Here is an 89,241-nt window from a genome sequence, read left to right as displayed (position 1 = left end):
CCGGCCCAGTGGGCCGGCAAAAGGAAGTTTACACTTGCATGTAAACCCCCTCCCCTGACGACTGCTACAGCCTGCTGGATCAAGGCTTCTTGCGTTCATCCTTGCGTAGATGATCACGCACCACGAAGCCGACCCAGCCCACCATAAACGCGATCACCAATGCGACAGTTACCAAGCCGAAAATGACTGCATCGTCCCAGTACATGATGTTCCCCTCCCGCCGTGATGTATGAGGCCATCGTAGCTGTTTTGAGAAGGGGAAAACTGACCTGGGTCAACCTTTGAAAACCACCGCACTATGGGGCGTCGCGAACTTGATGTACGTCAGTTTTAGCAAAACCCCGCGTAAACCCTCGCCCAGTCGGGCGGGGATACAAGCGGGCAGCGCGCTAGCGCTGCTGGGGGTTGATTTTCGCCCCTCACCGGCTAATATGGATATATATACAGCTTGATAAGCCGCAATGCCATGCTGAAAGCCACTAAAGTCCGTATCTACCCGACCCCTGAACAGGCTGATTTCTTAAATCAGCAGTTCGGCGCGGTGCGGTTTGCGTACAACAAGGCACTGCACATCATCAGTACGCAGTACAAGCGGCATGGCACCAAGCTCCGGGCTAAGAAAGACCTCAAGCCGCTACTGGCGGTAGCGAAAAAATCCCGCAAGTACCACTGGCTGAAAGACTACGATTCAATTGCGTTGCAGCAGGCGTGCATTAACTTGGATCGCGCCTTCCAGAACTTCTTTAACCCCCAGTTAAAAGCCCGCTACCCCAAATTCAAGCGCAAGCACGGTAAGCAATCGAGCTATCACTGTACCGGCATCAAGGTCGGTGAGAGCTGGATCAAAATACCGAAGCTCACGCCGATTAAAGCCCGACTTCACCGTGACATAACGGGCACGCTGAAAAGCATCACCTTAACCCGCACCACCACGGGCAAGTATTTTGCCGCGCTGCTGGTGGATGATGGTGTAGAGGCGCCCGCACCGCTGCAAACCGTCGACACCGTGCTGGGGGTCGATATGGGCTTGACGCATTTGGCTATCGACTCGACTGGCCGCAAAGTGGCCAATCCTCGTTTCTTGAAGCGGGCGCGTGCTAATTTGCGGCGCAAACAAAAAGCGCTTTCCCGCTGCCAGAAGGGCAGCAAGCGCCGTGCGAAAGCACGGCTAACCCTTGCCAAGGCGCACGAGCGCCTGGCCAATGCCCGTGCTGACTTCCAGCATAAACTGTCTCGACAATTCATTGACGATAACCAAGCGGTGGTGGTCGAGACCTTGAACGTCAAAAACCTGCTGAAAAACCGCAAGCTGGCAAAACATATTGCCGATGCCAGTTGGCACAGCCTGATCCAAAAACTGGACTACAAAGCCAAGCAGCAAGGCAAGCATCTGGTCAAAATCGACCAGTGGTTTGCCAGCACCAAAACCTGTGCAGGCTGCGGCCACAAGGTCGAACAAATGCCGCTAACGGTTCGCACTTGGGATTGCCCCGGCTGCGGCACGCAAGGCATCGACCGCGACATAAACGCCGCGATCAACATTCGCCAGCAAGGCATTTTAACGTTAAAGGCCGAAGGACTGTCGGTCTCTGCCCATCGAGGCCTGTGTAAGCCCGGTCACGCACCGGCAGCGGCCTAAGACGTGGGAAGCCTCGCCCGTCAGGGCGGGGAGCAGTCACAGCACTTTGCGGTCTTCGACTTTGCTGTGCTCGGTACCCGGCGGCAGCGGATGGCCTTTGGCCAATTCGGCGCGGGTCGCCTCGCGCACGTCCAGCAGCGTCACGTGGTAGCGCAGCGTGTGTCCGGCCAGCGGGTGATTGGTATCCACGGTCACGCTATCGCCCTCGACACTCAGTACGGTGACGATCTGCGGACCGGCCTCGCCTTCGGTTTGAAAACGGCTGCCCGGTGCAAGCTCCGCGCTGCCAAACGATGCTCGGCTCACCTCTTGCACCAGCGCTTCATTGCGAACGCCATAAGCGTCTGCCGGGGTCAAGGTGACCCGCAGCTCATCGCCAGCAGAGCGCCCTTCCAGGTCACGCTCCAGGCCAGGCAGAATATTATCGTGGCCATGCAGGTACTCCAGGGGCTGTTCACGCGCGCGGGAGTCGTCCAGCACACGGGTACTGCCATCGCTGAGCACGTCGCTGAGGACATAATGCAAAGTGACGACCTGATGGGCGGTAATCGACATGGAAAACTCCTCTCCGGTAAGCTGTCGGCTTGATAGGATGTCGGGCCCAGTTTACCACCGACCGGTTTTTAGCGGGCCTTGCGGCCTGGTTTTCTTTTGGAGCGAAACACCCCATGCCCACCCCTACCCCCCAGCGTAGCTGGCTGGCGGCACTTGCCATTTATCTCAAGGCGCCGGTCATCACCATGCTGTTTCTTGGTTTTTCCGCTGGCCTGCCCTTTTTGCTGGTATTTTCGACCCTCTCGGCGTGGCTACGCAGCGATGGCGTGGAAGTCGCCGCCATTGGCTTCTTCGCCTGGATCGGCATGCTCTACTCCATCAAGTTCTTCTGGGCGCCGGTGGTCGACCGGCTGGCCCTGCCGCTATTGACCCGCACCTTCGGGCAGCGTAGAGGCTGGATGCTGCTGGCACAGGGGATGATTGCCGCAGGGCTGGTGGGGCTGGCCGGGCTCGACCCAGTAAACAATCTGGGTTGGGTCGCGGCCTTTGCGCTGCTGGTAGCGTTTGGCTCGGCCACCCAGGACATCGCCATCGATGCCTACCGGATCGAATCGGCCAACGACGACCTTCAGGCGGCCATGGCGTCGACCTATATCATTGGCTATCGCGGGGGACTCATCGCGGCGGGGGCTGGCGCGCTTTACGTGGCGTCGGCCTTTTCCTGGAGCGCCGCCTACCTGAGCATGGCGGCGCTGGTGGGTATCGGGGTGCTGACGGTATTGATTCGCCCCGAGCCCCAGCGCGCGTCGCTGAGCGTGCAGTTGATCCATGAGCCCAGGGTGCGCGCCTTCCTCCGCGCCAGCCGCGGTCAACCCAAGGTATTCCGGCGCATCACCGCCTGGGCGATTGGGGCCATTGTCTGCCCATTCACCGATTTCTTTCGCCGCTACGGGGTGAAGGCACTCGGTATTCTGGTATTTATCGGCGTGTTTCGCATCAGTGATTTAGCCATGGGCTCCATGGCCAACCCGCTGTACATCGACCTTGGGTTCTCACTGGGCACCATCGCCAGCGTCACCAACATTTTCGGCATCGCCATGAGCATTACCGGTGGTTTGCTGGGAGGGTTACTGGTGGCCCGCTACGGCATTGGCCCAGTGCTGATTCTCGGCGCGGCGGCCGCCACGCTGACCAACCTGCTGTTTGCCGTGCTGGCGTTGATCGGTAACCAGGTGCCGATGCTGGTCATCACCATTATTGGTGACAACCTGGCCAATGGCCTGGCCAGCGCAGTGTTCATTGCGTTTCTTTCCAGCCTCACCTCACGGGCCTATACCGCCACCCAGTATGCGCTGTTCTCATCCTTGATGACGCTGCCAGGCAAATTCCTGAGCGGCTTTGGCGGCCTGGTGGTCACGGCGCAGGGCTACGCCACCTTCTTCGTGGTCGCCACCCTGCTGGGCCTGCCCGCCATCCTGCTGGCCATCTGGATCAGCCGCGACAAGCAGCTGGTGCCCACGCCCAATATCGCTTCCCGCTAGCGGTGGCGCTCCAGCCAGGCCAGTGCGCCTGGCGTGGTGCGCCACTGGTCACGCATCAGGGTGCGGTACTGCCAGGCTTCCGCACGGGAGCCTGGGTCTACCTGGCCATCCGGATGGGGCATGGAGGGGCGCGGGTTTTCCGCGCAGATCAATTCCAGCGCATAGCGGCTGTGGGCCATCACATCGGCCAGCGCCGCTTCTGCGGCTTCCTGTTGGCCCAGGCGATAAAGCGCCAGTGTGCGTCCCATCAACAGTCCCAGCACCAGCGAGCCGTCGTCCTTTTGCGGCTCGTTGGTCAACGCCAGGGCCTCCTCGTTGCGGTCATCGCGCAGCAACTGGTCCAGCACCAATTCACGTAGCCCCAGGCTATCTTCCTGGTCGATGGCCAGCAGCTCTTCGGCCAGCTCCCGAGAGTGCTGCCGGGCGCCCCGCTCCATGCCCACCACCAGCGCCAGGCCGGTACGCAGCAGCATGGCATTATCGGCATCGTCCCAGCACAGGCTACCTTCACCAGCGGCCCGAGCCTGCTCCAGCCAGCGCGAGAGGCGCAGCGCCAGAGGCTCCAGCAGGCTGGGCGCCATCCACGGCAGGCTGCCAAAGCGGCTGGTCAGCGCCAGCGTCAAATCCTGCACGACCTGGGGGGCATCCAACCACTCGGGGTGGGCACACAGCTCGGACATCCAGTCGATGGCGTTGACCCAAGGGTCGTCCCGAAAACCCAGCGCCACCTCTTCGTCCACCAGCACCTGGAACTGCTCGTGCCAAGCGGCAAACAGCGTCTCTTCACGGGCGGTGGTGGTATACAGCAAGCGGCCCCGCTCGTCGTCGCGGGTAATGGTCAACAGCGGCGCAGTGGGCAGCGCAGCCAGCAGCGCCTGCAGGGCCACCAGCGGCGTCGCCATATCCTCTTCGGCGCTCAGCAGCTGGTCGGCCAGCGTGGCCCCGGGGTTCTCGGCCAGGGCGGCAAGAAAATCGAGCTGCTCGTCATCGAGCCCGCCCTGGCGCGCCAGGCGGCGATACCAGAAGTTGGCTCGCTCCTTGGCCTCCTGCTCATGGCCTTCGTGAAGTAGCAGCATGGCTTCGATATAAGCCAGCGTCGGCGAGTCGGGCAGTGCCTGCTGGGCTTTGACAAAGGCCCCACGAGCGCTGTCGAGATCGTCGTTATCCAGGTGCATCAGGCACAGTCGTTCGAGGGCCACGCCGCGCAAGAACAGCGGCCCTCGCTCCATCACCTCGTCCAGCAGGTCGGCGCGTTTACGGGTGAACCCGCGCTCCTGGTAGATATCGAGCAAAATTTCGAAGGCGGGTTCGGCCTGCTCGGGCAGCCGCGACCAGTCGCTGCCATCGAACAACGACTCCAGTATCTGCATGGCGCGGCCGGTCTGGCCACTTTCTGCCGCGATCAGCCCGGCTTCCAGCAGCGCCTGGGGCGGTGCCTGCTGGCTCTCCAGAGCAGCCTTGAGGGTGGCACCTTTCCACTCGCGCAGCGAGAGCATCCACATCATCTGCTCGGGAATGTCGGTGGGGAAGTTGACGCGGTAGCAGCACTGCTTGTATTTGCGGCCCGAATCGCACCAGCAGGGCTCGTTGCGCCCGGGGGTGGCCAGCGGCTCACTGGCGAAGTTCAGTCGCTCCAGCGGTGTCTGCGACCATAAAATGGGCGCCAGCGCCTGCGCGGTGGCCACGTTATCGTTAAAGGATGCAGCACCTTCGGCACGCACCCAGGTCATGAAATCCGGGTAGTGCTCCTGCCGCCTGATTGCCGAGAGTGCCCCAGAGGCAAACCCCAGCAGTTGATCGACCCATACCGCCAGCATTGCCGTCTCCACTGTCTTCAATACGCGTTTTCAAAGCGCCGTAGTCTAGCATGGCTAACCACGCTGCCGCAGCGACAATCGCTCAGGGAGAAGGCCTCATCAGGGGGTGCGCGCCCAGGCCAACAGCGGCTGCGTGCGCTCGTGCATGTCGAGGCGCGCCCTCAGCCTTACCAGATTCCAGTAATGGCCGTTCAGGGCTCGGGAAAGCAGCAGCGTATCCGCTGGCGGCTGCAGCCGGTCCATGGCTGCCCATACCTTGGGCGTCAGCTCACGCAGTCGGCGGTGTACACGCACATCGCTGAAGTCCTGCTGGCCGGGCGCAAACAGCGGCGTGATGCACTCTGCCGACTCTTTATAGAGCGCCAGCGGAGCGCCCTGACCCTGGCGTCCGCCCATCTTCATTAGCGCATCGTCCATGGCCATGGGGTCCTGTGCCAGGGTGGCATCCAGAAGCTGCATCATGGCTTTCAGGCGCGCTTCCGGCACCGGGATCACGGCGCCCAGATCATAAATCACCAGCCTGCCCTGCTCGTCGCAGGCAAAGTTGCCTGCGTGGGGGTCGGCATGCAGCTCGCGGTAGGTGAACAGCTCTTCGGTGATCCAGTCGGCCAGCGCAACGGCCACCTGCTGGCGAGTGGCATCGTCGGCGCTCTCCAGCTCACGCAGCGGCGTTCCGCCCACATAGCGCATGGCCAGCACATGCTGCCCGGAAAGCTCGAACAGCGGCTCGGGAATCACCAGCGCCGGGTTGCTCAGGTAGCGCTCGCGATAGCGCGCCAGCGCTTGGGCCTCGGCATGGTAATCCAGTTCGTCGCGCAGCCCCGCCGCCAACTCCTCGAACAGCGCATCCAGCCGTGCCTGGGGCACCTTGAACCAGCGGCCCAGCCCCATGATCCGCTTGACCTGCTTGAGGTCGCTTTCCAGCACCTCTGCAAGCCCGGGGTACTGCACTTTGAGGACCACGGTTTCACCGTCATGGGTCACGGCCTTGTGCACCTGGCCCATGGAGGCGCTGGCGAACGGACGCTCTTCAATGCTTTGAAAGTGCTTGTCGATATCGCCGTATTGCAATACCAACGCCTCGCGGATTTTGGGCCAGGGCATCGGCTCTGCCTGACGCTGTAGGCGCGCCAGCTCGTTGGCCAGCTCTGGTGGCAGCAAATCGTCCCACTGCGACATGATCTGCGCCAGCTTCATGGCCGGGCCTTTCAACTCGGAAAGCCCCTCGAACAGCGCTTCGCCCAGTGCCTGCCAATCTGCCTGGCCGCCCAGCCGAGTCTTCAGCAGGGCACCGCCGGTGCGGGCACCCAGCCCTAGTAAACGTCGTGTTCTGCCGCGTTCGCGCATGGAGATCGCCTTTTCGGATGCTTTACCGCATGTCCACGACACCTGTATACATTTTCATGTATCAGAACTCTAACCCGTTGGCCACTTCTGCTACCATGCCCTTTCGTTCTTCACTGCCTCCAGGATCACACCCCATGCGCTTGATTATCGCCGAGAAACCCAGCCTGGCGCGGGCCATTGCCGATGCCCTGCCCGGCGGCCAACGCCAGGATGGCGCGATTGTATGCGGCGATACCATCGTGACCTGGTGCCTGGGCCACCTGCTGGAGCAAGCCCCACCGGAAGCCTACGACCCGGCCGACAAACAGTGGCGGTTGGACAGGCTGCCCATCGTGCCCCGGCAGTGGCAGCTGGCCCCGCGCCCCAAGGCACGTGGCCAGCTGGCGGTGATTCGCAAACTGATCAAGCAAGCCACCAGCGTGGTGCACGCGGGCGACCCGGACCGCGAAGGCCAACTGCTGGTACAGGAAGTGATCGAGCACCTGAAATACCGTGGCCCGGTACAGCGACTGCTGGTCAGTGACCTCAACCGACCCGCCGTCAGCCGCGCCCTGGCCAGCCTGCGGCCGAACAGCGAGTTCCAGCCGCTGTTCGAAGCGGCCCAGGCACGCGCTCGCGCCGACTGGCTGTACGGCATCAACCTGACCCGTGCCTGGACCCTTACCGGCCGCCAGGCAGGCCACGACGGCGTGCTTTCCGTGGGCCGTGTGCAAACCCCGGTACTCGGGCTCATCGTGCGGCGCGACAACGCCATTCGTGATTTTGTGCCCCACCCCTTTTACCCGCTGTGGGTGGACCTTCAGGTGGCCCAGGGCCAGCTGCGCGCCTGGTGGGCACCCAAAGAGCACCAGCCGCTGGATGAACAAGGGCGCTTGATTGACCGCAGCCCCGCCGATGCCCTGGCCGCTCAACTGCCCGGCGCCCGCGGCACGCTCACCACATTAGACCAGCAGGAGAAGCGCCAGGCCCCGCCGCTGCCCTACTCGCTCTCTGCACTGCAGGTAGATGCCGCCCGTCGTCATGGCCTCTCTGCACAGATGGTGCTGGATATTTGCCAGCGGTTGTATGAGCAGCACAAGCTGATTACCTACCCCCGCTCCGACTGCCGCTACCTGCCCGAGGAGCATTTGCCGCTGGCCCGACAAACCCTGGCCAGCGCCTGCCAGCACGACGACACCCTGCGCGGGTGGCTCCACGGGGCTGACTTTACCCTGCGTTCAAAAGCCTGGAACGACAAACAGGTAGGCGCGCACCACGCCCTGGCCCCCACCGGCAAACCCGCCGATTTCAGCCAGCTTTCCGCCACCGAAGGGCATGTGTTTCGACTGATCGTGCGCAACGTCATGGCACAGTTCTATCGCCCGCTGCGCACTTTCGAAGTCAAAGCCGAGTTCACCCTGTTGGATGAAGCCTTCCGCACGCGGGGCCAGAGCATTCTCGACCCCGGCTGGAAGCCGCTGTTCACCACCCGAGAAGAGGCCCCGCCGCTGCCGCCACTGACCCAGGGCGAAGCCTGTCAGGCCCTCGGTGCAGGCGTGGAAGAGAAAGAGACCCGACCGCCAGAACCCTTCACCGACGCCAGCCTGATCAAGGCGATGATGAACATTGGCCGCTACGTGGACGACCCGGAAGTGCGCCGCACCCTGCGCGACACCGACGGCCTGGGCACCGAGGCCACCCGAGCAGGCATCATCGAAACCCTGGTGCAGCGCGGCTACCTGGTACGCCAGCAAAAAGCCCTGCGCGCCACTCAGCTTGGCGTCGCCCTCATCGCCGCACTGCCCAGCGCCGTCAGCACTCCCGAACGCACCGCTCTCTGGGAGCAGCGCCTGCGCGCGATCTCCGAACGCCAGGACGACCCCAACGCCTTCCAACACGCCCTGCTGGAAGACTTGCACACCCTGCTGCGCCAAAGCGATGCCAGCAAACTGCGCCACAGCCTGCAAACCGCTCAGGGCGAAGCCGCAGGCCCCGCCAAACGCAGCGGAACCAGCAAAAAGAGCTACGCACGGCGCAAGAGTACCGGCAGCAAGACGGGCAGCAAGAAAAGTACGGGAAGCCGCAGTAGCACGGCGGGGAAGCGAGTGCGCTCAAGGCGAACTGACTAAATCGGCCACATTCGATTGATGAGCCCGCAAAAAGCCATGATCACCACGTCTCATCCGTACCTGGTGGCCCCACATCCATCGGCGTATCCGGGGCGATGTCTAGCACTCCTTGCACGCGTTTGAGCCGCTGGACGGTAGCGTCATCGGCGGCGCCGGTAATGCAGCCGATCTCCTCCAGCACCTCGCGGACGGTGAACCCTTCGGCGCTGAGACGCGTGGCGATGTCATGGATGGGCTGATCGCTGGAGATCGTGATCAGCCAGAGCGTTACCGTTGCCATTGAAGGTATCTCCCGAAAATCAATGCCACACGTGTTGATGGGCATGCGCTGGACGGCCGGAGAAGACCGCCAGCGCACCACGCAGCCTAAGGGGCTTGTACCAGCCCCGCGCCTACCTGCTCTTGCGATAGCGGCAAAGGGCGAGCAGAGGCTATTAACTGATCCCACAGTTTTCGGCCTCGCAATGAAGCATCCGACTGGGCCCAAAGGGCCGCACAGCCCGCCACGTGCGGAGTCGCCATGCTGGTACCGCTGATGGCCTTGTGACAGGTCGGCCGAGGCCAGGCAGACAACACGTCGCGCCCTGGAGCGGCCAGCTCGATCTTGCCATGATTGGAGAAGCTGGACACCGACAGGTTGGGGTCCAGGGAAGCCACCGACATCACCGTGGGCGAGTTCGCCGGGGCGCCGGTTGGCAGGGTTGAATTGCCCGCCGCTGCTATCACCAGGCAGTCGTTGCGTAGCGCTGCCGCACCGGCATGGGTGTAGGCGGCCTGTACCGGGCTCTGGCTGCCCAGTGACATGGAGATCACTTCACAGCGATTGGCAATCGCCCAGTTCAACCCCGCCAACACGCCTGCGCCCGAGTTGGTCAACACTTTGCCCACCAGCACCTGGGCATCGAAGGCAACCCCGTAACGGGGGGTATCACCGCGGGGAGACTTCGGGCCGCAGGCGGTTCCAATACAGTGTGTACCATGCCCATTGAGGTCCTGCACCGGCTCGCCGACGAAGCTGCGCGAGACAAATTCACGGCCCGCAAACTCCGGGTGGCCCAGGTCCATCCCGGTATCCAGCACGGCGACCTTGATACCTGCCCCACCCCCAGGTGGTGGTGCGGCCCTCTTGTTCTGGCTTTTCGACGGCGTTTTCCATCTCCAGCTCCACCCCCATGTCACGGGCAATGGTGGTCGCGGCACGCAGAAAACCGCGCAAGTACTCCGAGTTTTCCGAAAAGGCAAAATATTCGGGCTCGATGATCTCGATGGGGCTATTCACCGCGAGCTTATCCAGTACGTCCATACCATGGTGCTGCAAGGCATCGCCCCCCACCAAGGCTACGCCCAGCTCTGGAAATACCAGCGCCTCGGCGTCACCGGTTTCGTCCAGGCTGACCGCTTGCTCGCTGAAATCGCGCGCGTCGGCAATACGGAAGTTAAGGGCTGCAGTGCCTTGATGCCCTCTTCCACCTGGCCGTCTCGATAGCTGATCAAGTAACGCCCTGTTTCCAGGCAGCTGCCACCCCGCTCCAACGCTGCCAGCAGCAGCTGCTCGGTCTTGCACGAAACGGTCGCTATCGAAGCGTCACCCTGTCCATTTGGTCGTTTGGTCATCCTGCACCTCTTTACGCTTGGCACTCTGCATGATCGCCCTTTCTCCAGCAGACACCTGCCCTGGCAGGCCCTTTGGCGAAACGGCGTACGTACCCCTCAGCCTAACGCACCTCGCGTTCCCTGCCAGCACGACTCTGCAACGCATTACGGACTACGGCAGGCCCCTGCAAACCTCACCCCCGCTGGCGGGCAACGGGCCGCACCACCCACCAGCTGGCCAGCACCAAGCTACCGAACAGGGTATATACCGCCACGAACACCCACTCCGGTGCCGTGTAGTAGAGCAGCCGCTGGAGCCAGTGTTGAATGAAGGAACCAGCGTAAGTGGCTGAACCGGCTTCGGCACGCAGCGCCATTTCCAGGGTGGTGAGCGGGCAGACGGCTCCTAGCCACGCTTGCACGACCACATAACCAATGGCGCCTAGATGAACAAGCCGAAACCGGCGGTGGCGCACCCAGTACCAGCCCAGAATACCGCCCAGGTAGATAGCCATTAGCCCCAGCACCACGAAGGCTACGAACAGCACATGCAACAGCAACACGGCATCGGCCAGTAACAGTAGGAGCGATGAAGGCATGGGCGTTCACCCCATGGAGTGAGTATCGCTGTCGGGCTCTTCCAACAGCGGCGGCACTGGGCAGCCGAGCATATCGGCCACCGCGCGGAACAGCTCTGCCTCGGCGGCGCGAATCACGCCACTGTGTTCTACACAGCGGGTCATGGCGTTCAGCAAGCGGGCTTTATGCAGCGGTTTCAAGCGGCGCAAGCGCTCTACGGCCAGGCTGAGCGCCTGCATGTCATCGGCGTCTTGCAGGGAAGACAACGTGAAAGGCAGCGAGGCCTGGGCAGCCCGCAGCGCGGCAGCCACGGCCTCGTCACCCGCCTGCCCTGGTGCCACTCCCGCCTCAGCCAACACGCCCAACAACCGCTGACATTCGGCCTGGGTCTGTTCCAACGTCAGGGTTTCAGCACCGCCGTGACGCTCGCTCAGATGGCTCAGCAGCAGCTGGTAGAGCGTCCACTCGAACAGGCTGACCTTGCCGTCGCTATGGATCAAACGCTCCATACAGAGCCTGAAGTGCTGGGCCTGCTGTGTGGAAAGCGAGGTGAGCGCAGGCAGGGCAAGTTCGATCAGCGGCAGGCGCAGCTGTACGTCGAGCCGGGCCACCTGCTCCTTGAGGGTATGCAATGCTGCGAACACATCCGGCAGCGCCACGGCCTCCAGCGCCGCCAACTGCTGTGTGCGTTCGGCATCATCGTCGCTCAGCAGCATGGCGTAGATCAGCGCCCTGGCACTGTAGGGTTCATGGGCGGCCTCTACCAGGGTGGCGGGCAAGGCATCGATCACGTCGCGGGCCTTTTGCAAATGGCGTGGATCGGGCTGCCCCATGGCCCCCAGCGCCACCTGCATGGCCGCCATACTGAACAGCGCCTCGGGAGACGTGGACACACCTCCCATCCGGCGGCCATGGGAGCGTTGGTCTGCCTCGGCACCAGGGGTGTCGGGCTCTTGCTGCGAAGGCGCTGGCTGCAAGGCTTCGAAACGACCGTGCCAGTCGGGCAGAACGCGCTGAATGCGCGACTTGAGCGGCGGATGCGTCGCCATGAGCTGGCTTAGCCCCGACGACACTCCTTGACTGAAAAACAGGTGGCTGAATTCGGCCGCCTGAGGTGCCGAGAGGTGCGAGCCCTTGGCATGGGCACCCACTTTCACCAGCGCACCGCCTATCCCCTGTGGGTTGCGGGTGTACTGCACGGCTGCCGCGTCGGCCAGATACTCCCGTTGACGGCTCACCGCCGATTTGATCAGCCCGCCAAAGAAAGTGCCCGCGTAGCCGATCAAGGTGAGCGCCAGCCCAAGGCCCAGCACTACCGCCGCCGAGTTGTCGCGCTTGTTGTTGCTGACTCTTCGAAAGCGCAAGCTGCGCAACATCATGCCGCCTGCCAGACCAATCAGCAGCACGCCATGCAGCAGGCTCACCAGCCGGATGTTCAGGCGCATGTCGCCGTGCAGAATATGACTGAACTCATGGGCGACCACCCCCTGCAGCTCATCGCGGGTGAGCTGCCGAATGGCGCCTCGGGTAATGCCCACCACTGCATCGGCAGGCTGATAACCGGCCGCAAAGGCATTGATCCCCTCCTCTTCCAGCACGTATACCGCAGGCACCGGCGTTCCGGAGGCAATGGCCATCTCCTCGACTACATTCAGGATCCGCCGCTCGTCGTGATCGCGCGTGTCGAGGTTGATCAGACGGCCACCCAGCGCTTCCGCCACCACACGGCCACCTCGACGCAGCTGGCGCTGCTTGTACAGCCCCCCGAACCCCACCAGCGCCAGCACGCCGACGGCCACCGCCGCCAGCAGCTGCCAGGAGAGCATGGTCAACACCCCCTGCTCGACCGGCTGAGCCTGACTGCCGCTGGCGCCCATCATGTACAGCGCAATGGCCACCACCAGCGTGGTCACGCCGATCAACGAGACGATGGCGAGGAGCAACAGCACCACCCAGCGGCCCGTGCTGCGCCTGGCGTTGTCTTGTGCGGTAAAGAAATCCATGGCATTGGCCTCCCTGTGGTCACCCGGGCCTGGGCATCACGTCTAGAACGAGACGCTCGGCGCCGTTTGCAGTTGGGCGCTGTCTTCGAAGGTCAGCAGCGTGGCATCCTGCCCATGTCCCAGCATGCCCGCCACGGCAATCGGTGGGAAACTCTGGCGATAGGTGTTGTAGTGCATCACCGCGTCGTTGAACGCCTGACGGGCAAACGCCACCTTGTTTTCGGTGCTGGTCAGCTCTTCCGATAGCTGCTGCATGTTCTGCGAGGCTTTCAGGTCCGGGTAGGCTTCCATGACCACGTTCAGCCGCCCCATGGCCTGAGTCAACGCGCCCTCTGCGCCTCCTAGCTGCGCAATGGCCTCGGCACTGCCAGGATTGGCCGCGGCGGCTTTCAGGCCAGCGGCGGCGGTGTTACGCGCTTCGATCACCGCCTGCAGCGTTTCCCGCTCATGACTGAGGTAGCCCTTGGCGGTTTCCACCAGGTTGGGAATCAAGTCGTGACGCCGCTTCAGCTGCACCTCGATTTGCGCAAAGCTGTTTTGAAAGCGGTTGCGCAGCGACACCAGTCGGTTGTACACCGACACCATATAGACGGCGATCAGAGCTATCACCACCAGCACGATAACCACAGTGAGCATCATGATATTTCCTTCCGTAGACCCAGATTCATGGAGAGCGGGTGTGCCCCATTACATGATCGGCTGACCATTGATCATCAGGCTTCCTTCTTGCCAAAGCACTTCCTGCTCTTCCGCCTCGCTGTCCAGCATGGCGGCAAATGGCATCGGAATAAAGCCCAATACCAGATCGGGAGGTGTGGTTACGGTCAACGCCAGGCTCAGGCGACGGCTGAGATACTCCTGAGCCTCGAAGGGGCTCATCATCTGCTCTTCGCTCATCAGGCCCTGGGGTAACGGCTGCCCAACCGGCCAGAAGGCACCGTAGAGCGCGCCTTTGGCGAGGTCCTGACCGTCGAAGGCCATGTGCGTAGTGAGCCGAGGCTTGAAGTCGATGCCCAGGTCGGGCAGTACGATATGGGCCTGCAGGGGGTCGATGGCCATGGTGGGGCTGGCAACCAGCATGGCGTAGCTGCTTTCCAGAGCCTCGGCCATCAGCACACGCTCTTGCTCGGCATCCACCGGCACGCCGCGCTCTTCGGCATCCAGGTGCATGGCCATGAGGGGGGCATAGGCTTCCTGAAAGGCTTGCAGCGCCTCCAGGTCCCAGTTGTCGGCACTCACCTCGAAGGCCAGGCTACCAAAGGACGTATCATCCACGCCCATCTCGGCAATCCGGAAATGGCCGCTCTGGTGGACAATGGTCTCCCCTCGTGACTCGCTCTCCGACTCCATGCCCTCCAGGTAGACCCGCACGCCTTCCACGAATATTTCCGTGCGCGGTATGTCGAGACTCTGCAGCAGCACGGGTTCGCCTTCGTGATGACGAGTGTTCAGGATCAGCCGTGGCGTCACCATGCGCACGGTTTCATTGTCGCCATGGTAGGTGATTTCCTGAGCCCGGGTATCCAGGTGCCAATGCCCGTCGGCACCGCGATCGAGCCCCACCACCAGCTGGTCGACCAGCACATCCAGCGCCACGCCATCCAGCTCGGTGGCGCTCAGCTGCCCTTCGATGGCGGAACGTGTTGCCTTGAGGTCGATATCGATGACGCCCTGCACCAGAGCCTGATTGGGCACGATTTCGCCGGTAATATCAGCGCTCAGCGCCCCGTGCTTGACGAACAGGTTGACGTCCGCCGTGGCGTCTTCGAACCCGCGCATGGCGATCGTGGCCGTGGCTCGGGTATCGAAGAGGCCCTTGTCGATCTGCACATCATGCACCTCGTAGGAGACCGACCGATCCAGCTCGGCGAGGCTATCGGCCAGCGCCTGCTCCACCTGATTGCCCACCATCGCCTGAGCTGCGACATACCCACCAGCGCCAACCACCAGCACACCTGCTGCCGCCACGCCCCATCCCTTTGCACTCAACGCCATGCCTAGCCCTCTCGATAGAATATGTTGCCAACATCAACATAAGAATAATTATCAATGATGCCAGATTCGTTTCAAAAAGAAACGTCGATTCAGCGCCTGTCACTGGTTATTGGCCATTTGCACACACGAGGGCAGCGAGCTATCATCGCATCGAGTATTTGTTATGTTATAACATTCCATCAATTGACCGCCGAGCTGCTCATGAATCACACGCTGCAAGACATCGCCCGCACCTCCAGCCGCCTGCATGGCACGCTAAGCTGGGTGGGCATGGAAGGCATCGCACTGCCGCTGAAGGTAGCGGGCCACACTCTGGCAGGCCGCGCGTCGGCAGGCGTCAGCCTGGACGACCGCCAGGCCCGCGGTATCCACATGTCGCGGCTCTACCTGGCCCTGGCGGCCCTTGAACATCAGCAACTCACCCTGGGCACTGTTCGCCAGATCCTGAACACGTTTCTGGCCAGCCATGAGGACCTTTCCCAGCAGGCATTTCTGGAGCTGGCAGGCGATGCCCTGCTCAATCGCCCTGCGCTGATCAGCCCGCTCGCCGGATGGAAAACCTACCCTTTCACCCTCCGCTGCCGCCTGGGGCCTGACGGGTTCGACGCAGAGCTGAGCCTCAGCGTTGGCTACTCCTCCACCTGCCCTTGCTCTGCAGCGCTGGCCCGTCAGCTGATTCAGCAGGCGTTTGCCGAAGACTTCACCGATATGCCCGTCAGCCGCGAGGCCGTCCACGCCTGGCTGGGCAGCGAACAGGGCATTCTGGCCACGCCCCACAGTCAGCGCAGCCAGGCCCATGTCAAGGTTCGGCTGGCAGACGGCGAGAACGACCTGCCACTGCTGGCCCTGGTCGACAAAGTGGAACACGCCCTGGGCACGGCTCTGCAAACTGCCGTCAAGCGTATCGATGAGCAGGCTTTTGCGCTGGCCAATGGCCAAAACCTGATGTTCTGCGAGGATGCCGCCCGTCGCCTGCACCACACCCTGTCGCAACACTCTTTCCTCTCAGGCTTTGCGCTCAAGGTGGTGCACGCTGAAAGCCTGCACGCCCATGATGCCGTAGCACGCAGCGAGTGGAACTGGAGGAGCCTGCCATGAGCCGCTGGCATAGTTCAATAAACATGGCTCAGGTGGGTCAGATTAATTGGCCATTAACATTAACCTGAATCCGTGAAGCCGGCGCCGACACTTTCCCTATCACCGCCAGCGAGCACTTTTTGATCATTCGCCCCGTGCAAGTTGGCTTTCGCAAGCCCGTTATTGCCAAAACCCACCGTGCTGATCAGTGCTGACGGCCCGTTTTGTCATGCCTTTCCACCCGCCAGGCACGACATATCTGGCGATCGCGTGTCGCCTGGAACTGCTTGTGGATAGAGTGTCGCCGATTGACGGTCAGCATGGCGTTCCTCGTGGATAACGCAGTCGGCTCCGCAGCGTCTTGAGCACCGTCATGCGCCCGATATCCTGCCCGAAGTCGAGGATGATCTGCCGTGCCTTGTGAATCACGAGAGCCGCACGGTGCACCAACTCTTGTAGCACGGTGCGCAGCCGGCGCCGCTTGGCCGGGTGGCGAACCGGGCTCAGCTCGCCGGTCATGCCTAGCTGTCCCATCAGGCGCAGGATGTTGTAGGCCAACTGGGCGAGATGCAGGATCAGATCGTTGGTGGCGAACTTGCCGGACGGCAAGCGCTCCAGGTCGAGATCGGTCTTGATCTCGCTGTGAAACTGCTCATGGGTGGCATGCGCCTGGTAGCGCTTGATCACCGCCTCCGGCGCCTCGTCCAGGCTGGTCCACCAGCCTTCCAACTCATAGTCCGGTTCGAGCAGCAACTGGCCATCGCGATCGGCGGTGCGCTCTACCAGGCGCATCACGCGTTGGACGACGTATTCGGTCTTGTTGTCGTCGTGGATCGAGACGGTCTGCGGCCACAGCGCCTGGCGCTTGCCAGGACGCAGCTCTTCCCAGTAGTCCGCCGCCACCGCCAGCCAGGTATCTCGATCAGCCGTGGCCGAGCCGCGCGGGTTCCATTTGACGACATAGTCGAGCCGGCGCCCCTCGTCGGCAAAGACCTGGCGTTGCTGTTCGAGAAGCGCCAGGTGCGCCTGGCTGTCGAAGCCGCTGTCCTCGCGTAACAGGATCGGTTGCCTGGTCAGGCATTGGGCGCGAGGCAGTACCCGCTCCAGGAAGGCGTTGCTCTCCTTCATGGTGTGCTGCTTGCCAGGCCGCAGTTCCAGACCCAGGCACCACCCTTCGTTGCCCAGATAGGCGGCGATCGGGGTGTAGCCATCGACCTTCTGGTAGGTCCGCGAGACGCCTTCCTTCTTCGAGTTGCTGTTGTCCATGACGAAGGTGTCGATGTCCAGGCAGACGTGCGTCGTCTCGGCGGTGATCGGTGCTTCGATCAGTGACAGCAGGGTCGTGGACCAGGTGGCGGTGCGCGCCTGCAGGTCGTTGGCGGCAAGTTTCTCCAGCCGCTGTCGCAACGTCGCCGCGCTCGGCACCTTCTGCAGGGTCAGCAGTTGTTGGAAGGGCTTGTCGCGGCGGAAGTTCTCGACAGCGTCATAGTCGCTCATGCCCAGACACAGCAGGCCCAGGTAGCTCTTGATCACGTCACTGGTGCGCATGCCCAGCGTGGTGGGGAAGCGGCTGTCGATGCTGTCGACGCCAGCGATCTCGAAGCATTGCCCGATGATGGACAGCCCGGCGTGGCTGGTGAGGGTGCGGCGACTGGCGCGGAACTTTATGTTGGGCATGGCACTGTCTGGGTGAATGGCGATAATGGCTATATTGCCATGCAGGTCAGTGGGTTAGAAGTGCTTCCGAGGGCCGGTCTCACGGATTCAGGATTAACAAAAGTGACGTGTGTCGTTCTGCAGGGCATGCTGTTCCCCAACCCTGGAAAACCTATCCTCTTTAACACGTCAAAGTCGATTGATAGGCTTGCTGCAACAGCTATCTGCCCGGTTGAAGTCGAAGATCGATGTATCTGTCGGGTTTGGAAATAAATGCGGGCGCCCACCGCACTCACGGCTCAGTTACCATTCTTTGTGCATCGCGGCCGCGCGGCTAGTTGGTAGCTGTTCTAAGCCTAGTCAGTGCCGCCCTTCGCCCCAAGCCCCATAGTCAGATTTGAGAAATGACAGTAGGCGATGCCGCAACGCGCTTCATCGACCTATGTAAAACGACTCCTTTATCGAAATAGTGCACTCATCGCTCTCCACGGCGATCCCTTCATCGCGAATTGCACCGCCCAAGACGATCTGCACTGAAATCAATACTTTCTGATGCCTCTTGATTAGAGATGCCAGCCATAATCATCTCATCGCCAACGCATACGGCGTTCGGCAGCCAACACACTCTCACTCACTACTGGAAGCTCAGACATGAAAACCATAGGCATTGAAAACTCGAAGTCCAGCGTACAGGCCCACTTAACGCTTGGAACCAAAACTATGGGGCTAGGTATCTATGGCGCGTACTTGGCTCTCGCTATTATTTACTTCTGGTTCGGCGGCATGAAATTTACCCACTACGAGGCCGAGGGCCTGGTTCCACTGGTGAGCAACAGCCCGCTTTTGGGATGGGTGTATAGCATTTTTTCGGTCGACATGTTCTCCAGCCTGCTCGGCATACTAGAGATTTCGATCGGCACTCTGATCGCAGGCCGCATGCTGTCGCCCAAACTATCCGTGGTAGGAGGCGCTCTGTCTGCAGGCCTGTTCTTCACAACCCTTAGCTTTATGTTTTCCACTCCGGGCGTCATTGAGCCTAGTTTAGGGTTTCCGGCGATTTCCGTTGCGCCAGGTCAGTTTCTGCTTAAAGACTTAGGGTTGCTTGCTGTTTCGATATTTGTGGCAGGCCATTCGCTGGTTGAACTGGAAAAACGTAAAATTAATGCATAATTTTTTCAATGGCTTAAGGCAGTAATGCCTTAGGCCTTTTTGCCATCATTTTCCCCCGCCAGATCTTTCAACCAGTCACGAGGGCTCAACCCCGTCTTGCGTCTAAATGCGCGAGACAGCGCCGAAGGACTTTCGTAGCCGACTTGAGCTGCAATCAGCGTAATCGAGCGCCCTTCTCGCATCAGCTTCTGAGCCAGGCTAACTCGCCAACTCAACAAATAATCAGCAGGCGTCTGTCCGATGACACTCTTGAAATGCACGGCATACGCAGCGCGTGACATATTTGACTCACTGGCCAGCTCTGCTATTGACCAGGCATGTTCCGGGGAGTTGTGCATCTGTAAAAGCGATCGGGCAAGCCGCATGTCGGCCAGTCCAGCCATCATTCCGGTGCGCAACTGGTGATGATCGAGCAGGTAACGGAGCAACAGAATGATTAGGAGCTCAAATAAGCGCTCAAGCGCGGCTTCCCTTCCACAATGCACATTTGCCGCCTCGGCAAACATCCACTCCAACGTGTCTGCCAGCATGGGCAGATCATCGAGTGCGAGCACCAAACAGTCCGGTAATGAAGCCGACAAAGGATTATCAATTCCGCCCTCAAACTCCATGGAAGCACACAACAACTTTGCGCCATCGGACTCACCCGCAAACAATTGATGCTTGGCGGGGCGTGGCATAAAAATCAAGCTAGGGCGAGTGAGCTGCAAATCCTTGCGATCGGGACCAAGCAACGTCACGCTGCCGGCCTGAAGCAGATGGATATAACCTCGCCGCTCGGCGCCATCGTAAGATGCAGAGCCGCATAGGTCGCCGTCATAGAACAGATTGGCCCGCACGCCGAACCGCGAGAGCAAATTAGACAAACGATCCATTGGCCGATCCTTGACGAGTCAGAACGCACAGACCATACCATCTGCGTTGTCGTTCAGTGCCTGTAGCGAACATGCCGGCGTAAATCAGCCAACGGATAAAGTGATCACTGAGCAGCTCAGCCTCCCTTTCCAGTTCGGCTGTTAAAAAAACAACACCGTAGTTTGAAAGCACCAGCAAATCAAGTGCTCACTCTTCTATTTTACAGTACCTGGCAACAGCACTTTGCGGTGCAGTCGATCAGATATCCGGAAGGTTGATCGTAAGCTTCAGCCTAGCGCTCTTCGAATTTAATGTCGTCGAGCTTCGGCCCAACCATTCCCCCGACCTACTCTTCCCTCCCCTAGAGACCCTAGCAGTCACTTGAATCGCGGCTGTCTGCGATAAGGTGTTGCTGGTAACTATTGCATCAGCGCCTGAAAACTCCACCTCGGCCGGCAGACTTGAGACCTTAAGTCGTATGGTAGCGAGAGGTACCTTGGAGCCCGATAGCGTCTGTACGAAAACGAACACACTGTCATCCAAAGCGACCTTTTCGAAAATTTCCGGGGAAATGTCCACCCGTACCTTGAGCGGTGTTGGTGGCAAGCCAGCAACATGGTTAATCGTCAAATTGTTGTTTTTTTCATCCGCTGAAAGACCGTTTCTTGCCTTTCCAATGGCCTGTACTAAAGCAGCGTGTGACGGATGGTCGGAACCCATCTCTGCTAATGCGTGATGCCAATATTTTAAAGCATCTTGGTAACGATGCTCTTCAAACGCAGCCAGACCTATGAGACTCAAGCTCTGGAGCTCACCCGGATTTCCATTTAAAGCTTCATCTGTCAGCGCCTTGATTGGCGGAGACCACATTTTGTTGTTAGAGAAATACAATGCTTTAGCCCACTCGCCTAATAACTCCGGTCGGCGACCGGCCAGTGACACCGTTCGTTCGAACATTCTAGCGGCATCGTCGGGCCTCCCTTGAGCCATGTAGTTTTGGGCCAGGTTATAAGCGTTCTCAGCTGACTCCGGTTGGGCGTTAACCGCGCGTTCCAGACGGTCGTTCATTTGCGCGAGTGAACCGGGAGGCTGGGCGAACTCACGAACCAGCTCGACTTTGTCGCTGGCGCCAAAATGCAGGTACAGCGCGAGCCCCAGCGCCGGTATCAAGAAAGCCACGAATACTGGTAGCGGCTTGCCTGTAGTCGAAAAACGTTCGAGGCCAGCTCCTTCGGTGTCCGCCAGCAATTCGCGGTCCGCCTCAGAGCGGGCACTGTTTTTTTGCGCAGGAGACATCACTCCGTCCCCTTGCTGAAGCTGTAGCTCCGCCAGGCGTTCCTGATACAGCGCCACGTAAAAAGCGGTGCGATCTTCTTCGCTTTGGGCACGACGTACAAACAACACAGGGATTAGCACGAAACTGAGGGCAACCAGCAACAGCAGGCCGACCCATAGCCAGAAATCAATCATTAGATTCTTTACCCAATAGGAGGAGGAGCCGTTGACGCTCTTGGTCAGAAAACACCTCAACATCATCGCCATGCCGACCACGATGACGTGCAACGATCAAGTAAATCACCCACACACCGCCCAACAACAAACCGCCAGGCCCAAACCAGAGCAACCAGGTGTGGCTGTTCAGCTCAGGTTTGTAGCGCACGAATTCGCCATAGCGATCGACCATGAAGTCGATGATCTGCTGATTACTCTGACCTTCATCGAGCATGCGAAAGATCTCTTTTCGCAGATCGGCGGCGATGGGGGCATTGGAGTCTGCGATATCCTGGTTCTGACATTTCGGACAACGCAGTTCCCGGGTCAACTCGGTGTACCGGGCGCGTTCGACCTCATCCTTGAACGCGTAAGCATCGATGGCAGCTTGGGCGGCACTAGCGGAACACAACACTAAGAGAGTTCCACATAGAAACCGGCTCATTGCGTGCCCTCCTGCACCAGACCTTGATAAAGATCTGCAAGCTGTTCACGCCACACCGTCTCATCTATAACGCCGACGTGCTTGTAGCGAATGATGCCCTTACTGTCGACCAGGAATGTTGCCGCTGACCGAAAACTGACCCAGTAGAGGCTGTTCTGCCGACTGAAAACTGACCCAGGTGTTCAACTGCTTCTGCTCAATTTTTGAGCAGGAGAACACAGGGTGATCAGTATGGAAATGATGGGCAAAATTCGCCGGATGTATTTCCGCGACAAGCTGTCGCTGCATGAGATAGCCAAGCGCACCGGGTTGGCGCGCAACACGATTCGCAAGTGGGTCAGAGCACCTGAGGCCAAGCCGCCGGTCTACCAACGCCGCGCGATCTTCAACAAACTCAGCCCTTTTCACGCCACGCTGGAGCAGGCGCTAAAAGCCGATTCGCTGCGGCCCAAGCAACAGCGGCGCAGTGCCAAGGCGCTGTTGGCGCAAATCAAAGCCGAAGGTTATGACGGTGGCTACAGCCAGCTCATCGCGTTTATCCGTGCCTGGCGAGGGGGACAGGGCAAGGCGTCGCAGGCCTTTGTGCCGCTGACCTTTGCTCTTGGCGAGGCGTTTCAGTTTGACTGGAGCGAGGAAGGCTTGCTGGTCGGCGGCATTTACCGGCGTATGCAGGTGGCACATCTGAAGCTGTGTGCCAGCCGTGCGTTCTGGCTTGTGGCGTATCCGAGCCAGGGCCATGAGATGTTATTTGACGCCCATACACGCTCGTTCGGCTCCTTGGGCGGCGTGCCGCGCCGGGGCATCTACGACAACATGAAGACCGCCGTCGACAAGGTCAATAAGGGCAAAGGCCGGGCGGTGAATGCGCGCTTTGCGGTGATGTGCGCGCATTACCTGTTCGATCCGGACTTCTGCAACGTCGCCGCTGGTTGGGAAAAGGGCATCGTTGAAAAGAACGTGCAAGACAGCCGCAGGCGTATCTGGCTAGACGCCCAGGACTGCCAGTTTCACTCCTTCGAGGAACTCAATGCCTGGCTGGGCCAGCGCTGCCGCGCGCTTTGGAACGAGCTGACGCACCCTCAATACAGCGGGCTGAGTGTGGCCGAAGTGCTGGAGTTGGAGCGCGCTGAACTGATGCCTGTGCCAGCGCCATTCGACGGTTACGTCGAGCGGCCTGCGCGGGTCTCCAGCACCTGCCTGGTCAGCGTCGGGCGCAACCGCTACTCGGTGCCGTGTGAGTATGCGGGTAAGTGGGTCAGCAGCCGTTTGTATCCGACGCGAATCGAGGTGGTGGCTGACGACGCGCTGATCGCCAGCCATGTCCGCTTGCTGGATCGCGACCAGGTCAGCTATGACTGGCAGCACTACCTCCCGCTGATCGAACGCAAGCCCGGTGCGCTGCGCAACGGCGCGCCCTTTGCTGATCTGCCGGCGCCGCTGCGTCAGCTTAAGCACGGTCTGGGGCGTCATGCCGGCGGTGACCGGATCATGGCGCAAGTTCTGGCTGCCGTACCGGTCGCCGGGCTCGATGCGGTGCTGGTGGCTGTTGAGCTGGTACTGGAAAGCGGCAGCCTGAGCGCCGAACACATCCTCAATGTCGTGGCGCGCCTGGCCGCGACCGAACCACCACCCAGCGTCGAAACCCACTTGTCGCTCAAGGAAGCCCCCGTCGCTAACACGGCGCGCTACGACCGCCTGCGTGGCCAGACCGAGGAGATCGGTCATGCGTGATTTGATGGCGGAACTCAAGGAGCTGCGCCTGCACGGCATGGCCACGGCCTGGGCGGAGTTGACTGCGCAGGGTGAGTCGAACACAGCCTCGTCCAAGTGGCTGCTCGAACACCTGCTGGAACAAGAGCACACAGATCGCGCCATGCGCTCGGTGAGCCACCAGATGAACATGGCCAAGCTGCCGATGCACCGCGACCTGGCCGGCTTCGACTTCAGCGCCTCCAGCGCAGACGCTCGTTTGATCAGCGAACTGGCCAGTCTGGCCTTTACCGACACCGCGCAGAACGTGGTGCTGATCGGTGGGCCTGGCACCGGTAAAACCCACCTGGCCACTGCGCTGGCCGTGTCCGGCATCACCCGGCACGGCAAGCGCGTGCGCTTCTACTCCACGGTCGATCTGGTCAATCTGCTGGAGCGCGAAAAGCACGACGGCAAAGCCGGGCGGATCGCCCAAGCTCTGCTGCGCATGGATCTGGTCATCCTCGACGAACTGGGTTATCTGCCCTTCAGCCAGGCCGGCGGTGCGTTGCTGTTTCACCTGCTATCCAAGCTGTACGAACACACCAGCGTGGTGATCACCACCAACCTGAGCTTCGCCGAATGGTCGAGCGTGTTCGGCGACGCCAAGATGACCACCGCCCTGCTGGATCGGCTGACCCACCACTGCCACATCGTCGAAACCGGTAACGAGTCCTATCGCCTGCAACACAGTAGCTTGGCGGCCCAGGCCAAGATCAAATCACGGGAGCGAAAGCGTAAGGGCGGCCAGGAACCGGAGGACGATGAGCCGTTCTGATTTCATGGCGACGACGGCCTGCTACATGGCTGCGTGTGGCAGGTCTTAAACAACTGAACTGGGCTAGCGAAGGAGTGGGGGCAACAGCAGCTGCGCTGGTAGACTTATCCACAGTTGCTGGTAACAAAATCAGCAATCCGCCCTGGGTCAAATTTCAATCGGCAGGGTGGGTCAATTTTCCATCAGCGCCAACAACACTGTATTATATAATCGTGCTTTTGTGTTATTTTTTTAATATTTACTGATTACGTACTTGCTTAACCACTCAGTTGCGCTAGAATTAATAGACGCGAAATTTAAATCTCTAATTTTCCAACACTTAGTAAAACCTCGTTTGCCATCCCACTACCATTGTAGGAGCAAATCAGGAGACATAAAAAATTAGCGGTAGCGTGCCTGGCCCTCTAGATAAGTATTGGAGACTGTAATGAAGTTTGAAAAGTCACAGACAGCAATCGACCACCTGACTCCCGAGCAACACCGAATTACCCAGGAGGCGGGCACCGAAAGGCCCTTCACGGGCGAGTACAACGACAACAAGGAGCCTGGCATCTACGTCGACATAGTGTCGGGAGAGCCACTGTTCGCTTCGACGGACAAGTTCGATTCGGGTACTGGCTGGCCCAGCTTCACCAAGCCGATCGTTTCGGCAAACGTGAACGAGGTGCGGGACAGCGCACACGGCATGGTCCGGACGGAGGTCAGGTCAGTACACGCAGACAGTCATCTCGGCCATGTGTTCCCCGATGGTCCTTCCGACCGCGGCGGTCTGCGGTACTGCATCAACTCAGCGTCCCTTCGCTTCATCCCGCGCGACGAGATGGAGTCCGAGGGATACGGTGAATATCTCGATCAAGTAGAGGAGGCTTAACATGCATCAGCGCGCTGTTCTCGCAGGAGGATGTTTCTGGGGCATGCAGGACCTAATCCGCAAGCGGCCCGGCATCATCTCGACCCGTGTGGGTTACACGGGCGGCGATATTCCGAACGCCACGTATCGTAATCACGGCACGCATGCCGAGGGGATCGAGATTGTCTTCGACCCGACAGTGACGAGCTACCGGAACATCCTGGAATTCTTCTTCCAGATCCACGATCCGACGACGCTGAACCGCCAGGGCAATGATCGTGGGCTCTCCTACCGGTCGGGCATCTATTATGTCGACGAGGAGCAGAAGCGCGTCGCCGAGGATACGATCGCCGATGTGGATGCCTCGGGGCTGTGGGATGGCAAAGTGGTGACCGAGGTCCAGCCGGTCGGCGAGTTCTGGGAGGCCGAGCCCGATCACCAGGATTATCTGGAGAAGCGCCCGGGCGGCTACACCTGCCACTTCGTCCGTCCCGGCTGGGTGCTTCCGAAGCGCCAAAAGGTTGACGACGTACAGCCAGCGGCCGGGACCGCGGCGGAATAGGCTTCACTGCCGTTGCCACTGCGCCGATCCGGTCCGCAATCTTCGTGACCGCGTCGTTCAGCGACGCGGTCATCGAACCCTACTTCAGAGTGACGGCTCGTTCCAGTCAGTCGCCATCGCAACACCAGGATCGCAGATTTATGCCAGACCTCTCGTCCTTTCCGATCACGCAGCGCTGGCCGGCATCTCATCCCGATCGCCTGCAACTCTACGCAGCCCCTACGCCCAATGGCGTCAAGGTCTCGATCATGCTTGAGGAGACTGGCCTGGCGTACGAGCCCCACCTGATCGACATCTCGAACAACGAGTCGAAGGATCCGGCGTTCGTGTCGCTGAACCCGAACGGACGCATACCGGCGATCATCGATCCGGCTGGCCCTGACGGTAGACCCATCGCCTTATGGGAATCCGGTGCGATCCTCCTCTATCTGGCCGACAAGACGGGTCAGTTCATCTCCACCGAACCAGGCCAGCGTTACGAGACCCTAGCGTGGGTGTTCTTTCAGATGTCGGCCATCGGGCCGATGTTCGGTCAGCTCGGCTTCTTCCTGCGATTTGGCGGCAAGGACTATGAGGACAAGCGGCCGCAACAGCGCTTTATCGACGAATCCACGCGTCTGCTGGGGATTCTGGATCGCCGGCTGGAAGGCCGCGACTGGATCGTCGACGACTATTCGATCGCGGACATCGCGACGCTCGGCTGGGTGAATGCGCTGGTGGAATTCTACGCTGCGGGTGACATCCTTGGCCTCAGCAGCTTTTCGAACGTCCGCGCATGGCTTGGACGCGGGCTGGCTCGACCGGCCGTCCAGCGTGGCCTCCACATTCCCGCGAGGCCAGCATGAGCATCATCGCCGCCTATTATTACAACGAAGGCAAGCGAGTTCGCGAAATCGCGCTCGATGAGCACGTCAAGTTGGGCGAGAGTCGCTCGGGCTTCTGCTGGATCGCGCTTAGCGAACCCACCCCCGAGGAACTACTCGCGATCCAAAGGACATATATGATCTTACCCAGCACTGGTGGACACCGGTCTAAGCGATCATTCGGGCCTCGAAGGCCTCCGGGCTGATCAGCCCAATCGCACTGTGCCGGCGTTGCCGGTTGTAGTCCAGTTCAATGTACTCGAACACCTGCCGCCGCATGGCCTCCCGGGTCTCGAAGCGTTCGCCATGGATCGCCTCGACCTTGAGGCTGTGGAAGAAGCTCTCGGCACAGGCATTGTCGTAGCAGTTGCCTTTGGCACTCATGCTGCACCGGAGATGGTGCCGGGTCAGCAGCGACTGGTACAACGTCGAGCAATATTGGCTGCCACGGTCACTATGCACGACCACTCCCTTGGGCATCTTACGGCGCCACAAGGCCATTTTCAGGGCATCACCGACCAAGTCGGCGGTCATCCGCTCACTCATCGCCCAGCCCACCACCTTGCGTGAGTACAGGTCGATCAATACGGCCAGATAGAGCCACCCTTCGCCGGTTGCCAGGTACGTAATGTCGCCGACCCACTTCTGGTTCGGCGCCGTCGCGGTGAAGTCCTGCTCCAGCAGGTTCGGTGCCACTGGCAGCGTGTGCCGAGAGTTCGTCGTGGCCTTGAACTTGCGGGCTGCCTTGGCACGTAGGCCTTGCCGCTGGAGGCTGGCGGCGACGGTCTTGCGGTCTACTGGCAGGCCATCGTCACGTAGGTCCAGCGCCAATCTGGGGGCGCCTGAGCGCCCCTTCCGATGGTGATAAGCCTCGGCCACACGCTGATCGAGAACCGCCTGCTGACGGCGTCTGGATGACGGCGCGGCATCGCGCTGTCGCCAGGCGTAGTAGCCGCTGCGGGCGACGCCGAGGACCGCGCACATGCGCTGGATGCTGAATGCCTGACGATGCTGATGGATGAAGGCGTACCTCACTTCAGGCTCTTGGCGAAGTACACCGCGGCTTTTTTTGCGATTTCAAGCTCTTCCGACTTCTCGGCCAGCTGTCGCTTGAGCCTCGCGTTCTCTTCAGCCAGGGCCTGCTCGCGAGCCGAGACGTTCTGCTGCTGCTGGGCCTTGGCTCGCCATTGATAGAGCTGGCTGGGCTGAAGCCCTAGCTCACGAGCGGCGACACTGGACCCGACACGGTCAGCGAGTGCCAAGGCCTCATCCTTGTAGGCCTGGGAGTAACGGGTACGGGTCTTCTTCATCGACGTTGCTTGCCTTGCCATGGGTCACCTCGTTCAGTGTACTGCCTTAACGGGGTGTCCACTGCTGCTGGGCAAGATCAATAATCTTCATCCGTTGGCGATCGACAACGCGATGCACCCGCTGTGCCCGCCCAAGCTCGAGGTCTACAACGATGAGTTGTACGTCGTCGCGCAGACCGCCGAGCTGGTCGGCGACCGGATCAGCTACGGCAAGATGGCGATCTTCACCGGTCACAATCACCTTATCACCGTGCGGCACGGCAATGCCGGAGCGCTGGGCAAACTTCGGGAGCAACTCGAGGCATCGCCGACGCAGTTCGGCAAGGGTGTCGACTATGTGCTGCACGCGATCTTGCATCGCGTGGTCGACCAGTATCTGCCCATCTTCGAAATGATCGAGGACGACGTCCTGGCGATGGAGCGACGGTCGCTGCACGATTTCCTCGGGCCAGAAGAGGTGGCGCGAATCTTCGAACTAAGGTCCGAACTCACGCGGTTCCAGCGCACGCTCGGGGCTATGGCCGAGCTGGTGCGAAAGCTCGTTCGCGGCCACTTTCCCTGCATCAGCGCCGAAATGACACCATATTTCCACGACGTCGCGGACCATGTCCACCGCGTGCAGTCCATGGTCGACGGCCTCCTGCTTGTCCTGTCCACGGTCTTTGAGGCCAGCAGCCTTCTTGAAGCGCAAAGGACGGGGGTGATCACCCGCCAGCTGGCGGCTTGGGCGGCAATACTGGCAGTCCCGACGGCGATCGCTGGAATATACGGCATGAACTTTAAGCACATGCCGGAGCTGGACACGGCCTACGGATACTTTGTCGTGCTCGGAGTGATAGCGATATCGTGCGTTTTCCTATTTGTGCGCTTCAAGAAGGCTAAGTGGCTGTGAATACTGCCCATCGTTTTCTTCGCCGTCATCTGACGGTTACAGCGGGCCTTATACGGAAGCTTGTCCAATCCAACTCAAGATGAAGGTGCGTCCATGACATAGCAGCTGACCGACGCTCTACAAGCAGTTCAGTCCTTCATCGCCAAGGGCTAAGACCGCGAATAGCGCGTCAAGGACAGCAATCTCGTCGATCTCGAGCCAGGATCAACCATCGGTCCGTGCGGCATCTGCGTCGACGCGGCGTTTCGCCTCGGAAGCGGTGATGATGGCGATAACGCCTCCACCCTCTACGCGATCACCGATCCGGCGACCGAGCATAAGGGCCTGTTGATCGACGTGTTCGATGAAATCTGCTACCGCGACCCAGTTCAAGAGTCGGGACCTCAATGTAGAAGAAGTTGACTAACGAGCATTCGCGTCATCCGATCAAGCAAGCTGGAGACATTTATGAAAGCCATTGGTTACAAGGTTCCGGGACCCATCGCCGCGGATGCCGCGCTGGTCGACATCAATCTGCCTCGGCCTGTCGCTGCAGGATACGATATCCTGGTTGAGGTGAAGGCCGTCTCGGTCAACCCGGTCGACTACAAGGTCCGCAACAGCACGCCGCCGGCAGATGGCGATTGGAAGGTGCTGGGATGGGATGCCGCCGGGATTGTGCGCGAGGTCGGCCCCGACGTCACGCAGTTCGAGTTAGGCGACGAGGTCTATTATGCCGGATCGATCACACGGCCCGGTACCAATGCGGAGTTCCATCTCGTCGACGCCCGGATTGTCGGTCACAAACCTGCGTCGCTCTCCTGGGCGGAAGCGGCGGCGCTGCCGCTGACGACGTTGACGGCCTGGGAGGCGATGTTCGACCGCCTGGACGTGGCGAAGCCCGTACCCGGTGCGGCGGAGGCGATCCTCATCATCGGTGGCGCGGGCGGGGTTGGGTCGATCGCCGTCCAGATCGCGCGACAGCGCACGGACCTCACCGTCATCGCCACAGCCTCTCGACCGGAAACCCAAGAGTGGGTAAGAGGGCTTGGAGCTCACCACGTCATCGACCATTCTCGTCCGCTCGCGCCACAGATCGCCGAACTCGGCATCGGTGCTCCCGCTTTCGTCTTTTCGACCACACATACCGAGCAACATGTCGCCGACATCGCCGAACTGATCGCCCCACAAGGACGGTTCGGACTGATCGACGATCCCAAGGCATTCGATATCATGGTTTTCAAGCGCAAGGCGGTGTCGATCCACCACGAGCTGATGTTCACGCGGTCGATCTACGGCACGCCCGACATGAATGAGCAGGGCGAGATTCTGGATGCGATGGCAGCGCTGGTTGACGACGGCAAAATCCGCACGACGCTGACCCGGCGACTGTCGCCGATCAATGCCGCCAATCTGAAGACGGTGCATGCACTGATCGAAAGTGGCGCGGCTAAAGGCAAGATCGTCCTCGAAGGCTTCTAACGACCGCGATCGCCAAACATCTTGTCCAACCTCAAAAAGCCGAACGGGTTATGCCCCAGCGATGAGAATCCCATGACCAAATCTATTGCCACCGCCTCGATCAACCGCGAAACCGCAGTCGCCCTCATCGACGCGGCGCTCGCTGCGGCCCGTGCCATCGGCATCCCGGCTGCCGTCGCCGTCGTCGACGCCACCGGTAACCTGCGCGCGTTCGAGCGCACCGACGATGCGCCGTTCCTTACCGTCGATGTTGCCATCGACAAGGCCTGGAGTTCCGCCTCGTTTGGGTTCCCGACCCATGTCTGGAACGACTATGTGACCAACGATCCAAAAGTGGCGCCGCTAGCCTATCGCCCTCGGATGGTCGCTGTCGGCGGCGGTTATCCGATTCTGGAGGATGGGAAGTTGATCGGCGGCATAGGCATCTCCGGAGGCAACTATCAGCAGGATCAGGATGCGTGCGTCGAGGCACTCATGAAAATCGGGTTCCAGTTGCCAGCCTGACGACTGTGAGGCCATCACCGGTGGTAATGGCCAACAGATCCAACCTTTGAGAGGCCTAATGATGGAAGCGTTCGTCGTCTTTACGCGGGAAGAAACCAGCGACCCACATGCACTCGCAACCTATTCTGCAGGCGTCGGACCATCGTTCGATGGTCACGACGTTACCTTTCTCGCCGCTTATGGCGCGATCCAGCATTTGGAGGGGCCGCCCATCGAAGGGGCCGTAATCTTGCGTTTCCCGACGATGCAGGCCGCTCGCGACTGGTATGACAGTCCCGCCTACCAAACCATCGCTGCTCATCGCTTTGCCGGTTCCCGTTACCGCGCCTTTATCATTGAAGGGCGGCGGTGACATACCGACAGAAGCACTTCGGCGCTGACCACGAGGTATCGGCGTGTGAACTCGCATCTTGGGAATCTGTGGGGGGGACCAAGACAGCGGCGCTAGGGGCTCATATCGTCGATCGGATCAGAGAGTTGCTCGGCGAGAATGGGTTATCTATTGCCGAGCTGACGGAGCGGAGCCGCCCTCTCCCAACGGATTGATTCAATCGTTGACGCTCCTCCTATCCGGATCCGGGTTTTCGCACGCTGATCAACAGAGTTACAGCGCGCAACGCCTGTAGTGGGCATCAGGGGATGGGTGGCAATCAGGATGATTGCCCACCTTCCAACGATTAACCTTGCTCAAGTTGCTTCACTAGTCGCTCCGCGTCGAGATGGAAGTCCGAGAAAACAATGCTACCGCCAGCGTCGATAACCGTAAACCACGGAGTTCCTCGTGTGCGGTAGTCTTCCATGAAGGTTGGAAACGGCGAGCCGGTCGGTTGCTCGTCGTGACCGAAAACGATAGGAAGCTCATACTTGAGCTGGTTCACGCGCAACTTCTCGAAGGTATTCTCATGCGTTCCTTCGAAGACGGTCTGGATCACTGCGAACCCCACGTCTTTTGAGCTCAACGCTGCATGCAACTTTTGTAGCGTCGGAAACCCATGCAAATGGCAACCTTGGCACCAATGCTGGAAGGCAAACAAGATTTTCGGGCCGGGCCCGATATCTGACAGTTTGAACGGCGCGATACTTTCCCCATCTTTGCCAATCCATTTTTGCACCCGCAGCTCAGGCGCTTGTCGTTCGATCTCGTTCATCTGATCCTCCAACCCCGATACAGAAGCTTAGTGGATGATCGCGCGTCGCGACGGTGCGCGAACGTCCGACCTTATTTTCCCTATTTCCTGAAGCCAGAATAGATCAGATCGACATTTCGTCCTTAATATACTCAAGCTGCCGGCGAGCGCGAACTGGGCAACCATGCGCTGGTGAGCCTTGAGCTTTGCACGCTGCCCATCCGTTTGAGAGCGAACCTGCAACTTCCGCTCCGCATACCGCAGATCAGCGTACGCAGCCTTGGGGTTATCTACCCTATAGCCATTGGGTATTGGGAATCATGCTGGCCTGACGCTATGTTCGATACGCGATTTTTTACGATGATAGAGCATCTGTATCTGATTTTTAGTCGATTGGCTTATTCGGCGGATGTGCGGGCAAATGCTTTACGCAGAGTACTGAAATGAAGGCCGGCTTCGGTCTGCCGTATCGAGCAAGAGGGGTCACTATGGTCACCAGAGGTTTCACCGGTCGCGGTTCAGGCGACCAGTCCGATCGGATTCCGCCAGGTCAGCATCTGGTGGAGGATTTCCCTGTTCTGTCGGCCGGCCCTACGCCGAGGGTAGAGCCCTCCGACTGGAAATTCACAGTCAAAATTGGTCCGAAGCCCGTCAAAACGTGGAATTGGGGCGAATTCAACACTCTACCAAAGACCCAGGTGACAAAGGATATTCACTGCGTCACCTCTTGGTCCAAACTGGATACCGTTTGGGAGGGTGTACTCATTGAAGACATCCTTGCAGATGCAGAGCTTGATCGGCCTACCGATTTCGTCTTGGCGCACTGCTACGATAATTATTCGACAAACGTCCCTCTGACGGATCTGCTTTCCGGGAAAGCGATGGTCGCCCTCAGTTATGCGGGCAAGCCACTTTCCCGCGATCATGGGGGGCCGGCGCGTCTTCTAGTGCCGCACCTTTACTTCTGGAAATCCGCCAAATGGGTGAATGCGCTGCAATTCACGACGCGTGACGAGGCCGGCTTTTGGGAGCTGCACGGCTATCACATCTACGGCGATCCGTGGCGCGAACAACGATACACCCATGACTGAAAACGAAGCGCAAGTCCGTTCGTGGCAATCATGCGTGATCGACGACATCATCCAGCAAACACCGAGTATCAAGAGCTTCTTCCTTCGGTTGAGCAAGCCGTTCGCGCACACCGCAGGTCAGCACGTCGATATCCGGCTGACCGCGCCCGACGGCTACAGTGCAATGCGCAGCTACTCGATCGCGTCATCGGCAGTTTCGACCCCGATCGTCGAGATAGCTATCGAGCGCATGCCGGATGCCGAAGTTTCGCCGTTTTTTCACGACATCGCGGCGATTGGTGACGAAATCGAAGTTCGCGGTCCGCTCGGTGGCCATTTCCTTTGGCCTGAGCCTGCCATAGATCCGGTTCTGTTGATCGGGGGAGGCTCCGGCCTCGTGCCGTTGATGGCAATGATCCGGCAGCGCCGCGCATTGGCCCAAGCCGTTCCGACAGCGTTGCTCCTGTCCGCACGAACCGCCGAGGACGTTCTCTTCTCAGAAGAACTTCATTGCATCGAAATCAGCGATCCGGCGTTCGTCCTGGCGCTCGCGATTACGCGCGAGAAACCGGTTCGCGCATCGGACTTTGCGCGACGGATCGACGGCATGATGGTCCAAGAAATTCTAACCAGGCTTCAGGGAAAGCCGACGCAAGTGTTCGTCTGCGGGTCTAACGGATTCGTCAACATCGCAACCGATAGCGCGCTGCTGGCGGGCTTGGACGCCTCCATCATCAAGACGGAGCGCTACGGGGGCTAGCGGCGCGAGCTATCTCACGTCGCGCCGATCGTAGACGTGCGCCCTGGGAAGCTTTGGCGATCAACGTGAACCGTTTTGCCGAACACAGTCTTCGTACCCCCCGGCCTCTAGAACGCCTTCGCTCGCGATACCTGGCTCGACATCAAGCTCAATTTGAAAGTTCCTGCACTATCCGTCGTCCTGATATGCTCGACCAGCATGATGGGCGATTCGAGCGGGACCGCTTCCGTCCCAATCGAGGCTCGGTTACCTTAGAGCATCGGCTCGGCGCTACAGGAGGCGCGTGCGGCCTCTGCCTGGCGGTGAAAGCACTTTGGGCCATGTCGCCTGGATAGCGGCCAATCGTCAGCATCTGCTCCGATGTCGGCCAAGGTGCAGTCGCCATCTTTGAACGCCGCGAATTGGAGATCAACGCCATGACAGCGATCCGCGTGCAACTGCCGGAGATGCAATATGACAACTGATGTATTGCTGTACACCACGAATTGGTGCCCGTTCTGCCGCCGAGCGAAGGCGCTCCTCAAGGAAAAGGGCGTGCGATGGAAGGAGCTCGATATTGAGGCGGATCCGGCTCACCGGCAGGCCATGGCGGAAGCGTCGGGGCGAAGCTCCGTGCCGCAGATCTTCATCAATGGCACCCTTATCGGTGGCTCCGATGAGCTATTCGCGCTCGATGTCAGAGGCGAGCTCGACAAACTTCTCGGGCGCAACCCGCCTGCCACCTGAGGAGGTGCGGCTTGGGGCAGCCAGCCCGCGAGCCTTCGCCGGTTGATGAATACAAAAGGAGAGTCCGTTGGTCTCAGCCATCTGGAAAGACACTACTATCGCCACAAGCGACGAAACAGTCATCGTCGAGGGAAATCACTACTTCCCACCGTCAGGAGTCGACCTGAGCCTGCTTGAGATGAGCCCGCACACATCTGTCTGTCCGATCAAAGGCGCCGCGCGCTTCTTTCATGTTCGCGCGGGTGACGCGCTCAACGTGAACGCCGCTTGGACCTATCCCGCCCCCACTCCGGATGCCGAGGGTATCCGGGATTACATCGCTTTCTGGAAAGGCGTGGACGTTGCCTAGCAGACTGGACGGACGACTTCGCTGATAGCCATGCGGGCGCCGACATCTCAATTATCCTGCCCACCCCGGGCCTCGTCGGCTGCAGGAATCTGCCCGGCACCTTAGCGCGACCCGGCACTGGCGGTCTCGCACCCGCCGCGCCTCTGTTCTATCAATAAGGATGGATGACATGGAGCATTCCGAGTTCGATGCCGCTTTCGCGAAGCTTGCGGAGGGATACAGAGAAGGGACTTATGAAGGCCGGCGTTTCAGCTTGATCGTCCGGCGATCTGGGGACGGACGTCGCAACAGTCTGTTCGCCAGGGAGTTGGACGGGACTGACATTGTCAGCTTCAACCTCTTCCGCGTTACATCAGATAGGACATTGTTGAAGCCGTGCGAAATGTCCGCCGAAAAGGTCGTAGCGTTCGTGCTGGAGTTCCGACCGGACACCTGACGGGCAGAAGAAGATCCCGGCCAACCGGCGCGCCTGCGACGGCCGGCTATCTAAGGCTGCGCAAGCCTATAGCCGCAGCTCATTGCACTTCGTCTGGCGAGGAATTCAACATCGATACGTCGCCATCCGCGGGGATATCGGTACAGGCGCCCGTGTAAGCCAGATTGAGAAATCCTAAGCGATGACTAACACCAATGACGCCACCCTTCCGACACATTCTATTCTTGAGGAATGCACAGCGATGGCTGTCGTCAACGCTCTGAAGATTATTCTGAAGAACAGCTACGCGATCTACCTTAAGACAAAAAATGCCACTCGGGCGCATCCCGCCCCTACTTCAGGGACTTTCACTTGCTTCTCGCTCTGTCACTCACAGCATCGGCACGCCCATGACGCATGGTATCCAGGCCTCATAATTTTCCCATATAACCTTCTTGTCTTTTGCGCACCCAGAAAGACTCGAGGCTTTAACTGGACAGATGAGCCCTCGAGGGTAGTGTTCACCTGATTGGCTTTCTCATATCTGATGTTGATTCGCACAGTGTGCCAACCAGGTGATAGTTTCAAAAAACCTGCGCTTCAGAGCGAATTAGACGATCTTCGATAAGAGCGATCCGCCTCAAAATCCAAAACATCTAACATTGTCCTAGAGCCATATTTGTACCTAGTACTATGGCGCTCCCATTAACACATTTGATGATGCACAGAAAACTTAGCTCATGATAGCTTTCAGCTAACAGCTATTCGGAAGCCCGAAAGGATTCAACCGTTTAAGCGTGAACCGTCGATTATAAATACTTTCGTAAGTTAGCTTTAAAGGACGCTTTTAGTCCTTGTAAATACGCATTACGACTCCACAGCTACCAAATCCATACGGCGCCAGCAACCATTAAAACACCCGACACTACTAAAACAATAGTAGAGGCGCGATTGCTGCCTTTCAAAGTATGACCAACACCCACATCCATAACTAGGTGTCGAATTCCGGCTACGAGATGATAAATAAATGAAGAGTATACCAACCAGAAACTAACTTTGCCGAAAGGTGAAGAAAAAATCTCCTTGACTTCATTAAAACCCTTTTCTGACTCCAACGATTTGCTCAGCATATACAGTATCAGTCCCAGAAAAATAAAGAGCATAATTCCTGAAATCCGGTGCAGAATCGATGTAAGCGCCGTGAGAGGAAGCTGAATGGTTCGAATATCAAGATTAACCGGCCGCTTTTTATTCATTTTGACTCCAGTCAACAATTCTAGTGGGGGATTTCAGTTTTCGATCTCATTCATCATAGCAGCTGTAACTAAGGCTGGCGGCGACAATAATGGAGATATTCGGGGCTTACGTTGCATTTTGAGGTCGCAAGTGCATGTGCGTAAATTGAAGCAAATTGCAAGGTTATGCCCAATAGGTAGCTAGCTTATTAATTTAACTGTCAATGGCCATTAATTTTGACCCATAGCTCGTTGACATAGCTCGTTGACATAGCCCTTTAACACAGGACATCCATGGAACTCTTCAACACGCTGACGCGCCAACGCGAACGCTTGCGTACCCAACGGCCCGATCAGGTGACGCTCTACGTATGCGGCCCAACTGTCTACAACTACGCGCATATCGGTAATGCGCGTCCTGCCGTCGTGTTCGATCTGCTCTCTCGCGTGCTGCGTCACGACTACCCAAAGGTGATTTATGCGCGCAACTTCACCGATGTGGATGACAAGATCAACGCGGCCGCCTCGGCTGCTAATGTGCCCATTCACACCATCACGGAGCGTTTCATTGCCGCTTACCATGAAGACATGCAAGCGCTGGGCGTGCTGGCTCCCGATCTGGAGCCCCGAGTAACGGACCACATTCCCGCCATCGTGACACTGATCGAAACGCTGATCGAACGCGGACATGCCTACGTAGCTCAGGGGCATGTGCTTTTTCACGTTGCGTCTTATCAGGCGTATGGCGCACTCTCACGGCGTCGCCCTGACGACATGTTGGCGGGCGCCAGGGTAGAGGTCGCTCCCTACAAACGCGACCCTCTGGACTTCGTCTTGTGGAAACCCTCTGCGCCGGATCAACCCGGCTGGGACAGCCCTTGGGGGCGTGGTCGTCCCGGCTGGCACGTGGAGTGCAGCGCCATGATCGGACAGCACCTGGGAACGACCATCGATATTCACGGTGGAGGTCAGGATCTGATCTTCCCCCACCACGAAAACGAAATTGCCCAAGGGACGTGCGCTCACGACACGCTGTATTGCCATACCTGGGTACACAACAGTTTTGTCACGGTGGATGGACAAAAAATGTCGAAGTCTCTGGGCAATGTTCTGCTCGTGCGCGACCTGCTCTCCCAGGCCCCTGGCGAAGCGATCCGTCTGGCTCTGCTTTCGACCCACTACCGCCGCCCACTGGACTGGAATGACGAGCGCCTGTCACGAGCACGCCACACCTTGACCCGGCTCTATCGCCCCCTGGCAGAGGTAGAAACGCTGGCCGTCGAACATTCCGCTCAGCCGGACACCAGACTGCTGGAGGCGCTACGAAGCGACCTCAACGTCTCTGAGGCGCTTACTCGCCTTCAAGAACTGCGCAGCGCGCTGGAAGATGCCGACAACGATACCCAGCGGGCACGCGCCAAGGGCAAGCTACTAGCGTCGGCGCGGTTGCTTGGGCTCCTGCAACAAACGCCTACACGCGCGCTGGCTCCCTCTCAACCAGCGCTACCCGCCCGGCAGATAGAAACACTCATGGCGGAGCGTGCAGAAGCCCGGCGACAGGGCGACTTCGCTCGGGCGGATGCGCTGCGTGATGCCATCTGGCAACTGGGTGCCGAGGTACGCGACACCCCCGAAGGCCCCCGGTGGCAGCCACACTGAACGTTACTCCGCCCGTTACCACTGACCATGAGAAGCTCCACATGCCCCATACGCCCCAGGCGCCAGACACACTCGTCACGATCACCCTGCCGGACCAGCAACAGCTCCAGTTGGCATCTCCTACCAGCGTGGCCAACGTAGCCGCTGCCATTGGCCCGGGCCTGGCACGCCGCACGTTGGCCGGCCGCGTCAACGGCGAGTGGGTCGATGCCTGCGATCCCATCACCCAGGATGCCGAGGTTGTCGTCATTACCGATCAGGATCCTGACGGTCTCGATATCATCCGCCACTCCTGCGCTCATCTGCTTGGGCACGCCGTCAAACAGCTCTACCCAGAAGCTGAAATGGTGATCGGCCCCGTCATCGAAGATGGCTTCTATTACGATATTGCCTACGCGCGCCCCTTCACGCCGGAGGATATGGCCGCCATCGAAACGCGCATGAAAGCGCTGATCGACCAGGAGTACGAGGTCGGCAAGCAGCGTGTTGCCAGAGATGACGCGCTAACGCTCTTTCGTCAGCGTGGCGAAAGCTATAAGCAGCGCTTGATCGAAGAGCTGCCGGATGAACACTATCTGGGGCTCTACTTCCATCAGGAATACGTCGACATGTGCCGCGGCCCCCACGTGCCCAACACCCGGTTTCTCAAGCACTTTACGCTGACCAAACTGTCGGGGGCCTATTGGCGAGGTGACGCACGCAACGCACAGTTGCAGCGTATCTACGGCACTGCCTGGGCAGACCGCAAGGCGCTCAAGGCGCATCTGCAACGCCTGGAAGAAGCAGAAAAACGCGACCACCGGCGCCTGGGGCGCCAGCTTGGGCTCTTCCACTTTCAAGAAGAAGCCCCGGGCTCGGTCTTCTGGCACCCCGATGGCTGGACGGTACTGCAGACATTGATCAGCTACATGCGACGCCGCCAGCAGAGCAGTGGCTACGTCGAGGTCAATACGCCCGACATGATGGACCGCAGCCTATGGGAAACCTCTGGGCACTGGCACAACTATCAGGAGCACATGTTCACCACGAACACGGAAGACGGCCGTGCCCTGGCACTCAAACCCATGAACTGCCCCGGCAGTGTGCTGCTGTTTCGTCACGGTCTGAAGAGCTATCGAGACCTGCCCATTCGCATGGGAGAGTTTGGCAAGGTACATCGTTACGAGCCTTCGGGGGCGCTCCACGGGCTGCTGCGTGTTCGGCACTTCACCCAGGACGATGCCCATATCTACTGCACCCCCGCGCAAATGAACGAAGAGTGCCGCCGCGTCGTGGCGCTGGTGCTCGATATCTATCGCGAGTTCGGTTTCGAAGACGTGAATCTGAAACTGTCTACCCGTCCCACCAACCGCATGGGCAGTGATGCCCTATGGGATCAGCTCGAGGACGCGCTGACCACGTCCCTCGACAGCATGGACCTGCCGTACCAGATCAACCCCGGCGAGGGGGCCTTCTACGGCCCCAAGCTGGAGTTCGTGCTGCGTGATGCCATTGGCCGCGACTGGCAATGCGGCACTTTGCAAGTGGACATGAACCTTCCCGAGCGCTTCGGCCTCGACTACATCGACGAACAGGGCCAACGGCAGCGTCCGGTACTTTTACACCGCGCGCTGTTCGGCTCTCTGGAGCGTTTCATGGGCATTCTGATCGAGCATCATGCTGGCAAGCTGCCGCCCTGGCTGGCCCCTCGACAAGCGGTCGTTCTGTCGATCACCGAGGCGCAGGCGGACTATGCCACTACGCTGGCAGAAGCTCTTTGCGGCGCAGGCATTCGCGCTCACGCTGACGTTCGCAATGAGAAGATCGGCTATAAAATCCGTGAACAGACGCTGCAATGCCTACCGTTTCTGCTGATCGTCGGCAAACGCGAAGCTGCGGAAGGTAGCGTCACTCTGCGTCAACGGGACGGCACGGAACTGGGAACGTTGCAGGTAGATGCGGCCATCCGCCTGTTGGCAGATCATACCCAGCCCCCCGACCTTGCAGCGCGGCAACGGGCGCAAGCCGAACGCCTACAACGCCTTCGCGCTCCCATCCACACAGAAGAAACGGTATGAAAGCAGAGACTGATTGATCTATCTCATTCACGACTGAAGCGCCAGCGGGAGCGGGTGGACCCCCAACCACGAGAAGCCCGTGAGCCGCTGGCCAGTGGCTATCGTGGTACCATGCCATACCGTTTACCGTCACCTGGAGGCAACATGCCACTACTTGATAGTTTTACCGTCGACCACACCATCATGAATGCCCCCGCCGTGCGGGTTGCCAAAACCATGACTTCGCCTTCCGGCGACACCATCACCGTTTTCGACCTGCGCTTCAACAAGCCCAATGACACTATGATGGGCGAAAAGGGCATTCACACGCTGGAACATCTATTCGCAGGCTTCATGCGCCAGCATCTCAATGACGAGCACGTCGAGATCATCGACATTTCGCCCATGGGCTGCCGCACTGGCTTCTACATGAGCCTATTGGGAAGCCCCAGCGAATCCCGCGTCAGCGAAGCCTGGCTGGCCGCCATGCACGACGTGCTGGCCGTCAAACGCATGGAAGACATTCCCGAACTCAATGAATATCAGTGCGGCACCTTCGTAATGCACTCATTGGAAGAGGCACAGCAGATCGCCCAAGAGATCATCGACCAGGGCATTGGTGTGAACAAAAACGAAGACCTCACTCTGAGTCGTGAGCGGCTGGTCAGCCTGGGCAACGCGCCGAGCTAGCGCTCATTTCTCTTTGCTACACATCACCACCCGGTCAGGTTCGCCATGACGCCAACAAGTCCCTGATAAAGACGTATAACCATGACCACCCACTGGATTCTTGGCCCCGGGGCCATTGGCCGCTTGTTGGCACACTCACTGGCACCGCTTACTGAGGTGGCCGTCATTGGCCGCCGCCCACTGCCTGGCCAGCAAATACTGACCACGCCGGAAGGCGAAACACGTGCGCAACACTTACCTTCGTTCACCGCTGAACGATTGGCGGCTGGTGCGGCGGCACCGCCAGCTTTCGTGCACATCACTACCAAAGCGATTGTTGCCGAGGCGTCGCTGGCGAGTGTAGCCAGCGTACTGCCCTCCTCGACTCCCCTGGTGCTATGGCAAAACGGTTTTTATGCCCAGCCGCGCATCAGCCAAACGTGGCACGGCCCGGTACTGTGCGCGACGACCACGCAAGGCGCTTATGTAACCGGCGATGACAGTGTCGTCCACGCTGGTCGCGGGCCTACGTTTGTGGGGGATTTGGACAATCAGCACACAGCATTAGCGACCACCCTGGCAGCACTGCTGAGTAACGCCGGATTTACCGCCACGGCGGTAGGTGATATTCGCAGCCGCCTATGGCAGAAATTAGCGGTGAACGCGGCAATCAACCCGTTGGTAGCCCTGCATGGTGTGCGTAATGGAGCGTTGCGCAGCGATGCCTACTCAGGCCGTGTGATAGCTGTGGTAGAGGAAGTGGCGACGATTCTAGAAAAAGAAGGTATTGCACCGCCAAACGGTGGTGAAGGGAAAGCCGCTTGGCTGGCGCTGGTGTGGCAGGTGGTAGAAAACACCGCAAATAACAAGGCTTCGATGTTGCAGGATGTGGAGGCGAAGCGGCTTACCGAGCGCAGCGCTATTTTGGGGCCGTTGATTCAGAGCGCGGAACGGCATGGGCTGGGGTGTGAGGTGTTGAAGGGGTTGGATCAGGAGCTGGTGTTGCTGGAGGCGGGGTTTTAATTGGGTTTGGGTGGTTTGATCGTCGCGCGCTAAAGCGTCCTCCCACAAACGCACCCAATGTGAGTGCTGTACCAACGGCCAATAGATTGATTGAGCATTGCGACAGCGGCCCCGGCAGTTGCGCCCCCCTTCCTTCACGTCACAGGAATCATCACGACCTTACGGTACGCGGGGCGTTCGGCGAGCTGCTCTGTCCAGCGCTGTAGATGGGGGTAGGATGACCAGGAGAGGCCGCTGTTGAAGAGGTTGTAGGTGAACGGGGCGATGGCGATATCAGCCAGGCCGAAGTCTTCGCCGGAGAACCAGGGCTGCTGGCTCAACGTGGTGTCCAGTTGAGCGAAAAGTTTTTCACAAGTGGCGATGGCAGGATCGAGCACCTGACTGTCGCGCTGCTCGGGTGGGGTGCGTACATAGCCCATCAGAATGGTGCGATGGGCAGGCGTGAGCAGACTGGTTGACCAGTCCATCCACTTTTCCATGCTTGCCCGCTGGGCGGGTGCCTCGATCCATAACGGATTGGGGCCGTACTGCGCCGCCAGGTAGCGAAGAATGGTGTTGGACTCCCACAGCAGGCTTTGAGTGGCGTCATCCTTGAGCAGGGGTACCAGGCCACTGGGGTTCATGGCGAGGTATTCCGGCGTGTCGTTTACCCCGTGTTGCAGGCCTGCCATGATCTGCTCGTATGGCAGTTGCAGCTCTTCCAGTGTCCAGAGCACTTTCTTGACGTTGGTGGAGTTGTTGCGGCCCCAAAGTGTAATCATGGCAGTCCTTGTGTTTGGCGCAGTCGGTGGTTGAGCGTGCCTTGGGTGGGTGTGAGTGATGAATGGCACGTTTACAGGTCAAGGGGTTTAGTCAAGGGCTTAGCCAACAGGTCGCGAGCTAAAGCTGCCTCCCACACCACCCATATGCCTACACTCACGACTCACTTTTTACGACTCACTCCTCACTCTTTACCACTCACTACTCGCTTTTATCCTGATACAGCTTGAGCAGGCTGGAGAAATCGAGTTTGCCGTTGCCGCCCGCCTTGTGCAAGGTGAACAGCGCTCGGGCGGCGGAGCCCATGGGAATGGCTGCGGCGCTTTGCTGGCTGACATCCATGGCCAGGCCAAGGTCCTTGATCATCAGATCCACCTGGAAGCCGCCCTGATAACCTTTGGAGGCGGGAGCGTTTTCCATGACTCCCGGGTAGGGGTTGTAGACGTTGAGCGCCCAGTTGCCGCCGGAACTCTGCTTCATGATTTCCGACAGCACGGCGGGGTCCAGGCCGTTCTTGACCCCCATGTTGATGGCTTCACAGGTGCCCGCCATGAGGATCGAGAGCAGCATGTTGTTGCACACCTTGGCCACCTGCCCTGCCCCGTGGTCTCCGGCGTGGAAGATGTTCTTGCCCATGGCCTGCAGCACGGGCTGCGCCTGAGTGAACTGGGCTTCCGAACCGCCCACGATGAAGGTCAGTGTGCCCGCCTGGGCACCGCCCACGCCACCGGAGACTGGCGCATCCACGAAGCCGATGCCCTTTTCAGCGCCAGTGGCAGCGACGTGACGCGCGGTGTCGGCGTCGATGGTCGAGCAGTCGATGACCAGGGCGCCCGCCTTGATGACGTCGAACAGCGGTGCGTCGCCCTCCATGTACAGCCCCCGCACATGCTTGCCCGCCGGCAGCATGGAGATCACGAAATCGGCATCGGCCGCTGCGGCCTGGGCGGTGGCGGCGGTGTCGCAGCCCTGGGCACGGGCGGTTTCCAAGGCCTCGGCAGCCAAGTCGAAGGCCCGCACTTGAAAACCGGCTTTCACGAGATTGGCTGCCATGGGGCCGCCCATATTACCCAAGCCGATGAAGGCTACGCTGGTCATATTGTTATCCTTGTTGAGATTGGTCAGCAGTCGATTGAATAGCGCTCTCGAAAGAGACAGCGCGTGTTATTGAAGATCCGCCAGAGGGCTGGTCTCCCAGGGGGATGACAGCAACTCCTCCATGAAGCTGGGCGGCACCGAGGCCACGTCCGGGAAACGCCAGCGCGGCTGGCCATCCTTGTCGACCAGTAGTGCACGCACGCCTTCGGGGAACTCCTCATGGCGGCAGCACTGCACGGAAAGCGCCAGCTCGAACTGGAACACTTCGGCCAGCGACATGTGCCGGGCGCGCTTGAGCTGCTCATCGATCAGCCGCAAAGAGACCGGGCTGCCATGGGCCAGGGTGCGCTGGGCTTTACTGAACCACTGGTCGTCGCTGTCGACTCCCAGCACCGCCGCCACCTGCTGCTCGACGGTGTCGTGGTCCATCAGCTCGCGTATCAGTGAAGACGCCTTGTAGACAGGCGCTTCCAGCTCGGCAAACGCTGCCTGAGAAGCCTGCTCCAACTCGCGCAACACGCGGTTGACCACGCCATGGGCGTCGGTTTGCTCCCCTTCTCCCCAGCGGGCTTCCAGCAGCGCCTGGGCCAACGCCTCGCGGTGGTGGCTGGCAATTGCTCGATCTGCCAGACCCAAATGCAGCGCATCGGGGGCATTGATCTGGCCACCGGTCATGGCCAGAAAACGCCCGGTACCATTGGGCAGGCGATTGAGAAACCAGCTGGCCCCCACATCGGGGTACAGGCCAATGGTCACTTCCGGCATGGCCAGTCGCGACGTTTCGGTAACGATACGGTGGCTGCTGGCACTGAGCAGCCCCATGCCACCGCCCATCACGATGCCATGCCCCCAGCAGATAATCGGCTTGGCGAAGGTGTGCATCAGGTAGTCGAGCCGATATTCGCGCTCGAAGAAACGCTCGGGGAAGTCCGGCTCACCATCGCCAGTGATGGCCTTGTAGAGATTGACCACGTCGCCCCCTGCACAGAAGGCTTTTTCGCCTGCGCTGTCCAGCAGAATGGCCACCACACGCTCATCCTCCTGCCACTGGGTCAAGCGGGGCAGCAGCGCGTCGATCATCTCCAGGGTCAGCGCATTCAGCGAACGCTCGGCGTTGAGCGTGATCTCGCCGATCACATGGCCGTCCTGGGTCGTGTGCTCTTCAAACAGTACGCAACTCATTGCCTCTTCCTTATCTGCTCGGGTGCCAAGGCTACAGTTCGGCGGCGCCATCGGCCAGCACGCGTCGGGATATGATCAGCCGCATGATCTCGTTGGTGCCTTCCAGAATGCGGTGCACGCGGGTGTCACGCACGTAGCGCTCCATGGGGTACTCCTTGATGTAGCCATTGCCACCGTAAAGCTGCAAGGCTTCATCGCACACCTTGAACCCTACATCCGTGGCAAACCGCTTGGCCATGGCGCAGTAGGCCGTGGCATCCGGGTGGCCAGCGTCCAGCTTGGCCGCGGCCATGCGCACCAGTTGGCGGGCAGCCACCAGCTCGGTCACCATGTCGGCCAAACGGAACTGCAGGGCCTGGAAATCGGCCAGTCGCTTGCCGAACTGCTTGCGCTCCAGCAGGTATTCACGGGCTTTGTTGAGCGCTTGCTGGGCGGTGCCGATCGAGCAGGTGGCAATATTGATGCGTCCACCGTCCAACCCCTTCATGGCGATCTTGAAGCCGTCGCCTTCGTTACCCAGCAGGTGGCTGGCAGGCACACGCACGTCTTCGAAGGTAATCATCCGGGTGGGCTGGCTATTCCAGCCCATCTTGTCTTCCTTGCGGCCGTAGCTGATCCCGTCACTCTGGGCATCCACGGCAAAGGCAGACACACCGCCCGCCCCTTCGCCGCCGGTACGGGCCATTACCACCAGAAAATCGGTGCTGCCTGCCCCGGAAATGAACATCTTGCTGCCATTCAGCACGTAGTGCTCACCGTCGCGCCGGGCGGTGGTCTTGAGCGATGCGGCGTCGGAGCCTGCGTTGGGCTCGGTCAGGCAGTAGGAGCCCAGCAGCTCACCGGTCGCCAAACGCTCGCCCCACTGCTCCACAGCTTCAGGCGTGCCGAAATCCGCCAGCATCCAGGTCACCATATTGTGGATGGTGAGGTATGCCGTAGTGGAGGTACAGCCCATGGAGAGCTGCTCGAAAATAATGCTGGCATCCAGCCGCGAAAGCCCCAGCCCGCCCACACGCTCCGGGGCATACAGGGAGCAGAACCCCAGTTCGCCTGCCTTGCGAATCACGTCCACCGGGAAAAAAGCCTCGGCATCCCATTTAGCGGCGTGGGGCTCCAGCTCGTTCTGGGCAAACCCCCGCGCCATATCGGCAAAGGCAATCTGGTCTTCACTCAGCTCAAAATTCATGGCGGTCTCCGCTGCGGTGAGCCCCTGAACCCAGTCAGAAGCCTCACCCACTATTATCGTTATCGGTCACGTTGACGTTTACGTTAACTTATATTTTTGGGCAGATTTGCGCAACCAAATCCCCCACGACCTTTGGCGTAGAAAGACAACGCTCCCCCTCGCCAAAGGCCCACGCAACTCAGGCCAGCGCCCGCACCCACAAAAAAGGGTGCCGCGAAGGCACCCAAATCCACAGACAGACGCAGTTTCCCGACCCTTTCCGGGCGCTACTTGAAGTTCTTGCGGTATATCTTGGCCAGCTCGCCCACGATACCACTGCGAAAGCTCAGCACACACACCACGAAAATGATGCCCAGGATGACGCTTACCCAGTTGCCCAGCGGCGATTGGGCCAGAACATGCTGCAGGCTGACCACCAGACCCGCCCCCATCACCGGCCCGAGCAGCGTGCCCACACCGCCCAGCAGGGTCATCAGGATCACCTCGCCAGACATGTGCCAGTGAGCATCGGTAAGCGACGCCAGCTGGAACACCACGGTCTTGGTCGCTCCGGCCAGCCCGGCCAGCGCCGCCGACAGGACGAACGCCAGCAGTTTATAGGCATCGACGTTGTAACCCAGCGAAATCGCCCTAGCAGCCTGTCGGTCTTTCCGTTGCACCGTGAGATACTGACCACCGTCATCGCCGAGCTGAGAAGATCGCCATGAGCCGCTTCATCCCTGTGGATCGCCAGACCGATTACCTGCTGCCGCCTTCGGTAGACGAGTGGTTGCCCGATGGTCACCTGGCGCGGTTCGTTGTCGATGTTGTCGAACAACTGGACCTCTCGACGTTGACCCGGCGTTACATGGGGCGGGGTTCCAAGGCACATCACCCGGCGGTGCTACTGAGCCTGCTGATCTACGGCTACGCCACCGGGGTGGTCTCCAGCCGCAAGATCGAGCGTGCCACCTATGACTCGGTGGCGTTCCGCTACCTGGCCGCCAATACCCATCCCGACCATGACACGCTGGCCACCTTTCGCCGCCGCTTTCTGCCGGAACTGGAACAGTTGTTCGTACAGGTGCTGCTGCTGGCCCGCGAGATGAAGCTGCTCAAGCTTGGCACCATCGCCCTGGACGGCACCAAGCTCAAGGCCAACGCCAGCAAGCACAAGGCGTTGTCGTATGGCCATGCCAAGAAGCTGGAGGCACAGTTCAGGGCAGAGGTGAAAGCGCTGACCGAGCGGGCCGAGTCGGCGGACAAGGAGGACGCGGCCGACGGCATGGATATCCCCGCCGAGATTGCCCGCCGTGAAGCCCGCCTGGCGGCCATCGCTGAGGCGAAGGCCAAGATCGAGGCGCGCGCCGAGGAGCGGGACGCCACCGAGCAAGCCGCCTATCAGGAAAAGGTGGCGCGGCGGGAGGCGCAGCGCAAGGCCGGCAAGAAGCCCCGTGGGCGTGACCCCGAACCGCCCACTGGTGGCCCGCGTGACAAGGATCAGATCAATTTCACCGACCCGCAGTCGCGCATCATGCCGGTCACCGGCAAGGGGTTTGATCAGTGCTACAACGCCCAAGCCGCGGTTGATACCGAGAGTCTGCTGGTGACCCATGTCCACGTCACGCAGGCGACCAATGACAAGCAGCAAGTCATGCCGCTACTGACGGCCTGGCAAGGTTACCCGGAAACGCTGGGAAAACCTGACCACCTGCTGGGTGATACCGGCTACTTCAGTGCCAGCAATATCCAGGCCTGCCATGACCATGGTATCGAACCGCTGTTGGCGATGAAGCGAGACGTCCATCACCTTCCGGTCTTTGAACGTTTCGCCGCGGATCCGCCTGCCCCGGAGAGCGAGGACCCCGTCGAACAGATGGCACACCGCTTGAAGACGCAGGCGGGCCGAGCGCTCTACGCATTGCGCAAACATACCGTGGAGCCGGTCTTCGGGATCATCAAACACGTGATGGGGTTCCGGCAGTTCTCGCTACGCGGACTGGATAAGGTCAGCGGCGAGTGGCGATTGGCCACCATGGCGTGGAATATCAAGCGGATGCACCGGTTGACGGCGGGCTGAGGGCTCGCCGCGCCCAACCGGCCAGCAGGCAAGGCGTCAGAACCGCCTTGCAGAAGCTGAGGGGCAGGTTAAGAGCCACACAACAGCACCAACACCAACACCAACACAGGGGGGGGTGAAGAACCCACGCCTCAGCTCATCCATTAACCTCAAGTCCGACAGACTGCTAGGCTCGTTCTCGCGGATGGCCTTGAGTACCTGCCCATAAGGGGAGTGCACGGTGCGCTGCACCAGGGCAAAGCCCAACAGGAACACGGCAAACACGAAGTAGTACATGCTCAGGTTGTTACGCAGGCTGATGAAGCCGAACAGATGCCCCCGTGGCACGCCATGCAGGCCATCTTCTCCCCCGGTAAAGGGCGCCTGCACGAACACGAAGTACACCAGCTGGGCCAGCGCCAACGTGACCATGGCGAAGTAGATCCCCTGGCGGCGAATGGCCAGCAGCCCGAAGCCCGCGCCGACTAGGGTGGCGGTCAGGGTCCCTGCCAATATGCCCAGCTCCGGGGTCAGGCCCGGATAGCTGGCCAGCAGATACCCGGTCACGTAGCCCCCCGTCGCCAGAAAGGCCGCGTGGCCAAACGAGAGCAGCCCGGCATACCCCAGCAGTAGATTGAAGGCGCAAGCAAACAGGGCAAAGCAAAGGATTTTCATCAAGAACACAGGGTAAGCGACAAAGGGTGCCACCAACCCCACGACGATGAGTACCAGATAGAACATGTTGCGGCGCAGCCTGGCCCGACGCTGGCGCTCCTGCACGGCGGAGGGCAGCGCGACGGCTGATGAAGTATGCGGCGTTGCCATGGTTAAGCCTCCTTACCGAACAGCCCAGCGGGGCGTAACATGAGCACCAGGATCATGACCAGAAAAATGACCGTATTGGAGGCTTCCGGGTAATACACCTTGGTCAGCCCTTCGATGATTCCCATGCCCAATCCCGTCACGATAGCCCCCAGAATCGACCCCATGCCGCCAATGACCACCACCGCAAACACCACGATCAAAAGATTGGAGCCCATGGTAGGTGAGACAGGGTAAAGCGGTGCAGCCAACACCCCGGCAAAGGCCGCCAGGCCCACGCCAAACCCGTAGGTCAAGGTGATCAACAGCGGTACGTTGACGCCAAACGCCTGCATCAATTGCGAGTTTTCGGTACCTGCCCGCAGGTAGGCACCCAGCCGCGTACGCTCGATCATGAACCAGGTGAACAGACACATGGCCAGCGCCGCCACCAGCACCCAAGCCCGATAGGTGGGCAGGAACATGAAGCCAAGATTGAGACCACCCTGCAGCGCCTCAGGGGTGGCATAACGCGCCCCGGAAACCCCGAAAAAGTTCACCAGAGTGCCTTCAAAAATCAGCGCCAACCCGAACGTCAGCAGCAACCCGTACAGGTGGTCCAGGTGGGCAATGCGACGCAGCAGAAAACGCTCCATCAGCATGCCGAAACCGCCTACCACTACGGGCACCAGCACCAGCGCCAACCAGTAATTGATGCCCAGATAGCGAAAGCCCAGCAGCGCCGCAAAGGCGCCCAGCATGTACTGCGCCCCATGGGCAAAGTTGACGATCTTCAGTAGCCCGAAGATAACCGCCAGGCCCAAGCTAAGCAGCGCATAAAAGGCTCCATTCACAAGCCCAAGCGTTAGCTGGCCCATGAAGACGGCCAATGGCACGCCGAATATCATCGTCATGGTGTGATTCTCCTTGTCACCAGGCGGGGGCTGCCCGCCTGGTGCTGTTCAGCGTGACGTGCCGATCAGTTGTTCACCAGCGAACACTGGCTTTCAGAGAGCGGGCGGTAGGCTTCTTCGGCGGGAATGGTGCTGAGGATCTCGTACAAGTCCCATTCACCGGTCGATTCTTCCGGCGTTTTCACCTGGGCCAGATACATGTCGTGAATCATGCGGCCATCTTCACGAATACGGCCATTGCGGGCAAAGAAGTCCTCTACCGGCATCTCGGCCATTTGCGCACGCACGGTCTCCGGGTCATCGGTGCCTGCCGCTTCTACGGCCTTGAGGTAATGCATGGTGCTGGAGTAGATACCGGCCTGAACCATGGTCGGCATGCGACCCACCTGCTCGTAATAGCGCTCGGACCACTCACGCGACTCGTCGTCCATGTCCCAGTACCAGCCAGTAGTCAGCAGCAGCCCTTGGGTGGCTTCCAGGCCCAGCGCGTGCACGTCGTTGAGGAAGATCAGCAGGCCCGCCAGTTGCTGGCCGCTTTGGGTCAGGCCGAACTGGCTCGCCGTGGTGATGGCATTCACGGTGTCTGCCCCGGCATTCGCCAGACCCACGATCTTGGCACCGGACCCCTGGGCCTGAAGAATGTAGGAGGAGAAGTCGCTGGTGGGGAACGGGTGACGGACACCGCCCACCACTTCACCGCCATTGACGGCCACCACACGAGTCACGTCGCCTTCCAGAGCGTGACCAAAGGCGTAATCAGCGGTCAGCATGAACCAGGTATCGCCCCCCTGCTCCACTACGGCACGCGCCGTACCATTGGCCAGCGGGTAAGTGTCGTAGACCCAGTGAATGTGATTGGGGGTGCAGTGTTCGTTGGTGATACTGGAAGCCGCAGACCCGGACACGATTCCCAGGCCGTTGCTCTCTTCCAGCACGCGGGTCACGGCGATGGTTACCGACGAGGCCACCAGACCGCCCACCATGTCCACGTTGCGCTGATCGATCCACTCGCGCACGGTATTGGCGCCAACGTCCGCGCTATTGCGGTCGTCGGCGCTGAAAATCACGATGGGGGCACCGTTGACGCTGCCACCAAAGTCGGCCACGGCCATCTCCATGGCCGTTTGACCACCCGGACCCGCCAGATCTCGGTAGGTGCCCGACATATCGGCCAGATAGCCAATGCGCACTTCGCCGTCGCTGATCTCGGCCTGGGCGGCAGAGGCCATCATGCTGGCAGTGGCAGCCACGGCAATGCTGGCGGCCAACGTTTTTCTGGTAAAGATCATGTTCGTCTCCTGGCCCTGGGGGCCTTTGTTGTTGTGATGCGGACGCTGTTGTAATGCGGACATTCAATAGTGGTGTTCGAGTGGAGCCTGAGTAGTGCGGTTAAAGGATATGTTGTGTGCGGTGTCTATACCCCCAGCATGCTGTTCAAATGCTCGCGGCGCGAAGGCAGCTGCGCCGCCGTGATCTCTTCGACGATCTGGCCGTGATCCATGACGAAATGGCGGTCGGCCAGCGGCGCGGCAAAACGGAAGTTCTGCTCGACCAGTACGATGGTCATGCCCCGCTCTTTCAGCTGCACCAGCACTTCGCCCAGCTTCTGCACGATGACCGGGGCCAGGCCTTCGGTAATCTCATCGAGCAGCAGCAGCCGCGCACCAGTGCGCAGAATGCGCGCCATGGCCAGCATCTGCTGTTCACCGCCAGAGAGTCGGGTTCCCTGACTCTTGCGCCGCTCGTACAGGTTGGGGAACATGGCATAGATCTCATCCAGGCTCATTCCACCGGAGCGCACCGTGGGCGGCAGCAGCAGGTTTTCGTGCACGTCCAGGCTGGCGAAGATGCCGCGCTCTTCAGGGCAGTAGCCAATACCCAGACGAGGAATATGGTGAGGCTTCATGCGCAGGGTTTCGCTGCCATTGATGACGATGGAGCCGGTGCGGCGCCCCACCATGTTCATGATGGACTTTAGCGTGGTGCTACGCCCTGCACCGTTGCGACCCAGCAGTGTCACCAGCTCGCCCCGCTTGACGTTGAAATTGACCCCATGAAGGATATGCGACTCGCCATAGAAGGCATGCAGGTCCTGCACGCGGAGCATTTCCAGGCTTTGGGTCTCTGCGGCCGGATGTTCGAGGGCTTCTGCGGTCTTCATACGGCGGCCTCCTCACTGGCAGCTTCGCTGCCCATATAGGCTTCACGTACCAGCGGGTTGCGGGAAACGCTGTCGTAGTCGCCTTCCGCCAATACCGCGCCTCGGGCCAATACCGTAATGCGGTCACACAAGCGGCTGACCACGCTCAGGTTGTGCTCCACCATCAGCACGGTACGCCCCTGGGAAACGCGCTTGATCAACGCCACAATGCGGTCCACGTCTTCGGCACCCATGCCCTGGGTGGGCTCGTCCAGCAGCATCATGCTGGGGTCCAGCGCCAGAGTGGTCGCTACCTCCAGGGCGCGCTTGCGGCCATAGGGCATTTCAACCGTCAATGTATCGGCATACTCGCGCAGCCCCACTTCATCCAACAAGGCCAGCGCACGATCATTGAGGTGATCCAGCGTTTTTTCGGACTTCCAGAAATGAAACGACGTACCCAACTGACGCTGTAGCGCAACGCGTACGTTTTCCAGCGCCGTCATGTGCGCAAACACCGCCGAAATCTGAAACGAGCGCACCAGGCCCAGCTGGGCAATGTCATTGGATTTCTTGCTGGTAATCGGCTGGCCACGGTAGAGAATCTCACCGCGCGTTGGAGGGAGGAACTTGGTGAGCAGGTTGAACACCGTGGTTTTGCCGGCACCGTTGGGGCCGATCAGGGCGTGGATATGCCCTTCCTGCACCTGTAGGTTGACGTTATCCACGGCCGTAAAGCCGCGAAACTCTTTGGTCAGCCCTCGCGTTTCGAGCACTGGCCCCTGGGTCACTTCATCTGCACGCATGAGGTAGGACGCCTCTTGTTGTTCTTGTAGGGTGGGAAGCGCAGCGGAGTAACCGGCAACGCATCCTTACCTGAACGTAAGCTGTAGGTGCAAACTAGCAACCCATCACCGGGTATTACAATTACAACTTTGGTCTACGCACCACGATAGCGCGGCGCCTTAAAACGCTGAAACCATTAAATTTCAACAGCTTGTAAATTTTAAACGCTTACCAACGATAGCCATCCGCTACTTTACGTTAACGTAAACTTGTTTTAGCCTCAGGGTCAGTGTTCCATAGGGACATTCCCCTATCGACGAGAATAACGATCATGAGCAAAACCTACACGATCAGCGAGTTGGCCAGCGAGTTCGATGTCACCACGCGCAGCATCCGTTTTTATGAAGATCAGGAGCTGCTGCACCCTTCTCGCCGTGGGCAAACACGCATTTACAGCAGCAAGGACCGCGTACGCCTGAAACTGACCCTGCGCGGCAAACGGCTGGGCTTTTCACTGGCCGAGATTCGCGAACTGTTCGAGCTGTGGGACGAAACCCGCAGCGGCAGCGAAAAGCAGTTGCACCTGATGCTCAGCAAGATCGGCGAACGCAAGGCCGCGCTGGAGCAGCAGATGAAAGACATCACCATGGTGCAACTGGAGCTGGAGAGCGCCGAAATCCGCTGCCGCCAGGCGCTGGAAGAGTTGAACGAGAAACACCCGGCCATTTCCAAATAAGCCGCCCGAATACCGCCAGCAGACACGGCCCACTAACAATCAACAAGCAACGACAACAAGGTGATTGAGCATGTTTTCCCACTATACAGAACTGAATTTTGGCCTCGACGACGAGCTGAACATGCTACGCGAACAGGTCAATGCGTTTGCCGCCAGCGAAATCGCGCCCAGAGCCGCCGAGATCGACCGTAACAACGAGTTCCCCAACGACCTGTGGCAGAAGTTTGGTGACATGGGGCTGCTGGGCATTACCGTCCCGGAAGAGGATGGCGGTAGCGGCATGGGCTATCTGGCGCACTGCATTGCCATGGAAGAGATCTCCCGTGCCAGTGCGTCGGTGGCCCTCTCCTATGGCGCGCATTCCAACCTGTGCGTCAACCAATTGAAGATCAACGCCTCCGCCGAGCAGAAAGCCAAATACCTGCCCAAACTGATCAGCGGTGAGCACGTGGGCGCGCTGGCCATGTCGGAGCCGGGTGCCGGTTCCGATGTAGTGTCGATGCAGCTGCGCGCCAAGGAAGATGGCGACCACTACGTGCTCAACGGCAACAAGATGTGGATCACCAACGGCCCCGATGCCGACGTGCTGGTGGTCTACGCCAAGACCGACCCGGAAGCAGGCTCCAAGGGCATCACCGCGTTCATCATCGAGAAAGGCATGCCCGGCTTCTCCACCGCCCAGAAGCTCGACAAGCTGGGCATGCGCGGTTCCAACACCTGCGAGCTGGTGTTTCAGAACTGCCGCGTGCCCGCGGAGAACGTGCTGGGCGAGGTAGGCAAGGGCGTGCGGGTGTTGATGAGCGGACTGGATTACGAGCGTGCCGTGCTGGCCGCTGGCCCCATCGGCATCATGCAGGCCGCCATGGACGTGGTCATTCCCTATATCCACGAGCGCAAGCAGTTCAACCAATCCATCGGCGAGTTCCAGCTGGTACAGGGCAAAGTAGCCGACATGTACACCACGCTGAATGCTTGCCGCGCTTACCTGTATGCCGTGGCCAGCGCCTGCGACCGGGGCCAGACCTCGCGCAAGGATGCCGCCGGGGTGATTCTGTATTGTGCTGAAAAGGCCACCCAGGTCGCGCTGGACGCCATTCAACTGCTGGGCGGCAATGGCTACATCAACGAATACCCCACCGGCCGCCTGCTGCGCGATGCGAAGCTCTACGAAATTGGCGCCGGTACCAGCGAAATTCGCCGCATGCTGATTGGTCGCGAACTCTTCACCGAAAGCCATTAATCGACTCAGGAAGGTTTGCGCCATGAGCACACTCTCGACACAGATCAACCCGCGCAGCGATGTGTTTCAGGCCAACGAGGCCGCCATGCTGGGGGAAGTGAACAAGCTGCGTGAGCTGACCGCGGCCATCGCCCAGGGCGGCGGCGCCAACGCCCGCAGCCGCCACGAAAGCCGTGGCAAGCTGTTCGTACGTGACCGTATCGACCACTTGATCGATGAAGGCTCGCCGTTTCTGGAATTTTCTGCGCTGGCAGCCCATCACGTTTACGACAGCGATGTGCCCGCCGCCGGGGTGGTCACCGGGATTGGCCGAGTATCGGGGGTGGAGTGCGTGATTGTGGCCAACGATGCCACGGTCAAGGGCGGCACCTATTTCCCGCTGACGGTGAAAAAGCACCTGCGCGCCCAGGAAGTGGCTCGCAAGCACCGCCTGCCGTGCATCTACCTGGTCGATTCCGGCGGGGCTTTCCTGCCCCGCCAGGACGAGGTCTTCCCCGACCGCGACCACTTCGGCCGGATCTTCTACAACCAGGCCACGCTCTCTGCCGAGGGTATCCCGCAAATCGCGGTGGTCATGGGCTCCTGCACCGCAGGCGGTGCTTATGTGCCCGCCATGGCGGACGAGTCCATTATCGTCAAGGAGCAGGGGACGATCTTTTTGGGCGGTCCACCGCTGGTCAAAGCAGCGACCGGGGAAAACATCAGCGCTGAAGACCTGGGCGGCGCCGATGTGCACACCCGCATCAGCGGCGTGGCCGACCACTACGCCGAAAACGACGCCCATGCGCTGCAGCTAGCACGGGCCTGCGTGTCCCGGCTCAACTGGCAAAAGCGTGGCCAGCTCGCCATGCAACCCCCCAGGCCGCCAAGTCTCGACCCCGCAGAGCTGTACGGCATCGTCGGCACCGATCTGAAAAAACCTTACGACGTGCGCGAAGTGATCGGCCGTATTGTCGATGGCTCTGATTTCGATGAGTTCAAGCGCTACTACGGCGACACCCTGGTGACCGGCTTTGCACATATCCACGGCTACCCGGTGGGTATCGTCGCCAACAACGGCGTGCTGTTTTCGGAAAGCGCCGTGAAAGGCGCACATTTCATCGAACTGTGTGCCCAGCGCAAGATTCCGCTGGTCTTCCTGCAGAACATCACCGGCTTCATGGTTGGCTCCAAATACGAGCACGAAGGCATCGCCAAGCACGGCGCCAAGCTGGTCACCGCCGTGGCCTGCGCCAACGTACCGAAGTACACCGTGCTGATTGGCGGCAGCTTCGGTGCTGGCAACTACGGTATGTGTGGCCGAGCCTACGATCCCAATCTGCTGTTCATGTGGCCCAATGCGCGTATTTCCGTAATGGGCGGCGAGCAGGCAGCAGGCGTACTTTCCCAGGTGAAGCGCGAGCAGTACGAACGAGAAGGCCGGGAATGGAGCAAGGCAGACGAAGAGGCCTTCAAACAGCCCACCCGCGACCAGTACGAGCACCAGGGCCACCCCTACTACGCCAGCGCGCGCCTGTGGGATGACGGAGTCATCGACCCGCTGCAAACCCGCGACGTGCTGGGTCTCTCGTTGGCCGCCGCCATGAACGCAGAAATCAAAGAGACGCGCTTCGGCGTGTTCCGGATGTAAGGGGCATCACATGGCTTACTCAACCCTGGTTATCGAATCGGGTGTCGCCCGGCTGACCTTGAACCGCCCAAAGGTGCACAACGCCTTTGACGATCGCTTGATCGCCGAACTGAACGGTCATCTGGAAACCCTGCACGATCTGGCCAGCGCAGGCGACGTGCGCGTGGTGGTCCTCGGCTCCGAGGGCAAGAGCTTTTCGGCCGGTGCGGACCTGAACTGGATGAAGCGCATGGTCGATTACGACCTGGCCGACAACCTGGCCGATTCACACAAGCTGGCGGCGCTGATGCACGGCCTGGACACGCTGCCCTGCCCCACCCTGTGCCGTGTACAGGGCGCCGCGTTCGGTGGCGCGGTCGGGCTTGCCGCCTGCTGCGACATCGTCATCGCTTCCGAGAAGGCTCGGTTTTGTTTGTCGGAGGTCAATATCGGCCTGTCACCGGCCGTGATCAGCCCTTACGTCCAGCGCGCCCTTGGCCAACGGCAGATGCGCCGCTACGCGCTAAGCGCCGAAATCATGGATGCCCCCACCGCGCTGCAGCTGGGGCTCGCCCACCAGGTGGTCGAACACGATGCGCTGGATCACGCCATCGATACCATGATCGACACCCTGGCCAAGGGCTCTCCTCAGGCGCAGCGGGCAACCAAAGCCCTGCTGGCCAGCGTGGCTCAGGCCCCGGACTCGGATGCCACCCGCGAGCACACCTGCCAGGTCATCGCCCAACTGCGGGTCAGTGAAGAAGGCCAGGAGGGCCTGGCCAGCTTTTTCGACAAGCGCCGCCCCGCCTGGACATCCCCCGAAGAACACCAACACGCCGCGGAGCCACGCTCATGACGCCTACCCCGACCCCCTTCGATACCCTACTGGTAGCCAACCGGGGTGAAATTGCCTGCCGCGTGATGCGCACCGCCCGCCGCCTGGGGCTGAAAACCGTGGCGGTCTACTCGGATGCCGATGCCACCGCCCGCCATGTGCGGGAAGCCGACGAGGCCGTGCGTCTTGGCCCGGCGGCCGCCCGAGAAAGCTACCTGAACATCGAGGCAGTGATCGACGCCGCCCAACGCACCGGCACCGGCGCCATTCACCCCGGTTACGGCTTTCTGTCCGAAAACGGCACCTTCGTCAAAGCGCTGGAACAGGCCGGTATTACCTTCGTTGGCCCGCCCGCTTCCGCCATTGCCGCCATGGGCGACAAATCGGCGGCCAAGGCACGCATGGCCAACGCGGGGGTGCCGCTGGTACCGGGCTATCATGGCGACGACCAGGATGACGCCCTGCTGCGCGCCGAAGCCGACAAGATTGGCTACCCGGTGATGCTGAAGGCCAGCGCAGGCGGCGGCGGCAAGGGCATGCGCGTGGTCGAAAGCGGCGAAGGCTTCAAGGCAGCGCTGGACGGCTGCCGCCGGGAATCGAAAGCCGCCTTTGGCGACGACCGCATGCTGATCGAAAAGTATCTGGTGCAGCCCCGCCATGTAGAGGTACAGGTCTTTTGTGACCGCTACGGCCAAGGCGTGTACCTCTTCGAGCGCGACTGCAGCGTGCAGCGTCGCCACCAGAAAGTCATTGAAGAAGCCCCCGCCCCCGGCATGACGCCCGAGCTGCGCTCTGCCATGGGCGAGGCCGCCGTTCGCGCTGCCAAGGAGATCGGCTACGTGGGCGCGGGCACGGTGGAGTTCCTTCTGGACGCCGACGGCTCGTTCTACTTCATGGAGATGAACACCCGCCTGCAGGTGGAGCACCCCGTCACCGAGATGATCACCGGCCAGGATCTGGTGGAGTGGCAATTGAGAGTCGCCATGGGCGAGCCGCTGCCCTGTCACCAGGACGAGCTGACCATCACCGGTCACAGCTTCGAGGCGAGGCTCTACGCCGAGGACCCGGAGCAGGACTTCTTGCCTGCCACCGGCCTGCTGGCCCGCTTCGAACTGGACACCGAAGGCGCGGGCCTGGCCGCCGACCAGGTGCGCCTGGACAGCGGCGTGGAGAGCGGCGATCGCGTGTCGATGCACTACGACCCCATGCTGGCCAAGTTGATCGTGCACGGTGTCGACCGCGACGCCGCGCTGGCCACCTTGAACCGGGCGCTGGCCGCGCTGGATGTGCAGGGAGTGGTGACCAACCGCGCCTTCCTGCAGCGGCTGGCCAATCACCCCGGCTTCAAGAACGTCGAGCTAGACACGCGCTTCATCGAACGCAACGAAGCGACGCTGTTCGCGCCACGTCGCTACACCACGCAGGACTATGCCAGCGCAGCGCTGATCGGGCTGCACCAGCTGGCTCAGGAGTGCGAAAGCGACTCGCCCTGGGACCGCCACGACGGCTTCCGGCTCAATGCCCCGCACACCATCCGCATCACGCTGTGCGACCCCAGCGCGGCACAAGGCTCGGAGAGTGACAGCCTGGTCGTGGTGGAGGGCAAACGCACGAGCCTGGACGCCCAGTGGCAGCTGACCATCGGCGAGCAAACGCTCAGCGCCAGCCTGCAACCGATGGCAGGCGATGCGGTGGCGGTGACCCTCGACGGCCATCGCCGTCGCCTGCAGGCCTATCGGGACGGCAATGTCGTCGTGATGGCCGAGCCCAGCGGCGAAACCCGCCTGCTCTGGCAGCGTATCGACGCCATCGACCACGGCCATCAGGAAACCGAGGCGACCCTTACCGCCCCCATGCACGGCACCGTCGTGGCGCTGCTGGTCGAACCCGGCACCACGGTAGAAAAAGGCATGCCCTTGATGGTCATGGAGGCCATGAAAATGGAGCACACCATGACGGCACCGACCCACGGCAGCGTGGCCACGTTCCACTTCCAGGCAGGCGACACGGTCAGCCAGGGTGACGTGCTGCTCGACTTTGCCCCCAGCGAATAGGAGCTTTTCCATGGCACTGCCTACGGCTATCAAGCTGTTTGAAATGGCCCCTCGTGACGGGCTGCAGAACGAACCGGGCACCCTGGTGCCCACTGCCACCAAGATCGCGCTGATCGAGCGCCTGGCAGCCGCCGGCCTGCGGCATATCGAAGCCGCCAGCTTCGTTTCTCCCAAGTGGGTACCGCAGATGGGCGATGCCGCCGAGGTGATGCGCGGCATCAAGCGCCAGCCCGGCGTGGTGTATTCCGCCCTCACGCCAAACCTGAAGGGGCTGGAAGGCGCTCTGGACGTGGGCGTCGAGGAGGTCGCCGTGTTTGGCGCCGCCTCGGAAGCGTTCTCGCAGAAGAACATCAACTGCTCGATCACCGAGTCGCTGGCACGCTTTGAGCCAGTGCTCGCACGGGCCAACGAGGCAGGCGTGCGAGTGCGTGGCTACGTCTCCTGCGTGCTGGGGTGCCCCTACGAAGGGGACATCGCCCCGCAGAAAGTCGCCGAGGTGGCGAAAGCGCTCTACGACATGGGCTGTTACGAGATTTCCCTCGGGGACACCATCGGTACCGGCACGCCGCTGGCCGCCAAACGCATGATCGAAGCCACCGTTCAACACGTGCCCATCGAACGGCTAGCCGCGCATTTCCATGACACTTACGGCATGGCCATCGCCAACCTGTACGCCGTACTGGAAGAGGGCGTCGGCGTCATCGATGCCGCCACGGCAGGCCTCGGTGGCTGCCCCTATGCCAAGGGTGCCTCCGGCAACGTGGCCATGGAAGACGTGCTGTACCTGCTGCAAGGACTCGGCATCGAGACCGGCATCGACCTGCAAGCGGTGATCGACACCGGCGACTGGATCACGCGGCAGTTGGGCCGCCAGCCCAGCGCCAAAGTGGCGCTGGCCAGAGGGTGCACACAGCGCACTCCCGGCTAGTACGGCCCGGCCCTAATAATTAAAAACGCTTCACTTCCCGTTCAGACAACAAAAAGATTTCGGAGAGACTCACCATGGCATCATCTGCACCGCTTTCCAGCGCCCTGCCCAGCTACACCAGCAGCACCGCCGACAAACCCTTGCTGGGCATGACCATTGGCGACAAGTTCGACCAGATTGCCGCCCAATACCCGGACAACGACGCGTTGATCGCACTGCACCAGAACATTCACTGGAGCTACCGAGAACTGCAGCGGGAGGTGAATCGCTGCGCTAGGGCCCTGCTTGCCATGGGGGTCAAGAAAGGCGACCGGGTCGGCATCTGGGCACCCAACTGCAGCGAGTGGACGCTGAGCCAGTTTGCCACCGCCAAGATCGGTGCCATTCTGGTCAACATCAACCCCTCTTACCGGACCCACGAGCTGGAGTACGCGCTCAACCAATCCGGCGCACGCTTTTTGATCACCGCCCACCAGTTCAAGAGCTCCAACTACACCGCCATGCTGTACGAGCTGGCCCCCGAGCTGAACCACTGCGCCGAAGGGGCGCTGAACGCCCATAAGCTGCCGCAGCTGCAGTGCATCATCAATCTCAGCGACGAGAAGCACAGCGGCATGTGGCGCTGGGCCGACTTCATTGGCCAGGCCGACACCGTCAGCCAGACCGAAGTGGACGACCTGCAAGCCACCCTGCAGTTCGACGACCCGATCAACATTCAATACACCTCCGGCACCACGGGGTTTCCCAAGGGGGCCACACTCTCCCACCACAACATTCTCAACAACGGCTTTTTCGTGGCAGAGAGCATGGGCTTTACCAGCGCCGACCGGCTGGTGATCCCCGTGCCGCTCTACCACTGCTTCGGCATGGTCATGGGCAACCTGGGCTGCATGACCCATGGGGCCGCCATGATCTACCCGGACGAAGGCTTCGACCCCGGTAAAGTCCTGAAAGCCGTCCATGAGCAGAAAGCCACCGCCCTCTACGGCGTGCCCACCATGTTCATTGCCGAGCTCGAACACCCCGACTTCGCGTCGACCGACTTTTCGTCGCTGCGAACCGGGATCATGGCTGGCTCCATCTGCCCTGCCGAAATCATGAAACAGGTCATCGACAAGATGAACATGAAGGGCGTGCAGATTGCCTATGGCATGACCGAGACCAGCCCGGTGTCGACACAGACCGGCGCCAACGACACCATCGACAAGCGCGTTTCCACCGTGGGCCGTACCCAGCCCCACCTGGAAAGCAAGATCGTCGACCCAGGCAATGGCGGCATTCTGCCCCGTGGAGAAATCGGCGAGCTGTGCACCCGTGGCTATAGCGTGATGCTCAAGTACTGGAACAACGACAAAGCCACCGCCGAAGCCATCGACGAGGCAGGCTGGATGCATACCGGCGACCTGGCCACCATGGATGACGAGGGCTACATCCAGATCGTGGGGCGTATCAAGGACATGGTGATTCGCGGCGGTGAAAACGTCTACCCGAAAGAGATCGAAGAGTTTCTGTACGCCCACCCGGCCATTTCCGAAGTCCAGGTCACCGGCGTACCCGACAAGAAGTATGGCGAAGAGCTGATCGCCTGGGTGAAGCTCAACGCCACCGCGGGCGAGATCACCGGTGAAGACCTGCGCGAATACTGCAAGGGCAAGATCACTCACTTCAAGATCCCACGCTACTTCAAGTTCGTGGATGCGTTCCCCATGACCGTCACCGGCAAGATCCAGAAGTTCAAGATGCGCGAAATCTCGATAGAAGAGCTGGGCCTGGACGAGCAGAAGTAGCCGCCATGGCAAAGCCCCTGGCGCATCACTACGATCAGGGGCTGCGCGACCAGGAGATTCTCCAGCAGTTGCGCAGCCATTATCCTGAGGGTCCGACGCTGCACCAGCTCGCGCCACTGGACCAACTGCATATCGGTGGCTTGGCCGCCTCGGCCAGGCTGTTGGCCCTGATCGAGCCGCAAAGCCAGGTGCTGGACATCGGTGCCGGGCTGGGCGGGCTGATGCGCCAGGGCGCGGCCATGGGCCTGCACATGACCGGGCTGGATATCACCCACCGCTTCAGCGCGCTCAACCGGGCCATCAGCCAACTCACGCCCACCCCCATGGGCGGCAAATTGCGCTGGGTGACGGGAAATGCCAGCGCTCTGCCGTTTACCGACGCGAGCTTCGATGCGGTGGTGTTTCAGCACAGCCTGATGAACATGCCTGACCCGGAAAGCGTGCTGGCCCAGTGCCGCCGAGTGCTGCGCCCCGGCGGGCAGCTGGTGATGCACGAAGTGGTGGGCGGCTCGAACCAGGCAGCGCTGCGCTTCCCGGTGCCCTGGGCGGAAGGGCCCGAACATTCGCACCTGCTCAGCCTGGAGGCATTGACTACCCTGCTGCAACGGCAAGGCTTCACCTTGCAACACCACGAGGATTGGAGCCAGACCGCCTTGGCGTGGCGCCAGCGTCAACGTCAAAAGGAGCAGACCGCCCAGCCTGCGGTCGTCTCGCCCCAGTGGGTATTTGGCGAGCGCTTTCTGACCATGGGCAAGCACCTGCTGGAAAATCTCGCTCAACAGGCAATTAACGTGGTGGAAATCAGCGCCCGTTGCTAACCTGTAACGGTTGACTCGATAAACTGCGACCCGCCTGCATAACGATAAGGTCACGATCAAGGACAAGAGGAACGCCAATGAACCGCCTGGCAAGCACCCTGCTCCTGACGCTGGTGAGCGCTGCGCCCTTCGCCACCGCCCTGGCGAGTGACGACACGGTATTGCTGGCGTATGCAGCGCCCGACGGTGAGTGGATTCGGCTGGATAACGGCGTGGTGCTGGAAGGCAGCGACCTAAGCAGCCTGGACACCAACACCACCGGCTTTCGGCTGACCGCAGGCTTCAGCCCCGAACGGCTGCCACGGCTGGATATCGGTGCCGAGATCGCCTATCGCGAAAGTGAAGAAGTCCCCATTACGTCCCAGGTGAGCCCGCTGCTCATGGATACCCTGAGCCTGGGTGGCGCCCTGGTGGCAGGCGTGCGCATGGGCGCCGTCAGCGTTTATGCCAAATCCGGCTTCACCGAGTGGCGGGGTGAAGCGTACCAGCCCCATGCCGATGATGGCGGCACGGCGCTGCTGCAAGGCTTCGGCGCCACCATGACCGTCAACCGGTTAATCAGCCGTTTCGAGTACGAGCGTATCGACACGCCCACGCTCAGCCACCTCAATATGCTCAGCGCTTCGCTACACCTGCCGTTTTAATCCCGGTTTTCGATGCTGCCAGCCGAGATGTCTCTTGACCCGGCGCTTATTCGTGTTAATGTACTAGCGTACTAGTACATTAACACGTTTTCATCGACCGCTGGTGACTCACTCATGACCCTCTCTCCGTCACACTATCAGGCTGAGCTGGTACGCCATCTGGTGGCCATCGAGACCCCCGAGGCCATGGACGCTGCGCTGGCCAGCCTGCTGACACCAGCGGAGTACCAGGAAATCAGCAAGCGTCTGCAGATTTTCAAGCTGCTCAACGAAGGGGTACCCCACCGCAAGATTGCCGATACCCTCGGGGTCGGTATTGCCACGGTATCCAGGGGCTCTCGCGCACTGAACCAGTCATCTTCATCACGGAACGACCCTTTATGAGCACTCACACTCAGGCCAACACCACTGGCCCAACGCCGTTTACACTGCCTCGTAAACCGCACTACGTGACGCTGGCGGCAGACTGCGACTTCTTCGCCCTGTTTCAGAAAATCGAGCGCCGCTTCGACACCTGCTACATGCTGGAGTCGCTGGGCGAAGATAGCCACATGGCACGCCACTCGATCATTGGCTTCGATCCCGAATATACGCTGTACGCCAATGGCCACACGCTGACCATCGAAAACCGCGACGGTCAGGCCGAGCAGTACACCAGCGAGAACCCCTACGAGCTGCTGCGCAGCCTGATTCCGCAGAACATCATTTCCCGCAAGTACGCCGGCGGCCTCAGCGGCTATCTGGGCTACGACGCCATGCAGTACTTCGAGCCTTCGCTGACGCTGAAAGCCAGCGACGACTTCGATACCTTCCGCTTCGGGCTTTACAAGGATGGCTTGATCCTCGACAAGATGACCGGGGAAGTCACCTACTTCTACTACGACAACAGCCGCTATGATTTTCTGCAGACACTGATCGAAGCAGCAGACGAGCCTGCCGGGGCGCTCAGCATTACCGCGCTGGGCGACACCATGAGCAAGGCCCAGCATGCCGAAGCCGTGGCCAAAGTGAAGCAGGACATCATCGACGGCAAGGTGTTCCAGTGTGAAGTGGGATTCAAGAAGCGCTTTCGCATCCAAGGCGATACCCTGGCGCTCTATGACCAGCTGCGCACCATCAACCCGTCACCGCAGATGTATTACGTCAAATTCGGTGAACAGAAGCTGATCGGCGCCAGCCCCGAACTGCTGTTTCGCCTGCGCCAGGGTGAAATGGAAACCTTCCCGCTGGCGGGCACCACGCTCCGTGGCCAGACCCCCCAGGAAGACACGCAGTTGGCCCGCGCACTGCTCAACGACCCGAAAGAGATCGCCGAGCACAACATGATCGTGGACCTGCACCGCAACGACATCGGCCGCGTGGCCCAGTTTGGAACGGTGAAAGTACGCAGCCTGATGGACATCAAGCGGTTCAGCCATGTACAGCACATCTCCAGCGAGATCGTCGGCATCATCGCCGAAGGCGAAGACATGTTCACCGCCCTGGCCAGCAACTTCCCTGCCGGAACGCTGACCGGCGCTCCCAAGATCGAGGCCATGAAGATCATCGACGACCTGGAAACCGATGGTCGCGGCCCCTATGGCGGCGCAGTGGGTCAGTTTTCCTTCAATGGCGACTGCACCTTCGCCATTCCGATTCGTACGGTGTTCGTCAACGGTGAACGCGCCTACGTGCAAACCTGCGGCGGCAACGTCTACGACAGCAATGCCGAGGATGAGTACGAGGAGATTCGTCGCAAGTTTGCCGGTACCCGCAAGGCGCTAGCCCCCTTTATGAGCACGGAAACGGAGAGCCCCGCATGAAGGTGCTGATCATCGACAACTACGACTCGTTCACCTACAACCTCTACCAGTTCATCGGTGAAATTCTCACTACCGAAAAGAATCGCGGGGAGCTGCCGCATTTCGAGATCGTGGTGAAGCGGAACAACCAGATCGACTTCAAGGCCATCGAGGCCATGGCCCCGGACCGCATCATCATTTCGCCGGGGCCGGGCTCGCCGGACGACCCGCGCTACTTCGGGGTGTGTGCCGAGGTCATCGAAAAACTCGGCAAGACGACGCCACTGCTGGGAGTGTGCCTGGGCATGCAGGGCATCGTGCATGTCTTTGGTGGCAAGGTGGTCAAGGCACCGCTGCCCATGCACGGCAAGATCAGCCCCATTCACCACGATGACCGCTCGGTGTTCAAGGGCGTCCCCGACCAATTGGAAGTGATGCGCTACCACTCCTTGATTGCCGACGCCACCACCCTGCCCGACTGCCTGGAAGTGACCGCCACGGTCGGCGCGCTGACCGCCGAGCATTTTGCCGAGCGCAGCGCCTGGCAGGCCGCCGGCGAGTTCGAACTGATGGGCGTGAAGCACCGCGACTACCCCATCCACGGCATTCAGTTTCACCCGGAGTCGTTTGCCACCGAAGGCGGCAAGGAGCTGATCGCCAACTTCCTGTTCAACTCGGCCAAAGTTGCGTAAGCGCCAGAACAGCCGCCAGACAGGCCAGGTTGAGCACCACCGTGAGCCAGAAAACTCGCCGAAAAGCGGTTTTCTGGGTCTTGTGGCGCAGCTGCTGCTGAGCGCACCACGCGCCTGGCCAACCCCCTAACAGCGCCAGCCAGTGCAGCGTTTTTTCGCTCACCCGCTGGCGCTTCTTGATCGCCGCCCGCTTGTCCCATGCATAGGTGGCATAAGTCACGACGCTGGCCGCTGCATAGAGCGCCAGCCCGAAAAGCATCCATGAGGTCATGATGGGCCCTGGCTGACTATTTGCGCCGGGAAGACGGCTTACCGGCGGCTGTTCTGCCCCCACCAGGTCGACCACCCTTGATGGCACCCTTGCCCGCGCCCGACTTGCCACCGGGTTTACTGCCGGGCCTGCCCTTGCCTTTGGCAGCCAGTTTTCCCGTTGGCTTTGCTTTGGCGCCTGGCTTACCCAACGCGGCTACTTTCCCCTTGGAGTCCTGACGGCTCTTGCCACCCGAACGGGCACCTGGTGAGGCCTTTTTCGCTGCCGGTTGTTTACCCTTCGCGCCATGTCTGTTGCCGCTGTAGTCAGGCCTGTCGCTTTTTTTCTTCTCCGGTGCGGCTTGCGAGGTTTCGGTCAGGGCAATGATGGTCTCGATCTCACGGGGCGTCAGATCGCGCCAGTCGCCCAGCGCCAGGCCTTTCAGGGAGACGTTCATGATGCGTGTACGCACCAGTTGCGTCACTTCGTAACCGAAGTATTCGCACATACGGCGAATTTGACGATTAAGCCCCTGCACCAGCGTAATATTGAAGACGAAAGTAGACTCCTTGACCACGCGACACTTTTTGGTCACTTGGCCAAGAATGGGCACCCCGCCCTGCATACCGGCAATGAACTCATCGGTGATCGGCTTATCCACCGTCACCACGTACTCTTTCTCGTGATGATTGTTGGCGCGCAGAATTTTGTTGACCAGATCGCCGTTGTTGGTGAGAAAGATCAGGCCCTGGGAGTCCTTGTCCAGCCGTCCGATGGGAAAGATACGCGTGCCGTGCTTGACGAACTCGACGATATTGTCCTTTTCGGCAGACTCCGTGGTGCTGACGATGCCCACCGGCTTGTTCAGCGCGATCAATACCAGGTCTTCCTCTTCCTGCGGTTCGATCTCCTGGCCGTTCACCTTGACCCGATCTCCCGCCACCACCTGATCCCCCGTGGTGGCCCGGCGACCGTTAATATAGACATTGCCCTGCTCCACGAAGCGGTCGGCTTCGCGGCGGGAGCACAGGCCGCTTTCACTGATGTACTTGTTGATACGGGTAGAGGTTCTTAACGGCATAAAGCGCTACGTCATCCCATTGGGTTAAAAAAAGGAGCCCGGCTGCTGGAGGAAGGCGACTTCTTCCGGCGCGGCGAGGGCAGGCGCTAAGGTTTGAAACCAGAAGACCATCACGGCCTGAGCATCTGCGTGCATGGTGCACCTCCCTTGGAGTGCGTCGATAAAAGCTCAACGAAAACAGCAGCCCAACATAAACAAAAGCGCCGCCACCCGAGGAGTGACGGCGCTGGCCCACGGTGCGACTAGCCGGTATTGCGCAGCCCGGCAGCGATGCCTGCCATGGTGACCATTAGCGCCCGTGAGAGATCGGCGCTAATGGCGCCGTCAGCATCCCGGTTACGCTGCAGCAGCTCGGCTTGCAGGCCGTGGAGCGGGTCGATGTAAGGGTTGCGAACATCGATGGCCTGGCGTATCAGCGGCGTATTCTCCAGCAGCCGCTCCTGCTGAAGAATGTCCAGCACCACCAGCTCCAGCCGCGCAAAGCGTTCTCGCAGCTGCTTGCCCAACGCCTTCAGCGCAGGCTCGTCGACCAGGCGATGCTCGTAATAAGCCGCAATGGCCACATCGGCCTTGGCCAGCAACATCTCCAGCATGTCCAGATAGGTGCCAAAGAATGGCCACTGCGTGCGCATCTCCTGCAGCACTTCCAGGCCGCCCGGCTCCTCCAGGCGTCGGGCAAAGGCCTCACCGCTGCCCAGCCAAGCGGGCAGCATCAGGCGAATCTGCGTCCAGGCAAAGATCCAGGGAATGGCCCGCAGCGTTTCCACGCCGCCATCCTGGCGACGCTTGGCGGGCCGCGAACCCAAGGGCAGCCTGCCCAGCGCGCCCTCGGGCGTCACCGCGCGGAAATAGGGGACGAAATCCGGGTCTTCACGCACCACGCCCACGTAAGCCGCGTGGGCAACCCTGGCCAGCTGGTCCATCTCTTCGCGCCAGTGGGGCTCTGGTGCAGGCGGCGGGAGCAGCGTGGCTTCCAGCACCGCGCAGGCGTAGATCTCCATGGAGCGCAGCGCAATGTCCGGCTGGCCGAACTTGAAGCGAATCATCTCTCCCTGCTCGGTTACCCGCAGGCTGCCGTTCACCGACCCCGGCGGCTGAGAGAGAATCGCCGCATGGGCCGGGCCGCCGCCACGGCCTACCGTACCGCCCCGGCCATGGAACAGCGTCAAATCCACGCCGTGCTTCTCGCACACGTTGACCAGTGCTTCCTGGGCGCGGTACTGCGCCCAGGCCGCCGCCAGTTGCCCAGCATCCTTGGCAGAGTCGGAGTAACCGATCATGACTTCCTGACGGTCCTGAGTGAGCGCCCGATAACCCGGCAGCGACAGCAGCTGATCGATGACATCACCGGCGTGGTCCAGGTCGTTGAGCGTCTCGAACAGCGGCGCGATGGGCAGCGTCACCTGGCCGCCCACCTCTTTCATGAGTAGCGCCACGGTCAGTACATCGGAAGGCTCGCCTGCCATGGAGATGATATAGGTGCCCAGCGCTTCGGCATGCTCCTGGGCAATCACCTTGAACGTATCCAGCACTTCCCGTGACTCGGCGGAACACTCCCAGCGGCGCGGAATCAATGGACGGCGCGAGGCAAGCTCGGAAAGCAGGAACTCCTGGCGCTGGGGCTCGCTCCACTCCTGATAATGGCCAAGGCCCAGGGCGCTGGTGAGTTCTTCCATGACCTGGGCATGGCGGCCCGCTTCCTGACGCAGATCCAGCTTAGTCAGGGTAACGCCGAACACGGCGACCCGGCGCAGCGTATCCAGCAGCGCGCCGTTGGCGATAGTGTCCAGACCCACATCGCACAGCGAGCGATAGCAGGCCAGCAGCGGCGCATACAGCTGATCACGGGTTTCGATGATGGGCCCGCCATCGTAGTTGCGCCCCTCCAGCTGTGCCTTGGCCCAGTCACGGGTGGCTTCCATCTTTGTCAACAGACGCTTGAGCAGCTCCCGGTAAGGCTCGGCGACATCGCCCACTTCGGCCTTCAAGGCGCTGTTGGCCTTCCACATGGAAAGCTCGGTCTTCAACTGCTCCAGATCGCGCAGATAGAGGTCTGCCGCCATCCAGCGCCCCAGCAGCAGGACTTCCTGGGTCACCTTCGCGGTGACGTTGGGGTTGCCGTCGCGATCGCCCCCCATCCATGAGGCGTAGCGAATGGGCGCCGCGTCCAGCGGCAGGCGCTCGCCTGCCGTTTCCAGCAACAGGCTATCCAGGTCGCGGTGAAAATCGGGCACCGCCTGCCACAGGGAGTTCTCGATGACCGCAAAGCCCCACTTGGCCTCATCCACCGGGGTGGGGCGTTCGTGGCGAATCTCGTCGGTGTGCCAGGCCTGGCTGATCAGCTCTTCCAGCCGCCCTTGAGCGCGGGCGCCACGCTCCGGGTAATCCTCGGAGCTCTCAATGGCGGTCAGGCACTCGTCAATGGCGTCGTACTTCTGAATCAGGGTGCGGCGAATGACTTCGGTGGGGTGGGCAGTGAGCACCAGCTCCACGCGCATGTTGGCCAGGGTTTCGACCAGCTTGCGGGGGGAATTGCCCGCCTGCTGGGCGCGACTGAGCAGCTCGCCCAGCACCGGCTGGGTGCCTGGCTTGTAATCCTCCACGCGACGAAACCGGGCGCGGTAATGCTGCTCGGCGATGTTGGCGAGGTTCAGGAACTGGTTGAAGGCACGGGTGACCGGCAGCAGGTCGCGCTCGGGAAGCTGGCGCAGATACTCGATCAACTGCCGCTGTTGAAGGGTGTCGCCCTGGCGACCCCGCTTGGCATGGGCACGAATGGTTTCAATCTTGTCGACGAACGACTGGCCCAGATCGTCGGCGATGGTACGCCCCAGACTGTCACCCAGAATACGGACATTATCGCGCAGCGACTCGTGTAGATCATGGCTCATTGGCGGGGCCTCCTTGCGGGGTCGCGTTGATATTATGAGATATTAGCGTTGTTCCTGGGCTTTCGCGGCTTGCCAGTGGTGTTCCATTTCTTCCAGGGTCGCCTGACCCAGCGGTCGCTCGGCCCTGGCAAGTGCGCCTTCGACATGGCGAAAGCGGCGCTCGAATTTGCTGTTGGTCTGGCGCAGGCACTGCTCCGGGTCGGCCCCCAGAGTACGCGCCAGGTTAGTGACCGCAAACAGCAGGTCACCCACTTCTTCCTCCGCATGCTGGCGGTCGCCGACAGCCAGCGCCTCTTCGACCTCTGCCAGCTCTTCACGAATCTTGTCCAGTACGCCGCGGGCATCGGGCCAGTCGAAACCCACTCGGGCGGCACGCTTGGAGAGTTTGGTCGCCCTGCTCAGCGCAGGCAGGTTACGCGGTACATCGTCGAGCACCGATACCTCTTCGACGCTGCGCTGCGCGCGCTCTTCGGCCTTGAGCGCTTCCCAGCGGCTGTTGACCTGCTGGGTTTTGACGGCGTCTGCGCTCATGCCAGGCGGGCGGCGAGACGCCAGCGTCCCCTCTGGAAACACATGCGGATGGCGACGCAGCATTTTTTCCGTCAACGTGTGGACGATATCGTGGAAGTCGAAGCGCTGCTCCTCGGCGGCGAACTGGGCGTAATAGACCACTTGAAACAGCAGGTCCCCCAGCTCTCCGGGCAGCTCATCGAAAGCACGCCGCTCGATGGCATCGGCAACTTCGTAGGCTTCTTCCAGGGTATGCGGCACGATGGTGTCCCAGTGCTGCTTGACGTCCCACGGGCAGCCCTGCTGCGGGTCACGCAGCACGGCCATCAGCGTCAACAGGTCTTCCAGGCGGTAGCGCATCAAGCCCCTCCTTTACGGGCACTTTTTTCGGGGTCGGCGTTACGCAGGCGGCGAACCTCGGTCACGTTGGGCAACTGCTGAATACGCGAGAACAGCCGTCCCAGGGACTCCAGGCCATCCACCTCCAGGGTGATGCGCAGGCGGGCAATGCCCTCGTCGGTATCGGTCAGCGTGTTGACCGCCAGCACATTGACCTTTTCATTGCCCAGCAGGCCCGTGACATCGCGCAGCAAACCCGAACGGTCCCAGGCCTGAATCTCGATGGTCACCGGGTAGCGGGTATGGGCGCGCTCGCCCCACTCCACTTCGATAATGCGCTGAGGCTCCTCCATTCGCAATTGGAGAATATTGGTGCAATCCTGACGGTGCACGGTGACCCCACGCCCTTGCGTGATGAAGCCGACAATCGGCTCGCCGGGCACCGGTCGGCAGCAGTTGGCCATGCTAGTCTTCAAGTTGCCCACGCCCAGCACGGTAATATCACTTTTGGTGGCCTTGCTGGGCTGGCGACGCGGCTTGGCCAGCAGTCGGTCCAACTGCTCCTGGTCATCGGTCTCGCCAAACAGCTGCTGCGCCTGATGCAGTACCTGACCTATTCGCAGGTCACCGGCGCCCAGCGCGGCGTACATGTCGTCAGCGTTCTGGTAATTGACCGCCTTGGCCAGTTTTGGCAGGTCGAGCCCTTCCACATCCAGGCGACGCATTTCACGCTCGAAGAGCGTACGCCCTTCGTCCAGGTTCTGATCCCGGGCCTGATGCTTGAACCACGCCTGGATCTTGGCCCGCGCCCGCGAGGTGCGTACGTAGCCCAGGCTGGGGTTGAGCCAGTCGCGGCTGGGGCCACCCTTGGTCGCGGTGAGAATCTCGATCTGCTGGCCAGTCTTGAGCTTGTAGGTCAGGGGCACGATACGCCCATTGACCTTGGCACCTCGGCAGCGATGGCCTATTTCGGTGTGTACCCGGTAGGCAAAGTCGATGGGGGTAGCGATGCGCGGCAGGTCGATCACGTGGCCGTCAGGGGTGAAAACATAGATTCGGTCTGGCGCCACGTCGCTGGAGAGCCCTTCGCGCAGGTCTCCAAAGCCGCCCACTTCGTCCTGCCACTCCAGCACCTGCCGCAGCCAAGCGATCTTTTCTTCGTAGCTGCGACTCTTGGCATTGGTATCGTGGCCCTTGTAGCGCCAGTGGGCACACACTCCAAGCTCGGCCTCGTCATGCATACCGAAGGTGCGGATCTGAATTTCCAGCACCTTGTTTTCCGGCCCCATGACCGCCGTATGCAACGACTGATAACCGTTTTTCTTGGGGTTGGCGATGTAGTCATCGAACTCGTTGGGCACGTGGTGCCAGCGGGAGTGGACGATACCCAGCACGGTGTAGCAGTCGGTGACTTCGGGCACCAGAATGCGCACGGCGCGCACGTCGTGGACCTGGGAAAAATCGATCCGCTTGCGCTTCATCTTGCGCCAGATGGAGTAGATATGCTTTGCCCGGCCACTGACATCGTAACGATGAATATGCTGGGCTTCCATGAGGGTCTTGAGGGTTTCGACCACATCGTGAATATAGCGGTCGCGGTCCAGACGCTTCTCTGCCAGCAGCTTGGCAATCGCCTTGTACTCGTCCTCATGCAGGTAGCGGAACGAAAGATCTTCCAGCTCCCACTTGATCTGGCCAATGCCCAGGCGGTGGGCCAGCGGCGCGTAGATATCGGCCACTTCCCTGGCCACCTGCAGGCATTTTTCCCGGGGGGCGTCCTTGACCTGACGCAGCGCGCAGGTGCGCTCGGCAATCTTGATCAACGCGACCCGTACATCTCCCACCATATTGACCAGCATTTTGCGCAGGTTTTCCTGCTGGTTATGCTGGCTCATGCCATGGTTGGGCGCCAAGGGGTAGCTGATGGCGGCCATCTGCAGTACGCCATCGATCAGCTTCGCCACTTCATCGCCAAAGCGCTTGGTCACCCCGTCGAGGCTCAGCAACCCTTCGCGCACGGCGCGATACAGCACGGCAGCTTCCAGCGTGGCCTGGTCGAGCTTGAGATCCGCCAGAATATCGGCCATTTCCAGGCCCATGCGAAAACTGGAACCCGGCGACAGCCACACGCGATGGGTGCGGGGGGCTTCCCGCTCCAACTGCTCGGCCAGCTCGCAGGCCTGCAACAGTCGCTCGGGCTCACGCAGGCGCACATCTTCCTGAAGGCGCGTTAACCATTGTTGTATGTCCACCTTTCCGCTTTCTGTCAGCGGCTGGTCTTCACGCACTTTCACCATGACAATGACTCATCCTTTTGGGTGGCGGCTTGCTGCAAATGGCACGCTAGCCCGTATATTCAAACAGCATCAGCGTTTCCATGTGCGCCGTATGTACGAACATGTCGGCCACGACAACGTGCTTGATAGCATACCCTGCATGCACAAGATGTGCCGCATCGCGGGCCAGGGTTGCCGGGTCGCAGGAGACATACGCGACCCGGGCAATGCGATGGCGGCCCAGCGCCTGACACACCGCCTCGGCACCGCTGCGCGGCGGGTCCAGCACCAGTGCATCCACGGGGTGCTGCCGCAGCACCTTGGCCACGGCCTCGGCATTGCTGAGATCCGCTTGTTCCGCGCTGACCCCCAGGACTGCATTAGCATCGCGGGCGTTATGGGCATTGGCCCGCAGCCGCTCGACCATGCCTTGGCTGCCTTCGACCGCATGAACTCGGGCGCCTGCAGCGGCCAACGGCAGGCTGAAATTGCCGATGCCGGCAAACAGGTCCAGCAGCACCATGCCGGGCTTGGGCGCCAACCAGCCTACCACTTGTGCCACCATCTGCTGGTTCACCTCGGCATTGACCTGCAAAAAATCTCCCGGCGCAAAGTCAAGCGACAGGTTTGATGGCAGTGTGTTGGTGTCGATGCCCAGCGCCTTCATGTCAACGCGCTCTCTCAGCAAAGGTGGCGCACCATACCAGTGCAGCTGGGGCGCTTCGCGCCCCAGCCAGGCACCGACATGTACCTGGTGCTGCTCAGCGAAACGCTGCCAGCGCAGCTCATCGTCAGGCTGTGCCTTCAACTGACGCACCAGCACGACCGTCGCATCCGGGGTCGCCAGCAGTTCGAGGTGGCCGACCGAGCGCGGCGCTTCCAGGCTCGCCAACAGCGCTCGCAGAGGGGCAATGAGCGCCTGCAGGGCAGGCACCAGCACTGGGCAGTTGTCGATATCTACCAACCGATGCGTACTGGCGGCGCGAAACCCCAGGTGCACCTTGCCCTGGCTATCCACCTTGACGCCCAGCCTCGCCCTGCGGCGATACGCCGTGGTCTGCCCGTGGAGCAAGCCGATGGCACCATGGGCCAAGCCCTGCCGTGCCAGCAGCTCAGCGACCACCTCACGTTTGTGGTGGCGCTGGGTGTCGAGCGCCATATGCTGCAAATCGCACCCTCCACACTGGCCAAAGTGGTCACAGGGCGGCATCACGCGCAGGGGCGAGGGAGTCAGCAGGGTTTTGACATGCGCTTCATCAAAGCGTTTGCGGGTCACATGGACCGCGACTTCCACTTCCTCGTCGGGCAGCACTCGGTCGATGAACACGGTCTTCCCGGCAGCGTTGTGGGCCACCCCTCGGCCATCATGGGCCAGCCGCTCGACGACCAGCGGCGCATCACTGAGACCGTCAGCCTGGTTTTTCACAGCTCGCCCTGGCGCGCGTGCCAGGCCCGAATGGCCCGATGCGGGGCGTGGGGGCCGCCGCTTACCCAACATGGCCATTTAAACCTCCGGGGCGAACAGGCCCGTGGAGAGATAGCGATCACCACGGTCACAGACGATGAACACGATGACCGCGTTTTCGGTTTGTTCGGCGATGCGCAGCGCACCTGCCAGGCTGCCGCCGGACGAAACCCCCGCCAGAATGCCCTCTTCCCGGGCCAGGCGACGCATGTGCTCTTCGGCTTCCTGCTGGGCAATGTCCAGCGTGACGTCGACCCTCGGCGCTTCGAAGATGGCAGGCAGGTACTCTTGGGGCCAGCGGCGAATGCCGGGAATACTGGCGCCATCGGCCGGCTGTAGCCCGACGATCTGCACGGCCGGGTTCTGCTCCTTGAGATACCGCGACACGCCCATGATAGTGCCCGTGGTGCCCATGGAGCTGACGAAGTGTGTGACCTCACCGCCGGTTTGTCGCCATACTTCCGGGCCAGTGGTGCGATAATGCGCCAGCGGGTTGTCCGGGTTGGCAAACTGGTTGAGCGGCTTGCCCTCGCCCCGGGCAATCATGGCATCGGCGATATCACGTGCCTCTTCCATGCCTCCCTCCTTGCTCGCCGAGATGAGTCTGGCGCCATAGGCGGCCATGGCTTGCTTGCGCTCGGCGGAGGCATTTTCAGGCATCACCAGCACCATCTTGTAACCCTTGATGGCGGCCGCCATGGCCAGCGCGATACCGGTATTGCCCGAGGTCGCCTCGATCAGCGTATCGCCAGGTCGAATGTCACCCCGCGCTTCTGCTTCGCTGAGCATCGACAGCGCCGGGCGGTCCTTGACCGAGCCTGCCGGGTTGTTACCCTCCAGCTTGGCCAACAGCGTGTTGTTGCGACCTGCCGTGATTCTTTTTAGACGCACCAGCGGTGTATTGCCGACCACATCTTCAAGCGTGGGATAATTCATCACACATTCCTTATCGTAACCGTTATGCTGCATTATATCGGTGCTGCCCATGCCTGGACAGGCAACCTTCTGGATTCGATGAGCTTCTTTCATGTCTTTAAACACGCGCCTGCTGTTTGCTCTGCTGGGCTTGCCACTGTTGGTGTACGCCATCATGGCGTTTCTATTGGTGCTTCACGCCGATGCCACGGGCCGCACAGTGCTCGAGGAGAGGCTGGTAAGTACCGCAGAGCTGTTAGCCCCTAGCCTGGGAGAGGCCATGGCCGACGGCGACTCACAACGACTGGAGCGTCTCGCTGGCAAACTGCTGGAGCAACGCAACTTGCGCGCGGTCACCCTGTTCGACGAGCAGGGCAACCGCCTGCTGGTCATGGGTTCCTCGCTGCCGCCCTCCGCTCGGCTGCATGCCCCGGAAGCGACGACCCTCTCCATGGAAGACGATCTATGGCGCGTACAAACACCGCTGACCAGTGAGTCGCTCAGCGGTCGTGGGCGCACTCAAAATGGCTGGCTGGAAGCCGAAATGGATAGCCGCACGCTGGTACTGGAACGTTACAAACTCATCGCCAGCCTCAGCCTGGGCGGCATGCTGCTGGGCCTGCTGCTGTTTCTGATCGCCTTTGCCATCAGCCGCTATGCCACCCGCCCCATCGAGGAAGCCAGTCAGGCACTTTATCGGCTGTCGCGGGGCGATGATCGCCTGCAGATCACCCCCGCCAGGCCCGTCGAGCTGCACCAGTTGGCAAAGCATATCAACCGACTGGCCGAGTACTTGCAACACGCACGGCGCAATATGCAGGAGCAGATCGAACAAGCGACCAGTGAACTCCAGGAGTCCATGGAGACTATCGAAGAGCAGAATATCAAGCTCGATCTGGCGCACCGCAGCGCCCTGAGGGCAAATGCCGTGAAGTCGGAATTTCTGGCCAACATGAGCCACGAAATACGCACCCCGCTCAATGGCATCATCGGTTTTTGTCGACTGCTGGGTCGCTCGCCTCTCGACAGCCGCCAAAAGGAGTGGCTGGACCATGTGCGCCGAGCCTGCGACAACCTGCTGATGCTGGTCAACGATGTACTGGACTTTTCGAAACTGGAAGCCGACCGTCTAACCCTGGAAGAAGTGGACGTGGATATCGTGACGCTGGTCGATGAAGTCATTGGCCTCCACGCCCCGGAAGCCCAGCGCAAGCAGCTCAACCTGGTGGCCATGGTGTATGACGACGTGCCCACCCCGCTATGCGGCGACCCGTTACGCATTCATCAGGTGCTGAACAACCTGCTGGGCAATGCCCTCAAGTTCACCCACGAAGGGGATGTGATCGTACGCGTCATGCTGGACAATCAGGAGGGGCAGCACGTCGTCCTGCACATCAGCGTCAGTGATACTGGCATTGGATTGAGTGACGAACACCAGCAGCAGCTGTTCAGCGCCTTCTCTCAGGCAGAGCCCAGCCACTCCCGACAGTTTGGCGGCAGCGGCTTGGGTCTGTCGATCTGCCGCCAACTGATACAACGTATGGGCGGTGAGATTCGGGTCGAAAGCGAGCTGGGCAGAGGGTCGACTTTTTCGTTTACGCTACCCCTGCTCGCCCACCAGGCAGACGAACGCCCTCCAGAACTGGTGTTGGACAATCCGATCGTACGCTTGCACGAACCTCACTTGCCCACTCGAAACGTGCTGGAACACTTGCTGGAACGCTGGGGCGCATGCCCCGTGTCGTTTATCGATGCAGGCAATGAGGCTCTGTTGGTGATCAGCCTCGAGTACGACGACTTCGAGGGCGAACGCAAAGGCTATTGGCAATCCATCATCGCCCAGACGCCCTGCCCGGTGATCATTCTGGCCAACACCACCAGCTTTGAACTCCCCCATTGGGACCTTCCCCATGGCGGCGACCTGCTCTGCAAGCCGTTCACCCGCGCCCAGCTGGTCACGACGGTGCGACGCTTGTTACAACCCACGGGACTGCCTGCAGGCCAGGAACCAAAGGCACTTGAGCTGGCTAGCAAACCCGTTTCTGGCGCCCCCTTGACGCTGCTGATCGTTGACGACAATACCGCCAACCGCGAACTGCTCAGGGCCATGCTGGAAAGCAGCGCGCTGCGCATCGTACTGGCCGCCAGCGGCAGAGAAGCCCTGGAATTCGCGCGGCAGCAGACTGCCGACATGGTGCTGATGGATATTCGTATGCCCGACATGAACGGTATCGAAACCACCAAGGCGCTGCGTCGTATCAGCGGCAGCTGGGCACGCTGCCCCATCATTGCAGTCACCGCTCACGTGCTGAACAACGAACGCCAGCAGTGGTTGAGTGAAGGCCTGGACGACGTGTTGATCAAGCCCATCAATGACGTTCAGTTGCAGCAGCTGATGCAGCGCTTTTTGGGCATTACGCCCGAACTGGCGTTTGGCGATTCGCTTTCAACCGCCCCCCTGACCGATACCACTCCCCCGGTAGCGCCCGCGCCTCTGCCCAGTACGCTGCCCGCGGTGGACCTTGCCCTGGGCACGCGTTTGGCGGGTGGAAAGGCGTCCCTGGCCAGGCAGCAGCTGGTCAGGCTGATCGACAGCCTGGAGGAGCACGAACGACAGATGCGCGAGGCGTTCCAGGCAAACGATCTGAACACCTTGCTGGACTGGGTGCACGGGCTGAACGGCGCCAGCCGCTATTGCGGTGCGCCAGAACTGGCCTTGCTGGTGGAAACCATGGAAACCCGTCTGCGCACCAGCGGTCTGCGCCATGTGGATACGCTACTGGAAGAACTTTATGCCGCCATGGCGCGGCTTACCCAGTACCGCGATGGCTTGCTGGAGTGACCGGAGATACGCGGCGCGGGCGTGTGCGATCAGCGCTCCAGCACCACGAATGCCACGGCGTACTCGGCTTCGTCACTGAGGGTAATGTGCGCCGCCGAGGCGCCACTAGCCGCGAAGAGCCGCTGGGCTTCACCACTCAGGTGTAACCCTGGCTTGCCCAGCGTGTCGTTGAGCACCTGGATGTCTCCCCACTGCATGCCCTGGCGCAAGCCAAGCCCCAGGGCTTTCACGAAGGCTTCCTTGGCCGCAAAGCGCTTGGCCAGATAAGCCACCGGGCAGCCTTTGGCCCGCCACACCTGTTGCTCCTGCTGGCCCAGGATGCGCTCGGCAAAACGCTCGCCGTGGCGCTCCAGGGCCTGACGAAAACGAGCAACGCGGGCTATATCAGAGCCAATGCCAACGATCATTCAATGCCCGCAGCAGCCGTGATGGCCATCATGCTCGTCATGCACATGCTCGTGTTCATGGGCATCCAGCGCGGCCATCAGGCCCGCCTCCTGGCCAGCAATTATCAGCCGCTTCATTTCCTGAACGGCCTCTTTCAGGCCCACAAAGAGGGCGCGCGCAATGATCGCGTGACCGATGTTCAGCTCGTTGACACCGGGCAAGGCAGCAATGGCTTCCACGTTGTGGTAGTGCAGCCCATGCCCGGCATTGACCACCAGCCCAAGGGAGACGGCATGGACCGCTGCCGCGCTCAGGCGGTCATACTCGGCGTTGGCTGTCTCGCTACCCGGCCGAGCTTCGGCATAGGCACCGGTATGCAGCTCGATGGTGGGCGCTCCAGCACGCTTGGCCGCATCGATCTGGGCTACATCGGGGTCGATGAACAGCGATACGTCACAGCCCACGGCTGCCAGACGCTGGCAGGCAGCGGCAATCTGCTCGAACCCGCCTACCACATCCAGGCCACCTTCCGTGGTCAGCTCTTCGCGCTTTTCGGGCACTAAACAGACGTGGGCGGGCCGCACTTCCTCGGCCAGGGCCAGCATCTCGTCGGTCACGGCCATTTCGAGATTCATGCGCGTGTTGAGCATCTCAGCCAGCAGGCGCACATCGCGGGGCTGGATATGGCGGCGGTCTTCACGCAGATGAACCGTAATACCATCGGCACCGGCCTCTTCGGCCAGCAGTGCTGCCTGAACGGGGTCCGGGTAGCGAGTGCCCCGTGCCTGGCGCAGGGTGGCGACGTGATCGATGTTGACGCCCAGTAAAATACGGGGAGGATGCATCGTGACTCTCCATTGGATGGCACACCGAGGCCATCATTGCTTGTCTGAGAACTGCTTGTCTGAGAATTGCTTGTATGAGAGAGGCCCGCCTAGCGCTGACGACGGCGGGCCAAATCCATCATCAGCTCGCGCGAGCGTAGCGCCACCGCCCCCAGGTGGGGCGCCAGCGCTGCTCGCATGAGCGCTTTCAAGGCACTGGCCAGACTCTCTGATTCCCAGTCGCCCTGCTCGATATAGCGTAAGGTACGACCGTCGATCCCTCGTTCGGCGGGCAGGAAGCCACGGCTGACAGCGTCGAACCGATAGCGGCCATGGGGGTTCAGAGGGGCACCTTGAGGCGTGCAGAAGCGCGGTGTGGCTTCCAGGGCTTCCAGTAACGCCCACTCATAGCGTCTCAGCGCCAACCCGCGCTCGGCGGGCACCGGAAGTGCCTCCAGCAGCGCACTGTAAAAGGCAAACACATTCGCGGATGCCAGTTCCAGCGGCAGCAAGCGGGTGGCAATTTCATTGGCATAAAGGCCACACAACAGCCCTTCACCCGCCAGCAGCGCGGTCTGCCCCCGGGACTCCATCAAGGTCAGCCGCTTCAGCTCACGCTCTCCGCGCCAAGCGATGAACAGCGGCGTAAAGGGTTGCAAACGCTGGCGCGATTTCGAACCGGGGCGCTGCCCGCCCTGAGCCACCGCACGGATGCGTCCGTGGTTGAGCGTCAGCAGGTCGACCAGCGCGCTGGTTTCCCGATACGCCTTGCGGTGCAACAGAAAGGCAGGCTCGGGGGTCATGGCCGCGCTCAATCCAGGTCGTAACCCAGGCTCTTCAAGGCACGCTCATCGTCCGACCAGCCCCGCTTGACCTTGACCCACAGGTTGAGCATGACCTTGGTGCCCAAGGCACGCTCCATGTCCAGCCGCGCCTCTCGGCCGATACTCTTGATCCGATCGCCATTTTCACCGATCAGAATCACTTTCTGGCCCTGACGCTCCACCAAAATCAACGCGCTGATATGGGTCACCCGCTCGGTCTCGCGGAACTCCTCGATTTCGACGGTCATCTGATAGGGCAGCTCATCGCCCAACTGACGCATGACCTTTTCACGCACCAGCTCGGCGGCCATGAAGCGCAGACTCTTGTCGGTGATCTGGTCTTCCGGAAAGAAGTGAATGCTCTCTGGCAGATGCTTGGCAACCTCATCTTCCAGCGCTTCTACCTGGGTGCCGTGCTTCGCTGAAATGGGGATGACGGCAGCAAACTCACGCCGTGCACCCACCTCGGCCAACCAGGGCAGCAGGTCGGCCTTGTCCTGCAGGCGGTCGACCTTGTTCACTGCCAGAATCACCGGCGCAGTGACATGCTCAAGGCGCTTGAGCACCGCCTGGTCTTCATCGGTCCAGCGTGTGCGATCGATGATGAAGACGACACAATCCACGTCGCGCAGCGCCTGCGTGGCCGCCTGGTTCATGAACCGGTTGATCGCCTTGTTGCGGTCCTTGGACATGATGTGCATGCCCGGGGTGTCTACATAGATGAACTGTGTCTCATCAACGGTCTTGATGCCCATCACCTGATGGCGAGTGGTTTGCGGCCGCCGGGAGGTAATCGAGATCTTTTGCCCCAGAATCCGGTTCATGAGGGTTGATTTGCCTACGTTGGGACGGCCAACGATGGCCACGAATCCGCAGGTTTGGCTCATGATTTGTCTCCGGAGGGTTGTTCAAGATAGGACAGGGCTTCTTCCGCCGCCTGCTGCTCGGCATGCCGGCGGCTAGGGCCTTTGCCCGTGGTATGCTCGTTCAATAGATCGATGTAACACTCCACGGTAAACGTCTGGGCATGCGCCTCACCCTTGACCGAGACCACTTCGTAGCGCGGCAACGCTGCCTGGCGTGACTGCAGGAACTCCTGCAAACGTGTCTTGGGGTCCTTTTGCGTGTCCTGGAGAGAGATATTGTCCAGCCTGTCAGCATACCAGGCCAGTACCCGGTCACGCACGGCGTCCATGCCTGCATCCAGGTAGATGGCCCCGATCACGGCCTCCACGGCATCGGCTAGAATGGATTCACGGCGATGACCACCGCTTTTCATCTCTCCCGAGCCAAGCCGCAGGCACTCGCCAAACGACATTTCACGAGCCAGCTCGGCCAGGGTCTGGCCCTTGACCAGGCGCGCGCGCAGGCGAGAAAGCTGGCCTTCACGCGCCTGAGGGAAGCGCTGAAACAGCGCTTCGGCAATGATAAAGTTGACGATAGAGTCACCCAGAAATTCCAGGCGCTCATTGTTGCGACCACCATAGCTGCGATGGGTCATGGCCAGTTCCAGTAGCGTTGGGTCGCCAAAGGTGTGGCCGATTCGTCGGCAAAAAGCGGTTAAGGAATTGCTCACGGTGCTCCTACGTCATTGACGTTATACAAAATAACCACGCTGACCTTGTTGCTTAGCAGGTGCTTCATTCGATGCGCCGCACACTGCTGAAGCTGGGCAAACCACCATCCCAGTGCATCCAGACTGCAAAGGCGCGCCCGACGATATTGTCTTCCGGAACAAAGCCCCAGTAGCGGCTATCGTTGGAGTGATCACGGTTATCGCCCATGGTGAAATAGTGCCCTTCCGGCACCACCACTTCACGCATTTGCGGCCCCGGATCACGCGGGTTGTTATAAATGAAATGCCTCGCTTCGCCCAGCTGCTCTTCCAACAACAGCTGCTGGGGTGACAGTGCCGGGCCCTCTTCGACCAGCACCTTGCTGACTGCTTCGCCGTTCACGTAGAGCTGCTTGCCTTCGTAACGAATGCGATCTCCGGGCAGCCCCACCACACGCTTGATGAAGTTCACCGAGGGCTCGTCCGGGAAACGAAACACCATGACATCGCCACGCTCCGGGTCGTCCACTTCCAAAAAGCGGTGATGCACCACGGGCAAACGCAGGCCGTAGGCAAACTTGTTCACCAAAATGAAGTCCCCGACTTCCAGCGTCGGCTTCATGGAGCCAGAGGGGATCTGGAACGGCTCGACGATGAAGCTCCGCACTACCAGCACTACCAGCAGTACAGGGAAGAAAGAGCGTGAGTAGTCAACCGGCCAGGGCTCCTTGAGGAGCTTTTCCCGGGTGGCATCGTCCAGCCCGTCTACCGTGGCCGCTTCGGCAGTGGCCACCCGCTCACGGCGCTTGGGCCGCAGCACCAGCACATCCAGCAGGAAGATGGCCCCGGAGAGTATGACGGCAAGTACCAGTAATAATGAAAAATCCATGTGGGGTCGAGTCCCTAGTCGTTAACCTTGAGCACAGCAAGGAAGGCATCCTGGGGAATTTCAACACGCCCCACCTGTTTCATCCGTTTTTTACCGGCTTTCTGTTTTTCCAGCAGTTTCTTCTTACGGCTGACGTCGCCGCCATAACACTTCGCGGTCACGTTCTTGCGTAGCGCCTTGACTGTCGAGCGCGCGACCACCTGCCCACCAATGGCAGCCTGAATGGCCACGTCGAACATCTGACGCGGAATCAGCTCTTTCATCTTCTCGACCAGCAGACGGCCGCGAGTGTGCGCATGATCCCGGTGGATGATGACCGCCAGCGCGTCGACCTTGTCGCCGTTGATCAGCACGTCCAAGCGCACCAGTTTGGCGGCCTCAAAACGCTCGAAGTTATACTCCAGCGACGCGTAACCGCGAGAAATCGACTTCAAGCGATCGAAGAAGTCCATGACCACTTCCGACATCGGCAGCTCGTAGGTGAGCTGAATCTGGTTGCCCAGAAACTGCATGTCCAGCTGGGTACCACGGCGCTGCTCACACTCCGCAATCACGTTGCCCACGTACTCCTGGGGCACCAGAATGCTGGCCCGAACGATGGGCTCGCGCATCTCGTCGACGTCGGCCATGTCCGGCAGTTTGGAGGGGTTGGAGACATACTTGATGTCGCCATTTTTCATGGCCAGCTCATACACTACCGTGGGTGCGGTGGTGAGCAGGTCCAGGTCGTATTCGCGCTCCAGACGCTCCTGGATGATTTCCATGTGCAGGGTACCAAGGAAACCCACGCGGAAACCGAAGCCCAGGGCATCCGAGTTTTCCGGCTCGTACTCCAGCGACGCATCGTTTAGCGCCAACTTCTCCAGCGCATCGCGAAAGTCTTCGTAGTCATCGGCGCTGACCGGGAACATACCGGCGTACACCTGCGGCTTGACCTTCTGGAAACCCGGCAGGCGCTCGACATCCGGGGTTTTGGTATGGGTGATGGTATCACCGACCGGGGCGCCGTGGATTTCCTTGATCCCCGCCACTACGAACCCGACCTCCCCCGCGCGCAGGATATTGGTCTCTTTGCGCAGCGGCGTGAAGATGCCCACTTCGGTGGCGTTCCAATCCCGCCCGGTCGATTTGATACGCAGCTTGTCGCCCTTGCGCAGCGTACCGTCGAACAGCCGCACCAACGAAACGACGCCGAGATAGTTGTCGAACCAGGAGTCGATGATCAGCGCCTGCAAGGGGGCATCCGGGTCCCCTTTGGGGGGCGGAATATCGCGTACCAGACGCTCCAGCAACGCGTCGATACCAATACCGCTCTTGGCCGACACCTGGCAGGCATCGGTGGCATCCAGCCCGATGATCTCTTCCACTTCCTGAGAGACGCGGTCCGGGTCGGCTTGGGGCAGATCGATCTTATTGAGCACTGGCAGCACTTCCAGGCCCTGCTCGATGGCGGTGTAGCAGTTGGCCACCGACTGAGCTTCGACACCCTGAGCGGCGTCCACTACCAACAGCGCTCCTTCACAGGCGTATAGCGAGCGGGATACTTCGTAGGAGAAGTCCACATGGCCTGGCGTATCGATGAAGTTGAGCTGATAGACCTGGCCATCGGCTGCGGTGTAGTCCAGCGTCACCGACTGTGCCTTGATGGTAATGCCACGCTCGCGCTCGATATCCATGGAGTCGAGCACCTGCTCCTTCAGCTCACGCTCGGTCAGACCACCGCAGGTCTGGATCAGACGATCGGAAAGTGTCGATTTACCGTGGTCAATGTGGGCGATGATGGAGAAATTGCGAATATGCTTGAGCTTTCCGCCGGAAACGTCATGAGACATCGAGTGTGTTCTGCCTTATTGGTACGCAAGCGATGGTGTTGGGGACAGCGCCAACAGGGCGTAACGTGAACACCGCACCACTGCATTGCCAAAGTTCGTCAAAAGATAAGCGCTATTGTAGCGATATGCGGGGGATAGGAACAGCAGTCCGGCGAGAACCGCCGGACTGGAAGGAACGAAAGGTGTGGTTATTCCAGACGCAACGCCACGAACAGCGAGCGCCCATCACGATACAGGCGCAGCGGAATAGCGCGGTCGGTGGGCAAGCTTTCGACGATGCGCACCAGCTCATCGGCAGAGGCAACGCTGCGGTGATCCAGGCTAACCAGAATATCTCCCGGGCGAAGCCCGGCCTGAGCGGCAACGCTGTCTGGCTCTACCTGACGAACTTCAACACCCCCTGTGATATTGAGCCGTTCGCGAGTGGCTTCATCCACTTCGACCACAGCGACACCTAGTCGCATCTGACTGTTGCTGCTGGAAGCTTGCTCGACGCCTTGAGCATCCGGCCAGCTACCCAGTTCGATGGTTTCAGTCACCTGCTCACCATCACGCATCAGGGTCAGCTCCACATCGCTGCCAGGGGCAACACGCCCGATGAGGCGCGGCAACGTGCTGGAGCGATCGACCTCTTCGCCATTGACCTCCAGAATCACATCCCCAGCCTGCAGGCCACCCTGCGCGGCAGGCCCCTCAGGGTCCAGATCGGCAATCAGCGCACCGATGGCTTCGCTCATACCAAACGACTCGGCCAGATCGCGAGACACCGGCTGGATCATCACGCCCAGCCAACCACGGTTCACCTGGCCATCTTCACGCAGCTGGCTGGCAACGTCCATGGCGACGTTGATCGGAATGGCGAACGACAGACCCATGAAACCACCGCTACGGGTGAAGATCTGCGAATTGATACCCACGACTTCACCTTCCAGATTGAACAGTGGACCACCGGAGTTACCCGGGTTGATGGCCACGTCGGTCTGGATGAAGGGGACGTAAGCGTCCCGTGGCAGCGTGCGGTTGATGGCACTGACGATGCCCGCAGTGACCGAATGGTCGAAGCCGAAAGGCGAGCCAATGGCCGCTACCCACTCTCCGACCTTGAGCTCGTCGGAATCCCCCAACGTGAGCACCGGCAGGTCGCTGGCATCGATCTTGAGCAGGGCAACGTCGGTTTGCACGTCGCTGCCAATCAGCTCGGCGGGCAGTTCGCGACGGTCGTTGAGGCGCACCAGAATTTCATCGGCATCCTGCACGACGTGGGCGTTGGTCATCACGTAGCCATCTTCACTGATGATGAAGCCAGAGCCTAATGACTGTCGTTCCTGGCTACGCCCCTGACCACCACTGGGCGGCGCTGGAAAACTGTCACCAAAAAAGTGGCGAAAGATTTCGGGAATTTCCTGACCACCAAACCCTTGCGCAGACGGCGAGCTGCTGCGCTGCACCGTGCGTGTGGTAGAAATGTTGACGACGCCCGGCGCCGCTTCTTCTACCAGCACCGTGAAATCGGGCAAGGTTTGCGCCTGGGCACTGTGGCCCACCATGAACAGCGCAACCAGGCATAACCATAACGTTGAGGGGAGAACCAAGCGCTTCATGAAACAGCTCCTAGTCAAGCAGGGACGACAGCATGGAAGTGCAACTCTTAGCGAGCTACAGGACAACTAACTGACCAAGCGCGGGCGGAAGCGTTCCATCCCCCCGCGCATGAGAAATCTCAGCGCCACCAGGGCGCACATTAGGGTGCCAAAAAAGGCACCCACGCTTACCCATTGACGCTCTACGGACAAGGCGAGCGCCCCGGACATCACCAGCGCCAGCAGCATGGGGGCGGCATACACGAGCAGTGCCAGATAGCCAACGGCTTGCCGTTCCACCGTCAGCGTCACCGCACTGCCCAAAGGGTAACGCTCTGCCAATTGGCTTTCCAGACACTCAGGCCGCACCTCGACACGCTGGTGCTGGCGGCGTGCCAGCAGGCCCATGCCACAACCGCGCCCCTTGGCGCAGGCATCACATTCACTGGCCACCGATACATCCACCACTAATCGCCCTTCGACATGCCCTGTTACTCGGCCAGTGCGATAGAGCGCAGAACAGGGTGCGGGCTCGGCCAATGACATCAGGGCTGAATCACGATGGACTGAACGATACGGCGCATGACAGCAGCTGGCAGCTCACCAACGCCTACCAGCTGCCAACGCTGATCATCGACCTCCACGACCGATACCGTGGCCGTAGAAACGCCTAACTGATGGCTACCTTCCGAGAGCGCCTGCTGCTCCACGGGCGCTGCAAACAAGCTGACCGAAGCCAAGCCGTCGCTGTAGACACGCTGACTCGATAACGAACTCGTTTCGACCGGCTGAGAAACGAAACCATCCGGCAGCCACTCCGCCTGCCAATTCACTGCTGGCTCCTCAGGCGAAGCAGGATTTGCAATCACGCCCTCATAAAGCACCGGCGACTGTAGCTGTGTGATCTGAAACGTTTCCAGCGCCCGCGATTGACTATCGCGCATGACATGCTTGAGCAGCAGCCCCGTCTCTTTGTCCAGCCACCACTCATGCTGATAGCGCTCACCATCCTGAGGCACGAACTTGAGCTGCACGGCTTCGCGGCCCGCCACGCGATCATCGTTGAGCAGCTCGATCTCGTAATGATGGGCCACGTGAGCCGCCCAGGCTTCCGCTGCGCTGCCGGTCTCTTGATCTTCAGGAATGAAGCGGGCGCGATAGCCCACTGCCGACTGACGCTCGACACTGACAGAGGGTCCATCCAGATGCTGAACGACCTGTTGTCGAATGCCATCTCGGATACGATGCGAAAGCGCCAGAGTGCGCACTCCCAAGGCATCGATGGAGACGGCTCTGGCCTGGAAATCGTAGCAATGACCGGCCTGTTTGCTGAGCACCAACCACTCTTGAGCACTGGCAGGCTCGGTCAATGAAGTGAGGTCATCGCAGCTGAAAGCGGACTGCTCTGCGATGACCGGCATGGAGAAGGAGAATAGGCTTACCAGCCCAGCAGACGCGACGGCCTGAATTCCCCACTGTCGGCACTTGTCCATCGCCATAATGCTCAGGCTACCCTGTCCGCCATCAACGCTGGCCCAACGGCTCAGTGACCGAGGAGCGCATCAGCGGCATCCAGCTGTCACCACCGCCACTGGCGGCGCCTTGGGCGTGCTGCTCCAGATAGGACTGCAACAGGCGCAGTTGATCGATATCGATGGACGTTGGCTGCTGAGCCATGACGCTTTGCGGCGCAGACGGAGCCGCGAAACCGGCTTCGCTGACGTTCATCAAGCCGCTATTGCCTGCCTGCCCATTGATCCGGAACGGCGTGGGCTCGAACATCGGCATATCGGAGGCTGCCAGGGCTCCCGTCTGGGCACCAGACAAACTGACCGGCTGTACCTGCGCACCCACTCCAGCGCCGGGCTGAACGGCAATGTTGCCATCAGGCTGGCCGCTCGACCCTGTACCGCTATTGAAGAACTGTACGCCCGTGATCACCATCAGTGATACGGCCGCTGCCACGCCAGCACCGCGGGCAAACGAGATGCCGCCCGTACGATGATTCGCCGCCGTGACTGGCTCGGTGATCGGTACCGGCTCGTCACGCAGTCGAGCCATGATGCCCGCCGAAAGGTCGACGCTGACATCTACTTCGCGCTCACGCTGCATCATGCTGCGCGCCAGATGATAGCGGCGCCAAGTCTCTGCCGCGTCGGCGTCGTCAGGTAGTGATTTCAACACTCGGCGAAGTTCCAGCTCATCACTTTCACCGTCCATCAATGCGGAAAGTGACTCCCGTGTGTTTTGACTCATACTTCACACCCTCACACTGTGTTGGAAGAAGCTTCACGACAACACGGCTAGTGCGTGTTTTAGCCGCAAAACCTCACAGGCCAAGACTTGGATTATCTATCACCGTCTGCACAACGCCATTGCCAAGTTGGCAGGCAACATGATTAGGCTGCTCGGCGGCTCAACTCAATAACGCTGGCAGCCCTTATGACGCCTGACTCGCCAGACAGTTCACAAAAAAAGTAAAAACGTAAATGTTTGTGTCCATGCGCAGGCAGCGGCCCAACGCTCAGGGCTCTTCACGGCTGTTGCGCGCCGTGGTGACCAGCGGGCGGATATGCTCGTCTACCGCCTCCCTGGCACGAAAAATACGCGAACGCACCGTACCCACCGGGCACTGCATGATTTGCGCGATGTCCTCGTAGGCCAACCCATCCAGCTCACGCAGGGTAATGGCCGTGCGCAGGTCATCCGGCAAGCGCTCGATGGCTTCAAACACAGCGGCTTCCAACTGGTCCCGCGCGATGGAAGCTTCGGGAGACTCGGAGTCGGCCAAGCGGCCGCTTTGATCGACGATTTCGGCATCGACGATATCCAGGTCGCTGCCGGGTGGACGACGCCCTCTGGATACCAGGTGGTTCTTCGCCGTATTGATGGCGATCCGGTACA

General features: G+C 60.5%; 81 protein-coding genes and 3 pseudogenes. 37 read left to right on the top strand and 47 right to left on the bottom strand.

Annotated elements, in window-relative coordinates; genetic code table 11:
- Window positions 1–79: 79 nt before the first annotated feature.
- Window positions 80–205: a cytochrome c oxidase subunit CcoM gene (gene ccoM, locus HSS18214_RS19630; protein ID WP_016913649.1), complete on the bottom strand. Its 126-nt coding sequence runs from the start codon at window positions 203–205 to the stop codon at window positions 80–82.
- Between the two features lie 261 nt (window positions 206–466).
- Between ccoM and HSS18214_RS0102075 the strand changes: the two genes are divergently transcribed.
- Window positions 467–1,639: an RNA-guided endonuclease InsQ/TnpB family protein gene (locus HSS18214_RS0102075; protein ID WP_016913648.1), complete on the top strand. Its 1,173-nt coding sequence runs from the start codon at window positions 467–469 to the stop codon at window positions 1,637–1,639.
- A 36-nt stretch (window positions 1,640–1,675) separates the two neighbouring features.
- Here HSS18214_RS0102075 and HSS18214_RS0102070 read toward each other — a convergent pair whose 3' ends face one another.
- The gene (locus tag HSS18214_RS0102070) at window positions 1,676–2,194 is read right to left on the bottom strand and encodes an FKBP-type peptidyl-prolyl cis-trans isomerase (RefSeq protein WP_016913647.1); all 519 of its coding nucleotides are present in this window, start codon (window positions 2,192–2,194) and stop codon (window positions 1,676–1,678) included.
- A 113-nt stretch (window positions 2,195–2,307) separates the two neighbouring features.
- Here HSS18214_RS0102070 and HSS18214_RS0102065 point away from each other — a divergent pair, with 113 nt between their 5' ends.
- Window positions 2,308–3,675, top strand: a complete 1,368-nt coding sequence (locus HSS18214_RS0102065) for an AmpG family muropeptide MFS transporter (RefSeq protein WP_016913646.1) — start codon at window positions 2,308–2,310, stop codon at window positions 3,673–3,675.
- On the opposite strand, the gene HSS18214_RS0102060 is transcribed toward HSS18214_RS0102065, so the two are convergent.
- Window positions 3,672–5,492: an SEC-C metal-binding domain-containing protein gene (locus HSS18214_RS0102060; protein WP_016913645.1), complete on the bottom strand. Its 1,821-nt coding sequence runs from the start codon at window positions 5,490–5,492 to the stop codon at window positions 3,672–3,674. The two genes, HSS18214_RS0102065 and HSS18214_RS0102060, sit on opposite strands and share 4 nt — an antisense overlap.
- A 99-nt stretch (window positions 5,493–5,591) precedes the next feature.
- Window positions 5,592–6,839 carry an ABC1 kinase family protein gene (locus tag HSS18214_RS0102055; protein WP_016913644.1) on the bottom strand — a complete coding sequence of 416 codons (1,248 nt, stop codon included), beginning with the start codon at window positions 6,837–6,839 and terminating at the stop codon, window positions 5,592–5,594.
- 134 nt (window positions 6,840–6,973) lie between these two features.
- On the opposite strand from HSS18214_RS0102055, the gene HSS18214_RS0102050 reads away from it, so the two are divergent.
- Window positions 6,974–8,947, top strand: a complete 1,974-nt coding sequence (locus tag HSS18214_RS0102050; RefSeq protein ID WP_016913643.1) for a DNA topoisomerase III — start codon at window positions 6,974–6,976, stop codon at window positions 8,945–8,947.
- Window positions 8,948–8,987: 40 nt separating this feature from the next.
- Here HSS18214_RS0102050 and HSS18214_RS0102045 read toward each other — a convergent pair whose 3' ends face one another.
- From HSS18214_RS0102045 to HSS18214_RS0102020, 6 genes and pseudogenes are all read right to left on the bottom strand, one after another.
- Window positions 8,988–9,227, bottom strand: coding sequence for a hypothetical protein (locus HSS18214_RS0102045; protein ID WP_016913642.1), 240 nt, complete (start codon window positions 9,225–9,227; stop codon window positions 8,988–8,990).
- Between the two features lie 86 nt (window positions 9,228–9,313).
- Window positions 9,314–10,561, bottom strand: a pseudogene (locus HSS18214_RS19755) (S8 family serine peptidase).
- A gap of 173 nt (window positions 10,562–10,734) precedes the next feature.
- Entirely contained in the window at window positions 10,735–11,139 is a 405-nt protein-coding gene (locus HSS18214_RS0102035) for a DUF2784 domain-containing protein (protein WP_016913639.1), read from the bottom strand.
- A gap of 6 nt (window positions 11,140–11,145) precedes the next feature.
- Complete coding sequence (locus HSS18214_RS0102030; protein ID WP_016913638.1) at window positions 11,146–13,122, bottom strand: M48 family metallopeptidase; 1,977 nt, start codon at window positions 13,120–13,122, stop codon at window positions 11,146–11,148.
- Between the two features lie 42 nt (window positions 13,123–13,164).
- Window positions 13,165–13,761, bottom strand: a complete 597-nt coding sequence (locus tag HSS18214_RS0102025) for a LemA family protein (RefSeq protein WP_016913637.1) — start codon at window positions 13,759–13,761, stop codon at window positions 13,165–13,167.
- A 48-nt stretch (window positions 13,762–13,809) separates the two neighbouring features.
- A complete protein-coding gene (locus HSS18214_RS0102020; protein WP_083844147.1) occupies window positions 13,810–15,117 on the bottom strand; it encodes a DUF945 family protein in 1,308 nt (435 codons plus the stop codon).
- 201 nt (window positions 15,118–15,318) lie between these two features.
- Between HSS18214_RS0102020 and folE2 the strand changes: the two genes are divergently transcribed.
- Entirely contained in the window at window positions 15,319–16,215 is an 897-nt protein-coding gene (folE2, locus tag HSS18214_RS0102015; RefSeq protein WP_026001666.1) for a GTP cyclohydrolase FolE2, read from the top strand.
- Window positions 16,216–16,509: 294 nt separating this feature from the next.
- Here folE2 and HSS18214_RS0102010 read toward each other — a convergent pair whose 3' ends face one another.
- On the bottom strand, window positions 16,510–17,871 hold the full coding sequence (locus tag HSS18214_RS0102010; protein WP_016913634.1) for an IS1380 family transposase: 1,362 nt from the start codon (window positions 17,869–17,871) through the stop codon (window positions 16,510–16,512).
- A gap of 630 nt (window positions 17,872–18,501) precedes the next feature.
- Here HSS18214_RS0102010 and HSS18214_RS0102005 point away from each other — a divergent pair.
- Window positions 18,502–19,020 (top strand): YkgB family protein, encoded by a 519-nt coding sequence (locus HSS18214_RS0102005; protein ID WP_003464991.1) that lies wholly within the window; start codon window positions 18,502–18,504, stop codon window positions 19,018–19,020.
- A 29-nt stretch (window positions 19,021–19,049) separates the two neighbouring features.
- Here HSS18214_RS0102005 and HSS18214_RS0102000 read toward each other — a convergent pair whose 3' ends face one another.
- From HSS18214_RS0102000 to HSS18214_RS0101990, 3 genes are all read right to left on the bottom strand, one after another.
- A complete protein-coding gene (locus tag HSS18214_RS0102000) occupies window positions 19,050–19,895 on the bottom strand; it encodes an AraC family transcriptional regulator (protein WP_003464995.1) in 846 nt (281 codons plus the stop codon).
- Window positions 19,896–20,133: 238 nt separating this feature from the next.
- A complete protein-coding gene (gene ccmI / locus HSS18214_RS0101995; protein WP_012080656.1) occupies window positions 20,134–21,345 on the bottom strand; it encodes a c-type cytochrome biogenesis protein CcmI in 1,212 nt (403 codons plus the stop codon).
- Complete coding sequence (locus HSS18214_RS0101990; protein ID WP_012080655.1) at window positions 21,338–21,811, bottom strand: cytochrome c-type biogenesis protein; 474 nt, start codon at window positions 21,809–21,811, stop codon at window positions 21,338–21,340. The genes ccmI and HSS18214_RS0101990 overlap by 8 nt, the downstream gene beginning before the upstream one ends.
- Before the next feature lie 231 nt (window positions 21,812–22,042).
- Here HSS18214_RS0101990 and istA point away from each other — a divergent pair, with 231 nt between their 5' ends.
- The 5 genes from istA (at window position 22,043) to HSS18214_RS0101965 (ending at window position 26,595) form a co-directional block, all read left to right on the top strand.
- A complete protein-coding gene (istA, locus tag HSS18214_RS0101985; protein WP_156808460.1) occupies window positions 22,043–23,542 on the top strand; it encodes an IS21-like element ISPst3 family transposase in 1,500 nt (499 codons plus the stop codon).
- Window positions 23,535–24,338, top strand: a complete 804-nt coding sequence (gene istB, locus HSS18214_RS0101980; RefSeq protein WP_010454871.1) for an IS21-like element ISPst3 family helper ATPase IstB — start codon at window positions 23,535–23,537, stop codon at window positions 24,336–24,338. Before istA ends, istB begins: the two co-directional genes overlap by 8 nt.
- Window positions 24,339–24,765: 427 nt before the next feature.
- On the top strand, window positions 24,766–25,209 hold the full coding sequence (gene msrB / locus HSS18214_RS0101975; RefSeq protein WP_003464965.1) for a peptide-methionine (R)-S-oxide reductase MsrB: 444 nt from the start codon (window positions 24,766–24,768) through the stop codon (window positions 25,207–25,209).
- 1 nt (window position 25,210) lies between these two features.
- The gene (gene msrA, locus HSS18214_RS0101970; protein ID WP_003464967.1) at window positions 25,211–25,750 is read left to right on the top strand and encodes a peptide-methionine (S)-S-oxide reductase MsrA; all 540 of its coding nucleotides are present in this window, start codon (window positions 25,211–25,213) and stop codon (window positions 25,748–25,750) included.
- A 140-nt stretch (window positions 25,751–25,890) separates the two neighbouring features.
- Window positions 25,891–26,595, top strand: coding sequence for a glutathione S-transferase N-terminal domain-containing protein (locus HSS18214_RS0101965; RefSeq protein ID WP_003464969.1), 705 nt, complete (start codon window positions 25,891–25,893; stop codon window positions 26,593–26,595).
- A gap of 186 nt (window positions 26,596–26,781) precedes the next feature.
- Here the strand turns inward: HSS18214_RS0101965 and HSS18214_RS0101960 are convergent.
- Window positions 26,782–27,944 (bottom strand): IS3 family transposase gene (locus HSS18214_RS0101960; RefSeq protein WP_156808459.1). Its coding sequence is split into 2 segments (ribosomal slippage): window positions 26,782–27,686 and window positions 27,686–27,944, totalling 1,164 coding nucleotides; the frame shifts between segments, so codons are not numbered across the junction.
- Here HSS18214_RS0101960 and HSS18214_RS0101950 point away from each other — a divergent pair.
- Entirely contained in the window at window positions 27,943–28,815 is an 873-nt protein-coding gene (locus HSS18214_RS0101950) for a magnesium and cobalt transport protein CorA (protein ID WP_016913629.1), read from the top strand. The two genes, HSS18214_RS0101960 and HSS18214_RS0101950, sit on opposite strands and share 2 nt — an antisense overlap.
- A gap of 204 nt (window positions 28,816–29,019) precedes the next feature.
- Here the strand turns inward: HSS18214_RS0101950 and HSS18214_RS19290 are convergent, their stop codons facing one another.
- Complete coding sequence (locus HSS18214_RS19290) at window positions 29,020–29,187, bottom strand: hypothetical protein (protein ID WP_016487060.1); 168 nt, start codon at window positions 29,185–29,187, stop codon at window positions 29,020–29,022.
- A gap of 75 nt (window positions 29,188–29,262) precedes the next feature.
- Here HSS18214_RS19290 and HSS18214_RS0101940 point away from each other — a divergent pair, with 75 nt between their 5' ends.
- From HSS18214_RS0101940 to HSS18214_RS0101930, 3 genes are all read left to right on the top strand, one after another.
- Window positions 29,263–30,276, top strand: a complete 1,014-nt coding sequence (locus HSS18214_RS0101940; RefSeq protein ID WP_002118279.1) for a zinc-binding alcohol dehydrogenase family protein — start codon at window positions 29,263–29,265, stop codon at window positions 30,274–30,276.
- Window positions 30,277–30,348: 72 nt separating this feature from the next.
- Window positions 30,349–30,780, top strand: coding sequence for a GlcG/HbpS family heme-binding protein (locus HSS18214_RS0101935; protein ID WP_005006001.1), 432 nt, complete (start codon window positions 30,349–30,351; stop codon window positions 30,778–30,780).
- 58 nt (window positions 30,781–30,838) lie between these two features.
- Window positions 30,839–31,132, top strand: coding sequence for a DUF1330 domain-containing protein (locus HSS18214_RS0101930; protein WP_003464978.1), 294 nt, complete (start codon window positions 30,839–30,841; stop codon window positions 31,130–31,132).
- Between the two features lie 325 nt (window positions 31,133–31,457).
- Here HSS18214_RS0101930 and HSS18214_RS0101920 read toward each other — a convergent pair whose 3' ends face one another.
- Complete coding sequence (locus HSS18214_RS0101920) at window positions 31,458–31,928, bottom strand: TlpA family protein disulfide reductase (protein WP_003464979.1); 471 nt, start codon at window positions 31,926–31,928, stop codon at window positions 31,458–31,460.
- A gap of 467 nt (window positions 31,929–32,395) precedes the next feature.
- Between HSS18214_RS0101920 and HSS18214_RS0101915 the strand changes: the two genes are divergently transcribed.
- From HSS18214_RS0101915 to HSS18214_RS0101895, 5 genes are all read left to right on the top strand, one after another.
- Entirely contained in the window at window positions 32,396–32,998 is a 603-nt protein-coding gene (locus HSS18214_RS0101915; protein WP_003464980.1) for a sulfite oxidase-like oxidoreductase, read from the top strand.
- Window positions 32,991–33,737 (top strand): ferredoxin reductase, encoded by a 747-nt coding sequence (locus HSS18214_RS0101910; protein ID WP_002118292.1) that lies wholly within the window; start codon window positions 32,991–32,993, stop codon window positions 33,735–33,737. Before HSS18214_RS0101915 ends, HSS18214_RS0101910 begins: the two co-directional genes overlap by 8 nt.
- Window positions 33,738–34,190: 453 nt before the next feature.
- The gene (gene grxC / locus HSS18214_RS0101905; RefSeq protein WP_005005995.1) at window positions 34,191–34,463 is read left to right on the top strand and encodes a glutaredoxin 3; all 273 of its coding nucleotides are present in this window, start codon (window positions 34,191–34,193) and stop codon (window positions 34,461–34,463) included.
- A 67-nt stretch (window positions 34,464–34,530) separates the two neighbouring features.
- Complete coding sequence (locus HSS18214_RS0101900; RefSeq protein ID WP_003464986.1) at window positions 34,531–34,812, top strand: DUF427 domain-containing protein; 282 nt, start codon at window positions 34,531–34,533, stop codon at window positions 34,810–34,812.
- A gap of 169 nt (window positions 34,813–34,981) precedes the next feature.
- The gene (locus HSS18214_RS0101895; RefSeq protein ID WP_003464988.1) at window positions 34,982–35,248 is read left to right on the top strand and encodes a hypothetical protein; all 267 of its coding nucleotides are present in this window, start codon (window positions 34,982–34,984) and stop codon (window positions 35,246–35,248) included.
- Window positions 35,249–36,108: 860 nt separating this feature from the next.
- Here HSS18214_RS0101895 and sdhC read toward each other — a convergent pair.
- Window positions 36,109–36,483, bottom strand: coding sequence for a succinate dehydrogenase, cytochrome b556 subunit (gene sdhC / locus HSS18214_RS0101890; RefSeq protein WP_005005993.1), 375 nt, complete (start codon window positions 36,481–36,483; stop codon window positions 36,109–36,111).
- 273 nt (window positions 36,484–36,756) lie between these two features.
- Here sdhC and cysS point away from each other — a divergent pair, with 273 nt between their 5' ends.
- The 4 genes from cysS (at window position 36,757) to HSS18214_RS0101870 (ending at window position 41,849) form a co-directional block, all read left to right on the top strand.
- Window positions 36,757–38,121 (top strand): cysteine--tRNA ligase, encoded by a 1,365-nt coding sequence (gene cysS / locus HSS18214_RS0101885; protein ID WP_016913628.1) that lies wholly within the window; start codon window positions 36,757–36,759, stop codon window positions 38,119–38,121.
- Window positions 38,122–38,162: 41 nt separating this feature from the next.
- Window positions 38,163–40,178, top strand: a complete 2,016-nt coding sequence (thrS, locus tag HSS18214_RS0101880) for a threonine--tRNA ligase (RefSeq protein WP_016913627.1) — start codon at window positions 38,163–38,165, stop codon at window positions 40,176–40,178.
- Between the two features lie 144 nt (window positions 40,179–40,322).
- Window positions 40,323–40,847, top strand: coding sequence for an S-ribosylhomocysteine lyase (gene luxS / locus HSS18214_RS0101875; RefSeq protein ID WP_016913626.1), 525 nt, complete (start codon window positions 40,323–40,325; stop codon window positions 40,845–40,847).
- Between the two features lie 81 nt (window positions 40,848–40,928).
- A complete protein-coding gene (locus HSS18214_RS0101870; RefSeq protein WP_016913625.1) occupies window positions 40,929–41,849 on the top strand; it encodes a ketopantoate reductase family protein in 921 nt (306 codons plus the stop codon).
- Between the two features lie 134 nt (window positions 41,850–41,983).
- Here HSS18214_RS0101870 and HSS18214_RS0101865 read toward each other — a convergent pair whose 3' ends face one another.
- From HSS18214_RS0101865 to HSS18214_RS17725, 5 genes and pseudogenes are all read right to left on the bottom strand, one after another.
- On the bottom strand, window positions 41,984–42,610 hold the full coding sequence (locus HSS18214_RS0101865; protein WP_016913624.1) for a glutathione S-transferase family protein: 627 nt from the start codon (window positions 42,608–42,610) through the stop codon (window positions 41,984–41,986).
- 199 nt (window positions 42,611–42,809) lie between these two features.
- On the bottom strand, window positions 42,810–43,706 hold the full coding sequence (gene mmsB, locus HSS18214_RS0101860; RefSeq protein ID WP_016913623.1) for a 3-hydroxyisobutyrate dehydrogenase: 897 nt from the start codon (window positions 43,704–43,706) through the stop codon (window positions 42,810–42,812).
- A gap of 66 nt (window positions 43,707–43,772) precedes the next feature.
- Window positions 43,773–44,888 (bottom strand): enoyl-CoA hydratase/isomerase family protein, encoded by a 1,116-nt coding sequence (locus HSS18214_RS0101855; protein ID WP_016913622.1) that lies wholly within the window; start codon window positions 44,886–44,888, stop codon window positions 43,773–43,775.
- A gap of 31 nt (window positions 44,889–44,919) precedes the next feature.
- A complete protein-coding gene (locus HSS18214_RS0101850; protein WP_016913621.1) occupies window positions 44,920–46,074 on the bottom strand; it encodes an acyl-CoA dehydrogenase family protein in 1,155 nt (384 codons plus the stop codon).
- Between the two features lie 266 nt (window positions 46,075–46,340).
- Window positions 46,341–46,748, bottom strand: a pseudogene (locus HSS18214_RS17725) (ABC transporter permease subunit); the annotation flags it as partial.
- A 29-nt stretch (window positions 46,749–46,777) separates the two neighbouring features.
- Between HSS18214_RS17725 and HSS18214_RS0101840 the strand changes: the two are divergent.
- The gene (locus tag HSS18214_RS0101840; RefSeq protein ID WP_016913619.1) at window positions 46,778–48,133 is read left to right on the top strand and encodes an IS1182 family transposase; all 1,356 of its coding nucleotides are present in this window, start codon (window positions 46,778–46,780) and stop codon (window positions 48,131–48,133) included.
- A 156-nt stretch (window positions 48,134–48,289) separates the two neighbouring features.
- Here the strand turns inward: HSS18214_RS0101840 and HSS18214_RS17720 are convergent.
- The 5 genes and pseudogenes from HSS18214_RS17720 to HSS18214_RS0101815 form a co-directional block, all read right to left on the bottom strand.
- Window positions 48,290–48,937: pseudogene (locus HSS18214_RS17720) on the bottom strand (branched-chain amino acid ABC transporter permease); the annotation flags it as partial.
- A gap of 2 nt (window positions 48,938–48,939) precedes the next feature.
- The gene (locus tag HSS18214_RS0101830) at window positions 48,940–49,827 is read right to left on the bottom strand and encodes a branched-chain amino acid ABC transporter permease (protein WP_016913617.1); all 888 of its coding nucleotides are present in this window, start codon (window positions 49,825–49,827) and stop codon (window positions 48,940–48,942) included.
- Between the two features lie 65 nt (window positions 49,828–49,892).
- Complete coding sequence (locus HSS18214_RS0101825) at window positions 49,893–51,116, bottom strand: ABC transporter substrate-binding protein (RefSeq protein ID WP_016913616.1); 1,224 nt, start codon at window positions 51,114–51,116, stop codon at window positions 49,893–49,895.
- 125 nt (window positions 51,117–51,241) lie between these two features.
- Window positions 51,242–51,988 (bottom strand): ABC transporter ATP-binding protein, encoded by a 747-nt coding sequence (locus tag HSS18214_RS0101820; RefSeq protein WP_016913615.1) that lies wholly within the window; start codon window positions 51,986–51,988, stop codon window positions 51,242–51,244.
- Window positions 51,985–52,773 carry an ABC transporter ATP-binding protein gene (locus HSS18214_RS0101815; protein ID WP_016913614.1) on the bottom strand — a complete coding sequence of 263 codons (789 nt, stop codon included), beginning with the start codon at window positions 52,771–52,773 and terminating at the stop codon, window positions 51,985–51,987. Before HSS18214_RS0101815 ends, HSS18214_RS0101820 begins: the two co-directional genes overlap by 4 nt.
- Before the next feature lie 311 nt (window positions 52,774–53,084).
- Between HSS18214_RS0101815 and HSS18214_RS0101810 the strand changes: the two genes are divergently transcribed.
- The 12 genes from HSS18214_RS0101810 to HSS18214_RS0101755 all read left to right on the top strand — a co-directional run bounded on the left by HSS18214_RS0101810 (window position 53,085) and on the right by HSS18214_RS0101755 (window position 65,877).
- Window positions 53,085–53,489 carry a MerR family transcriptional regulator gene (locus HSS18214_RS0101810; RefSeq protein WP_016913613.1) on the top strand — a complete coding sequence of 135 codons (405 nt, stop codon included), beginning with the start codon at window positions 53,085–53,087 and terminating at the stop codon, window positions 53,487–53,489.
- A gap of 70 nt (window positions 53,490–53,559) precedes the next feature.
- Window positions 53,560–54,729 carry an isovaleryl-CoA dehydrogenase gene (locus tag HSS18214_RS0101805; protein ID WP_016913612.1) on the top strand — a complete coding sequence of 390 codons (1,170 nt, stop codon included), beginning with the start codon at window positions 53,560–53,562 and terminating at the stop codon, window positions 54,727–54,729.
- Between the two features lie 22 nt (window positions 54,730–54,751).
- On the top strand, window positions 54,752–56,359 hold the full coding sequence (locus HSS18214_RS0101800) for a carboxyl transferase domain-containing protein (protein WP_016913611.1): 1,608 nt from the start codon (window positions 54,752–54,754) through the stop codon (window positions 56,357–56,359).
- Window positions 56,360–56,369: 10 nt separating this feature from the next.
- The gene (locus HSS18214_RS0101795; RefSeq protein WP_016913610.1) at window positions 56,370–57,194 is read left to right on the top strand and encodes an enoyl-CoA hydratase/isomerase family protein; all 825 of its coding nucleotides are present in this window, start codon (window positions 56,370–56,372) and stop codon (window positions 57,192–57,194) included.
- Window positions 57,191–59,227 (top strand): acetyl/propionyl/methylcrotonyl-CoA carboxylase subunit alpha, encoded by a 2,037-nt coding sequence (locus HSS18214_RS0101790; protein WP_016913609.1) that lies wholly within the window; start codon window positions 57,191–57,193, stop codon window positions 59,225–59,227. The genes HSS18214_RS0101795 and HSS18214_RS0101790 overlap by 4 nt, the downstream gene beginning before the upstream one ends.
- A 10-nt stretch (window positions 59,228–59,237) precedes the next feature.
- The gene (locus tag HSS18214_RS0101785; RefSeq protein WP_016913608.1) at window positions 59,238–60,155 is read left to right on the top strand and encodes a hydroxymethylglutaryl-CoA lyase; all 918 of its coding nucleotides are present in this window, start codon (window positions 59,238–59,240) and stop codon (window positions 60,153–60,155) included.
- Window positions 60,156–60,229: 74 nt separating this feature from the next.
- Window positions 60,230–61,942: an AMP-binding protein gene (locus HSS18214_RS0101780; RefSeq protein WP_016913607.1), complete on the top strand. Its 1,713-nt coding sequence runs from the start codon at window positions 60,230–60,232 to the stop codon at window positions 61,940–61,942.
- A gap of 5 nt (window positions 61,943–61,947) precedes the next feature.
- Window positions 61,948–62,760: a class I SAM-dependent methyltransferase gene (locus tag HSS18214_RS0101775; RefSeq protein ID WP_016913606.1), complete on the top strand. Its 813-nt coding sequence runs from the start codon at window positions 61,948–61,950 to the stop codon at window positions 62,758–62,760.
- 77 nt (window positions 62,761–62,837) lie between these two features.
- Window positions 62,838–63,404: a hypothetical protein gene (locus HSS18214_RS0101770; protein ID WP_016913605.1), complete on the top strand. Its 567-nt coding sequence runs from the start codon at window positions 62,838–62,840 to the stop codon at window positions 63,402–63,404.
- A gap of 114 nt (window positions 63,405–63,518) precedes the next feature.
- Window positions 63,519–63,788 (top strand): Trp family transcriptional regulator, encoded by a 270-nt coding sequence (locus HSS18214_RS0101765; RefSeq protein WP_016913604.1) that lies wholly within the window; start codon window positions 63,519–63,521, stop codon window positions 63,786–63,788.
- Complete coding sequence (locus HSS18214_RS0101760) at window positions 63,785–65,206, top strand: anthranilate synthase component I family protein (RefSeq protein WP_016913603.1); 1,422 nt, start codon at window positions 63,785–63,787, stop codon at window positions 65,204–65,206. The genes HSS18214_RS0101765 and HSS18214_RS0101760 overlap by 4 nt, the downstream gene beginning before the upstream one ends.
- On the top strand, window positions 65,203–65,877 hold the full coding sequence (locus HSS18214_RS0101755; protein ID WP_016913602.1) for an anthranilate synthase component II: 675 nt from the start codon (window positions 65,203–65,205) through the stop codon (window positions 65,875–65,877). The genes HSS18214_RS0101760 and HSS18214_RS0101755 overlap by 4 nt, the downstream gene beginning before the upstream one ends.
- Here the strand turns inward: HSS18214_RS0101755 and HSS18214_RS17715 are convergent.
- The 7 genes from HSS18214_RS17715 to cysM all read right to left on the bottom strand — a co-directional run bounded on the left by HSS18214_RS17715 (window position 65,855) and on the right by cysM (window position 75,625).
- On the bottom strand, window positions 65,855–66,148 hold the full coding sequence (locus tag HSS18214_RS17715; protein WP_237718578.1) for a DUF1294 domain-containing protein: 294 nt from the start codon (window positions 66,146–66,148) through the stop codon (window positions 65,855–65,857). The two genes, HSS18214_RS0101755 and HSS18214_RS17715, sit on opposite strands and share 23 nt — an antisense overlap.
- Before the next feature lie 16 nt (window positions 66,149–66,164).
- Complete coding sequence (rluF, locus tag HSS18214_RS0101745) at window positions 66,165–67,208, bottom strand: 23S rRNA pseudouridine(2604) synthase RluF (protein WP_016913600.1); 1,044 nt, start codon at window positions 67,206–67,208, stop codon at window positions 66,165–66,167.
- Between the two features lie 242 nt (window positions 67,209–67,450).
- Window positions 67,451–70,099: a phosphoenolpyruvate carboxylase gene (ppc, locus tag HSS18214_RS0101735; RefSeq protein WP_016913598.1), complete on the bottom strand. Its 2,649-nt coding sequence runs from the start codon at window positions 70,097–70,099 to the stop codon at window positions 67,451–67,453.
- Window positions 70,100–70,141: 42 nt separating this feature from the next.
- Window positions 70,142–70,969 (bottom strand): nucleoside triphosphate pyrophosphohydrolase, encoded by an 828-nt coding sequence (gene mazG, locus HSS18214_RS0101730; RefSeq protein ID WP_016913597.1) that lies wholly within the window; start codon window positions 70,967–70,969, stop codon window positions 70,142–70,144.
- Window positions 70,969–73,245, bottom strand: coding sequence for a GTP diphosphokinase (relA, locus tag HSS18214_RS0101725; RefSeq protein WP_016913596.1), 2,277 nt, complete (start codon window positions 73,243–73,245; stop codon window positions 70,969–70,971). The genes mazG and relA overlap by 1 nt, the downstream gene beginning before the upstream one ends.
- 46 nt (window positions 73,246–73,291) lie before the next feature.
- Entirely contained in the window at window positions 73,292–74,728 is a 1,437-nt protein-coding gene (locus tag HSS18214_RS0101720) for a 23S rRNA (uracil(1939)-C(5))-methyltransferase (protein ID WP_016913595.1), read from the bottom strand.
- A complete protein-coding gene (gene cysM, locus HSS18214_RS0101715) occupies window positions 74,729–75,625 on the bottom strand; it encodes a cysteine synthase CysM (protein WP_016913594.1) in 897 nt (298 codons plus the stop codon). It abuts the gene before it with no gap.
- Between the two features lie 91 nt (window positions 75,626–75,716).
- Here cysM and HSS18214_RS0101710 point away from each other — a divergent pair, with 91 nt between their 5' ends.
- Window positions 75,717–78,446, top strand: coding sequence for an ATP-binding protein (locus HSS18214_RS0101710; RefSeq protein WP_016913593.1), 2,730 nt, complete (start codon window positions 75,717–75,719; stop codon window positions 78,444–78,446).
- A 29-nt stretch (window positions 78,447–78,475) separates the two neighbouring features.
- Here the strand turns inward: HSS18214_RS0101710 and acpS are convergent, their stop codons facing one another.
- The 12 genes from acpS to HSS18214_RS0101650 all read right to left on the bottom strand — a co-directional run.
- The gene (gene acpS / locus HSS18214_RS0101705; RefSeq protein ID WP_016913592.1) at window positions 78,476–78,853 is read right to left on the bottom strand and encodes a holo-ACP synthase; all 378 of its coding nucleotides are present in this window, start codon (window positions 78,851–78,853) and stop codon (window positions 78,476–78,478) included.
- Window positions 78,854–79,678 (bottom strand): pyridoxine 5'-phosphate synthase, encoded by an 825-nt coding sequence (pdxJ, locus tag HSS18214_RS0101700; RefSeq protein WP_016913591.1) that lies wholly within the window; start codon window positions 79,676–79,678, stop codon window positions 78,854–78,856. It lies immediately after the preceding gene.
- Between the two features lie 89 nt (window positions 79,679–79,767).
- Entirely contained in the window at window positions 79,768–80,460 is a 693-nt protein-coding gene (gene recO, locus HSS18214_RS0101695) for a DNA repair protein RecO (protein ID WP_016913590.1), read from the bottom strand.
- 8 nt (window positions 80,461–80,468) lie between these two features.
- The gene (gene era, locus HSS18214_RS0101690; RefSeq protein WP_016913589.1) at window positions 80,469–81,368 is read right to left on the bottom strand and encodes a GTPase Era; all 900 of its coding nucleotides are present in this window, start codon (window positions 81,366–81,368) and stop codon (window positions 80,469–80,471) included.
- Window positions 81,365–82,057, bottom strand: coding sequence for a ribonuclease III (rnc, locus tag HSS18214_RS0101685; RefSeq protein WP_026001664.1), 693 nt, complete (start codon window positions 82,055–82,057; stop codon window positions 81,365–81,367). Before rnc ends, era begins: the two co-directional genes overlap by 4 nt.
- Before the next feature lie 64 nt (window positions 82,058–82,121).
- Window positions 82,122–82,925, bottom strand: coding sequence for a signal peptidase I (lepB, locus tag HSS18214_RS0101680; RefSeq protein WP_016913587.1), 804 nt, complete (start codon window positions 82,923–82,925; stop codon window positions 82,122–82,124).
- 14 nt (window positions 82,926–82,939) lie between these two features.
- Window positions 82,940–84,757: a translation elongation factor 4 gene (gene lepA, locus HSS18214_RS0101675; RefSeq protein WP_016913586.1), complete on the bottom strand. Its 1,818-nt coding sequence runs from the start codon at window positions 84,755–84,757 to the stop codon at window positions 82,940–82,942.
- 188 nt (window positions 84,758–84,945) lie between these two features.
- On the bottom strand, window positions 84,946–86,358 hold the full coding sequence (locus HSS18214_RS0101670) for a DegQ family serine endoprotease (RefSeq protein ID WP_016913585.1): 1,413 nt from the start codon (window positions 86,356–86,358) through the stop codon (window positions 84,946–84,948).
- Window positions 86,359–86,424: 66 nt separating this feature from the next.
- Window positions 86,425–86,883 (bottom strand): SoxR reducing system RseC family protein, encoded by a 459-nt coding sequence (locus tag HSS18214_RS0101665; protein WP_040460721.1) that lies wholly within the window; start codon window positions 86,881–86,883, stop codon window positions 86,425–86,427.
- On the bottom strand, window positions 86,883–87,836 hold the full coding sequence (locus HSS18214_RS0101660; RefSeq protein ID WP_156808458.1) for a MucB/RseB C-terminal domain-containing protein: 954 nt from the start codon (window positions 87,834–87,836) through the stop codon (window positions 86,883–86,885). Before HSS18214_RS0101660 ends, HSS18214_RS0101665 begins: the two co-directional genes overlap by 1 nt.
- Window positions 87,837–87,861: 25 nt before the next feature.
- Complete coding sequence (locus tag HSS18214_RS0101655) at window positions 87,862–88,593, bottom strand: sigma-E factor negative regulatory protein (protein ID WP_026001662.1); 732 nt, start codon at window positions 88,591–88,593, stop codon at window positions 87,862–87,864.
- Window positions 88,594–88,861: 268 nt separating this feature from the next.
- Window positions 88,862–89,241, bottom strand: a 380-nt coding sequence (locus HSS18214_RS0101650) for a sigma-70 family RNA polymerase sigma factor (protein ID WP_016913581.1), incomplete at its 5' end; no start/stop codon positions are given.

Source organism: Vreelandella stevensii S18214 (assembly GCF_000275725.1).
Classification (GTDB): Bacteria; Pseudomonadota; Gammaproteobacteria; order Pseudomonadales; family Halomonadaceae; genus Vreelandella; species Vreelandella stevensii.
Note: the sequence above shows the minus strand (reverse complement) of the source record. Positions and strands in the feature narration are given on the sequence as shown.

Coding starts and splice junctions, on each gene's coding strand:
- HSS18214_RS0101840 (WP_016913619.1), top strand. CDS start 46,778: ATGAGCCGCTTCATCCCTGTGGATCGCCAGACCGATTACCTGCTGCCG.
- HSS18214_RS0101795 (WP_016913610.1), top strand. CDS start 56,370: ATGGCTTACTCAACCCTGGTTATCGAATCGGGTGTCGCCCGGCTGACC.
- HSS18214_RS0101790 (WP_016913609.1), top strand. CDS start 57,191: ATGACGCCTACCCCGACCCCCTTCGATACCCTACTGGTAGCCAACCGG.
- era (WP_016913589.1), bottom strand. CDS start 81,368: ATGAGCCAAACCTGCGGATTCGTGGCCATCGTTGGCCGTCCCAACGTA.
- HSS18214_RS0101780 (WP_016913607.1), top strand. CDS start 60,230: ATGGCATCATCTGCACCGCTTTCCAGCGCCCTGCCCAGCTACACCAGC.
- HSS18214_RS0101825 (WP_016913616.1), bottom strand. CDS start 51,116: ATGATCTTTACCAGAAAAACGTTGGCCGCCAGCATTGCCGTGGCTGCC.
- folE2 (WP_026001666.1), top strand. CDS start 15,319: ATGAATCACACGCTGCAAGACATCGCCCGCACCTCCAGCCGCCTGCAT.
- HSS18214_RS0102035 (WP_016913639.1), bottom strand. CDS start 11,139: ATGCCTTCATCGCTCCTACTGTTACTGGCCGATGCCGTGTTGCTGTTG.
- cysS (WP_016913628.1), top strand. CDS start 36,757: ATGGAACTCTTCAACACGCTGACGCGCCAACGCGAACGCTTGCGTACC.
- relA (WP_016913596.1), bottom strand. CDS start 73,245: ATGGTGAAAGTGCGTGAAGACCAGCCGCTGACAGAAAGCGGAAAGGTG.
- HSS18214_RS0102025 (WP_016913637.1), bottom strand. CDS start 13,761: ATGATGCTCACTGTGGTTATCGTGCTGGTGGTGATAGCTCTGATCGCC.
- HSS18214_RS0102070 (WP_016913647.1), bottom strand. CDS start 2,194: ATGTCGATTACCGCCCATCAGGTCGTCACTTTGCATTATGTCCTCAGC.
- HSS18214_RS0101920 (WP_003464979.1), bottom strand. CDS start 31,928: ATGAACGAGATCGAACGACAAGCGCCTGAGCTGCGGGTGCAAAAATGG.
- ppc (WP_016913598.1), bottom strand. CDS start 70,099: ATGAGCCATGATCTACACGAGTCGCTGCGCGATAATGTCCGTATTCTG.
- recO (WP_016913590.1), bottom strand. CDS start 80,460: ATGACCCCCGAGCCTGCCTTTCTGTTGCACCGCAAGGCGTATCGGGAA.
- msrB (WP_003464965.1), top strand. CDS start 24,766: ATGAAGTTTGAAAAGTCACAGACAGCAATCGACCACCTGACTCCCGAG.
- HSS18214_RS0101815 (WP_016913614.1), bottom strand. CDS start 52,773: ATGCGTGCAGATGAAGTGACCCAGGGGCCAGTGCTCGAAACGCGAGGG.
- HSS18214_RS0101990 (WP_012080655.1), bottom strand. CDS start 21,811: ATGAGCCGGTTTCTATGTGGAACTCTCTTAGTGTTGTGTTCCGCTAGT.
- HSS18214_RS0101775 (WP_016913606.1), top strand. CDS start 61,948: ATGGCAAAGCCCCTGGCGCATCACTACGATCAGGGGCTGCGCGACCAG.
- HSS18214_RS0101895 (WP_003464988.1), top strand. CDS start 34,982: ATGGAGCATTCCGAGTTCGATGCCGCTTTCGCGAAGCTTGCGGAGGGA.
- msrA (WP_003464967.1), top strand. CDS start 25,211: ATGCATCAGCGCGCTGTTCTCGCAGGAGGATGTTTCTGGGGCATGCAG.
- cysM (WP_016913594.1), bottom strand. CDS start 75,625: ATGAATTATCCCACGCTTGAAGATGTGGTCGGCAATACACCGCTGGTG.
- HSS18214_RS0102005 (WP_003464991.1), top strand. CDS start 18,502: ATGAAAACCATAGGCATTGAAAACTCGAAGTCCAGCGTACAGGCCCAC.
- mazG (WP_016913597.1), bottom strand. CDS start 70,969: ATGCGCTACCGCCTGGAAGACCTGTTGACGCTGATGGCCGTGCTGCGT.
- HSS18214_RS0101785 (WP_016913608.1), top strand. CDS start 59,238: ATGGCACTGCCTACGGCTATCAAGCTGTTTGAAATGGCCCCTCGTGAC.
- HSS18214_RS0101820 (WP_016913615.1), bottom strand. CDS start 51,988: ATGAAGACCGCAGAAGCCCTCGAACATCCGGCCGCAGAGACCCAAAGC.
- sdhC (WP_005005993.1), bottom strand. CDS start 36,483: ATGAATAAAAAGCGGCCGGTTAATCTTGATATTCGAACCATTCAGCTT.
- HSS18214_RS0102010 (WP_016913634.1), bottom strand. CDS start 17,871: ATGCCCAACATAAAGTTCCGCGCCAGTCGCCGCACCCTCACCAGCCAC.
- HSS18214_RS0101965 (WP_003464969.1), top strand. CDS start 25,891: ATGCCAGACCTCTCGTCCTTTCCGATCACGCAGCGCTGGCCGGCATCT.
- HSS18214_RS17715 (WP_237718578.1), bottom strand. CDS start 66,148: ATGACCTCATGGATGCTTTTCGGGCTGGCGCTCTATGCAGCGGCCAGC.
- HSS18214_RS0102020 (WP_083844147.1), bottom strand. CDS start 15,117: ATGGCGTTGAGTGCAAAGGGATGGGGCGTGGCGGCAGCAGGTGTGCTG.
- HSS18214_RS0101660 (WP_156808458.1), bottom strand. CDS start 87,836: ATGGCGATGGACAAGTGCCGACAGTGGGGAATTCAGGCCGTCGCGTCT.
- HSS18214_RS0101830 (WP_016913617.1), bottom strand. CDS start 49,827: ATGACGATGATATTCGGCGTGCCATTGGCCGTCTTCATGGGCCAGCTA.
- HSS18214_RS0102065 (WP_016913646.1), top strand. CDS start 2,308: ATGCCCACCCCTACCCCCCAGCGTAGCTGGCTGGCGGCACTTGCCATT.
- mmsB (WP_016913623.1), bottom strand. CDS start 43,706: ATGACCAGCGTAGCCTTCATCGGCTTGGGTAATATGGGCGGCCCCATG.
- HSS18214_RS0101755 (WP_016913602.1), top strand. CDS start 65,203: ATGAAGGTGCTGATCATCGACAACTACGACTCGTTCACCTACAACCTC.
- HSS18214_RS0101670 (WP_016913585.1), bottom strand. CDS start 86,358: ATGAAGCGCTTGGTTCTCCCCTCAACGTTATGGTTATGCCTGGTTGCG.
- HSS18214_RS0101765 (WP_016913604.1), top strand. CDS start 63,519: ATGACCCTCTCTCCGTCACACTATCAGGCTGAGCTGGTACGCCATCTG.
- HSS18214_RS0101655 (WP_026001662.1), bottom strand. CDS start 88,593: ATGAGTCAAAACACACGGGAGTCACTTTCCGCATTGATGGACGGTGAA.
- HSS18214_RS0101915 (WP_003464980.1), top strand. CDS start 32,396: ATGGTCACCAGAGGTTTCACCGGTCGCGGTTCAGGCGACCAGTCCGAT.
- HSS18214_RS0102050 (WP_016913643.1), top strand. CDS start 6,974: ATGCGCTTGATTATCGCCGAGAAACCCAGCCTGGCGCGGGCCATTGCC.
- HSS18214_RS0101805 (WP_016913612.1), top strand. CDS start 53,560: ATGTTTTCCCACTATACAGAACTGAATTTTGGCCTCGACGACGAGCTG.
- pdxJ (WP_016913591.1), bottom strand. CDS start 79,678: ATGCATCCTCCCCGTATTTTACTGGGCGTCAACATCGATCACGTCGCC.
- HSS18214_RS0101850 (WP_016913621.1), bottom strand. CDS start 46,074: ATGAATTTTGAGCTGAGTGAAGACCAGATTGCCTTTGCCGATATGGCG.
- ccmI (WP_012080656.1), bottom strand. CDS start 21,345: ATGATTGATTTCTGGCTATGGGTCGGCCTGCTGTTGCTGGTTGCCCTC.
- thrS (WP_016913627.1), top strand. CDS start 38,163: ATGCCCCATACGCCCCAGGCGCCAGACACACTCGTCACGATCACCCTG.
- HSS18214_RS0101760 (WP_016913603.1), top strand. CDS start 63,785: ATGAGCACTCACACTCAGGCCAACACCACTGGCCCAACGCCGTTTACA.
- HSS18214_RS0102030 (WP_016913638.1), bottom strand. CDS start 13,122: ATGGATTTCTTTACCGCACAAGACAACGCCAGGCGCAGCACGGGCCGC.
- HSS18214_RS0102060 (WP_016913645.1), bottom strand. CDS start 5,492: ATGCTGGCGGTATGGGTCGATCAACTGCTGGGGTTTGCCTCTGGGGCA.
- rluF (WP_016913600.1), bottom strand. CDS start 67,208: ATGCCGTTAAGAACCTCTACCCGTATCAACAAGTACATCAGTGAAAGC.
- grxC (WP_005005995.1), top strand. CDS start 34,191: ATGACAACTGATGTATTGCTGTACACCACGAATTGGTGCCCGTTCTGC.
- HSS18214_RS0102000 (WP_003464995.1), bottom strand. CDS start 19,895: ATGGATCGTTTGTCTAATTTGCTCTCGCGGTTCGGCGTGCGGGCCAAT.
- HSS18214_RS0101855 (WP_016913622.1), bottom strand. CDS start 44,888: ATGAGTTGCGTACTGTTTGAAGAGCACACGACCCAGGACGGCCATGTG.
- HSS18214_RS0101950 (WP_016913629.1), top strand. CDS start 27,943: ATGGGTCACCTCGTTCAGTGTACTGCCTTAACGGGGTGTCCACTGCTG.
- HSS18214_RS0102055 (WP_016913644.1), bottom strand. CDS start 6,839: ATGCGCGAACGCGGCAGAACACGACGTTTACTAGGGCTGGGTGCCCGC.
- HSS18214_RS0101770 (WP_016913605.1), top strand. CDS start 62,838: ATGAACCGCCTGGCAAGCACCCTGCTCCTGACGCTGGTGAGCGCTGCG.
- HSS18214_RS0101935 (WP_005006001.1), top strand. CDS start 30,349: ATGACCAAATCTATTGCCACCGCCTCGATCAACCGCGAAACCGCAGTC.
- HSS18214_RS0101940 (WP_002118279.1), top strand. CDS start 29,263: ATGAAAGCCATTGGTTACAAGGTTCCGGGACCCATCGCCGCGGATGCC.
- HSS18214_RS0102045 (WP_016913642.1), bottom strand. CDS start 9,227: ATGGCAACGGTAACGCTCTGGCTGATCACGATCTCCAGCGATCAGCCC.
- ccoM (WP_016913649.1), bottom strand. CDS start 205: ATGTACTGGGACGATGCAGTCATTTTCGGCTTGGTAACTGTCGCATTG.
- istB (WP_010454871.1), top strand. CDS start 23,535: ATGCGTGATTTGATGGCGGAACTCAAGGAGCTGCGCCTGCACGGCATG.
- HSS18214_RS0102075 (WP_016913648.1), top strand. CDS start 467: ATGCTGAAAGCCACTAAAGTCCGTATCTACCCGACCCCTGAACAGGCT.
- HSS18214_RS0101810 (WP_016913613.1), top strand. CDS start 53,085: ATGAGCAAAACCTACACGATCAGCGAGTTGGCCAGCGAGTTCGATGTC.
- lepB (WP_016913587.1), bottom strand. CDS start 82,925: ATGGATTTTTCATTATTACTGGTACTTGCCGTCATACTCTCCGGGGCC.
- luxS (WP_016913626.1), top strand. CDS start 40,323: ATGCCACTACTTGATAGTTTTACCGTCGACCACACCATCATGAATGCC.
- lepA (WP_016913586.1), bottom strand. CDS start 84,757: ATGTCTCATGACGTTTCCGGCGGAAAGCTCAAGCATATTCGCAATTTC.
- istA (WP_156808460.1), top strand. CDS start 22,043: ATGGAAATGATGGGCAAAATTCGCCGGATGTATTTCCGCGACAAGCTG.
- HSS18214_RS0101870 (WP_016913625.1), top strand. CDS start 40,929: ATGACCACCCACTGGATTCTTGGCCCCGGGGCCATTGGCCGCTTGTTG.
- HSS18214_RS0101930 (WP_003464978.1), top strand. CDS start 30,839: ATGATGGAAGCGTTCGTCGTCTTTACGCGGGAAGAAACCAGCGACCCA.
- HSS18214_RS0101800 (WP_016913611.1), top strand. CDS start 54,752: ATGAGCACACTCTCGACACAGATCAACCCGCGCAGCGATGTGTTTCAG.
- HSS18214_RS0101665 (WP_040460721.1), bottom strand. CDS start 86,883: ATGTCATTGGCCGAGCCCGCACCCTGTTCTGCGCTCTATCGCACTGGC.
- HSS18214_RS0101865 (WP_016913624.1), bottom strand. CDS start 42,610: ATGATTACACTTTGGGGCCGCAACAACTCCACCAACGTCAAGAAAGTG.
- HSS18214_RS0101710 (WP_016913593.1), top strand. CDS start 75,717: ATGTCTTTAAACACGCGCCTGCTGTTTGCTCTGCTGGGCTTGCCACTG.
- acpS (WP_016913592.1), bottom strand. CDS start 78,853: ATGATCGTTGGCATTGGCTCTGATATAGCCCGCGTTGCTCGTTTTCGT.
- HSS18214_RS0101720 (WP_016913595.1), bottom strand. CDS start 74,728: ATGGCCATGTTGGGTAAGCGGCGGCCCCCACGCCCCGCATCGGGCCAT.
- HSS18214_RS0101910 (WP_002118292.1), top strand. CDS start 32,991: ATGACTGAAAACGAAGCGCAAGTCCGTTCGTGGCAATCATGCGTGATC.